Annotated in this window: 107 protein-coding genes, 2 tRNA genes and 1 pseudogene (1 of these 110 only partly in view); 64 read left to right on the top strand and 46 right to left on the bottom strand. The window is 66.5% G+C overall.

Annotation, left to right across the window (positions count from 1 at the left end):
• The 3 genes from ACIA76_RS19485 to ACIA76_RS19475 form a co-directional block, all read left to right on the top strand.
• A protein-coding gene (locus ACIA76_RS19485; protein ID WP_397153226.1) for a hypothetical protein crosses the window boundary here: on the top strand, positions 1-177 show its 3' portion. 108 nt of this gene lie to the left of the window's left edge; only the last 177 of its 285 coding nucleotides appear in the window; its start codon lies beyond the left edge, outside the window; its stop codon occupies positions 175-177.
• Between the two features lie 550 nt (positions 178-727).
• Positions 728-1,438 (top strand): cupin domain-containing protein, encoded by a 711-nt coding sequence (locus ACIA76_RS19480; RefSeq protein ID WP_397153225.1) that lies wholly within the window; start codon positions 728-730, stop codon positions 1,436-1,438.
• Positions 1,439-1,815: 377 nt separating this feature from the next.
• Positions 1,816-2,709 (top strand): SDR family oxidoreductase, encoded by an 894-nt coding sequence (locus ACIA76_RS19475; RefSeq protein ID WP_397153224.1) that lies wholly within the window; start codon positions 1,816-1,818, stop codon positions 2,707-2,709.
• A 367-nt stretch (positions 2,710-3,076) separates the two neighbouring features.
• Here ACIA76_RS19475 and ACIA76_RS19470 read toward each other — a convergent pair whose 3' ends face one another.
• From ACIA76_RS19470 to ACIA76_RS19460, 3 genes are read right to left on the bottom strand one after another with little or no spacing between them, the layout of a single operon-like run.
• Positions 3,077-3,853: a hypothetical protein gene (locus tag ACIA76_RS19470; RefSeq protein WP_397153223.1), complete on the bottom strand. Its 777-nt coding sequence runs from the start codon at positions 3,851-3,853 to the stop codon at positions 3,077-3,079.
• Positions 3,850-4,449 carry a hypothetical protein gene (locus ACIA76_RS19465; RefSeq protein WP_397153222.1) on the bottom strand — a complete coding sequence of 200 codons (600 nt, stop codon included), beginning with the start codon at positions 4,447-4,449 and terminating at the stop codon, positions 3,850-3,852. The genes ACIA76_RS19470 and ACIA76_RS19465 overlap by 4 nt, the downstream gene beginning before the upstream one ends.
• 17 nt (positions 4,450-4,466) lie before the next feature.
• Entirely contained in the window at positions 4,467-6,089 is a 1,623-nt protein-coding gene (locus ACIA76_RS19460) for a hypothetical protein (protein ID WP_397153221.1), read from the bottom strand.
• A gap of 292 nt (positions 6,090-6,381) precedes the next feature.
• Between ACIA76_RS19460 and ACIA76_RS19455 the strand changes: the two are divergent.
• A pseudogene (locus ACIA76_RS19455) lies at positions 6,382-6,552 on the top strand (IS701 family transposase); the annotation flags it as partial.
• Positions 6,553-6,843: 291 nt separating this feature from the next.
• Here ACIA76_RS19455 and ACIA76_RS19450 read toward each other — a convergent pair.
• Together ACIA76_RS19450 and ACIA76_RS19445 are read right to left on the bottom strand one after the other, a co-directional pair.
• Positions 6,844-6,978 (bottom strand): rubredoxin, encoded by a 135-nt coding sequence (locus tag ACIA76_RS19450; RefSeq protein ID WP_397153220.1) that lies wholly within the window; start codon positions 6,976-6,978, stop codon positions 6,844-6,846.
• A gap of 363 nt (positions 6,979-7,341) precedes the next feature.
• Entirely contained in the window at positions 7,342-7,995 is a 654-nt protein-coding gene (locus tag ACIA76_RS19445; protein ID WP_397153219.1) for a nitroreductase family protein, read from the bottom strand.
• A 500-nt stretch (positions 7,996-8,495) separates the two neighbouring features.
• Between ACIA76_RS19445 and ACIA76_RS19440 the strand changes: the two genes are divergently transcribed.
• Positions 8,496-8,930, top strand: coding sequence for a hypothetical protein (locus ACIA76_RS19440; protein WP_397153218.1), 435 nt, complete (start codon positions 8,496-8,498; stop codon positions 8,928-8,930).
• Positions 8,931-9,051: 121 nt separating this feature from the next.
• On the top strand, positions 9,052-9,738 hold the full coding sequence (locus ACIA76_RS19435) for a TetR/AcrR family transcriptional regulator (protein ID WP_397153217.1): 687 nt from the start codon (positions 9,052-9,054) through the stop codon (positions 9,736-9,738).
• A 296-nt stretch (positions 9,739-10,034) separates the two neighbouring features.
• Here the strand turns inward: ACIA76_RS19435 and ACIA76_RS19430 are convergent, their stop codons facing one another.
• On the bottom strand, positions 10,035-10,508 hold the full coding sequence (locus tag ACIA76_RS19430) for an RrF2 family transcriptional regulator (protein ID WP_397153216.1): 474 nt from the start codon (positions 10,506-10,508) through the stop codon (positions 10,035-10,037).
• Between the two features lie 77 nt (positions 10,509-10,585).
• Between ACIA76_RS19430 and ACIA76_RS19425 the strand changes: the two genes are divergently transcribed.
• Positions 10,586-10,921 carry a carboxymuconolactone decarboxylase family protein gene (locus ACIA76_RS19425; protein ID WP_397153215.1) on the top strand — a complete coding sequence of 112 codons (336 nt, stop codon included), beginning with the start codon at positions 10,586-10,588 and terminating at the stop codon, positions 10,919-10,921.
• A 61-nt stretch (positions 10,922-10,982) separates the two neighbouring features.
• On the opposite strand, the gene ACIA76_RS19420 is transcribed toward ACIA76_RS19425, so the two are convergent.
• Both ACIA76_RS19420 and ACIA76_RS19415 read right to left on the bottom strand, forming a co-directional pair.
• Positions 10,983-11,348 carry a VOC family protein gene (locus tag ACIA76_RS19420; protein ID WP_397153214.1) on the bottom strand — a complete coding sequence of 122 codons (366 nt, stop codon included), beginning with the start codon at positions 11,346-11,348 and terminating at the stop codon, positions 10,983-10,985.
• Complete coding sequence (locus ACIA76_RS19415; protein ID WP_397153492.1) at positions 11,305-12,159, bottom strand: aminoglycoside phosphotransferase family protein; 855 nt, start codon at positions 12,157-12,159, stop codon at positions 11,305-11,307. The genes ACIA76_RS19420 and ACIA76_RS19415 overlap by 44 nt, the downstream gene beginning before the upstream one ends.
• 272 nt (positions 12,160-12,431) lie before the next feature.
• Here ACIA76_RS19415 and ACIA76_RS19410 point away from each other — a divergent pair, with 272 nt between their 5' ends.
• The gene (locus ACIA76_RS19410; RefSeq protein WP_397153213.1) at positions 12,432-12,926 is read left to right on the top strand and encodes a hypothetical protein; all 495 of its coding nucleotides are present in this window, start codon (positions 12,432-12,434) and stop codon (positions 12,924-12,926) included.
• Positions 12,927-12,930: 4 nt separating this feature from the next.
• Here the strand turns inward: ACIA76_RS19410 and ACIA76_RS19405 are convergent, their stop codons facing one another.
• Positions 12,931-14,895, bottom strand: a complete 1,965-nt coding sequence (locus tag ACIA76_RS19405) for an LGFP repeat-containing protein (RefSeq protein ID WP_397153212.1) — start codon at positions 14,893-14,895, stop codon at positions 12,931-12,933.
• Between ACIA76_RS19405 and ACIA76_RS19400 the strand changes: the two genes are divergently transcribed.
• The 3 genes from ACIA76_RS19400 to ACIA76_RS19390 all read left to right on the top strand — a co-directional run bounded on the left by ACIA76_RS19400 (position 14,885) and on the right by ACIA76_RS19390 (position 16,616).
• A complete protein-coding gene (locus tag ACIA76_RS19400) occupies positions 14,885-15,232 on the top strand; it encodes a hypothetical protein (protein ID WP_397153211.1) in 348 nt (115 codons plus the stop codon). The two genes, ACIA76_RS19405 and ACIA76_RS19400, sit on opposite strands and share 11 nt — an antisense overlap.
• Before the next feature lie 356 nt (positions 15,233-15,588).
• Positions 15,589-16,116: a DUF402 domain-containing protein gene (locus ACIA76_RS19395; protein WP_397153210.1), complete on the top strand. Its 528-nt coding sequence runs from the start codon at positions 15,589-15,591 to the stop codon at positions 16,114-16,116.
• Positions 16,116-16,616 (top strand): nucleoside deaminase, encoded by a 501-nt coding sequence (locus ACIA76_RS19390; protein ID WP_397153209.1) that lies wholly within the window; start codon positions 16,116-16,118, stop codon positions 16,614-16,616. The genes ACIA76_RS19395 and ACIA76_RS19390 overlap by 1 nt, the downstream gene beginning before the upstream one ends.
• A gap of 443 nt (positions 16,617-17,059) precedes the next feature.
• Here the strand turns inward: ACIA76_RS19390 and ACIA76_RS19385 are convergent, their stop codons facing one another.
• Positions 17,060-18,352 (bottom strand): hypothetical protein, encoded by a 1,293-nt coding sequence (locus ACIA76_RS19385; protein WP_397153208.1) that lies wholly within the window; start codon positions 18,350-18,352, stop codon positions 17,060-17,062.
• 572 nt (positions 18,353-18,924) lie between these two features.
• Positions 18,925-19,353 carry an alternative ribosome rescue aminoacyl-tRNA hydrolase ArfB gene (gene arfB, locus ACIA76_RS19380; RefSeq protein ID WP_397153207.1) on the bottom strand — a complete coding sequence of 143 codons (429 nt, stop codon included), beginning with the start codon at positions 19,351-19,353 and terminating at the stop codon, positions 18,925-18,927.
• Positions 19,354-19,941: 588 nt separating this feature from the next.
• On the opposite strand from arfB, the gene ACIA76_RS19375 reads away from it, so the two are divergent.
• The 4 genes from ACIA76_RS19375 (at position 19,942) to ACIA76_RS19360 (ending at position 24,323) form a co-directional block, all read left to right on the top strand.
• Entirely contained in the window at positions 19,942-20,604 is a 663-nt protein-coding gene (locus tag ACIA76_RS19375) for a zinc metalloprotease (protein WP_397153206.1), read from the top strand.
• 295 nt (positions 20,605-20,899) lie between these two features.
• Positions 20,900-22,129: a cysteine desulfurase family protein gene (locus ACIA76_RS19370; protein ID WP_397153205.1), complete on the top strand. Its 1,230-nt coding sequence runs from the start codon at positions 20,900-20,902 to the stop codon at positions 22,127-22,129.
• Positions 22,126-23,250, top strand: a complete 1,125-nt coding sequence (gene mnmA, locus ACIA76_RS19365; protein ID WP_397153204.1) for a tRNA 2-thiouridine(34) synthase MnmA — start codon at positions 22,126-22,128, stop codon at positions 23,248-23,250. Before ACIA76_RS19370 ends, mnmA begins: the two co-directional genes overlap by 4 nt.
• A 32-nt stretch (positions 23,251-23,282) precedes the next feature.
• A complete protein-coding gene (locus ACIA76_RS19360; RefSeq protein ID WP_397153203.1) occupies positions 23,283-24,323 on the top strand; it encodes a methionine synthase in 1,041 nt (346 codons plus the stop codon).
• Between the two features lie 21 nt (positions 24,324-24,344).
• Here the strand turns inward: ACIA76_RS19360 and ACIA76_RS19355 are convergent, their stop codons facing one another.
• Both ACIA76_RS19355 and ACIA76_RS19350 read right to left on the bottom strand, forming a co-directional pair.
• Positions 24,345-24,689 (bottom strand): hypothetical protein, encoded by a 345-nt coding sequence (locus ACIA76_RS19355; RefSeq protein WP_397153202.1) that lies wholly within the window; start codon positions 24,687-24,689, stop codon positions 24,345-24,347.
• Between the two features lie 9 nt (positions 24,690-24,698).
• On the bottom strand, positions 24,699-25,952 hold the full coding sequence (locus tag ACIA76_RS19350) for an ATP/GTP-binding protein (RefSeq protein WP_397153201.1): 1,254 nt from the start codon (positions 25,950-25,952) through the stop codon (positions 24,699-24,701).
• A 98-nt stretch (positions 25,953-26,050) separates the two neighbouring features.
• Here ACIA76_RS19350 and ACIA76_RS19345 point away from each other — a divergent pair, with 98 nt between their 5' ends.
• Together ACIA76_RS19345 and ACIA76_RS19340 are read left to right on the top strand one after the other, a co-directional pair.
• Positions 26,051-26,869: an ArsR/SmtB family transcription factor gene (locus tag ACIA76_RS19345; RefSeq protein WP_397153200.1), complete on the top strand. Its 819-nt coding sequence runs from the start codon at positions 26,051-26,053 to the stop codon at positions 26,867-26,869.
• A 117-nt stretch (positions 26,870-26,986) separates the two neighbouring features.
• Entirely contained in the window at positions 26,987-27,373 is a 387-nt protein-coding gene (locus ACIA76_RS19340; RefSeq protein WP_397153199.1) for a hypothetical protein, read from the top strand.
• A 73-nt stretch (positions 27,374-27,446) separates the two neighbouring features.
• Here the strand turns inward: ACIA76_RS19340 and ACIA76_RS19335 are convergent, their stop codons facing one another.
• From ACIA76_RS19335 to ACIA76_RS19325, 3 genes are all read right to left on the bottom strand, one after another.
• Positions 27,447-29,135 (bottom strand): M4 family metallopeptidase, encoded by a 1,689-nt coding sequence (locus tag ACIA76_RS19335; protein WP_397153198.1) that lies wholly within the window; start codon positions 29,133-29,135, stop codon positions 27,447-27,449.
• 370 nt (positions 29,136-29,505) lie between these two features.
• On the bottom strand, positions 29,506-31,146 hold the full coding sequence (locus ACIA76_RS19330; RefSeq protein ID WP_397153197.1) for a M4 family metallopeptidase: 1,641 nt from the start codon (positions 31,144-31,146) through the stop codon (positions 29,506-29,508).
• Between the two features lie 407 nt (positions 31,147-31,553).
• A complete protein-coding gene (locus ACIA76_RS19325) occupies positions 31,554-31,973 on the bottom strand; it encodes a PPOX class F420-dependent oxidoreductase (RefSeq protein ID WP_397153196.1) in 420 nt (139 codons plus the stop codon).
• 108 nt (positions 31,974-32,081) lie between these two features.
• Here ACIA76_RS19325 and ligA point away from each other — a divergent pair, with 108 nt between their 5' ends.
• Both ligA and ACIA76_RS19315 read left to right on the top strand, forming a co-directional pair.
• Complete coding sequence (gene ligA / locus ACIA76_RS19320) at positions 32,082-34,160, top strand: NAD-dependent DNA ligase LigA (protein ID WP_397153195.1); 2,079 nt, start codon at positions 32,082-32,084, stop codon at positions 34,158-34,160.
• Between the two features lie 73 nt (positions 34,161-34,233).
• Complete coding sequence (locus tag ACIA76_RS19315) at positions 34,234-34,734, top strand: GNAT family N-acetyltransferase (protein WP_397153491.1); 501 nt, start codon at positions 34,234-34,236, stop codon at positions 34,732-34,734.
• Here the strand turns inward: ACIA76_RS19315 and ACIA76_RS19310 are convergent.
• Positions 34,727-35,377, bottom strand: a complete 651-nt coding sequence (locus ACIA76_RS19310; RefSeq protein ID WP_397153194.1) for an amino acid-binding protein — start codon at positions 35,375-35,377, stop codon at positions 34,727-34,729. The two genes, ACIA76_RS19315 and ACIA76_RS19310, sit on opposite strands and share 8 nt — an antisense overlap.
• A 479-nt stretch (positions 35,378-35,856) precedes the next feature.
• Here ACIA76_RS19310 and gatC point away from each other — a divergent pair, with 479 nt between their 5' ends.
• Complete coding sequence (gene gatC / locus ACIA76_RS19305; RefSeq protein ID WP_397153193.1) at positions 35,857-36,153, top strand: Asp-tRNA(Asn)/Glu-tRNA(Gln) amidotransferase subunit GatC; 297 nt, start codon at positions 35,857-35,859, stop codon at positions 36,151-36,153.
• On the top strand, positions 36,150-37,619 hold the full coding sequence (gene gatA / locus ACIA76_RS19300; protein ID WP_397153192.1) for an Asp-tRNA(Asn)/Glu-tRNA(Gln) amidotransferase subunit GatA: 1,470 nt from the start codon (positions 36,150-36,152) through the stop codon (positions 37,617-37,619). The genes gatC and gatA overlap by 4 nt, the downstream gene beginning before the upstream one ends.
• 83 nt (positions 37,620-37,702) lie before the next feature.
• Here gatA and ACIA76_RS19295 read toward each other — a convergent pair whose 3' ends face one another.
• Complete coding sequence (locus tag ACIA76_RS19295; RefSeq protein ID WP_397153191.1) at positions 37,703-38,833, bottom strand: serine hydrolase domain-containing protein; 1,131 nt, start codon at positions 38,831-38,833, stop codon at positions 37,703-37,705.
• 20 nt (positions 38,834-38,853) lie between these two features.
• The gene (locus ACIA76_RS19290) at positions 38,854-39,303 is read right to left on the bottom strand and encodes a MarR family winged helix-turn-helix transcriptional regulator (protein ID WP_397153190.1); all 450 of its coding nucleotides are present in this window, start codon (positions 39,301-39,303) and stop codon (positions 38,854-38,856) included.
• A gap of 132 nt (positions 39,304-39,435) precedes the next feature.
• Between ACIA76_RS19290 and ACIA76_RS19285 the strand changes: the two genes are divergently transcribed.
• Together ACIA76_RS19285 and ACIA76_RS19280 are read left to right on the top strand one after the other, a co-directional pair.
• Positions 39,436-40,875 (top strand): MFS transporter, encoded by a 1,440-nt coding sequence (locus ACIA76_RS19285; protein ID WP_397153189.1) that lies wholly within the window; start codon positions 39,436-39,438, stop codon positions 40,873-40,875.
• 171 nt (positions 40,876-41,046) lie between these two features.
• Positions 41,047-41,784, top strand: coding sequence for an HAD family hydrolase (locus tag ACIA76_RS19280; RefSeq protein WP_397153188.1), 738 nt, complete (start codon positions 41,047-41,049; stop codon positions 41,782-41,784).
• Here ACIA76_RS19280 and ACIA76_RS19275 read toward each other — a convergent pair.
• Entirely contained in the window at positions 41,743-42,453 is a 711-nt protein-coding gene (locus tag ACIA76_RS19275) for a RibD family protein (RefSeq protein WP_397153187.1), read from the bottom strand. The two genes, ACIA76_RS19280 and ACIA76_RS19275, sit on opposite strands and share 42 nt — an antisense overlap.
• On the bottom strand, positions 42,420-43,604 hold the full coding sequence (locus ACIA76_RS19270; protein WP_397153186.1) for a helix-turn-helix domain-containing protein: 1,185 nt from the start codon (positions 43,602-43,604) through the stop codon (positions 42,420-42,422). The genes ACIA76_RS19275 and ACIA76_RS19270 overlap by 34 nt, the downstream gene beginning before the upstream one ends.
• Before the next feature lie 182 nt (positions 43,605-43,786).
• Between ACIA76_RS19270 and ACIA76_RS19265 the strand changes: the two genes are divergently transcribed.
• Positions 43,787-44,197: a hypothetical protein gene (locus ACIA76_RS19265; protein ID WP_397153185.1), complete on the top strand. Its 411-nt coding sequence runs from the start codon at positions 43,787-43,789 to the stop codon at positions 44,195-44,197.
• Between the two features lie 13 nt (positions 44,198-44,210).
• Here ACIA76_RS19265 and ACIA76_RS19260 read toward each other — a convergent pair whose 3' ends face one another.
• Both ACIA76_RS19260 and ACIA76_RS19255 read right to left on the bottom strand, forming a co-directional pair.
• A complete protein-coding gene (locus ACIA76_RS19260) occupies positions 44,211-45,611 on the bottom strand; it encodes an alpha/beta-hydrolase family protein (protein ID WP_397153184.1) in 1,401 nt (466 codons plus the stop codon).
• Complete coding sequence (locus tag ACIA76_RS19255; RefSeq protein ID WP_397153183.1) at positions 45,608-46,375, bottom strand: phospholipase A2; 768 nt, start codon at positions 46,373-46,375, stop codon at positions 45,608-45,610. The genes ACIA76_RS19260 and ACIA76_RS19255 overlap by 4 nt, the downstream gene beginning before the upstream one ends.
• A 167-nt stretch (positions 46,376-46,542) precedes the next feature.
• On the opposite strand from ACIA76_RS19255, the gene ACIA76_RS19250 reads away from it, so the two are divergent.
• The 5 genes from ACIA76_RS19250 to ACIA76_RS19230 all read left to right on the top strand — a co-directional run bounded on the left by ACIA76_RS19250 (position 46,543) and on the right by ACIA76_RS19230 (position 51,826).
• Positions 46,543-47,799: a sensor histidine kinase gene (locus ACIA76_RS19250; RefSeq protein WP_397153182.1), complete on the top strand. Its 1,257-nt coding sequence runs from the start codon at positions 46,543-46,545 to the stop codon at positions 47,797-47,799.
• A 66-nt stretch (positions 47,800-47,865) separates the two neighbouring features.
• Positions 47,866-48,816, top strand: coding sequence for an undecaprenyl-diphosphate phosphatase (locus tag ACIA76_RS19245; RefSeq protein WP_397153181.1), 951 nt, complete (start codon positions 47,866-47,868; stop codon positions 48,814-48,816).
• Between the two features lie 9 nt (positions 48,817-48,825).
• The gene (locus tag ACIA76_RS19240; RefSeq protein WP_397153180.1) at positions 48,826-49,485 is read left to right on the top strand and encodes a response regulator; all 660 of its coding nucleotides are present in this window, start codon (positions 48,826-48,828) and stop codon (positions 49,483-49,485) included.
• A gap of 56 nt (positions 49,486-49,541) precedes the next feature.
• Positions 49,542-50,684, top strand: a complete 1,143-nt coding sequence (locus tag ACIA76_RS19235) for a serine/threonine-protein kinase (RefSeq protein ID WP_397153179.1) — start codon at positions 49,542-49,544, stop codon at positions 50,682-50,684.
• 47 nt (positions 50,685-50,731) lie between these two features.
• Complete coding sequence (locus ACIA76_RS19230) at positions 50,732-51,826, top strand: MazG-like family protein (protein WP_397153178.1); 1,095 nt, start codon at positions 50,732-50,734, stop codon at positions 51,824-51,826.
• On the opposite strand, the gene ACIA76_RS19225 is transcribed toward ACIA76_RS19230, so the two are convergent.
• From ACIA76_RS19225 to ACIA76_RS19195, 7 genes are all read right to left on the bottom strand, one after another.
• Positions 51,816-51,992: a hypothetical protein gene (locus ACIA76_RS19225; RefSeq protein WP_397153177.1), complete on the bottom strand. Its 177-nt coding sequence runs from the start codon at positions 51,990-51,992 to the stop codon at positions 51,816-51,818. The genes ACIA76_RS19230 and ACIA76_RS19225 overlap by 11 nt on opposite strands.
• Positions 51,993-52,124: 132 nt before the next feature.
• Positions 52,125-53,156 carry an ATP-dependent 6-phosphofructokinase gene (locus ACIA76_RS19220; RefSeq protein WP_397153176.1) on the bottom strand — a complete coding sequence of 344 codons (1,032 nt, stop codon included), beginning with the start codon at positions 53,154-53,156 and terminating at the stop codon, positions 52,125-52,127.
• A 54-nt stretch (positions 53,157-53,210) separates the two neighbouring features.
• A complete protein-coding gene (locus tag ACIA76_RS19215; RefSeq protein ID WP_397153175.1) occupies positions 53,211-54,119 on the bottom strand; it encodes a hypothetical protein in 909 nt (302 codons plus the stop codon).
• A 129-nt stretch (positions 54,120-54,248) separates the two neighbouring features.
• Entirely contained in the window at positions 54,249-55,160 is a 912-nt protein-coding gene (locus ACIA76_RS19210; protein WP_397153174.1) for a serine hydrolase, read from the bottom strand.
• Complete coding sequence (locus tag ACIA76_RS19205) at positions 55,150-57,432, bottom strand: protein kinase (RefSeq protein WP_397153173.1); 2,283 nt, start codon at positions 57,430-57,432, stop codon at positions 55,150-55,152. Before ACIA76_RS19205 ends, ACIA76_RS19210 begins: the two co-directional genes overlap by 11 nt.
• 72 nt (positions 57,433-57,504) lie before the next feature.
• Complete coding sequence (locus tag ACIA76_RS19200; protein WP_397153172.1) at positions 57,505-58,203, bottom strand: response regulator; 699 nt, start codon at positions 58,201-58,203, stop codon at positions 57,505-57,507.
• Positions 58,200-59,564: a sensor histidine kinase gene (locus ACIA76_RS19195; RefSeq protein ID WP_397153171.1), complete on the bottom strand. Its 1,365-nt coding sequence runs from the start codon at positions 59,562-59,564 to the stop codon at positions 58,200-58,202. Before ACIA76_RS19195 ends, ACIA76_RS19200 begins: the two co-directional genes overlap by 4 nt.
• Before the next feature lie 182 nt (positions 59,565-59,746).
• Here ACIA76_RS19195 and ACIA76_RS19190 point away from each other — a divergent pair, with 182 nt between their 5' ends.
• The 5 genes from ACIA76_RS19190 (at position 59,747) to gatB (ending at position 65,245) form a co-directional block, all read left to right on the top strand.
• Positions 59,747-60,067 (top strand): hypothetical protein, encoded by a 321-nt coding sequence (locus ACIA76_RS19190; protein WP_397153170.1) that lies wholly within the window; start codon positions 59,747-59,749, stop codon positions 60,065-60,067.
• Positions 60,068-60,084: 17 nt separating this feature from the next.
• Positions 60,085-60,834, top strand: coding sequence for an ABC transporter ATP-binding protein (locus ACIA76_RS19185; RefSeq protein WP_397153169.1), 750 nt, complete (start codon positions 60,085-60,087; stop codon positions 60,832-60,834).
• Positions 60,831-63,317, top strand: a complete 2,487-nt coding sequence (locus ACIA76_RS19180) for an ABC transporter permease (protein WP_397153168.1) — start codon at positions 60,831-60,833, stop codon at positions 63,315-63,317. Before ACIA76_RS19185 ends, ACIA76_RS19180 begins: the two co-directional genes overlap by 4 nt.
• A 125-nt stretch (positions 63,318-63,442) precedes the next feature.
• Positions 63,443-63,682: a hypothetical protein gene (locus ACIA76_RS19175; protein WP_397153167.1), complete on the top strand. Its 240-nt coding sequence runs from the start codon at positions 63,443-63,445 to the stop codon at positions 63,680-63,682.
• A 51-nt stretch (positions 63,683-63,733) separates the two neighbouring features.
• Positions 63,734-65,245, top strand: a complete 1,512-nt coding sequence (gene gatB, locus ACIA76_RS19170; RefSeq protein WP_397153166.1) for an Asp-tRNA(Asn)/Glu-tRNA(Gln) amidotransferase subunit GatB — start codon at positions 63,734-63,736, stop codon at positions 65,243-65,245.
• Positions 65,246-65,303: 58 nt separating this feature from the next.
• Here gatB and ACIA76_RS19165 read toward each other — a convergent pair whose 3' ends face one another.
• Together ACIA76_RS19165 and ACIA76_RS19160 are read right to left on the bottom strand one after the other, a co-directional pair.
• On the bottom strand, positions 65,304-66,437 hold the full coding sequence (locus tag ACIA76_RS19165) for a PQQ-dependent sugar dehydrogenase (RefSeq protein WP_397153165.1): 1,134 nt from the start codon (positions 66,435-66,437) through the stop codon (positions 65,304-65,306).
• Between the two features lie 191 nt (positions 66,438-66,628).
• Positions 66,629-67,522 (bottom strand): alpha/beta hydrolase family esterase, encoded by an 894-nt coding sequence (locus ACIA76_RS19160; protein ID WP_397153164.1) that lies wholly within the window; start codon positions 67,520-67,522, stop codon positions 66,629-66,631.
• Positions 67,523-67,702: 180 nt separating this feature from the next.
• Between ACIA76_RS19160 and ACIA76_RS19155 the strand changes: the two genes are divergently transcribed.
• Entirely contained in the window at positions 67,703-68,497 is a 795-nt protein-coding gene (locus tag ACIA76_RS19155) for a DoxX family protein (protein WP_397153163.1), read from the top strand.
• Positions 68,498-68,586: 89 nt separating this feature from the next.
• Here ACIA76_RS19155 and ilvD read toward each other — a convergent pair whose 3' ends face one another.
• Both ilvD and ACIA76_RS19145 read right to left on the bottom strand, forming a co-directional pair.
• The gene (gene ilvD, locus ACIA76_RS19150; protein WP_397153162.1) at positions 68,587-70,428 is read right to left on the bottom strand and encodes a dihydroxy-acid dehydratase; all 1,842 of its coding nucleotides are present in this window, start codon (positions 70,426-70,428) and stop codon (positions 68,587-68,589) included.
• 462 nt (positions 70,429-70,890) lie between these two features.
• On the bottom strand, positions 70,891-71,364 hold the full coding sequence (locus ACIA76_RS19145; protein ID WP_397153161.1) for a PH domain-containing protein: 474 nt from the start codon (positions 71,362-71,364) through the stop codon (positions 70,891-70,893).
• A gap of 372 nt (positions 71,365-71,736) precedes the next feature.
• Between ACIA76_RS19145 and ACIA76_RS19140 the strand changes: the two genes are divergently transcribed.
• From ACIA76_RS19140 to ACIA76_RS19125, 4 genes are all read left to right on the top strand, one after another.
• Positions 71,737-73,695: an acetolactate synthase large subunit gene (locus ACIA76_RS19140; RefSeq protein ID WP_397153160.1), complete on the top strand. Its 1,959-nt coding sequence runs from the start codon at positions 71,737-71,739 to the stop codon at positions 73,693-73,695.
• Positions 73,692-74,195 carry an acetolactate synthase small subunit gene (gene ilvN, locus ACIA76_RS19135; RefSeq protein WP_397153159.1) on the top strand — a complete coding sequence of 168 codons (504 nt, stop codon included), beginning with the start codon at positions 73,692-73,694 and terminating at the stop codon, positions 74,193-74,195. Before ACIA76_RS19140 ends, ilvN begins: the two co-directional genes overlap by 4 nt.
• Before the next feature lie 48 nt (positions 74,196-74,243).
• The gene (gene ilvC, locus ACIA76_RS19130) at positions 74,244-75,245 is read left to right on the top strand and encodes a ketol-acid reductoisomerase (protein WP_397153490.1); all 1,002 of its coding nucleotides are present in this window, start codon (positions 74,244-74,246) and stop codon (positions 75,243-75,245) included.
• A 141-nt stretch (positions 75,246-75,386) separates the two neighbouring features.
• Positions 75,387-75,797, top strand: coding sequence for a hypothetical protein (locus tag ACIA76_RS19125; RefSeq protein WP_397153158.1), 411 nt, complete (start codon positions 75,387-75,389; stop codon positions 75,795-75,797).
• A 56-nt stretch (positions 75,798-75,853) separates the two neighbouring features.
• Here ACIA76_RS19125 and ACIA76_RS19120 read toward each other — a convergent pair whose 3' ends face one another.
• Both ACIA76_RS19120 and ACIA76_RS19115 read right to left on the bottom strand, forming a co-directional pair.
• Positions 75,854-76,141, bottom strand: coding sequence for a hypothetical protein (locus tag ACIA76_RS19120; RefSeq protein ID WP_397153157.1), 288 nt, complete (start codon positions 76,139-76,141; stop codon positions 75,854-75,856).
• 134 nt (positions 76,142-76,275) lie between these two features.
• The gene (locus ACIA76_RS19115) at positions 76,276-76,692 is read right to left on the bottom strand and encodes a PPOX class F420-dependent oxidoreductase (protein WP_397153156.1); all 417 of its coding nucleotides are present in this window, start codon (positions 76,690-76,692) and stop codon (positions 76,276-76,278) included.
• A gap of 226 nt (positions 76,693-76,918) precedes the next feature.
• Between ACIA76_RS19115 and ACIA76_RS19110 the strand changes: the two genes are divergently transcribed.
• From ACIA76_RS19110 to ACIA76_RS19100, 3 genes are read left to right on the top strand one after another with little or no spacing between them, the layout of a single operon-like run.
• Complete coding sequence (locus ACIA76_RS19110) at positions 76,919-77,260, top strand: hypothetical protein (protein ID WP_397153155.1); 342 nt, start codon at positions 76,919-76,921, stop codon at positions 77,258-77,260.
• 5 nt (positions 77,261-77,265) lie between these two features.
• Complete coding sequence (locus tag ACIA76_RS19105) at positions 77,266-78,525, top strand: caspase family protein (RefSeq protein ID WP_397153154.1); 1,260 nt, start codon at positions 77,266-77,268, stop codon at positions 78,523-78,525.
• A gap of 44 nt (positions 78,526-78,569) precedes the next feature.
• Positions 78,570-79,772: a restriction endonuclease gene (locus ACIA76_RS19100; protein ID WP_397153153.1), complete on the top strand. Its 1,203-nt coding sequence runs from the start codon at positions 78,570-78,572 to the stop codon at positions 79,770-79,772.
• A 74-nt stretch (positions 79,773-79,846) separates the two neighbouring features.
• On the opposite strand, the gene ACIA76_RS19095 is transcribed toward ACIA76_RS19100, so the two are convergent.
• Positions 79,847-81,082, bottom strand: coding sequence for an oxygenase MpaB family protein (locus ACIA76_RS19095; protein ID WP_397153152.1), 1,236 nt, complete (start codon positions 81,080-81,082; stop codon positions 79,847-79,849).
• A 113-nt stretch (positions 81,083-81,195) separates the two neighbouring features.
• On the opposite strand from ACIA76_RS19095, the gene ACIA76_RS19090 reads away from it, so the two are divergent.
• From ACIA76_RS19090 to ACIA76_RS19075, 4 genes are all read left to right on the top strand, one after another.
• Entirely contained in the window at positions 81,196-81,768 is a 573-nt protein-coding gene (locus tag ACIA76_RS19090; RefSeq protein WP_397153151.1) for a TetR/AcrR family transcriptional regulator, read from the top strand.
• A 56-nt stretch (positions 81,769-81,824) separates the two neighbouring features.
• The gene (locus ACIA76_RS19085) at positions 81,825-83,597 is read left to right on the top strand and encodes an FAD-dependent oxidoreductase (RefSeq protein WP_397153150.1); all 1,773 of its coding nucleotides are present in this window, start codon (positions 81,825-81,827) and stop codon (positions 83,595-83,597) included.
• Positions 83,598-83,679: 82 nt separating this feature from the next.
• Positions 83,680-85,275 carry an ABC transporter substrate-binding protein gene (locus ACIA76_RS19080; protein ID WP_397153149.1) on the top strand — a complete coding sequence of 532 codons (1,596 nt, stop codon included), beginning with the start codon at positions 83,680-83,682 and terminating at the stop codon, positions 85,273-85,275.
• Between the two features lie 15 nt (positions 85,276-85,290).
• Positions 85,291-85,749 (top strand): pyridoxamine 5'-phosphate oxidase family protein, encoded by a 459-nt coding sequence (locus ACIA76_RS19075; RefSeq protein WP_397153148.1) that lies wholly within the window; start codon positions 85,291-85,293, stop codon positions 85,747-85,749.
• 149 nt (positions 85,750-85,898) lie between these two features.
• Here the strand turns inward: ACIA76_RS19075 and ACIA76_RS19070 are convergent, their stop codons facing one another.
• Entirely contained in the window at positions 85,899-86,810 is a 912-nt protein-coding gene (locus ACIA76_RS19070; protein ID WP_397153147.1) for a hypothetical protein, read from the bottom strand.
• A gap of 197 nt (positions 86,811-87,007) precedes the next feature.
• Positions 87,008-87,514, bottom strand: coding sequence for an SRPBCC family protein (locus tag ACIA76_RS19065; RefSeq protein ID WP_397153146.1), 507 nt, complete (start codon positions 87,512-87,514; stop codon positions 87,008-87,010).
• Between the two features lie 215 nt (positions 87,515-87,729).
• Here ACIA76_RS19065 and ACIA76_RS19060 point away from each other — a divergent pair, with 215 nt between their 5' ends.
• On the top strand, positions 87,730-89,325 hold the full coding sequence (locus tag ACIA76_RS19060; RefSeq protein WP_397153145.1) for an ABC transporter substrate-binding protein: 1,596 nt from the start codon (positions 87,730-87,732) through the stop codon (positions 89,323-89,325).
• Between the two features lie 64 nt (positions 89,326-89,389).
• On the opposite strand, the gene ACIA76_RS19055 is transcribed toward ACIA76_RS19060, so the two are convergent.
• Both ACIA76_RS19055 and ACIA76_RS19050 read right to left on the bottom strand, forming a co-directional pair.
• On the bottom strand, positions 89,390-90,397 hold the full coding sequence (locus tag ACIA76_RS19055; RefSeq protein ID WP_397153144.1) for a Gfo/Idh/MocA family oxidoreductase: 1,008 nt from the start codon (positions 90,395-90,397) through the stop codon (positions 89,390-89,392).
• Positions 90,398-90,450: 53 nt separating this feature from the next.
• Positions 90,451-91,455 (bottom strand): LacI family DNA-binding transcriptional regulator, encoded by a 1,005-nt coding sequence (locus ACIA76_RS19050; RefSeq protein ID WP_397153143.1) that lies wholly within the window; start codon positions 91,453-91,455, stop codon positions 90,451-90,453.
• Between the two features lie 254 nt (positions 91,456-91,709).
• On the opposite strand from ACIA76_RS19050, the gene ACIA76_RS19045 reads away from it, so the two are divergent.
• From ACIA76_RS19045 to ACIA76_RS19000, 10 genes are all read left to right on the top strand, one after another.
• The gene (locus ACIA76_RS19045) at positions 91,710-92,609 is read left to right on the top strand and encodes a TIM barrel protein (protein ID WP_397153142.1); all 900 of its coding nucleotides are present in this window, start codon (positions 91,710-91,712) and stop codon (positions 92,607-92,609) included.
• 10 nt (positions 92,610-92,619) lie between these two features.
• Positions 92,620-93,612 carry a sugar ABC transporter substrate-binding protein gene (locus ACIA76_RS19040; RefSeq protein ID WP_397153141.1) on the top strand — a complete coding sequence of 331 codons (993 nt, stop codon included), beginning with the start codon at positions 92,620-92,622 and terminating at the stop codon, positions 93,610-93,612.
• A 17-nt stretch (positions 93,613-93,629) separates the two neighbouring features.
• Positions 93,630-94,682 carry an ABC transporter permease gene (locus ACIA76_RS19035; RefSeq protein WP_397153140.1) on the top strand — a complete coding sequence of 351 codons (1,053 nt, stop codon included), beginning with the start codon at positions 93,630-93,632 and terminating at the stop codon, positions 94,680-94,682.
• Positions 94,679-95,461 (top strand): ATP-binding cassette domain-containing protein, encoded by a 783-nt coding sequence (locus ACIA76_RS19030; RefSeq protein WP_397153139.1) that lies wholly within the window; start codon positions 94,679-94,681, stop codon positions 95,459-95,461. Before ACIA76_RS19035 ends, ACIA76_RS19030 begins: the two co-directional genes overlap by 4 nt.
• Positions 95,458-96,396 carry a 5-dehydro-2-deoxygluconokinase gene (gene iolC, locus ACIA76_RS19025; protein WP_397153138.1) on the top strand — a complete coding sequence of 313 codons (939 nt, stop codon included), beginning with the start codon at positions 95,458-95,460 and terminating at the stop codon, positions 96,394-96,396. The genes ACIA76_RS19030 and iolC overlap by 4 nt, the downstream gene beginning before the upstream one ends.
• A 28-nt stretch (positions 96,397-96,424) precedes the next feature.
• A complete protein-coding gene (locus tag ACIA76_RS19020; protein ID WP_397153137.1) occupies positions 96,425-97,318 on the top strand; it encodes an aldolase in 894 nt (297 codons plus the stop codon).
• A gap of 37 nt (positions 97,319-97,355) precedes the next feature.
• Positions 97,356-98,273, top strand: a complete 918-nt coding sequence (gene iolB / locus ACIA76_RS19015) for a 5-deoxy-glucuronate isomerase (RefSeq protein ID WP_397153136.1) — start codon at positions 97,356-97,358, stop codon at positions 98,271-98,273.
• A gap of 17 nt (positions 98,274-98,290) precedes the next feature.
• On the top strand, positions 98,291-100,132 hold the full coding sequence (gene iolD, locus ACIA76_RS19010) for a 3D-(3,5/4)-trihydroxycyclohexane-1,2-dione acylhydrolase (decyclizing) (protein ID WP_397153135.1): 1,842 nt from the start codon (positions 98,291-98,293) through the stop codon (positions 100,130-100,132).
• A 112-nt stretch (positions 100,133-100,244) separates the two neighbouring features.
• Positions 100,245-100,718, top strand: a complete 474-nt coding sequence (locus ACIA76_RS19005; RefSeq protein ID WP_397153134.1) for a winged helix-turn-helix transcriptional regulator — start codon at positions 100,245-100,247, stop codon at positions 100,716-100,718.
• A gap of 1 nt (position 100,719) precedes the next feature.
• On the top strand, positions 100,720-100,929 hold the full coding sequence (locus ACIA76_RS19000) for a cold-shock protein (protein ID WP_397153133.1): 210 nt from the start codon (positions 100,720-100,722) through the stop codon (positions 100,927-100,929).
• Positions 100,930-101,389: 460 nt separating this feature from the next.
• On the opposite strand, the gene ACIA76_RS18995 is transcribed toward ACIA76_RS19000, so the two are convergent.
• On the bottom strand, positions 101,390-102,205 hold the full coding sequence (locus ACIA76_RS18995; protein WP_397153132.1) for a DNA polymerase beta superfamily protein: 816 nt from the start codon (positions 102,203-102,205) through the stop codon (positions 101,390-101,392).
• Between the two features lie 219 nt (positions 102,206-102,424).
• Between ACIA76_RS18995 and ACIA76_RS18990 the strand changes: the two genes are divergently transcribed.
• On the top strand, positions 102,425-104,437 hold the full coding sequence (locus ACIA76_RS18990; protein ID WP_397153131.1) for an ATP-binding protein: 2,013 nt from the start codon (positions 102,425-102,427) through the stop codon (positions 104,435-104,437).
• Positions 104,438-104,456: 19 nt separating this feature from the next.
• On the opposite strand, the gene ACIA76_RS18985 is transcribed toward ACIA76_RS18990, so the two are convergent.
• Positions 104,457-105,536 carry an alkaline phosphatase family protein gene (locus ACIA76_RS18985; protein ID WP_397153130.1) on the bottom strand — a complete coding sequence of 360 codons (1,080 nt, stop codon included), beginning with the start codon at positions 105,534-105,536 and terminating at the stop codon, positions 104,457-104,459.
• Positions 105,537-105,877: 341 nt separating this feature from the next.
• Between ACIA76_RS18985 and serA the strand changes: the two genes are divergently transcribed.
• On the top strand, positions 105,878-107,476 hold the full coding sequence (gene serA / locus ACIA76_RS18980) for a phosphoglycerate dehydrogenase (RefSeq protein ID WP_397153129.1): 1,599 nt from the start codon (positions 105,878-105,880) through the stop codon (positions 107,474-107,476).
• Positions 107,477-107,887: 411 nt separating this feature from the next.
• On the top strand, positions 107,888-108,895 hold the full coding sequence (locus ACIA76_RS18975) for a 3-isopropylmalate dehydrogenase (RefSeq protein WP_397153128.1): 1,008 nt from the start codon (positions 107,888-107,890) through the stop codon (positions 108,893-108,895).
• Positions 108,896-109,155: 260 nt separating this feature from the next.
• Here ACIA76_RS18975 and ACIA76_RS18970 read toward each other — a convergent pair whose 3' ends face one another.
• Positions 109,156-110,388: an MFS transporter gene (locus tag ACIA76_RS18970; protein ID WP_397153127.1), complete on the bottom strand. Its 1,233-nt coding sequence runs from the start codon at positions 110,386-110,388 to the stop codon at positions 109,156-109,158.
• A 112-nt stretch (positions 110,389-110,500) separates the two neighbouring features.
• Here ACIA76_RS18970 and ACIA76_RS18965 point away from each other — a divergent pair, with 112 nt between their 5' ends.
• The 4 genes from ACIA76_RS18965 to ACIA76_RS18950 all read left to right on the top strand — a co-directional run bounded on the left by ACIA76_RS18965 (position 110,501) and on the right by ACIA76_RS18950 (position 113,148).
• A complete protein-coding gene (locus ACIA76_RS18965) occupies positions 110,501-111,274 on the top strand; it encodes a fumarylacetoacetate hydrolase family protein (RefSeq protein ID WP_397153126.1) in 774 nt (257 codons plus the stop codon).
• Between the two features lie 14 nt (positions 111,275-111,288).
• Entirely contained in the window at positions 111,289-112,755 is a 1,467-nt protein-coding gene (gene gltX / locus ACIA76_RS18960; protein WP_397153125.1) for a glutamate--tRNA ligase, read from the top strand.
• 131 nt (positions 112,756-112,886) lie between these two features.
• Positions 112,887-112,958: transfer RNA gene (locus tag ACIA76_RS18955), tRNA-Gln, on the top strand.
• A 117-nt stretch (positions 112,959-113,075) separates the two neighbouring features.
• Positions 113,076-113,148, top strand: a tRNA-Glu gene (locus ACIA76_RS18950).
• A 63-nt stretch (positions 113,149-113,211) separates the two neighbouring features.
• Here the strand turns inward: ACIA76_RS18950 and ACIA76_RS18945 are convergent.
• Together ACIA76_RS18945 and ACIA76_RS18940 are read right to left on the bottom strand one after the other, a co-directional pair.
• Complete coding sequence (locus ACIA76_RS18945) at positions 113,212-113,709, bottom strand: pyridoxamine 5'-phosphate oxidase family protein (RefSeq protein ID WP_397153124.1); 498 nt, start codon at positions 113,707-113,709, stop codon at positions 113,212-113,214.
• A gap of 61 nt (positions 113,710-113,770) precedes the next feature.
• Entirely contained in the window at positions 113,771-114,472 is a 702-nt protein-coding gene (locus ACIA76_RS18940) for an IclR family transcriptional regulator (protein ID WP_397153123.1), read from the bottom strand.
• Positions 114,473-114,702 lie beyond the last annotated feature (230 nt).

Below are 114,702 nucleotides of genomic sequence, written 5' to 3'. Positions count from 1 at the left end.
CTCCCCTGCTTTGCCCAGGGAACCGTTGCCGCACAGCAGGCCGGGCTCACGGCCATGGCCGCGCGGGTTCTGCGTGGTTCGCTCACGCCCAGGGAGCTGACCGCCTGGGCGCACAAAACGTTCGGCCACGGCCCGCTCGAGCTCGCTCAGCACCGCCCCTCGGCGAGCAATGCCTGAAGCAGTCGACCGTCACCCCTCGCAGACCCGGCCACCTCGGCCTGCCCGACCGCCTACTCCAACGCGGCACCCATATCCCAGGCCTGGCACCGGAACGTCCTGCGGGCCAGAACCTTCGAATCGTGATCACACACGACGACCATCTGTTTGCGGTCGGCCGGATCGATCCCGACAGTCGCATTCGCGGCGAGCCTCGGGCTGGGCGCGGGCGCTCTCGGCGCTCGCCGCCGGGATCATCGCCATCGGCATGCTGTTCATGATGGGCTGTGGTGCACCGCGACCTTTGTGTTCTCCCCGACTCGCCACGCCAGCCCGCACGAGATCCAAGCGGTCCAGCGAGCGCAACAGTGGTACGACGAATATCTGGAGATCCCGAATGGACGGCAGCCCAGTCGGTTTCGGCGATTATGGTCGGATTCTACTGGCGCACAGGCTGTTCGCGCGTATATGAGAGATGTCACCTGGCCGCGTGCAGGCGGCAAGGTTAGCTTGAATCTTAGAGACGCTAACTAAGTACATCCGGTTCTTGTCCGTCAGGAGCGATGACCACATGTCAGACGACTTGAATGTGAAGCAGGACAACAACAACGGCACGATGGGGCGCAGGGCGCTGATCGGCGGCGGTGTCGTCGCGGTGGGGGCGGCCGCGCTCGGCGGTGGCCTGATCGGGGCGGCGGCGGCGAGTCCCGCCACCGCGACGGGCGCAATCGGGAACGACGGGGCGCTCGACAGCAACCTCGACAACGCGTCGCATCTGTTCAAGCTGAAGGCGGCCGCACGGATGAGCTTCGACGGCGGATACCTCCAGGGTGCGAACGAAGACAACTTCCCTGTGCTGCAAGGGCAGAAGGGGTCGGTGTACTTCGTTCATCTCGACGTCGGCGGCATTCGTGAGCCGCACTGGCATCCCTCGGCATGGGAGCTGAACTTCATCATCTCCGGCACGGCGAAGTGGACCATTCTGGGCACCCATCCGGACGGGACCTATCACAACGATGTCTTCGAAGCCGAACAGGGCGATCTCGTCTTCGCCCCGCAGGGATACTTCCACTACTTCGAAAATGCCAGTGCCGACAAGCCTTTGGACGTACTTGTCACCTTCAACACCAGTGCCGGGGAACCCAACGACGACATCGGCATCGTCGCCACCCTCAATGCCCTCCCCCGGGAAGTCCTTGCCGCTTCCTTCGGCATCCCCGTCTCCGCCTTCGCCAATGTCCCGACCGACATCAAGCCCGTGGTGATCACCCGCCACCGATAGCCTGGCACCGCACGCAACCCCTGGTGAACGCCTGTTCGCCAGGGGTTCTCGGCGTCCGGAGCGACCCGTGGCGATCTCCCACGAGGCCGTACCAGTACACGCGCCAAGAGATGCCCAGGCCCACATCTGGATTGACCACGTCCACGGCGAACATCAGGCCAAACGCACTGATTGCCGCGTTCCGGTCGTTCCAGCGAGCCGTATCCGTTGGCCGCCAGCCGGTCTCGCGAACGTCCGGTAGCCGATTTCCGGATTTTGCGGTCGAATGTAGGTGATGGCAGCGACTGACTTGAAGGTGTACGTTGATGTCTGTGACTGACGTCAGTCACGGGTATCAATCGCTCCGCCGATGGCGGTGCGTCGAAGGAGATAACGTCATGCGCGTTTTCGTCACTGGAGCCTCCGGATGGATCGGCTCGGCCGTGGTCGGCGAACTGCTCGCCGCGGGCCACGAGGTCACCGGGCTGGCCAGGTCCGACGCGTCCGCCGCGGTCCTGGAGGCGAGGGGTGCCCATGTTCGCCGCGGCGACCTGGACGACCTGGAGGGCATCCGCGCCGGCGCCAAGGACGCCGAGGCCGTCATCCATCTCGCGAACAAGCACGACTGGTCCGACCTGGCCGCTTCGAACGCGGCCGAACGAGCCGCCGTCCAGACCATCGGCGACACACTTGTGGGCACTGACCGTCCGTTCCTGCTCGCCTCGGGTATCGCCGGCGTCACTCAGGGCCGGCCCGTTGTCGAGGTCGACGCGTCCCCGTTCCACGGCCCGGACTCGCCGCGTGGCGGAAGCGAGAACCTCGCGCTCGAATTCGCTGACCGCGGCGTGCGCACCGTGAGCCTGCGCTTCGCGCCGACCGTGCACGGCACCGGCGACCACGGGTTCATCGCGGTCATCGCCGCGGTCGCCCGCCAGAAGGGCGTCTCCGGCTACCCCGCTGACGGCACCAACCGTTGGGCCGCCGTGCACCGGGCCGACGCCGCCCGGATGGTCACCCTCGGCCTGGAAAAGGCACCCGCAGGCGCCCGCCTGCACGCCGTCGCCGAAGACGGCGTGACGACCCGCGAGATCGCGCAGGCGATCGGCCGCGCGTTCGACCTGCCCGTCACGTCGATCCCCTCCGACGACGTCCGGGATCATTTCGGGTGGATCAGCGCCTTCTTCGCCATGGACCTCGCGGCGAGCAGCACCGCGACACGGGAGTTCCTCGGCTGGACACCCACCGGACCGACCCTCATCGAGGACCTCGACGCAGGCGCGTACTCGGCATAGGCGACGAGTCGCAGACAACACGCCCGCCCGAACCGAATAGGGCATCGCTCTATGCCGCGGTGCGGGCGTTGTGCGCGGCGAGATCGACTGCGGCGCAGAACGTCCGGTTCTGCCGAATGCAGTGCGCCAACGCTGGCTGTAGTAGCGAACACCCTCGACTGCCGGACACCGCGCAGCCGATCCGGGTGGAGCGTTGTCGCACAATGCTGTTGACCACTCGGTGCGGACACTGGTGTAGCGGGCGCGGCTGCACCGTCATCCGCTGCGGCGAGACGCTCTGCGGGGGGTTGCCGATTCGTTCTGGTCATTGCTGATACAGGGGAGTGTCCGATTAATCGGACACTCCCGCCCGGAACAATGTCGGCGTTCATGCGTCGGGGTGATCGGTGCCGATTTTCTCGACTTCGAGGAGTGGACTTGCGGCGAGTTCGTCGATGAGTTGCTCGGAGCCGCTGATGTAGGTTTCGTAGTCGTCGATCTCGGTATAGACGAACCATGTGTGGTCGGCTGGCCACAGCAGGTTCGGTGATCGCATGATCAGTGTTCGAGGGGTGACATGGCCTCCGATGTGCGCGGCGTCGCGGATGGGTCCCCGCAGCAGGACGTACCGGCGGTCCGCCGGAAGCTCGAAGCTGGCCTGGTCGCGTATTTCTTGCGGGATGTCTTGGGGATTGAGCGCTCGGACCGGTCCGGAGCGACGTTTGCTCGGGTTGTACCACTGCCATCCTTCCCATGTGCCGAGGTAGCAGTGTTCGGGGGTGGTGGTGTGGCGGGCAAGGATGTCGAGCAGCGCGTTGAGGTGGGGTTGTTCCAGGCTGCCTTGTTCCGGCTGGTCCCAAACGTCGGATTCGGCGAGCTCGATGATCACGTCCATTCGGTCGGGGTGAGCCGGGCCGAACGCCCGTGTTACCGACGCCCAGGGCACGGGATCGCCGGTACGGATCTCGGTGACCGGATGCAGGATCCGCGCATAGGCCGGGAAGTCTTTGGCGACTCGTTCCCAGTCCATGAGCGAGGTGTGCAGCCAGGCTGCTGGTGCGGTGTCGGTAACGGGTGTCAGGCGGATCTCGGGCATCGGTTTGGGGTGATCCGTTCTTGGTAGGGATTTCGGCGCTGCGGCGGATGAACAGGTTGTCGGCATCACCTGTTGAATGTCCAGACGGCGTCGACTGACTCGTCGTGGACTCGTCCCGATTCGTCTCGGGCCTGTGTCCAGGTGGCGACGACGATGTTGTACCCCTCGTTTCTGGCGGGCAGATACAGTCCGATCGTGGGTCCGGTCTTCCAGTAGAAGCAGGAACCGTCGGGCTTGATCTGTGTTTCCTTCGTGGCGAAGGTGCACGTTTCGAACGAATCGTGATCGTCGTCGAGCTTCTCCGCAGTGTCGGGGGCCGGATATTTGGACCATCGCATCAGCACCGGGATGGCCGAGTTCTCGATCCTGAACCGGGCCGGAGCCGCGGCCAGGCGAGGCCAAGCCACCGGCGACGGCAGCAGTGACTCGACGAGGTCGTTGCCGACCAGCCACGACGATGCCGCGACGGGCAGGCTCACCTGGTCGTCGGTCAGATTAGGTGGGCCGCCCGAGACGACGAAGTCCGGCACGGTGTATTTACCGAAGCCGGGGCTGCGGGCAATGTCACCGGGTTCCCCCGGGTCGATTGTGTTGCTGTCCGGGTCTTTCGTCGTGCCCGGATCGGGCCCGCCCTGGGAGGCGCAGCCCGATCCGGCAAACAACACGAGAAGCGCAGCGACTATTACCCGGTGGGCTTGTCGATGCACGTGATTTCCTTACCCTGTGGGTTCGTCGAGATATTCGGGCCGTACAACCGATACTTTTCGTTCGGGTAGGCGAATTCACCCACTGCGAAAGTCATGTAACGGAATCGGGTCCCGACCTCGCATTTGATCGCAGAGGTCATCTTCAGCTTCGCGCCGTCATTGCTCGACTTTTCGGCCTGGTAGCCGCTCTGAGTGATCTGCTTGCCCTTACTGGGAAGCTGCTTTTGCGGGAGGGGGACGCCGAACCAGCGGAGGCGGGATGTTTTCGCCTTGATCCGATGATCGGTTGTCTTCACCACCGGATCGCATTTGGAGACGACCTGTGTGTGGATCTCCGCCGGATACAAGAGTTTACCGCCATTCTTGGATTTCGATTCGTGAGGGTATCCGAGCGTGAATCCGCAGGGGATCGGCAGATACGGTTCGTCTTCGTCGTCAGGCGAATTCTGTCGCAGTTGTGTGCCGACCAATTTCGAAATATGGGGATTGTCGGCATCCGGCGTGGCGGGATCACTCGTGGGGGCCGGCTGCACAGTCGTGGTAGGTGCGGGCTGCTTGGGAACCGTCGGCTCGGGTGCGGCGGGAGACGGGGTTGCCGGTCGTGTCGTCGCGCCGGGTGCGGGCGTGGTCGTCGAGGGCGCCGGCGCGAGACTGGGCGCCGGCGAGGGCGGACCGGTCTCATCCGGTGCGTCCGGGTTCGTTCGCAGGGTCGGGTCGTTGCGCTTGTATTCGATGACCTGCGGGCGTTCGTTGTGGTTTTCGTCGGCCGGGTTGTCCTGGTCGCCGGACTTCCAGTCGATGGTGCCGCCTTGGAAGTTCTGCGCCTTGCCGCCTTCGAAGTCGAACTCGTCGCTGGTCGGAAACCCGAAACGGCCGTTTTCCCAGTTCCGGCTTGCCCAATTGTTTTTGATGGCGCCCCACACTACGTGCGCGCCCGTCTGGGGTGACCAGTAGATGGAGCCACCCTCGAAGCGATGACCGACGCCGCCGTCCTTGACCTTGAATTCATCGGAGGTAGGGAAGCCCAGCGGCCCGTTCTCCCAATCGTAGGCAGCCCATTTGTCACGAATGGCTCCCCACACGTTGTGTGCACCCGTGGCGCCGGACCAATAGATGGAGCCGCCTTCGAAGTGGTTGAACCGTCCAGGCTTGCGCGTGGGCAGCTCTCTTGTCGTCGGATACTTGAGGGCGCCGTTCTCCCAGCCGAGGTCGCGCCATTTGTCGCGGATCAAGCCACCGATCTGATTGGCGCGACCGTTGGATACATTCGGGTGCCAGTAGATCGAGCTTCCCCGCTCGAACCCCTGCCACCGGCCACCGCGTGCCGCGGCGGACTCCGCGTTTACCGGATTGCCGAAAAGGCCGAACCCGCCTGCTTGGTCGTACTCGACCTCGATTGCTCCGTAGACATCATACGGACCGATCCGCCGAGCAGACGCGTCGGCGGGATTCACCAAACCCGCCGATAACGCCGCGACAGTCATCGCCGCTATCACACCCAGCCATTGACGACGCTGTTCTCGTTTCTTCACTACCGGTCCACAATCGGGAACCCCGACCTGATCTTCACCGGGGGGATAAGTGTGTCGTTCAGTCATGTCACTTCCTGCGCCAGTGGCGACCGGTCGTGCGGTCACCGGAACGGATAGTGAAACAAGACAATTTCAGAACAATCGAACGGTCGCTTGGATAGTGGAGACATCTAATAACACGTGAAGCACCGCTAACCTCGGCCTGGTACCCCAGCTGCACTTCGTGATATGTGTTGTCGCCGATTTCGGTGATGGCCGAACGGGTTTCGCGGTAGCCTACGTGGCTTGTGTCGATCGATGAGGATCTCTCGGTGTGGTCGGCCGGGTTGGATGATCTGTTCGCGCGAGTGGCGAGGCGTCGAAGCCACGACGGCGGGCGCGGGCGTATGTGCGGGGCCTGTTGGCGCCGTTGGCAGGGAAGAACGGGTGGACGCTGGCGGAGGCGGCCGGTGAGAGCACGCCGGACGGGATGCAGCGGCTGTTGCACGCGGCGGCGTGGGGCGCCGACGGGGTGGGTGACGACGTGCGCTCCGTACCCGGCCGGCTGTCGGCCGGTCGGTCGCGGCGGCGGCCCTGGGCGCGGGCAGGTAACGGCATCGGATCAGCACCACCCGGATCTGCGGCGCTCGCAAGAGCATTCGGGCTGATCGAGCGGGGCGTGTAGATGACCGCATCGCACTCGACGCATCGATCTGATCGATGTCCCGTTGTCGGGACTACCGGGATGCGCTCTGTGGGCCATGACTTCTGGCTCCACTCTGCCGCTTCCCCTGCTGTCCGAACCGGCCAGCGCGGAACAGCAACGGGGGAGGTTCGTTTGCTATTGCGGTTCGAAGGAGCCCTTGTCCGCTCCGCAGGTGGGACAGACCCAGTCGTCAGCTGTGTTGGCGAACTCGGTTCCGTCGTTTTCCCCAGGTACGTAGGTGTATCCGCATACTTGGCAGATCCAGATCATCGGGGTCTCCGAGCTCGAGTTGGGTTGCGGCACTCCCGAATTAGCGTAGATGCACCGGATGGCCCGGTGCTGAGTTCCTCGACAAATCGACTATCGGACCGACTCCCATTCGTCACGTCGGCCGTCTTCAGCGGGCAGAGGGCATGTCAGTCTCGGCAAACGCGCTGAGATGCCGCAGTTCGAGCGTTCGGCGGACGAGATCGGTTGCGGCTCAGGGCATCCCATAATGCCGAATATCGGGTGTTCAGTCGACCGCTATGATGCCCCTGGTGACGACATGATTGCCTGCAGCGGTGAGGATCTCAACAACCTCGAGCCTGCCCCGGTCGGGTGGATCCGGCCTTCGACAGCACTCGCTGCGGCCTACCAGCCATTCCAGTGGGTGAGCTGGTCGGCCGGCAGGCGTTTCGCCTGCCGGAAGTCGGTGCCCTTCGTGTAGCCGATCGGGAACAGCCCGCCCTGGCTGTACCGGTCGAACGGGATACCGAGAAGGTCGGCGGCCTGCTTTTCGCCGTCACCGACGAGATGCAGTGTCGTCCACGCCGAACCCAGTCCACGCGAGCGCAACGCCAGAATGAAACTCCATACCGCGGGCAACAGCGAACCCCAGAAACCCGCACTCGACACACCCGGAGTGTTGTCCACACGACCCGCGAGGCACGGGATCAGCATGACCGGCACCTCGTGGAGATGATCGTTGAGGTACCTGGCCGAGTCGGACACCCGGGACCTGCGCAGATCACGCTCGTCGCCGAACGCGGATTTCGGCGCGTCGAGGTATGGGGTCGCATTGGTCCGGTAGATGTCGGCCAGCGCCCTCTTCCGGTCGGCGTCCTCGACGAACACCCACTGCCAACCCTGTGAATTCGAACCCGTCGGCGCCTGCAGTGCCAATTCGAGGCACTCCAGCAGCACCTCACGCGGCACGGGACGCTCGAGGTCCAGCCGCTTACGCACCGAACGCGTGGTAGACAGGACCTCGTCGGCGGACAGGTTCAGGGCATTCCCAACTGTCATTCCATATCCTCTCTCGTGGCTGCTGCCATCGGGCAAGCTCCCAGGATCCGGCGTACGGCAAGCTATCCGCTCAACAGTGAACTACTGCAAAATATTCGGCAATCGGATGAGCATTCGGCGTGACACGCCTGGGACACGCCGTCGGAACACAACCGAGCCACCGGCGCTGCGGTCCTACCTCGACCATGACTTCGAATCTGGCAAGTGAGCTCTCATGCCGCGTGGCGCGTGGTTCTTCTCCGTATGGAGATTCAGTCGCCCTCGCGTGTCAGAGATGGCAACCCGAGAACGGTCAATCTCAAACCTTGACTGCAAAACAGGTTATGGATGGTGTTTGGGACTGACCGTTGACCAGCACGAGGTGGCAGTGGTGTGTTGACCGAGCAGCTGGCCTCGACTGAACGAGAACACTGTTCTTGACTTTGCCCGGAGGACGGGGCATCGTTTCTCGACAGAGAACAGTGTTCTCGCTTCCTAACCTCACCAAAAGGAACTCCGTCGTGACCACAGCAACCATTTCGGTCCACAGCACCTTGTCCCGGCGTTGGGATCGCATCGGCCGCGGCCTGATGGCCCTCAACTCCGTAGTCGCCTTCGCGGTGTTCATCAACGGGTGCTTCCAGATGGCGGACGTAAGCGACGACCGCCTGATGGTGGAGGGCTGGCGAACCCTCGGATTCCTCGTGTTCAGCGCGATGTGGGCGATGCTCGCCTACCGGCCGCGTCAGGTGCCGGCTATCTGGGAAATGGTGATCTTCCACAAGGTGGCAGCAGCGGTGCTCGCCTTCACCATCCTGGACACCACCGAGGGTATGCAGTCCGCGATCACCGACTCCACGATCGCGGCGCTCACGATCTTCGCGTACATCGTCTGCCGCGGATGGGAGTCGTGGCGGGTCATCAAGCGTGGCGAGGTCCCGGCGAACGCGCTTTGAGCTGTTGTTCCCGTGGGCCATCCGGACGCCCCGGCCGGTCTACGTCGGCTCCGATCCTGCTTCTGAGCAGGAAGTACTGTTGGTCCGAGAGGGAACAACCATTGACCCAGAGGGCGGATGCATGGTCACTGCACGGCAAGTGGCACGCGAGCAGATGATGCGTGACATCGTGCGTATGGGACGCGAGCATTTGGCAAAGGTACTTCCGGCCGACCTGTCCCTACGCGCCGTGGCCCGGGACATCGGAGTGGTGCCCTCAGCGCTTTACCGCTACGTCCACGACCGCGAAGCGCTCATTACCCTGCTGATCGTCGACGCGTACGACGAACTCGCCGACGAGGTCGATGCGGCTCTTATGGCGGCGTCGAACCTGTCGCACCGCAAGCGGTTCGAGGTGGCAGTACTCGCGGCGCGCGCCTGGGCCGTTCGTGAACCGTCCAGATTCGCCTTGCTCTACGGCACACCGGTACCCGGCTACGCGGCTCCCGCCGACCAGACCGTGGTGCCCGGCACACGATTTGCGCTCACTCTCGCCGGATTGGTCGAGGACGCTTGGCGAGCGGGCGAGTTGAGAACGGTGGAGGCGCCGCTCAATCCGACCGTCCGCGTAGATATGGCGCGATTGCGGGGAAGATTGGGTTTCGAGATGCCGGTGGGTAACCTCTTCCGGGTCTACGGTTTGTGGTCCGCGGTCATCGGCGCCATCCTTTTCGAATCCTTCGGCCAATACACGGCGGATGTGCTGAGCGATCCCGAAGAGTTCCTCCGCGCCCACACCGACGGTCTCGCGGACGGCGTCGGTCTCTGATATCCGTAACGGTCTCGCCGTTCGCGCGGCGGCGGAGCACGGTGTGGAGCATATCGTCGGGTGAGGACCACCACCTCGACACTCGCGGCCTCGGAGTGAGCGGTACCGCAACCAGACAGCTCATCCGAATGCGCTATGCCGCTGGGCGCGCGTTGGTCGGTCGTCCAGATCTGTTGGCCGACACGGCTCCCCAACGCACTCTCGATGCCGATGTGAGAGCGTCCGGCCGGCCCACTGTGAGAGTGTGACCCAGCCCAATTCAAACGCCCTCAACTGCCGATGGCACGGGTATCGGGCTACAGGGGTCCTGTCAGTCGTTGCCGGGTGCGAGCCGGGATCGAATCGGGCAGGGTAGCGATGATGTCGGCGAGGGTGGTCGCGGCCAGGCTGCGCCGCCAAGCTTCATGTGCTTCGGCCATCTTCACTGCGAGAATGCACGGGGTCCGGCACATCTCGGCGGGCACGGCACCGCGGCCCTGCTGACGGATCTCACGGCACTCGTAAGGAGACGACGCACCGTCGACCGCTTCGACGATCTGCAGCAGCGTGATCTCGGTGGCGGGCCGGGCCAGCCGAAATCCACCTCGTGGGCCCGTCGTCGCGGCCAGCACACCGGCCCTGACCAGCGCCGGCAGTTGCTTGGCGAGATACGCCGCCGGGAGGTCGAAATACAGTGCCAGCTGCGCCGACGACGCGGTGGCACCCGGTTCCAACTGTGCCAGCGCGCTCGCGCAGTGCAGTAGCCATTCGGTGCTCACGGGCAACTTCATGACCGCATCGTATCTCGGATATTGCAGATCCATTTAGTCCGAGATACGTTGGCGGTACCGGACGAAGAGGAGAACCCGTGCAGTCGCGAGTGAACATCGGTACGCAGGATCCCGCCAGCTATCAAGCGCTGCTGGCGTTGTCGAAGACCGCTCAGCAGGGCGCGGCGGCGGCAGGGCTCGACCCGCTACTGGTCGAGTTGGTGAAGATTCGCACCTCCCAGCTCAACGGATGCGCGTTCTGCCTGCGCATGCATACCCGCGACCCGGCCACGTGGTGTGAGCTGGCGACCAAACGTGACCGGGACGCAGTGCTGGCAACCGGTGTCGCCGTCGAGTTCCGCAGGGGAGAGATCGTCGGGATTCCGTCCGGATTGCGACGAGATTCGAGCAGAGTTCGAGGTCAGCACAGGTAGGACCTTGAACCGTCCCGGATTTCTTGCCGGCACGAAAGTCGGAGCGGTTCACCCTGACCTTTCAACCTCTGTAGAGGCCGAATTGCCCCGGCGCGAGACTGCGGGACAGGCAGAATTCGTTACCCTCGGGATCGGCCAGCACCACCCAGGCCCGGCCGTCGCCCTGACCGACGTCGACTCTCGCCGCTCCGAGCGCTTGCAGCCGGTTCAGCTCGGTTTCCTGGTCGCTGTCGATCGGGCAGATATCGAAATGCAGCCGGTTCTTGCCGCTCTTCGGGTCCGGCACCCGAACGAACATCATGTTCGGCACCTCGGCGCCGCCGCGCAGTTTCGAAGTGACCGTGCGGCACGCTCGAAAGATCAACGGGCCGAGATCAGCGGACTCAACGCACCGTATTAGCCGAATCGCGGCTGTTCGACGGCTCATAGGACTGGGCTCGAGTGAGTGCTTCGGCAAGTTGATCGGTGGCTTGGATCAGCCAGTCGGGGTCGCCGTGGCGCCGCCCCCAGATCGCCTCCCGGACTGCTCCGAACTGTGTCCATCGACGGGTCCGGTCGACGTCGAGTTGCGCTGCACCACAATAGATATCGAGGAGGCGAAGAATACCCGGTTGCATGTCCGAGGATCGGAACAGGCTCTCGAAGCGGGGGCTGCGGATGACGTTGAGTGCCTCGTGCGCTGGATCGCCGACGTAGGTTTTCGGGTCGACCGCGAGCCAGGATTCTCGATCCGAGGCCAGGATGTTGGCATCGTGCAGGTCGCCGTGCACAAGGGTGTCGGGTTGCTCAGGCCCGAGCTCACGCAGAGTGGCCAGGGCGGCATCCATGACTTTACTGGGTAGTGGATGGCCGAACGTAGCTGCGGTGGAGCAGATCTTGCGTTCCCACCTTTCGGTCCGCTCGGACAACTTGGGGAGTCCGGAGGGCGCAGCGACGGACAGCCGATGTGATAGTCGCCCTTGGATCACAAGGGCTTCTTCCGGATCGGTCACTGTGGCGAGTGTGCGCTGAGACGCCCGTTCCAGCAGCATCGCGAAATGCTCGTCGGCGCGGGCGAACAGATGCGTCGCACCCCGGCCCTTCCAGGCCACGTACGCATCCGGCTCGTGGAGATTGCCGGGGTGCGGGAAAGACACCTTGATGACCGCGGGCGGCAGTTCGCTGTTGTGCACCGGCACCACGATTCCGACCTGGCCGTGCATCACCGGACCCACCGGCGTGCAGGACCAGCGTTGCAGTAACTCGTCTAAAAGGGTGGGAAGCTCTGCAATCCAGGCGCGCCCGCGTGGTCCTTCTCACCGGCGCCACTCTCCTGCCGCCGCGCTGAACCGGCGCCAGGGTGTGCCGCGCCGACACTCCGGCGAACCGCACAGCCACCGTGGGTCGGATCCGGCTTGGCGGAGCTGGCGGTGCCAGCGGTCAGCGGGAACGCTGCGGGCCCGATAGCCTGGCCTCGCCGACCCTCGGCGTAAAGCCGTGGCTTGTGTTTTCGACGGAGAGGTCTAGCTGGATGCATTCGGACGAGCCGACACAGCGTGAAGCTCGCACGATCTCGATGGACTACGGGCAGTTCTACCTGGTCGGTTGCGAAGAGCGCGGCGAGGATCTGCCCGAGGTGGTGGACCGCGCGATCGATGACGGGTTATACGCGATCACGGCTGGCGGCAATCTCGTTGTGCTGAGCCCTCATCAATACAACTCGGCTATGCGGATCGACGTCGAATTGTTCGACCGCCCGCAGCGTCCGGATCGTGACGAATGGCAGGTGGTGCTCGATGAGACCACTACCATCGACGACAAGGGCGAGCTGTGGATCTCCTCGGCGACGAGCCCCTCTCACGACCCGCTCTCGATCGCGCCCGGCGCCTATCACATCGAGATCAGCGGGCGGGGCTTCGTGACTCAACCCCACTCCACCGACCCCGGTGATGCGTGGCGGATACGAATGTGGCCAGCCGAAACAGCCACCGCCATTGCGTATCCGTCACCGCAGCGGTGGCCTTAACCGATCACCACGAGGTCCGCCCGTCCGGCAGGACCGCCAGAACGACGAAGCGTTCCTTCTCCATGAGCCGCGCGTTCAGGTAGGCGTTGCCGGTGATGCCGCCTTGGGAATCATTGGCCCCCTTCGACACCTTCCGTCGTGACCAGTCCCCGGCTGCGACCTTCGACGCGCCTTGGTATGTGGTGGCCATCGGATACTCATCACACGTGTCGGGCAGTGTCGCCCATCCATCAGGGCAGGCCACTGCCCGGTTGGCGTCTCTCAGCCCCTCGTCCAGAGTGCGTTCGACGGGCACCTCGTACACGCCCCAGTGCGACGGCAAGCTGTGTTGCGCATCGAAGACATGCTGGGCGACCTCGGTGACCTTGGGATTCTTCTGCGCGTTGTACCCGACCCCGGCCAGCGCCTTGTCATTGACGCAGCCGACCTTGAATTCGACGCTGTCACAGCGGGCGTCGAGATTGTTCAGCTCAACACTCACAGGATTCGGCAGAGGCCCATGCAGCATCTTGGCACCGATCTCGCCTCTCATCGCATCGATACGCCCGACCGCCTTGGTGGCAGGGCCGGTGGATTCCTGCTGCCAGGTGTACTCGACCACCGTTCCCGCCCGCAATTCACGACGCGTGTCATCCTTGGCGCTGGTGGTCTTGCACATCGTGCCCGATTCGCAGAACGTGGACAGGACGTAGTCGAACGGTCTTTTCTCCAGCTCACCTTCGGTCTTGGTTGTTTCGATCCGCACACCCAGCTCCCACGTCGGTGAGGTAGCCCACCGGGTGGACAGACTGAACTTGATCCAGGACTTGGCGACGAACCATGCCTTCCCGATTTCGGTCTTGGCGCCGTTGCGGATCCGGTACCGGGTGATCGTGCCCTCCTGGTCACTGCAGCTGACCTGACGGGAGATGTTCTTCAAGCCCTGCACACACTCGCCCGGCTGCCCGGCCGACGGAGCCTGCCGAGGATCCGCACCGTCCCCGTCGTAGATGTGGACCAGGTTCTTGGGCGTGACCGCATCCGAGAGCAACTCCCGGATCTGGACTTCCTCGGTGATCTCCTCGTCCTTGGCGTCGGTGGGCCAGGTGATCTTCCCGTTCTGGAAATCTTGCTCACGACGACTGCCCGCGCCACGCTCGTCGCCGACCGGGTAACCGTATCTCCCGGCCTCGTACCCAGCTGTGGACCACTGATCCAGAATGCCGCCCGCGACCGGGTGCGCCCCGAACTGTGAATGCCAGTAGATCATCCCGTTCTTCTCGAACCGGTTGAACCGCCCCGCCCCGTCCGGGGTGCCGGTCTCGTCACTGGTCGGATAACCGAGCCAGCCCTGCTCCCAACCGGTTTGGCCCCACTTGTCGAAGATCGCGCCACCGATCGAATACGCCTCGTTGAGCTTCCAATAGATCACCGCGCCGGTGAAATGCTGGCGGCGGCCGACACCGTCGGGGTTCACGATCTCGTCGGTGGTCGGATAGCCGATGTATCCGGCCTCGTAGCCGTGGCGGGCCCATGCGGCGAGGAAATGGTTCACCACCGGGTGTGCACCACCCTGCGGTGACCAGTAGATCGGACCGTTCTGGAACTCGGTGCGTTTGCCGGTGCCGTCCGGATTGGTCAGCTCTTCGGTCTTGGGGAACAGCAGGAAACCGTTGGGGCCACCGAGTTCGTTGTACTTGTCGCGGATCGCGCCACACACCTCGTACGGCGCCGGCCAGTACACCTGGCAGCCGTCCTTCACCCGCGTCGACCGCGTGGTGCGCGCGGCGACGGCGGCCTCCATCGTCTCAGCCTTGTCGGCGGCGGCCTTGCTGAACCCGTCGGGGATCTGCTCCCGGTCCGAGCGCATCTTGCCCGGCACGACCGTCGCGTTCGGCTTCTGCGTCGGCGCCCACTTGCCCGGATCGGTCTTCGCGGCGGGCGGCGTCGAATTCGGCTCCGGCACAGGAGGCTTCGGCGTGTCGGACATGCTGGTCGACGGCACCGACGGCCTGGCCGGGGTCGACGCCGGGGGCTTGGCGCTGGGCGACACCGGTGAGGGGGAGTTCGGCGACGTCGACGGCGCGGCCGGAGTCGGAGCCGCGGTCTTGGCAAGGGCCGATGGCTTGGCCGAGGAGGAGGGCGGTGCAGTGGTTGCCGACGGTGTCGGTGGGACCGGCGGCACGGCAGGGTCGGCGTGCGCGATACTCCCCCCGGCTACGACCGCGAGCATCGCCGCGATGGTGACGGCCTTCGCCGCCCGGCCATGCCAACCGGCATGCCGTTTCGAATGTTGTTGCATGAAAGCTGCGAATCCCTCTCCATGATCAAAAAGCAGTCAGGCCAACCCGTTTCGATGACGGTTTTGCCTGAATACTCCGGAACACCGGAATTGATACCAGGTGGAAGGATCGTTGAAAAGTCAGCTACACAAACTGTGTCACTCTCGCTGAACCGTGTAACGCGAGCGGGCGAACCAGTGTCCATCAGATATCATGATCGAATACGACAACCTCCGGACTGAATCTTGCGGTCACCGGTTGGCCAGGGCCACAATCGTTGATCGGCGCCGTCACCCGGTCGCCGATGTTCATCGGGTTCTATCATGCGAGAACCTCTGTGAGGCCTGATGTCCGCGAGGCCAGGGCTGTCAGTGTCGCGCGGCGCAACTACCGTGACCGCTGTGGAGAGGTTCGTGGTGGGGTCCGCCGTGCAGCGGCGAGAAGCACTGCATGGTCATGGGTGGATGACAATGCCTGTCCAAGTCATCGCCGACGACGATGTGCTCGCCGTCTGGATCGAAGACGGTACTGCACTTGCGTTTCCGCCACATCCATTCGGTACGCACCCGTGGTCGCATCAGGATCGATGGGTCGGAAGCAGTGTGCTGCAGTTGCACCGGCCGAACGACGCCTACGCAGTCTGGGCCTTCTTCCGTGACGGCAGGCTGGACCGCTGGTACATCAACTTCCAGGCCCCGTGCCGTCGTGGCGAAACATGCTTCTACACCGTCGGTCACGGACTCGATATCGTCGTCGACGACGACACTTGGTGGTGGAAAGATCGTGACGACGTGACCGAGCAGGTCGAAGAACGTCGACTGACCCAGGCGGAAGCCGACGCCGTGTGGGTCGAGGCCGAACGTGTGGCTGTCGCTCTCGACCGCGGCGCCTGTTGGCAGGCTTCCCCGCTGGCAGCACTGGAGTCGTGATGGAGCCGTATGACGCTGTGGGACTGGCATTGTCGGTCGCTGGCGAGGGATTGTCTGCCGGTGAGATGCCGATCGGTGCGGTCGTGTTCGATGACGAGCGGGTCCTCGGACGCGCTCACACCCAGGAGCAGGCGTTAGGTCGGCGGATTGTGCATGCCGATCTTCTCGCAATGCAGCAGGCCGACGAGGCGTTGGGGTTCACTCGCCCGGTCGGAACTCTCACGCTCGCGGTGAATCTCGAGCCCTGCTTGATGTGTATGGGTGCGGCTATCACGTTGGGCATCCGCAGGGTGTGGTTCGCGCTCCCGTCGCCGAACGACGGCGCCGCCGCGTTGGTGGAGTCGTGGTCTCCTCCGCAAGAGCTGCCATTCTTCGCCAAACCACGCGAGATCAGGGGCGGCATCCGATCAGGCGAAGCACGGGAGCAGTTCGCCGCATACGCCGCTGGCGACGGCCCGCCAGGTATGCGCGCTTGGGCTGATGGGCTCGCACGCATGTGAACAGCGGACGTTCATCAGCACTCGTTCGCACCCGGCATCATGAACGAGTGGAGTCGACGCAACAGATGCCACTGGACGACCGGGTCTACCCCGTCGCGGCCCCCTCCCATGACGGATTCGGGCTACGCCGGGCCACTCGGTGTCCTCAGCCGACAACCACCGCGTGGTCAACCATCTCTGCGGCAAGCACGCCGAGCCGTCACGGTTGGCGGAGCCCGCGTATGACATCCTATGCCGCATACGGCGCGGTCCGAAGCGGCCACGCGGCTCCCCGGAAGATCAACGGGCCGAGATCTCGGCCCTTCCTGACGCACCATAAGTAGCCGCGTTCCGAGCGTTCAGATGGGCTGTTGCCGTTGGCCTACCAGTCGATCTCGCGTACATCCGCACCTGCCGATTCCGAATATCGTTCATGTCGTGGAGCCGACCTCGGAGGTCGTCATTCATGGCGGGTTCACTCGAGGGCAATGACGGGGACATTCATCGCGCCGCGGCGCAGATTGATCACGGAGCCGGTCGATGCGCGAGACCAGAAGCCGGCGAATCGTCCGCCGAAGACGAAAACGTCCAGCCCGTAATGTAATTCGGGTGCACCGGGCAGTGCCGGGGGGGTGTATGTACTGTTGCACGACGTGGCGTTGCCCGGCGACGGCTGCGGCGATCGCGTCGTGCCAGCGAGCAGGAGTGGTCGCCGGACCGATCAGGACGCCGGTGCCGCCCGATCTGTCGGCCGGTTTGATGACGAGCTGTTGTCGGTGGTCGGCGACGAACTGCGGCAGCGATGCGTGTCTGCCGTCCGGGTCTGTGGTGTCGTCGTCGGTCAGCAGGCGTGTCCAGGGCACGTGGCGGTCGATCAGGGAACGCTCGGTGTCGGTCCATAAGTGCGCCGATCGTGGATCGCTCAACACCGCGAGCATCGCCTTGTCACTGTGCAGGTACAACGACGCCAATGGGTTGACGAAGCATGCGGCAGTACGGGTCTCGGCGTGCGGGTACTCGTCTGCCGCGGGTTGGGCGAGCAGGGCCGCGGGGTCCATGTTGTTGCACAACAGATCCGCTGTGCGGCCGCGGCGGTCACCGACGGTGCCGGACCGGACGCGCAACTCGGTCACGTCCACCTGGTCGGCGGCAACTCCCTTCTCGCGCAACATATTCAGCATGGCCGGGACCTCGACCTGATATTGCCCATCCAGGCTGACCACGAAGACCCGATCCGGTAGAGCCTGACGCTGCTGAGCGTAGGTGGTGAGTAGTTGGTCGATGTAGAGATCGGGGCGGTCCAGCAGTGGTTGGGGCATCTCCGCCCTCGGCTGCGGGTCGGCGACCTCGCGCCAGATGCGCATGAGACGCGCTGTGTAGACCACACCGCCGAGACGGCAGGCGTTGATCTCCACGATCTTGTACTCACCGCGTGGGTCGAGCACCCCGTCGAACCGGCACACCCGGTTGATCGGCTCGAACATCGGAAGCCTCAGATAACTGTCCGCGGCGCCGGGCACGAACCCGGGCCCACCCGAAAACCAGTGGCGGACCGCCTTCTCCACCACCGCATGCAGTCCCTCGGCGGCCGCCCGCACCGTGCGCGCCGTCGATCCCGGCACCAGCAACGGATCGAACCGGCACGGGTGCACCGATCCGTAGAACATCATGCCCGCGCGTTCGAGCGCCTCACGCAGGACCGCGTCCCCGGCACTGCCACGACCGAGCGATGCAACCTCCAGTTGATCGGCCGACACGGCCCACCTCCATGATTCCGACGATCATCCGGCACGCACAAACCACCCGCACCACCGGGCAATAGAACTCGCGAACACTCTCGACTGCTGACAGGCAGAAGTGAGGTCCTGTCATCGTCGGAGTTCGGCGGACTGTGCTCGGAGAACGTCGCGTACGCAGAAGCATGATCCTCGTAGATGGAACGTTCGGGCACGGGGCGAGCCTAGCCATATTCGCTCGCCCCGGCGCATTGATACACCCACGCTCGAACGTCCGCCACTGCCGCATGCCGCGCTGTTCGGAACGCCAGCGCGGCACTTCGGAAGATCAACCGGCAGCATCCATCTGGTGCCGGCCGAACGCACGCTAGGTAGCCGGGAACGAGCCCTGCCGCCAATGCTGAGTAGTCGCATACAGTGCGCTCAGCCGAACCGGGTGAAGTCGCTCGGGATCGGTTGGCAGGCAGCGCATCCGGCGGCCCTGGACTGGCCGAACAGCGTGTGTCGGTGAGCCTGGCGACGAGAGGACGCACAGGCCCGGTCGACAACGATTGTGCCGCCGATACCCCAAGACCTGTGGCGCTGCCCGTCGGCTAGTCGTCAGGGGAAGCGCGGCGGTTACGTTTGGTGACGCCGCGCCGCTTCTTCGCGGCGATGCGACGTTCCTTCGCTCCGCGCGAGGGCTTGGTGGCGCGGCGAACCGGTGGCGGCGCGGCAGCGGCCTCACGCAATAACGAAGCCAGACGTTCACGCGCGGCCGCGCGGTTCTGCAGCTGTGCGCGTTGCTCCGATGCGGCGATCGTGAGCACCCCGCCGACCAGGCGAGTGGCCAGGCGGTCGAGCATCCGGGTACGCAGCCACTCCGGCACCGAGGGCGAATTGGCGAGGTCGAACGACAGCTCTACCCGGCTGTCGGTGGTGTTGACGTGCTGCCCGCCCGGACCGGACGACCGCGAGAACCGCTCACGTAACTCCGACGCGGGGATCACCAGCACCCGAGTCACGGTCAGGTCCTCTGCCACGATCCGACGCCGCTCTTTCCGGTCCACGAGTCGACCAGGCCACGCCGGTCTAGTTACGCCTGAATGGTGACCTCGTCGTTCACGATAGCGACCACCTTGTCGACGTGTAACAAGCCGGCCGTCCGCACATGCCACGACCCGCGCCGGTCGAACCGGCCAGCGAACGCACGGAAATGCCGATTATGTGATGTGCGCCATCTCGTGTCGTGTGTCCCGAGGCCCATCCGTGCACCCGTCCGGTACGAATCAGATGTTGGTTTCAGTCGGTCTCGAGAAGGAGGGCTTCGGGTGAGAGTGCTCAGCTACGTTGGTCGACTGGTCATCGTCGGCTGCCTGCCCGGCGCTGTCGCGGTAGCGGGCGCTCCCGCGGCACACCTGGCCATCCCGCCCGACGCGATCGCTGGGGCGACCGTCGCGCATGGCGACTGCGTGATTCGCCCCGTATCCGAGTCCAGGGGCGCCGCGGATGCGGCCACCACACTCAGCCCTGCTGCGGCGGCCCTCGCCGAACAGGACTTTCACCAACGCTCCTCTATTTGGCATCCAGCCTCCCGAGCACCCCAGGCGACGATCAATGTGTACGTACACGTGATCGCACGCGACAACACCCCCGCCGGCGGCAACGTCCCAGACACGCAGATCTCCGAACACCAGATGAAGGTGCTGAATACCGCCTTCACCGGCACCGGCCTGCAGTTCAGGCTGGCGGGTATCGATCGTTCGATCAGCGCGGACTGGTTCACCAATGCCGACCCCGGCACCCCGCAACAGCGAAACATGAAGGCAACGCTGCGTAAGGGCGGCGCGGCGGACCTCAATCTCTACACGGTCAAGGGGGGCAAGACAGTCGAGGGCATACAGACGCTCGGCTGGTCGACATTCCCGTCTGCCTTTCAGCAAAACCCCGGCGACGACGGTGTGGTCATCGCCGTGGACACACTGCCGGGTGGCTCCCTAGCCCCACACAACCAGGGCATCAACGCAGTCCACGAAGTCGGCCACTGGGTGGGGCTCTACAACACCTTCCAGGGCGGATGCGAGCCGCCGGGTGACTACGTCGACGACACCCCGGCGGAAGCCACCCCCGCTTCCAGCTGCCCGGAAGGCCGGAACAGCTGCCCGGACCGCCCGGGGAAGGACCCGATCCACAACTACATGGACGCGACCGACGACACCTGCCGCCACGAATTCACCCCTGGCCAGATCCAGCGACTGCAATCCCAGATGGCGACCTATCGAGGAATCAACTGACCTACGGCGCGGTAACCAATGGTGCCTCCCACCATGTTCGGCGCCTACCGCCCCCACCGCAGATGGATTACAGCGTCTCGCTCGCGTATTGAACAGCTGAGACGATCGCCGCCCACCCCGCCGACAGCCGACGAGCCCGAGCGTTCACCCTCCGAGACGCGCTGCGCCACGATCTCCGGGAATATCCGCCGGTGGTCGGCGGGTTACGACTCCTGGGTAATTCGTAGAAAATCGTAGAACCCCGGGGGAGACCCCAAGGATTCGCAGGTCAACGATGGGATAGGCTTTGTTGGTCATGAAGTCGGCTTTCCCGGGTCCGGTCGGTGCGGTGCCCCAGACTGTCTACCTCGATCACGCGGCCACGACACCCATGTTCCCGTCCGCTGTCGAGGCGATGGCTGCTGTCCTGGGGACGGCCGGTAATGCCTCGTCGCTGCATGGGTCGGGGCGGGCGGCGCGGCGGTTGTTGGAGGAGGCGCGGGAGTCGATCGCGCGGAGTCTGGGGGCTCGGCCCTCGGAGGTGATCTTCACCTCCGGTGGCACCGAAAGCGACAATCTCGCTGTCAAGGGGATCTATCGGGCGCGCCGGGATGCCGATCCGCGGCGTACTCGGATTCTGGTCGGTGCGATCGAGCATCATGCGGTGCTCGATGCCGTGGAGTGGCTGGAACAGCACGAGGGCGCCCGGGTGACGCTGCTCGAGGTGGACGGCGACGGCGTGGTGTCGCCGCGCTCGCTGCGGGCGGCGCTGGCCGAGCATGCCGAGGAGACGGCGTTGGTCACCGTCATGTGGGCCAACAACGAGGTCGGAACCATCGAGCCGATCGGCGAATTGGCCGCCGTCGCACAGGAATTCGATGTTCCGATGCACAGCGACGCGGTGCAGGCCGGTGCTCAGCTGCCCATCGACTTCGCCCGGAGCGGTTTGGGCGCGGCCAGTTTCGCCGGACATAAGGTCGGCGGACCGCACGGCGTGGGCGTGCTGCTGCTGGGCCGACAGGTGCCGTGCGTGCCGCTGTTGCACGGCGGCGGGCATGAGCGCGATCTGCGCTCGGGTACCTCGGATGTGCCCGCGGCGGTGGGGCTCGCGGCCGCGCTGCGCCAGACTGTCGAGGAAATGCCCACGCGCACAGCCCAATTGACGCGGTTGCGCGACGAGATGATCGCCGGTGTGTACGCCGCGGTGCCCGATGCGATGCTCAACGGTCCCGCCGGGGAACGGCGACTGCCGGGCAACGCGCACTTCACTTTCCCCGGCTGCGAGGGCGATTCGCTGCTGATGCTGCTCGACGCCGCCGGGATCGAATGCTCCACGGGATCGGCCTGTAATGCGGGTGTGGCGGCCCCGAGCCATGTGCTGCTGGCCATGGGATCGGATACCAGGCAGGCACGGGGTTCACTGCGGTTCTCGCTGGGACACACCTCGACCCGGGCCGATATCGAGACGTTGTTGACTGTGCTGCCGCCGGTGGTCGAGCGGGCCAAGGCCGCTGGACTGGCCGGTGCGAAGGGAGGTACCCGATGAGAGTGCTCGCCGCGATGAGCGGCGGAGTCGATTCCGCCGTGGCCGCCGCGCGCGCGGTCGAAGCCGGACACGAGGTGGTCGGGGTGCATCTGGCGCTGTCGGCGACCCCGGGAACGCTGCGGACCGGTTCGCGCGGCTGCTGCTCCAAGGAGGACGCCGGCGATGCCCGCCGCGCCGCCGATGTGCTCGGAATCCCGTTCTACGTCTGGGATTTCGCCGACCGATTCAAAGAGGATGTGATCGACGACTTCGTCGCATCCTATGCCGCCGGTGAGACGCCCAATCCGTGTCTGCGCTGCAACGAGAAGATCAAGTTCTCGGCGCTGGCCGACCGTGCGGTCGCGCTCGGCTTCGATGCCGTGGTCACCGGCCATTACGCGCGCCTCGAGGACGGGGTGCTGCGCCGGGCCGTCGACGCCGACAAGGACCAGTCCTATGTGCTGGCCGTGCTGACCGCCGATCAGCTGTCGCGGGCCATGTTCCCGGTCGGCGATACTCCCAAGCCGCAGATTCGCGCCGAGGCCGCCGAACGCGGGCTGGCGGTGGCGAACAAGCCGGACTCCCATGACATCTGCTTCATTCCCTCCGGCGATACTCGCGCGTTCCTGGGCGCGAAGATCGGCATCCGGCCGGGTGCGATCGTCGACTCCGAGGGGCATAAGCTCGCCGAACACGAAGGCGTGCACGGGTTCACGATCGGACAGCGCAAGGGGCTGGGCCTGCCCGGTCCCGCACCCGACGGGCGGCCGCGCTATGTGACCGGCATCGATCCCGACTCCGGCACCGTGCACGTCGGCCCGGCCGAGGATCTGGATGTGTGGACGGTGCTGGCGGATCGGGCGATCTGGACCTCCGGCGTCGCCCCGTCCGGTCCGCTCGAATGCATCGTGCAGGTGCGCGCGCACGGCGGTACCGCGCCCGCGATCGCCGAGGCGTCCGGCGACGGCCTGGTGGTACGCCTGCGCGAGCCGCTGACCGGTGTGGCCCGCGGGCAGGCCGTGGTGCTGTACTGCCCGGATCCGTTGGGGGATCAGGTGATCGGCAGCGGTACGATCAGCGGAACCAGCGGCGAGCGGGCGGATGATCTCGAGGGCGAACTGATGCCCGGAACCGCGCGGTGACCGTCACCGATACCACGCGACAAGGCGGGGATATGAGCGAAACCGAGTCGCCGCGGTATCGCGGCGGCCTCGCCACCGGCGTCGGATCCTGGCCGGGAACCGATCCGCGGGAGGCGGCAGCGACCGTCATCGGAGAGCTCGGCGAACTCCCGCATCTGGTCGAATTGCCCGGCCGCGGAACGGGTTCGGACATGCTCGGCCGATCCTCGGCGCTGCTCGTCGATCTGCGATTCGATACGACCACGCGGGGCTATCGCCTCGCCGCGCGGCCCGGGTCGACCTCGCGCCGCGCCTACGATCTGTTGCGCACCGACCTGGACGCACTCGAAGAGGCCTGGGAGACCGCCGGTCTGAGCGGATCGCACCACACCGTCAAGGTGCAGGCCGCGGGCCCGCTGACGCTGGCCGCCCAGGTCGAGCTCACCGGCGGCCACCGCATTCTCACCGATTCCGGTGCGGTGCGCGACCTTTCGGAATCCCTGGCCGAGGGCCTGGCCCGGCATGTCGCCGAGGTCGGCAGGCGGCTGGGCGCGAATGTCGTTGTGCAGCTGGACGAACCCTCTCTGACCGATGTCCTGAACGGTTCACTGCGCGGCACCAGCATGCTGGATACCGTCCGCGCGCTGCCCGCTCCCGAGGCCGTCCACATCCTCGACGCGGTGATCACCGCGCAGTCCGCGCCCGTCCTCGTGCACAGCTGCGCCGCCGCACCCGCCCTCGGCTTCCTCCGCGGAACCGCCGCGGCCGCAATCGGTTTCGATCTCGCCACCATCGGCACCGCCGACCTCGACGAGATCGGCGAACTCCTCGATGCCGGAAAACTCCTGGCGCTGGGCCTGATTCCCACCACCGCCCCCGCCGCCCCACCGACCTGGCAGACGATCGCCGAACCCGCCGTCCGCCTCATCGACCGACTGGGCTTCCCCCGCCGCACCTTGGCCGAGAAGGTCCTCGTCACCCCCGCCTGTGGCCTGTCCGGTGCTTCGCTCGGCTGGGCCCGCCGCGCCCTGGCCCTGGCCACCGACGTAGCTCACGCCTTCGCCGAGGAACCCGAAGCCCTGACCTTCGACTGATCGGCAGCGTGACGGTGACGATCACGACCCCAGATACGGCCGCGCCCCCGGATGCCCGATCTGCCAGTTCTGGGGCTTGCCCATCGGATAGACGACCGTGATGGCGTCGCCGGGTGAGGGCCACTGGTTGACGTCCCAGGCGAAGCGGCCGTAGACGGTTTCGCCGGGGACGGTCGGGCCGGAGATGGTGCCTGTGATGGTCACGTACTGCTCGCCCTGGGCCGCGGGGCGCGGGCTCACGCCGGTGACATGCAGGGTTCCGGTCTCGGGCTGTGCGAGGGTGTTGCCGCCGCGGCTGCGGCGGTACCTCGCGAACAGCGCGATGAGCGCCCCGGCGACCATGACGATGAACGCGAACTCCAGCATGCCCCCATGTTATGCGCCGTGTGCGGTCAGCTCGCTCGTCCCCCAGGGAGTGCGGCGGAGTTGCCAGACCGTGGTGCGCCGGGACTGGGAGCGTCCGTTGCCGCGGTCGATCAGGGTGCGCTGGCGGGTGGTGAAGACGAGTTGGGCGCCGCGGGAATTGGTTTCGGGGTTTTGGAACAGTTGGATGAGACGATCGGCGGTATCGCCGGTGAGGTGGGTGTCGATATCGTCGACCGCGAGGACGCGGCCGGTGTCCAGGGCGTCCAGGACCACGGGCAGCAGGCGCAGCAGGGCCAGCGTCGCGGTGGATTCGTCGGCGATGTCGAAGGTCGCCTCGATGCCCTCGTGCGCCAGGCCCAGGCCGACACCGCGGCGGGCGACCATGCGGGTGTAGAGGGTGTCGCGAGCGGTGCGCAGATTGGCCAGCTCCCGCTCCAGGGCGAGCGGGGTGAGCCCGTGGTCGTGCTCGAGCCGCTGGGCCTGTGCGGGGGAGGCAATCGCGGAGTCGAATTCCTTTGTCAGGGCCGCGATCTCGCCATCCAGCTCGTGCAGGTAGTCCGCGTACATGGGATCGTGCTCGGCGATCAGCAGATCCTCGATACCCAGCTCGGCCGAGCGCAGCAACAGCAGCAGCCGCGCGGCGTTGTCGGCCGAGCGGGTGACGTGACTGCCGAGCCGGTGCGCGATCTGCTGCGGATCCTGGTGTCCGCGTAGCACTTCCAGCTGGGTGGCGAACCAGCGATAGGCCGGCACCAGCGCCTCGGCGTACATCTGCCCGGACAGGCTGAGCAGCAACGCGTTCGGGCGCACCAGCGGCACCAGCGCGCCGATGCCGTAGCGCACCGGCTCGAACATCGGGCCGATGCGCACCTGATCGCCCTCGCGCTCGAAGACGATGCGCTTGCGGTTGTGCGGGTGGCTGTGCAGCCATTCGGCGGTCACATCGGCGTTGTCGAGCCGGAAGCCGTAGCTGTAGGGAATGCCCTCGGCGACGAACGTCGCGACGAATTCCGAAGGGCGATCGGCGAATCCGAGATGCGGCGTGCGCGCCGGACCGGCATAGGGATCCCATCCGGTGACCGAATTCAGCACCGCGTCGCGCATCTGTGCCAGCGCGTCGATCAGGCTGGACTTACCGCTGGCGGTCGCCCCGTGCACGGCCGTCACCGGCGCGGGCAACGCTCCGGCGCGATTGCCGATCAACCGCAGTTCCTGCGATTCGGCCAGCGATCTGTGATTGGTCACCTGAAAACTGCGCAGCATCCGGCCATCCTGCCGCTCGCGCGCGCGGCGCGCGACATCGGCTTGACATGCAACCGAATGGGTGCCTATCGTCGGCGTATGCATCCAAAAGGTTGCATATGGAGGATGATGCCGTGGACGAGGTGTTCAAGGCGCTGGCCGATCCGAGCCGGCGACTGCTGCTCGACGGCCTGAACGCGCATAACGGCCAGACCCTGCGCGAGCTGTGCGAGGGCCTGGATATGAGCCGGCAGGCGGTCAGCAAGCATCTGGCGATACTCGAGGCGGCCAATCTGGTGACGATCCGCCGCCGCGGCCGGGAGAAGCTGCACTACCTCAACGCCGAGCCCATCAACGCCATCTCCGATCGCTGGATCAACCGCTACGACCGCGGGCGCGTCCACGCCCTCGCCGATCTGAAAACCGCATTGGAGTCCGCGACCATGACCGACGAATTCGTCTACACCACATACATCAAGACCACCGATCGCCTGCTGTGGCAGGCGCTCATCGACCCCGCCTTCACCGACCGCTACTGGGGCGCGAGCTTCGACACCGATTGGCGGCCGGGCTCGGAAATGGTCTGGCACCAACAGAATTGGTCCAGTAAGGACCCCGCCCAGGTGGTGCTCGAATCCGACCCGTACCGCAAGCTGTCCTACACCTGGCACACCTTCGACCCGTCCTTCGCCGAAACCTTCGAGATGAATCCGGACGAGGTGGCGGCCTGGGCGCGCGAGCCGCGCTCGAAGGTGACCTTCGAACTCGAGCCGAGGGGCGAGATCGTGAAACTGACTGTCGTACATGACGGTTTCCCCTCCGGCAGCGCGGTGCTGGCGGGTATCAGCGAGGGCTGGCCGGGCATCCTCGCGAATCTGAAGACCCTGCTGGAGACGGGTGAGACGCTGCCGGAGCCGAAGGCGCCCGGGAAGTCCTGAGCGCGGGCGTGGCCGGACCGCAACGCACAGCGCATCCCCAACTTCGGCGCAGCAGGTGCTCAATCTTCGCTTCTACCGTCGTGTCTGGAAGTCGGGAAATCGAACACGAGGCAGGCCATGACAGAAGACGAAAACGCCGGGCAGAGCGGCCCGGCGGAGAATGTGGAGCCGGAGGCGGCACAACCGACGCCGCCAGCGCCTACCCCCACCGCGGCGAAATCCGGCGGACTCGCGGCGCGGTGGCGGGGATCGCGGCCGCTGCGGATCGTGACGGCGGTGGTCGCGGCCATCGTCATCGGGTTGGTCGGATTCGGTGCGGGATTGGGCGCCAGTGACCACGGCGGCCATCACCACGGCGGGCATCATATGAGCGCCTACCGATGGATGCCGGGGGACCGGGAGCGGATGCATCGCTTCGATCACGAGAGTGGTCCGGGACAACCGCCGAGCGCGTCGGTGCAGCCGACGACCACTCCGGCGCCGAGCCCGGCGCCGACGCACTGAATCCCTAACGGGCACAAACGAAACCGGATGCCTCGCCCAGGGCGACGAGGCGTCCGGCCGTGTTTTCGAGGGACTAGCTCTCGACGCTGAGGACGGGCATCTTGACCGCCTTCACCGCATTGGCGACCTGGGTGCAGTCCGCCGTCGTGGTGCCCTTGACCTTGTTCTTCACATTGGCCTTGCACGCCGAATTCAGCGCGCTGCCCAGGGTGCGGTAGGTCGCATTGGACGTCAGCAGGGTCTGGGTGGTCCAGTACAGCGCCGCGGTCTTCTCGATACCGAAGCCGGACACAGTGACGCCGTTGAGGCTGCCGCCGTCGACCATCAGCTCGGCGGCCTTGTTGCCGACGCCGCTGTTGGTGTGCACGCCACCCTCATCGGCGCTACCGGTGGCCCAGTAGGTGCCCTGATAAGTGTCGGGCTGACGATGCGACTTGGGGTCGCGCATATCGCGAATGACACCCAGGGAGCTGCACACGCCGAGCTTCCAGCGGTTCGCCGGGGTGTTGCAGGTGTTCGTGGTGTCGGTCAGGAAGACGAACTCGCCGAAGACATCCGACATCGACTCGTTGATCGCACCGGATTCGCTGCGGTAGACCAGGCCGTTGACGTTCTGGGTGACGCCGTGGGTGAGCTCGTGACCGGTGATGTCCTCGGTGGTCACGCCCGCGCCGTAGGCCATGTGATCGTTGTTCCAGAAGGCGTTGGCGTACGGGCAGGCATCGGTCGCGCAGATCCGGACCGTGCCACGCAGGGCCTTGCCGTGACCGTCACCGGTGTCGCCACCGATGTAGTTGGTCAGGTTGCCCGGCAGCTGGGTGTACTTCGAGTAGAAGCCCTCGGTGTTGCCGAAGTACGCGAAGATGTTGTCGACATCCGCGACGCCGACCGCACCCTGACCCTCGACGCGGGTCGCCTCGAAACCGGGGGATGTACCGCATTCGGTGGGATCGACCGGGCTGTCCAGATCGACACGCGTGTTCTTGGCATCGCAGATGACCCGGTTGAGGTGCATGGCCTCATCCCAGCTGTCGAGCACCTTGCCGGTATTGAGCGCATCGACGAAAACGGCGTAGCGGCCGGGCTTTTCGCCATTACCGTCACCCTTGACGTCCACCTTGAACGCGGGCACCGCGACGCTCTTGCCGTCCGGCGCGGACGCCAGCTTGGCGTCGTACCAGTAGGCCTTGACCCCGGCCACGGCGAGCTTGTTCGCCGCGGTCTTGGTCTGATCGGCGATCGCCTTCACCGCGGTCGCCGAGACGGCATCGGATGCCTGGGTGGTGGTGAACTTGCCCTGCGACTTCTGGCTGAGCGATCCGGTCGCCGAGACGAGCGAACCGTCCTTGGCCAGCATCTGCGCGATCGACGCGCCGAATACCGGAACCGAGTCGATCTCCTGGCGCAACCGGACCGTGGAGCCCTCACCCACTGGCAGCACCTGATCGACGACGAGCGTGCCGATCGAGTCCGCGGTGAACACCTTCTCCACGCCCTGCGCATGGGCCTGCGCGGCCGACGGCGCCGCCGGCGAGGTTCCGGCCGGGACCGGCACCGGTTGCTGGGGCACCACCTGCCGGGTCGTGCCCTCCGGATCCTTCAGCACCTCCTTGGGGACGGTGGACAGATCCGTACTGCTCGACGGCGGTTGGGGCGCCGACGGCGGCTCGCCGTAGGCCCCGGTCGTCGACGCGAAAATCGTTGTGGCTAAGGTGATTACCGTTAGGGCGGCGTATCGCGCCGTCCGTTTTCTGTGGTTCATGCTTTTAGATGGAAGCACGGGCTCGGCGGGGCAGTGTCCGAAATCACCTGCGCGACATCGTCAGTAACTCGCGCGTTAACTGAACCGATTCTGCCGCAATGGGTTTGATCAAGTGATGCGAAGAGAAGATCAGTCCTCCACGCTCGCACGAGAATCGGGCATCTCGGACACGATGACATGGGGTTATGTGACCGAAAAGTGGCCTAATCTAACGGCTTTGGCGCCGTGGCACCGCCGGTCGAGGCCGAACCTAGATCATCGCGATGCCGGTCGCAATGATCTTGCCGGGGATGCGAACCCCTATTGAAAACGACGACGCCGGACGCCTCGCCCAGGGCGACGAGGCGTCCGGCTGTGTTCGTGAGGAGGACTAGCTCGCGGTGCTCAGGTTCGGCATCTTGACCGCCTGGACGGCATTGGCGACCTGGGTGCAGTCGGCAGCGGTGGTACCCGCGACGTTGTTCTGCACGTTGGTCTTACACGCCGAGTTCAGCGCGCTGCCCAGCGAGCTGTAGGTGGCGTTGGCCGTCAGCATCGTCTGGGTGGTCCAGTACAGCGCCGCGGTCTTCGCGATGCCGATGCCGGTGACGGTCACGCCGTTGAGGCTGCCGCCGTCGACCATGAGCTCATCGGCCTTGTTGCCCACGCCGCTGTTGGTGTGGACGCCGCCCTGGTCAGCACTGCCGGTGTACCAGTTGGTGCCCTGATAGGTGTCGGGCTGGCGGTGCGACTGGGGGTCGCGCATATCGCGAATGACGCCCAGCGAACTGCATGCGCCCAGCTGCCACCGGTTCTGCGGGGTGTTGCACTGGTTCGCGGTGTCGGTGAGGAAGACGAACTCGCCGAAGACATCCGACATCGACTCGTTGATCGCACCGGATTCGCCGCGGTACACGAGGCCGTTGACGTTCTGGGTCACGCCGTGGGTGAGCTCGTGACCGGTGATGTCCTCGGTGCTGACGCCGTCACCGTAGGCCATGTGATCGCCGCTCCAGAAGGCGTTGGCGTACGGGCACGCATCGGTGGAGCAGATCCGGACCGTGCCACGCAGGGCCTTGCCGTGACCGTCGCCGGTGTCGTTGCCGATGTAGTCGCTCAGGGTTCCCGGCAGCTGGGTGTACTTGCCGTAGAACCCTTCGGTGTTGCCGAAGTAGTCGAAGATGTTGTCGACATCCGCGACGCCGACCGGGCCCTGACCCTCGGAGCGGGTGGCCTGGAAGCCGTCGGAGCTACCGCATTGGGTGGGGTCGGTCGCGCCGTTCAGGTCGACCTGCTTGTCCTGCGCGTCGCAGACCACCCGATTGAGCTGTTTGGTGTCGCTCCAGCTGTCGAGCACCTTGGCGGTGTTGTTCGCATCGACGAAAACGACGAAGCGGCCGGGCTTTTCGTCCTTGGGATCGCTCTTGCCATCACCCTTGATGTCGACCTTGAAGGCCGGGACCGCCACGCTCTTGCCATTGGGTGCCGACGCCAGCTTGGCGTCGTACCAGTAGGCCTTGACCCCGGCGACGGCGAGCTTGTTCGCCGCGGTCTTGGTCTGGTCGGCGATCGCCTTCACCGCGGCTGCCGAAACGGCCGCTGTCGGTGTGGTATTCGAGAACTTGCCCTGTGACTTCTGGCTCAGCGATCCGGTCACCGACAGGAGCGCACCGTTCTTGTCGAGCGATTGCGAGACCGACGCGGCATAGACGGGGACCGAGTCGATCTCCTGGCGCAACCGCACGGTCGAGCCCTTGCCGACCGGCAGCACCTGATCGACGACGAGCTTGCCGACGGGCTTTCCGGTGAAGAGTTTCTCGACGCCCTGGACATGGGATTCCGCGGCCGAGCCCGCCGCCTGCGGCGTTCCGGCGGGGACGGGTACCGGTTGCTGGGGCACCACCTGGCGGACCGTGCCCTGTGGATCCTTCAGCACCTGCTTGGGCGCGTTAGCCAGATCGGAACTGTTCGACGGTGTGGCCGGGGGATCGCCGTACGCACTCGTGGTGGTCGCGAAAACCGTTGCAGCCAAGGTGATTACGGTTAGGGCGGCGTATCTGACCGTCCGTTTGTGTGTTGCTCTCATGCTTCTAGATGGAAACACGATCGTCGAAGCTCGGGAAGCGAAACAACATGTCCGTCATCACCGTTTCCACGTCCGTAACGCAGATCGGTTCCGCTGCAACGGCTTTCGCGTCCGATTCATGGCATTGAGGCAGAGACCCGATCATTGCCTCGTGCTAGCATTCGATCCGGCTCGAGGTGCCGGATGACATGCGCCCGTCGCGCCGAAAGGTAGTCAAACGAAACAGTTTTCGGCTCCCGCGCCCCCCGAGTGCGCATGGAAACTAGATCATCGTCCGACCCGCGGCAAGATCCCCCTGCGCGTCGCGGACCCCCTATTGCGCCGCATCGGCATCGAACACCAAGCGGCAGAGGTTAATTCAGCATCCCGTAGGCGCGGGTCGGGGTGATGCGAGCCATCACCCGATGGTCGTCGACCATGGCGCGGCGATAGTCGTCCCAGTCCGGATGCTCGCCGCTGAGCGCGCGGTAGTAGGCGATCAGCTCCTCGACGGTCGGATCGCCGGGGCTCGCCGCGACGGGGGACAGTTCGACCTCGCCCTCGATCACCGCATAGGCCCAGAAGTCCTCGCGGGTGATGTGCAGGGCCGCCCAGGGCTCGCGGCGCAGATTGACGTACTTGGCCCGATCGGCGGTGATGGATATGCGGATCACGCCGTCCTCGCCCACCCAGTGCGTCACATTCGACAGTTGCGGGCGGCCGTTGCGTCGAATCGTGGTCAATACCGAGCGCGAGTGGGTGCGAGCGAGGGCGAGGGCGGCATCGAGTTCCATGCCGGATCCAACTGTGGGCGCGGACCCGGTGTTCCCGCCGCGAAACGGGGGCGACGTGCGCAGTTGGGTCTCGGGGGGTTGTCGGTGGGCTCCGCTAATGTGCCTGACGTGAACGAACCGGGAATCGAGCTGGCCGCGGCGACGGCCGACGAGCGGACGGAGTGGCAGCGTCTGGCGGAAGAGGTGCGCGAGCATCAGTTCCGCTACTACGTGCGCGACGCGCCGACCATCTCCGACGGCGAGTTCGACACGCTGTTCCAACGGCTGCTGGCGCTGGAGGAGGCACATCCGGATCTGCGTACCCCCGATTCGCCGACCCAGCAGGTCGGCGGCGGATTCGCGACCGAATTCGCCTCGGTCGACCACCTCGAGCGAATGCTGTCGCTGGACAACGTGTTCAACGAGGACGAGATGCGGGTCTGGGCGAGCCGGGTGGAGGCCGAGACAGGTCCCGATCTGCACTACGTCTGCGAGGTGAAGATCGACGGCGTCGCGCTCAACCTCGTCTACGAGGACGGGCGGCTGGTGCGCGCGGCCACCCGCGGCGACGGCCGCACCGGTGAGGACGTCACGCTGAACGCCCGCGGCATCGACGATGTGCCCGAACGCCTCGCCGACAGCGCCGAGTTCCCGATCCCGAAACTGCTCGAGGTGCGCGGCGAGGTTTACTTCCGGCTCGAGGACTTCGAGAACCTCAATGCCGCGATCGTCGCGGAGGGCAAGGCGCCGTACGCGAATCCGCGCAATACCGCGGCCGGTTCGCTGCGTCAGAAGGATCCGGCGGTCACGGCCCGGCGGCGGCTGCGCATGATCTGTCACGGCTTCGGCCGGATGGAGGGTTTCACGCCCGATTCGCAGTACGAGGCCTATCGCGCGCTGGCGGCCTGGGGGCTGCCGGTCTCCGATCACACCGTGCGGGTGCGGGGCGTCGACGCGGTGATCGAGCGCATTCGCTACTGGGGCGAACATCGCCACGATATCGAGCACGAGATCGACGGCCAGGTCGTCAAGGTCGACGAGATGTCGCTGCAGCGCCGCCTCGGTGCCACCTCGCGAGCGCCGCGCTGGGCGATCGCCTACAAGTACCCGCCGGAGGAAGCGACCACCAAACTGCTCGACATCCAGGTGAATGTCGGGCGCACCGGGCGGGTCACACCGTTCGCGGTGATGGCGCCGGTCACCGTCGCGGGCTCGACCGTCGAGATGGCCACCCTGCACAACGCGTCCGAGGTCAAGCGCAAGGGTGTGCTGATCGGCGATACCGTGACCATCCGCAAGGCCGGCGATGTCATCCCCGAGGTGCTCGGGCCGGTGGTCGACGTGCGCGACGGCAGCGAGCGGGAATTCGTGATGCCCACCCACTGTCCGGAATGTGGCACCGAATTGGCGTTCGAGAAGGAGGGCGACGCCGATATCCGCTGTCCCAATCAGCGCGACTGCCCGGCGCAGCTGCGGGAGCGAGTGTTCCACGTGGCCGGGCGCGGCGCCTTCGATATCGAGGCGCTCGGTGACAAGGCGGCGATGGATCTGCTGAGTTCGGGCGCGATCCACAACGAGGGTGACCTGTTCGACCTCACCGAGGACAAGCTGCTCACCACGACACTGTTCGCGAACAAGGACGGCGGCCTGTCGGCCAACGGCCGCCGACTGCTGGACAATCTCGCGGCGGCCAGGAGCCAGCCGCTGTGGCGGGTGCTGGTCGCGCTGTCGATCCGGCACGTCGGCCCGACGGCCGCCCGCGCGCTGGCCGCGGCCTTCGCCGATATGCGGCGGATCGCGGACGCCTCGGCGGAGGAGCTGGCCGCCGTCGACGGTGTCGGCCCGACGATCGCGGTCGCGGTGAACGAATGGTTCGCCGTCGACTGGCATCGCGATATCGTCGACAAGTGGCGGGCGGCCGGGGTGCGCATGATGGACGAGCGCGACCAGTCGATCGAACGTAATCTCGAGGGCCTGTCGATCGTGGTCACCGGTTCGCTGCAAGGCTTTTCGCGCGATGGGGCCAAGGAGGCGATCCTGATCCGCGGCGGTAAGGCCGCGGGCTCGGTATCCAAGAAGACGGCCTATGTGGTGATCGGCGACGCCCCCGGCACGAAGGCGGCCAAGGCCGAGGAGCTGGGCGTGCCGATTCTGGACGAGGACGGTTTCCGCAAGCTGTTGGAGAGCGGGCCGGAGGCCGTGGGCTGAGCGCGGCGCCGCGTGGGCGGATAACGATTCGCCCGGGCGGCGAGGGATGGTGATGATGGTAGGTGTGGGAGTGATGAAGGCGGACTTCGAGATTCGGGTCGCTCGGGCGGAAGAGTATGGGGCCGTGGGCGCGCTCACGGTCGAGGTCTATGTCGGTGAGGGCTATATCGATCCCGAAAGCCCTTATGCCACAGAGCTTTTCGATACCGAGACCCGAGCCCGGGCGGCCGAGGTGCTGGTGGCGGAGCGGGGCGGGGTCGTACTCGGCTCGTTGACGCTGGCGCGGCCGGGCACGCCGTATGCCGCCATCGCGCGGGCCGATGAGGTCGAGTTCCGGATGCTCGCGGTCGGCAAGCATGCCCGGGGTATGGGTGTGGGAACCGCCTTGGTGCGCAACGTGATCGAGACCGCCCGCGCCGAGGGCTTCGAGGCGGTCGTGCTGACCACCATGCCGCCGATGGTCGACGCGCGGCGGATCTACGATCGGCTCGGCTTCGTCCATGTGCCCGAACGGGATTGGACCGCGCGGCCGAATACGCCGCTGATGCCCGTGCTGCGATTCGGGCTCAGGTGAGGACCGTGGCCACTATCCCCGAGAGGTAGCCCAGCCGCGCGATCTCCGACGGCCGGAACTCCGGCCCGCCCGGGCGGCCCAGCAGCAGCACCTTGCCGGTGTTGCCGAGTGGAGCGGCGGCCAGCTTGGTGTCCATATCCTTCCAGATCTGCGGCACCCAGTCGGCCTCCGGATCGAGGGTCGCGGGCTTCTCGAGCGGCATCCACGGGGCCGAACCCGCCTGTGTCTCAGGCGCACTGGGGCTGCCCACCACCCGGTGGGCGCCCTGCGGGCCCATATCGATGACGGTGCTCCAGCCGACACGCAGCACGCGGGGCACGCCGTCGACGAGCACTTGTAATCGGTCGTCGCGGGCGCTGGCCACCTGATCGATCAGCTCGAGTTCACGATGGGTGTCGAGCATGCCGGAATAGGGGCGCAGCGAATCCACGCGGACATCGGCCAGCGATTCGGCCGCGGTGATCAGCGTGTCCGGTAGTGCGCCCTGCGGGACCTCCACCACCAGATCGTCGATCGCATAGCCGGCGCCGCGCTCGACCACATCCAACGAGAGGATGTCGGCGCCGACGGAGCCCAGCGCGAGTGCCAGTGAACCGAGACTTCCTGGGCGATCCGGAAGTTGCACGCGAAGCAGAAATGACACGTGCCTTCCTTTCTTCTGTGCGACCGAGACTCTCGGACGGATACCCGAGTCTCGCAATACTTACACCCGCGGTCCGTCGAATCGACTCGACCACTCGCGGTGACCACTGGCCATTGTCGGCCGAACAGGCCGTTTCGTGCCAGTGGAAGCCGGCGGACATTGACCTGTCAAGTCGTGGTCCCGCGCGTTCTTCCCGCCCGATCACCACAATCCCGGTACCCTGCCCGCACCCGACCGCCCCACGATTATGGCCGCCCCGCCTCATCATTCGGGCATCACCCCACGTGATCAATGTCATTCGACCTGTGCGGCACCCCATCCTCGATCCCGGCCCGCATCCCATCGCACACCGACTGCGGTCCCGGCCCGCATCCTTGCCCCATGATCCCGGCATGTCCTCGCCGGGATAGGCTGTATTCCGTCTCGCCCGGCGCCCCGGGCGAATCGTCATCTCGATCCTGTCGAAAGGGGTCCCCGCGGTGCCCGCCATCTCCCGCGACGAGGTCGCACACCTCGCCCGGTTGTCCCGGCTCGCCCTGACCGAGGAAGAACTCGACCGCTACGCCGGCCAGCTGGATTCCATCCTCAGCCACGTGCAGGTCATCTCTCAGGTCGCCGCCGATGTTCCGGCCACCGCCTCGCCGAATCCGACCGCGAACGTGACTCGTCCGGATGAGATCGCCGAATGTCTGACGCCCGAACAGGCGCTGTCGGGCGCACCGGCGGTCGAGGACCAGCGGTTCATGGTTCCGCAGATTCTGGGAGAGGGCGAATGACCGAGCTGACCAAGCTTTCCGCGGCCGAGCTGGCCGAGGGCATCCATAGTCGTGAGCTGTCCTCGGTGCAGGTCACCGAGGCGTATCTGCAGCGCATCGCCGATGTGGACGGCGAGATCAACGCCTATCTGCACGTCGCAGGCGAGCAGGCGCTACAAACCGCCGCCGAGGTGGATCGCGAGATCGCCGCGGGCACGGTGGCCTCGCCGCTGGCGGGAGTTCCGTTGGCGCTCAAGGACGTTTTCACCACCACCGATATGCCGACCACCTGCGCGTCGAAGATCCTCGAGGGCTGGATTCCGCCCTACGACGCGACGGTGACGACCAAACTGCGCGCCGCGGGCATCCCGATCCTCGGCAAGACCAATATGGACGAGTTCGCCATGGGCTCGTCGACGGAGAACTCCGCCTACGGTCCGACGCGCAATCCCTGGGATACCGAACGGATTCCGGGCGGTTCGGGCGGCGGCTCGTCGGCCGCGCTGGCCTCCGGTCAGGCCGCGCTGGCGATCGGCACCGATACCGGTGGTTCGATCCGTCAGCCCGCCGCGATGACCGGCACCGTCGGCACCAAGCCGACCTATGGCACCGTCTCGCGATTCGGCCTGGTCGCCTGCGCGTCCTCGCTGGATCAGGGCGGGCCCTGCGGGCGCACGGTGCTCGACACCGCGCTGCTGCACGAGGTCATCGCCGGATACGATCCGCGCGATTCGACCTCGCGCAACGTGCCGGTGCCGCCGGTGGTCGAGGCGGCCCGCCAGGGTGCGCAGGGCGATCTGCGCGGCGTGAAAGTCGGTGTGGTCAAGGAGTTGCACTCCGACAGCTATCAGCCCGGCGTCATTTCCTCCTTCGACGCCGCGGTCGCGGTGCTGAAGGATCTGGGCGCCGATGTGATCGAGGTGTCGTGCCCGCACTTCGAATACGCGCTGCCGGCCTACTATCTGATCCTGCCGAGCGAGGTGTCGTCCAACCTGGCCCGCTTCGACGCCATGCGCTACGGCCTGCGCGTCGGTGACGACGGCAGCCACAGCGCCGAACAGGTCATGGCCGCCACCCGCGCGGCCGGATTCGGTCCGGAGGTCAAGCGCCGCATCATGATCGGCACCTACGCCCTGTCGGCCGGATACTACGACGCCTACTACGGCCAGGCCCTCAAGGTGCGGACGCTGATCGCGCAGGACTTCGACCGAGCCTACGAACAGGTCGACGTCCTGGTCTCCCCGACCAGCCCGTTCACCGCATGGAAGCTCGGCGAGAAGGTCGACGATCCGTTGTCGATGTACCTGTCCGACCTGTCCACCCTCCCGACCAACCTGGCGGGCCACTGCGGCATGTCGGTGCCCTCGGGTCTGAGTGAGGACGACAACCTGCCGGTCGGCCTGCAGATCATGGCCCCGGCCCTGGGTGACGATCGCCTGTATCGGGTGGGTGCGGCCTACGAGGTCGCCCGCGGTCCGATCGCCTAGGGGCGCAAAGGTACTCGATGATCCCTGCACGGCCCTGGCGGGTCGCGCAGGGATCTCGTTCGTGGGCCGCCTGTCGATCCGCGCTATCGGCGCCCGTAAGTCTCTGCCAGCCAACCGCTTACGTCGGCGACAGTGCTCAACGCCTGGTCGTCGCCGCGGTTGGCGACCACGGCGAACATCAGATTGTCGGCGGGCGCCAACCAGGCCTCGGCGGTCCAGAGGGCGTTGCTGCCGGTATGGGTGAGCACGGGTCCGCCCGCCCAATCACGCTCGGCGACAAGCCAACCGGCCGCGTAGTCGCCGCCGGGCGGCGGTTGATGCAGCCGCGACATGGTAGCCGCGGACACCATGGTCGGCTCGCCGCGCGCGCCCGCGAGGTGTTGGCCGAGGAACAGGCCCCAGTCGGCGAGGGTGCAGTGCACGGTTCCGGCCGGGCCCAGCGCGGGTGGGTTGTCCGAGCCCGGATCGCCCGGCGGCATCGGTTCGAGGCCGCCGGTATGTCCCCAGGGCTGATCGACCGTCGAGGGGTCGCCGGGCGCGCCGAATCCGGCCGAGATCATCCGCAGCGGGGTGAAAAGCGCTGTGCGCATGAGGGTTTCCCACGGCATCGCGAACCGGCGCTCGAGGATCGCGCCGACGATCAGGTACCCGGCGTTGGAGTAGGCGAACTGTCCGGGCGCCTGAGCCGGTGGGCGGGAGAGGATTCCGCGCGCCACGGTGGCGCGGATCGCCGCCGGGTCGCCGCCCGCCGCCATGATCGCCCAGAGATCGTCGGGTGGATTCTCGGGTGTGCCGCCGCGATGATGCAGGAGCTGTTCGAGTGTCACCCCCGCGTACTGCGGATGGATCGGCTCCCCGGCGAACAGCTCGCCGAGGCGATCCTCGAATCGCAGCAGGGCGCGCTCGGCGGCCGCGCCGACCAGTGTGGCGGTCATCGCCTTGGTGTCCGAGCCCAGATGCCAGCGGTCCTCGACCGTCACCGCGGTCGGATCGCCGTGCTTGCGCACGCCGACCGCGGCGGCCGCGACGGGTTCGGGGCCGCGCCACACCGCGGCGGCGAGACCGGGCAGCCGCCCCTGCTCACGGAAGCGTTCCAGGGCGGCGGGTAGATCCTCTTCTCGTGCCGCGGGATCCGCGCCGGCGAGGATCAGGGGCAACAGGGGGAGCGCAATGGCCGGACGCAGCAGCGCCCGGCGGCCGAATCGCGAAAGCATAAGGGGCAGATTAACTCTCGCTACGGCCTGGGCCAGGGGCGACCGTCGAGACGTTCGATATCGATGTTGAGGCGCTTGAGGTAGTTCGCGAAGGCGGCCACATCCTCGGGCGACCATTCCCGCATAACTTGTTGCAGGCCTTCGATATTCGCGGCACGTTCCCCGTCGAGACGTTGCTCGCCGTGGGAGGTGATCCGGAACTTGCGGGCCATGCCGCCGTGCGGGTCGGGGATGCGCTCGACGAGGTCGGCGCGCAACAGGGCGGCGGTCTGGCGGTTGAGGGTGGACACATCCAGGCCGAAGGCGTCGCTGAGTTCACCGATGGACATCGGGCCGTCGATGACCAGGCGGCTGAGCAGGAGGTAGGCGCTGCGATCCAGGCGCGTGCCGCCGCGGCGATAGCGCTGGTTGATGGTGTAGCGACCGAGCAGCATGGTCTCGAATTCGACCAGGTGGGTGGGCTCGTCCATGCCGTCCTTCCCTCGATTCGCGCGGCAACGCGGTTCGAGTGAACCACATGCGAGCGGGGTCTTCGTGCGGATGTGCATTATGCATATTATGTGTACGCTGCACAGTATGGTTTCGAGGATCAGGAGAGTCGTGTGAACAGGGGTCCATCCGGGACGGGGATCGTCGGCGTGCTGGCATTGGCCGGTATCACCGCCGCGGTCACACAGACATTGGTGGTGCCGCTGCTCGGGCAGCTGCCGCAGCTGCTGCACACCTCGTCCGCCAACGCGTCGTGGGTGGTCACGGTGACGCTGCTGGCCGGTGCGGTCACCACGCCCATGGCCGGGCGGCTCGGCGATCTGTACGGCAAGCGGCGGCTGCTGCTGATCTCGGCGGTGCCGCTGATCGTGGGTTCGGTGGTGTGTGCGCTGGCCGGTTCGCTGCTGCCGATGCTCATCGGGCGCGGGCTGCAGGGGATGGGTATGGGCATCGTGCCGCTGGGGATCAGCGCCCTGCGCGATGTGCTGTCGGCCGAGCGGCTCGGATCCTCGATCGCGTTGCTGAGCGCGTCACTGGGCATCGGCGGCGCGCTCGGGCTGCCGATCGCGGCGGCGGTGGCGCAGCATTCGAATTGGCGGATGCTGTTCTGGGGGACCGGCGCGCTGAGTGTGGCGGTGGCCGTGGCGATCTGGTTCGTCGTCCCGCGAACCCCGGTGGCGGCCAAGGGGAGATTCGATCCGCTGGGCGCGTTGGGTCTGGGGATCGCGCTGGTATGCCTGCTGCTCGGCGTGTCCAAGGGAGCCACCTGGGGCTGGGGAAGTGGTTCGATCATCGGGCTTTTCGTCGCGACGGTCGTGGTGCTGGCGGTGTGGTGCTGGTGGGAGCTGCGCCGCCCCGATCCGCTGGTCGATCTGCGAGTGACCGCGCGGCCGCAGATCCTGCTGACCAATATCGCCTCGCTGGCAACGGGTTTCGCGATGTACTCCGCATCGCTGATCCTGCCCCAGCTGCTGCAGTTGCCGACGGCCACGGGATACGGCCTGGGCCAGTCGATGCTGGCGATGGGGCTGTGGATGGCGCCCGGCGGCCTGATGATGATGCTGGTCTCACCGATGGGCGCGCGCCTGTCGGCCGCGACGAGCCCGAAGGTCACACTATCGGTCGGCGCACTGGTCATCGCCCTCGGCTACGGAGCGTCCACCCTGCTCATGGGCTCGACCTGGGGCCTGCTGATCGCGGTCTGCATCATCAACAGCGGCGTAGGCCTGGCCTACGGCGCGATGCCCGCACTCATCATGGGCGCGGTCCCACTCTCGGAAACCGCCTCCGCCAACAGCTTCAACACCCTCATGCGCTCCATCGGCACCTCGGTCTCGGCCGCGGTGATCGGCGCGGTGCTCGCCCAGATGAGCACATCCCTTGGCGGACATACCATTCCGACCGAGAGCGGTTTCCGCACCGGATTGCTGATCGGCAGCGGCATCGCGATCGTGGCGGCGATCATCGCTGTGACCATTCCGGTCCGGCGGTTGGTCTCTACGGCAGGGCCGGCGAAGGAGGCGGCCGCAGCCCCGATGTCGGTGAACCGTTGACGCCGAATGCCCATTCGAGGCGTTCTCGGCTCAGGCGGCGGTGTGGCGGATTTCGTCGGCGACGGTGGCCGCCAGCCGCGGCAGGTCCGACAGCATCAACGGCCGGTCACGCTGACGCCTCGGTGTCGGTCAGCCTATAGCCGCGTATTCGCGTCTGCCAGAATGCACGGTATGTGTGCGGCCTACGGAGGACTCGTCGTCTGGGATGTGGACGGCACCTTGATTCCCGCCGACTTGCGTTGGCTCAGAAGGGCTGTCGCCCGAACGTATGAACTCCGCGAGGTGGATGTCGTCTTCCCCGCAGCCCGTGTGCACGGCTACACCGATGAGTCCATCGTCGCGGATACGGCCATCGCTTCGGGTGTCTGTCCGGAGGACGCGGAGCGCGGAGTTGTACGTTTCCCTGAGGTGCTAGCGCTGGTTATGGCCGAAGGGGAGCAGGAACTGGCGCGGGACCAGCCCGCCTATCCGGGTGCGGCCGCCGCGATCGCCGCCTTGGCCGAGCGCGGCTTCATCCAGACGGTGCTGACTGGAAACCTGCGCGTCGCTGGCGAATTCAAGCTCAGGGTCGCAGGTCTGGACTCGCATCTGGACCTGAGTATCGGCGGATTCGGTTCTGATGCGAGAGACCGGTTCGAGCTTCCCACCGTAGTCGGTGAACGCTTCGCCGCGCGGTACGGGGATTCACTCGATGCCGCCCGGACAGTCGTCATCGGTGATGCGCCGAACGATATCGCGTGCGCACGGCATGCGGGCTTCCACGTGATCGCGGTCGCGCACCGGATCAGTCGAGACGAACTCGCCGAGCATGCTCCGGATGCCATCTTGGACGAATTGACCTCGGGCGCTGTGGTTTCCGCTATCGAATCACTGATCGGGCGAGGTGTTCCTGGGGAGGTAGCGAAGTAGCGCAACGTCTCCGATCTGCGTCACGTCGATCAGCTGCATGCGTCGCCGTGATCCGCCAGGGAACTCGGCGGGGTTGACGAAGCGAGGGGCGTCGGGCTGGCCGACCAGAAGGGGCGCGACAGCGAGATGGAGTTCGTCGGCGAGACCGGCGGCGAGCATCGCTGTGTGGATGCTGGTGCCGCCTTCGACCATTAGCTGTTCGATACCGCGGTCACCGAGATCGTCGAGTAGTGCCTCGAATTCGATTGTCGTGCCGAGAGATACAACGACGGCAAGCTCGGCGAGCCGATCCCTCAGCTTCTCCGCGCCGGGATCCGTGGTGTACACGATCGGACGTCGTTCCTCGACGCCGTGGTGCCAGAACCTGGCGGCCGGGTCGAGATTGCCGGATGCGGTGACCACGACCTTTTGTAGATGAGCCGGTTTGCCCGCGGCGACGCGGGCGGCCAGACGTTCCTCGCGCTTGATGATCAGGCGCGGGTTGTCGCGGCGCAGAGTCTCCGCACCGATCAAGATGGCGTCGGACTCGGCGCGCACCTGGTCGACGCGATCGAAATCGGCCTCGTTGGACAGGTAGAGCCGCGCGGGAATCGTATCGTCGATGTAGCCGTCGATGCTGACCGCCACGGACAGGACTACATAGGGTCGAGACAACGTGTGTCCTTCCATGTTTCGAACTCCTCGACGAACTCGCCGACACCGGGCAGGCGACTCGCCGGATCGATCATCCCTGCCAAGGTGATCACCTTGTTCATGATGCGGCCCGATCCGGTTACGGTGCCGATCGCGAGGGCCTGTCTACCGAGTCGAGCGGCGGGTTCGATCTCTCCGGCGGCCATGTACGCAACCGCCGCCCGCGCCAGGTAGACACCGCGCTCGCGCGGGTAGCCCGCTTGCATCCGAGCGATCGCATCGGCGAATTGCTGTGCGGCAGTGGCATGTCGACCCAATTCGGCAAGGGTGTGGGCATGATGGGCGTCGATGTAGGAATGGTCGAGGAAGAAGCCCCACGCGGGATCGGTGGTGGCGCGGGCCACCAGCGTGCGGGCAGCGTCGTACGCGTGGGCACTGCCGGACCGGTCGCCGTCGAGAGCCGCGGCATGTGCGCCGAAGGTGACAGCGGCGGCAGCGAACAGGGAATCGGGTGGTGCGGTGCGCCGAGCCTGTTCGGCCAGCTCCCGTCCGCTCTCAAAATCGCCCATATCGCATGCCAATTGGCTCATCCGAACGAGTGAGAGCCCGATGCAGTAGGTGTCGCCGATTTGGTGCGACCAGGTGAGTGCCTTCTCCGCCCAGTGCTGGGCACTGGCAAAGTCTCGCTGGTCCTGGAATTGCCATGCCGCTGTTTCGGCGTACATGGCGAGCAGTCTCAGCACGGGTCGGGATTCGACCACCTTCGCTTTGCGCAGTGCCAGCATTCGAGCGATGGAACCGAGCACATCCGGCAGGGTCACTGCGGATCCATAGATGTTGTCGGATTCGATGATGGTCATTCGCTTGTCGAGGAAATGCCGTACATGGTCGACCCCGCTGTCCGCGAACGCCGCGACCAGCGGTCGGCTGGCCAGTGCCCCCTCAGTCGCCATGCCGAGAGCACCGGATTCGAGCATTGCGGCGGGCCTCGTGCTGACCTTCGCGGTGTCCTGGATTTCCAGGATCGACCAGAAGCGTTCTGCCACATCCACTCCGGCCTCTTGCAGCTTGCGGTCCATCCGGGCCGCATACGGCGGAGAGAGAGTGATCGTCGCACCGCGGCGCTCCCATTTCTTCACTGCTTCCACGGAAACGCCGACCGCCTCGGCGAATTGCTCCTGCCGCATTCGAAGCGCTTCCTTCAGCGCAATAGCTTCACGACCGGTCCACCGTCCACATGTCTTCATCCGCTGAGCCCCTTCTCACCGGGTCGAGTGCCCCGAGAGTACGCCCTCAGTGCACCGCGCGTACCTGGTCTGACCAGCAGTGCTGCGAAATGGTTGAGGTAGTCCGATCGATCCGGAGGTGAGTGGGCATGCCTGACGATGACAAGACATACCGCACCGAGGCGGACGGGTGGTCAGTTGTCTGGCGGTTGGATCACGGTGCTATCCAGATACTGTGGGTCGCCCGTGTTGGGGAGCCGGGTCCGCTGGCGGTGTTCGATCCGACCGAGCCGCCGGATCTGGTGGACATGCGGGAGCGATGGCCGAAGCTGGCCCCGTTGTGGGACGCGGTGCGCCGCGAGTACTGGGCCGGGCCCACCAGCGCGCAATCTCCGCGTATTCGTCAGCTGACCGAGAGAGCGAAGAGGGCGGGGTATCGGTTGGTCCGGGAAAGCCCGATGCCGTATGTCTGGCTGCTGGCCGACGTCATTGACGGTGAACAGGTCCATGTTGCCGACACGCTCGATGACGTCGAGCGATGGCTCGAGACCTGAAACCGGGGGTGGTTCAGCACGTTCCCATCGCGGTGCCCTGATCTATGCCATAGCGATGCCCATGGCCTGCGCTGGGGGCCAGGGCGGACATCAGGTCGGTGGAGGTTTGGATGAAGCTGATGACCGGGAGCCATTGGGGGCGTGGGGCATCCGGGCGGGTGTCGGTGAGGTCGGGGGCGTGCCAGAGCAAGCGGGGGGACCATTGGACTACCGGGTCGGAGGAGTTGGCGAGGATTGTGGCTCCGGCGTGGTGGACTCGGTCGGCGGGTGGGCCTGCCCAGAGGGCTGCGCAGAGGCGGTGGCGTTGGTCCTGGTCGTTGGTGAAGATCGCGCTTCCGGCTGTGGCGCCTAGGCTTTGGCCGTAGATGTAGAGGTGGGGTGGGTGGGGCATGGTCGAGAGGCGTTGTTCGATCGCGGTGAACAGGGTGCGGGCGGATTGTTCGGCGGCGGTGCGGCCGAAGACGAAGGTGGCCCAGCTGGGGGCCTCGGAGTATTGCAGGCCTACCAGCGCCACGTCGCCGCCGAAGCGTTGGTCCAGACCGGCGGCGGCGTTGGCGTCGATCCAGCCGGATCCGGTGGGCACGACCATGACCAGGTTCGAGCGGTTGAGGCCGCCCGAGCGTTCCAGCTCGCGCAGTGCGAGGGCCACACGGGAATTCAGCTCCGGTGCGGACTCCAGGCCCACATATACCCGCACCCCTCGAGCGGGTTGTCCGGAGACGAACTTGCGGCCCTCGGCACCGAGCGACGGCCAGCTGACCGCCGAATCTGCACCGCCCGAACGCGTATGGGAAACCGGTTGCACCACAGTCGGATCCATTTCGGCATTGGCGGACGCATAGGCCGTGCGACGCCAGTCCACGACGGCGGGCAGCAGCGCGAACTGGGTCGCCAGCACCGCCACCACCGCCAGCCCGGCGCTGCGCGCGAAGCCCAAACGCCGTACCAGCCAGCGCAATCCGCGTGCCAGGCCGATCGGTACCCCGGCGATCACCACGGTCAGCAGCGCACACCGCATCCAATACCCGATCCCGATCGGCGCGAAATCCATGGCCGCCCGCAACCGGTTCTGCCAGTGGCAGGCGTGCACGACGGCACCCGATACCACCACCGCCCCGACCGACGCGGCGGGCAGCCGATAGGCCGCCCACGGTCGATTGATATCGAAATCCCAGCGCCGCAGCAGCATTCGCGCCGACCCGGCCACCGCCAGGCAGACCGCGATCAGCACCCCGCCGACCATCGCCTGTGCCTCCGCGGTCCGGGGGAGCAGGGCGGGCGCCATCGACGCCGTCAGGCCGATCGTGATCGCCAGGGTGGTCCCGATGCGCGGGCCCGTGCGTGGCAGGCTCGGACGCGGGCGGCGCGGGTTCGCCTGCGGCCGCGCGGTTTCGGTGGCGATGGTCGAGGTCACTTCGGACTCCTCAGAGATTCGATGCGCGCCCGGCGCCGGATGACGACGAGGGCGGCGAGGGCGAGCAGCACCAGTACCGCCGGTGCGAACACGCGGAGCAGCTGCCAACCCAGGGCCTTGCCGGAAAGCTGTGTGCCGAACAGGTATTCAGGCATCGGAGTGGCGTAGTTCTGGCGGCGGGAGTTGAGGTCGACCGCGGTGCTGGCGACCGTCGCCATCGTGTCGCACTCCATGCGGGAGAAGCCGTCCGCGCGCACCGCGCAGACCGAATGCATCTGCTGCTCGAAGGATGCATCGATGCTCTGGCGTGCCCACGATCCCAGTGGCTGGCCATGCTGCTTGGCATAGCGCAGCAGGTCGTAGCCCAGATCGTGAGCCTGACAAGCGGTATCGAATTCGGCGGGCAGCGGGATCGGTGAGGAGCAGGCACCCGCGGGATCCACCAGCAGGCCCCTGCTCACCGTCGGCCGGTAACCCGCCGAGGCGGCGAAATCCGCCGGGACCACCGCGGACCAGGGCTGGACCCCGGCCAGTTCGACGACCGCCCGCTGCGCGTCCGGATTCTCCACCGCCGGTGTGTCGACACTCGCCGCCGCAGCCGCCGGAACGAATGCCATGGTGGACGCGCCGACGAGCCCGATCACCGCCGCGGCCGCCGCGAGGCGGCGCAGCACGGCGCGCTCGGTCGTGCCCGACGGATACTCGGCATGCGATCGGCGCGGCGGCCGAGCGTGGTTTCCGGGCTGCGGTGGTACTTCGCTCATGTCACGAAACGTTAGGAATCGGACGCCGAACAGGGCCTCACGCTGCGGATCGAATCCCGGACCGGTGCGTCGGGTGAGCCCGTGCCGCCTCTCATACCACCGTAGGGATGGCAGTTCACTCGGAGGTATGACGACGCGGGCGAGCAGGGGTTTCTAATGTCGTCACCATGGCTCGGATTGCGAAGACCGCGCGGCAGGTGACCCGGAAGACGCCGAAACCGGATCGGCTGCGGCTGTGGTTCGACACGTTCACGGTCGTAGTGGCCGGCATCTTCTTCTCCGTGGCATGGCCGACGCTGCACATAACCCATCAGGTGCCCGCGGCCGCGCAGCCGTTCATCGCGGGCCTGGCCGCATTGCCGTTCGTGCTGATCCGCGTGAATCCCGCTCTGGGATGGGCGATTTCGGCCGGATCGGCGCTGTTGATCGCGTTGGCGATCCCCAGTCAGCCGGGTAACCACATCCCGTTCCAGGTGGTGCATATCCTGGCGCTGTTCGCGCTGCTGTTCGCTGTCGCGGTACGCGCGCAGATGCAGATCGTGCTGGTGGCCTGGGTCGCCACGGCACTGCTGATGGCCACCACCATGGCCGGGGCCCAGGACTCGTTCGCCCAGGCCGCGTTCGGCTGGCCCATCGCCATGACCGGTCTGGTGGCATTCGGCCTGCTGGTGCGCTGGCTGCTGCTCTCGCGCAAGGCCCTGACCCAGCAGGCCGAGGAGAACGAACTCGAACGCGCGCGCCGGGCGATCCTCGAGGAGAAGGCCCGCATCGCCCGCGACCTGCACGATGTGGTGGCCCACCACATGTCGATGGTGGTGGTGCAGGCGCAGACCGCGCCGTACCGGGTCGACGACGTATCACCCGCCGCGCGAGCGGAATTCGAGTCGATCGGGTCGTCGGCGCGCGCGGCACTCAACGAGATCCGGTCCATGCTCGGGGTGCTGCGCAGCGACGGTCAGCTGCCCGAACACGCGCCGCAGCCCGCGGCCGTCGACCTGCTCGCCCTGCTGGACGGTGCGCGCCGGGCCGGGGTCTCGGTCGAGTGGACGATCGACGGTGCGCTGCAGGCGATTCCGGATACCACCGGCCTGGCGCTGTATCGGATCGTGCAGGAGTCGCTGGCGAATGCCTCACGGCACGCACCGCATTCGCAGGTCCGGGTGAGCCTCGCGGTCGGGCCCGATGCCGTGGACCTGGTGGTGGGCAACGGTCCGGGCGATGCTTCGGTGAATGTGGCGGGGGTGACGCCGGGCACGGGCATCGCGGGTATGCGGGCCCGGGCCGAGGCGATCGGGGGCACGCTCGTCGCGGCCCCGCGCGCCGACGGCGGATTCGAGGTGCGGGCCCGGCTACCACTGTCGGGCGATGATCCCGCGGATCCGGTCGCGGAGCCGGGGCCGGTGGGCTTCTTCGCGGTGGAGTAAGCGAGCAGCGCCCGAGCCCGGATCGGGTGCGGCATTCCCGGCGCGCCCGTGGGAGACTCGTTCACGATGCTCACCTACATCCAAGCCATCGTCATCGGTGCGCTCCAAGGCGTCACCGAACTGTTCCCCATCTCGAGTCTCGGACATTCGGTGCTGGTTCCGGCCTGGATCGGCGGTTCGTGGGAAAAGCTGGTCACCGACGGTGATTCCGCGAACGGCACGCCGTATCTTGCCTTCGTCGTCGCCCTGCATGTGGCCACCGCGCTCGCGCTGCTCGGCTACTACTGGCGCGACTGGGTCGAGATCATCACCGGATTCGTCACCACCCTGCGCACCCGCCGGATCGAAACGTCCTCACAGCGGCTGGCCTGGCTGATCGTGCTCGCCACGATTCCGGTCGGCGTGCTCGGCCTGCTGCTCGAGCATCCGCTGCGGACGATGTTCGCCACCCCGATCTACGCCAGTGTCTTCCTCGCTCTCAACGGCATCGTGCTGATCGTCGGCGAGGGGCTCAAGCGCCGCAACGCTCCCTCCCTGGCCGACTACGGCCGCCGCTTCGCCGAGAGCGAGGAGCGCGCGCAGGCGCGGGCGCGCGGCGCGGCGATCGAGGAGGACACCCGCCTGGAATCCGAGGAGCGGCTCGCCTCGCTCAGCGTCAAGGACGCCCTCGGTATCGGCCTGGCCCAATCCGGTGCGCTGCTGGCCGGATTCAGCCGTTCGGGCCTGACCATGGTCGGCGGCCTGCTGCGCGGTCTGGACCACGAGGACACCGCGAAGTTCGCCTTCCTGCTCGCGACGCCGGTCATTCTCGCGGCCGGTGTGCTCAAGATGCCGGAGCTGTTCGGCCCGCAGGGTGCGCAGATCCACGGCCAGGCGCTGGTCGGCGCGATCGTGGCCGGTGTGTCGGCGTGGCTGGCGGTGCGCTTCCTGGAGCGGTTCTTCAAGAGCCGCACGCTGCTGCCGTTCGCGGTGTACTCCCTGATCGTCGGCCTCGCGTCGATCGCCCGGTTCGCGTAGGGTCCGCACGTGTCGATCACCGTATTGATCGCCGACGATCAGGCGATGGTTCGGCAGGGCTTCGGAGCCCTGCTCGCCGCGCAGTCCGATATCAGCGTCGTCGGGGACGCGCCGAACGGCAAGATCGCCGTCGCCGAGGCCAAGCGGCTGCGCCCGGATGTGGTGCTGATGGATGTGCGCATGCCGGAGATGAACGGCCTGGACGCCGCCCGGGCGATCCTGGCCGCGGGTTTCGACCCGCCGGTGCGGGTGCTCATGTTGACCACCTTCGATATCGATGACTACGTGTACGAGGCATTGAGCCTGGGCGCCAGCGGATTTCTGCTCAAGGACGCCCCGGCCGACGAGCTGGTGCGCGCGGTGCGGGTGGTCGCCGAGGGGCAGGCGCTGCTGGCGCCGACGGTCACCCGGCGGCTCATCGCCGATGTCATGCGTCGTCGGGCCCAGCCCAAACCCGCACCGGCACTGGGTGCGTTGACCCCGCGCGAACGCGAGGTGCTCGAGCTGATCGCCAGGGGTATGTCCAACACCGAGATCGCCGAAACGCTCTTCGTCGCCGAACAGACGGTGAAAACCCATGTGTCCAAGGTGTTCTCGAAGCTGAATCTGCGCGACCGCGCCCAGGCGGTGGTGCTCGCCTACGAATCCGGACTGGTCACCCCGGGATGAGCGGTGCGCTCGGGTAGGATCGCGGTCTCTACCGTCGACGGAAGGGTGATCGCAGGGTGTTGAACAGCGGTGACGTGTTCGCCGGCTTCACCATCGAGCGGCTGCTCGGCCAGGGCGGCATGGGCTCGGTCTACCTGGCGCGCCACCCGCGACTACCCCGGCTCACGGCGTTGAAGCTGCTGAACCGAGAGCTGTTCACCGACGCCGAGATTCGCGCCCGCTTCGACCGCGAGGCCGATCTGGCCGCCCAGCTCGATCACCCCAATATCGTGGCCGTCTACGACCGCGGCATCGAGGATGATCTGCTGTGGATCAGCATGCAGTACGTCGACGGCGTGGACGCGGCGACGGTCAATCCGTACAGCATGCCGCCCGAGCGGGCGGTGCAGATCATCGAGGGCGTCGCCGCCGCACTGGATTACGCGCACAGCAGCGGCGTGCTGCACCGGGATGTGAAACCCGCCAACATCCTGCTGGCCCGCTCCGGCGGCGGTAAGGGGGAGCGAGTGTTTCTCACCGACTTCGGAATCGCCCGGCTGCGTGAGGATTCCACGCATCTGACCCAGGCAGGGATGTTCACCGCGACCCTGGCCTACGCCTCACCCGAGCAGATGACCGGGGCCGAGCTGGATCACCGCTCGGATCAGTATTCGCTGGCCTGCGCGCTGTACTGGATGCTGACCGGTTCGGCCGCCTTCGATTCCGAGGATCCCAGTGAGGTGATCCGCGGACATCTGCAGTTGCCGGTGCCCTCGGCCAGCGTGCGGCGGCCCGGACTGTCCCCGGCCGTGGACTCGGTGATCGCGCGGGCCATGGCCAAGCGGCCGATCGAAAGGTTCGCCACCTGTTCGGATTTCGCGGCCGCGGCCAAGCGCGCGCTGACCGTCGCGGCCGTGCGGGTACCGCCGCCGTTGCATGCCGTGCCGATCCCCCCGGCGACACAGTCGTTTTCGCCGCCTATGTCCGCATCGGTGGCCCTGGGCGGACCCCCGCCGCTGCCGCCGGGCCCGCCGGCCTTCGCCGGACCTGCCGCACCCCAGGGCTATTCGCCACCCCCGCCGTTCTATCCAGCCGATCCCGCACCGCCGCAACCGGTATCGCGCCGATCAGCCCTGCCCATGGGCTGGATCATCGCCGCCGCGATGGTGCTGGCGGTCGCACTGATCGTCGTCATCGTGGCGGTGAGCGCGGGCCGTTGAGGGTTCGGGCGTGCCCTCGCGGCGCGATTGTGCCATCGTGGTGACTCATGATCGGCGCACGGGTGATGCGAATGCAGTGGCGGCCGGACGCGGGCCGGCTGGTGACCCTGATGGCGGTGGGCTTCGGCCTGACCGTGGTGATCACGCGGCTGTATCTGATGGCCTCGGGATATCCGAAGATCGGCGGGCACACCTATCACATCGCGCATGCGCTGTTCGGCGGCTTGCTGCTGGTGATCGCGTGCCTGCTGCAGCTGCTGTCGTCGGGGCGCACGGCGATCGTCTGGACCGCGGTGCTGGCCGGGGTGGGGCTGGGCCTGTTCATCGACGAGGTCGGCAAGTTCATCACCGCCGATAACAACTACTTCTTCCCGCTCGCCGCGCCGATCATCTACCTGGCCTTCCTGCTCACGGTGGCCGTCGCCCGCTATGCGGCCCGGCGCCGGGTGCATTCGCCGGAACTGGCGCTGGGCGCGCTGACCGAGGAGGTCGGCGATATGGTCGCCGCGCGCATGTCCGTCCATCGGCGCGGGGTGCTGCTGGCCGAACTCGAGCGGGTCGATCGGGATCGGCTGGAATCGCCGCAGCGCGAACTCGCCGATGCGCTCGCGAACTATCTGAACTCCGTGCCGTGCGTCGAGACCCCGACCCTGGCCAGCAGGCTCGCCGGGATCGGCAGGCGCTTCGAGGACCGATATCTGCCGCTGCCCGCGTTGCGCACGGTGCTGATCGCGGTGCTGCTCGGCCACGCCGCCTGGACGGCCGTGCGGCTGGCGCTGGCCGTGGTGGTGCTCTCCGGCTGGCGCTCGCCGTGGTCCGAGCTGGATCGGATGCTGGACGTCACCCAGGGACACGGCTGGAAGTCGCTGGCGGGCTTGGGAATCGCCGCCGGGGCGGAGGTGGTGGTCGCGGTCGGTTGTGCCGCCGGCGCGATCGTGTGGTGGCGCGGCGACGAGGAACTCGGTGTGCGCCTGGGCATCTGGTCGGATGTGGTGTCGCTGACGGTGGTCAACGTGCTGGCCAGCTACTTCAGCCAGTTCCTCACGGTGTTCACCGCCATCGCCGAGGCATTGCTGCTGTGGGCGCTCGTGCGATACCGCACCCGTCGCCTCGGCGAACCGAGTCGCGCGGCTACGGCGTAGCGCGTTCGTCGAGGACCATATGCCCGGCCTCGACGAGGATGCGCCGGGCCCGTCTTCGCACCCGGCAATCATCGACGGTGCAGCACATATGAATCTGCATCGCCTCATGCGCCCGTTCGGGCGTGAGCGGCCCGGGATCGAGTGTGCAGTCGAAGATGTACATCATCGTGACAACCCAGCGTTCTGACATGCCGTGCGAGAACCGACATCGAAAAGGGTATCGAGATCCTCGCGCGGGACATGCGGAGACCAGGAGAATGTTGCGCGCCGAGATCGTGAATGATCGGGCACAACGGAATTACCCGAAGAACGCGGCCGCCTCGCCGTAACGATCCGCCGGGACCAGCTTCAGCTGCTTGGTCGCCTCCGACAGCGGCACGAGGTCGATCTCGGTCCCGTGCAGCGCCACCATTTGGCCGAATTGCCCGTCGTGCACCGCTTCTGCCGCATGTACACCGAATCGCGTCGCCAGCACCCGGTCGTAGGCGGTGGGTTTACCACCCCGCTGGACGTGACCGAGCACCGTGGTGCGCACCTCCTTGCCGATGCGCCGCTCGATCTCCGCACCCAGCTGATGGGCGACGCCGGTGAACCGCTCGTGCCCGTACTCGTCGACCCCGCCCTCGCGCAGCGTGAACGAACCCGCCGCGGGCTTGGCGCCCTCGGCCACCACGCAGATGAAATGCGAATCACCGCGCTGGAAGCGGCGTTTGATCATGGTGCACACCTCGTCCACATCGAACGGCACCTCCGGAACCAACGTGAGATGCGCGCCTGAGGCGATACCGCAGTTGATCGCGATCCAGCCCGCGTGGCGGCCCATGACCTCCACGAGCATCACCCGCTGATGCGATTCGGCGGTGGTGTGCAGCCGGTCGATGGCGTCGGTGGCGATATCGACCGCGGTGTCGTGGCCGAAGGTCGTATCGGTGTAATCGATATCGTTATCGATCGTCTTGGGCACGCCGACCACCGGCACGCCCTCCTCGGCCAGCCAGCTGGCGGCGGTCAGGGTGCCCTCGCCGCCGATCGGGATGAGCGCGTCGATGCCGTTGTCGTCCAGGGTCTGCCGAATGCGGCCGAGCCCGGCGCGCAGCACCTCCGGATTGGTGCGCGCGGTGCCGAGCATGGTGCCGCCCTTGGTGAGCAGCCGGTCGGTGCGATCGTCGTTGTGGATATGGATCTTGCGGTCCTCGAGCAGACCGCGCCAGCCGTCCTGGAACCCGACGATCGCGTCACCGTAGCGGCCGTTCGCGGTGCGAACGACGGCCCGGATGACCGCGTTCAAGCCTGGGCAGTCCCCGCCTCCGGTCAAGACTCCGATGCGCATACCGGCTATCTTGCCGGGCGCGCGCCGATACCGCAGCCCCGGCCCCCCGGGAAATCAGCGTCCGGTGGGACAGTGGCCGCTGGGCAGGTCGCCCAGATGCTTGCTCACCAGCGTCGCCAACTTGTTGAGAATCTGGGTGCCCTCGTCGAAGGATCCCGAACCGGCCTGCGCCGCAAGCGCGATCGCCACCTGTCCGTTGGGCGTGGTCACCAGGCCGAACTGCCGGACCAGATAGTTGCCGTTGACATCGGGACCCCAGCCGCCCTTGTATGCGGCGTTGTCCACTCGGCCCAGCCCCCACTGCTGACCCCAGACCACCTTGCTCATCAGCGTGGTGACCGAATTCGCGTCGGCCAGGCAGGGCAGTTTCGAGGCGAAGCGGACCTGATCGGCCAGCGACCAATCGGCCTGTCCGAAGGCGGAGTAATCCGCGCGGGCACGGTTGGCGGGCACCTTGGTGGTGGGGTCGCCGCCGTCGCGCAGTACGGCCTGGACGGCCTGGGCCGCGGCATCGGGGGTGCCCAGCGTCTGCCAGAGTCCGTCGGCGGCGGTGTTATCGGATTCGGTGATGGCCGCGGACATCTGATATGTGCTGGTGTTGCCGTTGCCGCGCAGCACGGCCAGCGTCAGCGGCACCTTCATCGTCGACCAGGCCGGGCCGTCGGTCCAATCACCCAGCGTGGTGATCCGATCGCCGCCGACCGCGGCGACGGCCAGGCCGACATGTCCGCCGAGGGTGGGCTGCAGTTCGGCGAAATCGGCTGCGAGCGATCCGGGTAGCGCGACCATCGCGCTGCCCTCGATGGTCGACGGCCGGACCAGCGTCTCGGCCGGACCGCTGTCGGAGGTGGAGGAACAGGCCGTGATCCCGGCCGCCAGGACGATTCCGCACAGCGCCGCCGCAGCCCGTACTCGAAAGTGCCCGGCCCCCCGGCTGTTCGACCGTCTTCGCGGTATGTCCATCCGCTTACCTCCACCATCATCGGGTGGCCACGTGACCGTGGCACCCACTAGTCGAGGAATTCTTCGCCGACATCGCGGCCGGGGTCAAATACGGTGATCTCGGTTGTCACATGTGCGACGAGATCGTCGTCACCCCTTGCACTCTCCGCCGCCGAGTGCGAAAACGTGTTTGGCCAGCAGCGCGGCCAGCTTGTCGAGCATGGCGGTGGCGTCGTCGAAACTGCCCGAATCCGGTTGTGCGGCAAGGGCGACCGCGAGCTGTCCGGACCAGGTGGGCACGAGTCCGAATTGGCGCACCAGATAGGCGCCGGTGTCGTCGTCGGGTCCCCAGCCGCCCTTGAACTCCGCGCCGACGAACGCGCCCAAACCCCAACTCTGGCTGGCGGTTATCTCGCTCATCAGATCGACGACGCGGGCGGCGTGTTTGAGGCAGGGCAGTCGCGAGGCGAATCGAACCTGATTGAGCAGCGTCCACACCGTCGCCCCGAAGGCCAGCGGATCGTCCACCGACTCCCGCGCGGCGGGATTGTGCCGGTCGGCGACATCGGTTGTGGTGTCGCCGGTTTCGCGCAGCACGGCCTCCACCGCCTCGGCCGCCTGATTACCGCCGCCGAGCGCCTCCCATAACGCCTGTGCCGCATCGTTGTCCGAGGCGGTGATCGCGGCCGATGCGGTCTCGGCCAGACCGGCCGGATCGTGGCGTAACGCGGCCAGCGCGAGCGGCACCTTGATGGTGGACCAGGCGATGCCGGTATTCCAATTGCCCAGGGTGAGGGCGTGTTCGCTGCCGACCTGCATGATGGCCATACCCACGCTGCCGTGCAGCTCGTTCTGCAGTTGCGCGAAATCGGCGGCCAGCGCGCCCGAGCTGGACAGGGCGCCCGCGGCCGGTTTGAGCGTGGCGACAGGGGTGGGGATCGCCTCCTCATCCGCGGTCGGCACCCCGGCATTCGCGGTACATCCCGCGGCGGCGAGGACCGCGACCAGCAGCAACGACCGTCGAAAACCCTTGCGGCGGACCGGCTTCACCTCAATAGACATACACTACCGCGTTCTCACCGCCGGAACAGGTGACCAACTGGCCGGTGGCAGTGCAGTTCATCGTGTACGAGCGACCGGTGGCCGGGCTGACGGCCACCACCGAGGCGGGGCCGTTGGAACCGGCCGCCTCGGTGGCAGTCTGCGGTTCCAGCGCCTTGGCGTAGGCCTTGCGGACCGCCTCGGCGAATCCGCAGGTGGTGACGTCGGATCCCGTGGCGGACTTGGCGAATCGTCCCGTCGCCGAGGTGGCCGGGCAGGCCGAGGCGCCGACCGGCAGGGTGACGGTCCCGCCGGCGGTGGTGGTCGGGGCGGGCGGTGTGGTGGCCGCGGTGGCGGTGGTGCGCGGCTGGGCGATCGACGAGGTCGCCTGGCCCGTCGCGACCACGGTGCCGGTGTTGTCCGGTTTGTTCATCACATGCCAGCCGACCGCACCGGCGATCGCGGCCAGCGCCACGCCGCCCACGCCCAGCACCATCGGCACCGCGATGGACCGTTTATGTTCGCGCCGATCCGATTCGGCGTATCCGTCCGGGTCGTAATCGGACTCGTCGTAGTACTCCTCGCCGTAGGCGTCGTCCTCGCGGCCGTAGGCGTGGTTCTCGCGCGGCGGGAAGTCGTGGCTCGGCGGCAACTCCCACGGCGCGACCGGGCGGGCCTGCGCGTGCGGCGGCAGCGGGGTGAACGCGAATTCGCCGGGCCGCACCAGGGTCGGATCGGCCGGATGGATCACCGGCAGATCGCCGGTGGGGTCGTGTTCGGCATCGGGACCGGTGGGCGGGATGATCCGCAGCGTGCCGGTGGTCTCGTAGCCGCGGGCGATCGACTCCGCCGGATTGCGCTGCGCCCCGGCCTGATCCGTCCCGGCCTGATTTGCTCCGGGCAGATCCTCGCGGCGCAGGAAGGTGGTTGCCGAATCCGCGGTCGAGGGCTGCCCGGTGCCCGCACCGGTGCGCATGACCATGGTCGGCGAACCCGCCGCGGGCGGCGGGGGTTCGGGACGCTGCCCGGCCGTCGGTTGCTCCGAATCCTCGTCGAGCGGATAGCCCTGGGCGGCCGGGGCCTGGTCGGACTGGACGCGGGTGGGTTCGGCCGGGGCCGCCGGGCCGCGCGGACGCATCTGCGCCGGAATGGTCGGACCCTCCGGGCCGAACGGCTGGAAGGTCGTCGGCTCGGCGGGCAAGCGAGCGGGCGCGGGACCGGTCGGCAGGTAGGTGGTGGCCGCCGGGTCCGGGGCGGGTCCGGACGGCGTGGCGGACTGCGCGGCGTTGTCCGGTAACGGAGCCGGCGGCGGTGGGGAACCCAGCAGCGACCGGACCGGCCGCGTCCCGGCGCCCGCGCCGGGAACGGCGGGATCGGCCGCGAGCGGCTCGCCGAACAGGAACAGCCGGGTGTCCTCGCCCCCGGGCGATGAATCCGCGGGAGCGGGTTCGGGATTCGCGGACATCCCCAGGGCCGCGCCCGCCGCGGCCGCGAATTCGCCCGCGGTGGCGAAGCGGTCGCCGGGGGATTTGGCCATGGCGTGGGCCAGTGCGGCGTCCAGCGCCTCGGGCACATCCGCGCGCTGCAGGCTCGGGCGCGGCGGCGGCTCGGACAGATGCGAGCGGACCAGCACGCTGACGCTCTGCGACGGGAACGGGGTCGCACCGGTGAGGCATTCGTGCAGAACACAGGCCAGCGAGTAGATATCGGCCCGGCCGGTGACGGGTCCGTCGTCGAACCGTTCGGGGGCCATATAGGTGTAGGAGCCGACGGCGGTGCCCACCATGGTGATCCCGGTATCGCCCTCGTTGCGGGCGAGGCCGAAGTCGGCGAGATAGGCGAAGTCCGTGTCGGTGACGAGGATGTTCGCCGGTTTCACATCGCGATGTACCAGTCCCGCGGCATGTGCGGCATCCAGGGCCGAGGCCACCTGCGCGAGTATCGATACCGCGCGCTCGGGAGCCATCGGACCCTCGTCGCGCAGGAGTGCGCGCAGATTACGCCCGCGCACCAGCTTCATATCGATGTAGAGCATGCCGTCGATCTCGCCCGAATCGTGGATCGTGACGATATGCCGTTCGGTCAGCCCGGCCACCGCGCGCGATTCGCGGCGGAACCGCTCCTGATAGCTCGGATCCTGCGCCAACTGTTCGGGCAGCAACTTCAACGCGACCAGTCGATCGCGGCTGCTGTCGTAGGCCTCGTAGACCTCGCCCATGCCGCCCCTGCCGAGCAGCGAGCGCAGCTCGTAGGGGCCGAATCTGCTCCCGACCCGGGACCTGGGTGCGTCCACCGGTGAAACCTCCACATCCCTGGGCAGGGTGCGAAACCCGTGCCCGGTGTCGCACCGGGGTTGCCTGCCCCTCTAGGGTGCCGATTCTCCGGGTGCGACCACGCCCTGGTCAAACGCGAACACTATCGCTGCGGCACGATCTCGCAACCCGAGCTTCCCGAATATGTGTCCTACGTGGCTTTTTACGGTTACCTCGGAGATTCCGAGTTCCTTGGCGATTTCTCCGTTGACACGCCCGCGACCGATCAGCTTCAGCACCTCGAACTCGCGCGCGGTCAGCTCGTCCAGCCGCGATCGGGCCCGGGTGGGGATCGGGAGAACCGACCGGTAGGCAGACAGCACTCGCCCGGTTACCGAGGGGTCGAGCCACGATCCGCCGGCGGCGACCGTGCGCACCGCACGGATCAAATCCTCGGCGGGGGAGTCCTTCAGGATGAATCCGGTCGCCCCCGCCCGCAGCGCGCCCGACAGGAGCTGATCGTCGTCGAAGGTGGTCAGCACGAGCACCGGTGGCGCGTCCTCGCGGCCGCGCAGGATCCGGGTGGCGTCGATGCCGCCGACCCGCTTCATCCGCAGATCCATCAGCACGACATCCGGGCGCTGCGCGGCGATCGCGGCGGGCACCTCGTCGCCGTCGGCGCATTCGGCGATCAGGAATCCGTCGCGCCGCCGCAGGATCCGGCGCAGCCCGCCGCGCACCAGTTCTTGATCGTCGACGACCAGGACGGTGACGGCGTCCTCCTCGATGGCCGGGGTGATCGGCGAACTCACATACCCTCCTGCAGTTTTCGGGTCAGCGATGTGACGGCCTCGCGCACCAGGCGCAGCGAGTCCTCCGGAATGGTGCTCCCGCAACCGAAGCCGGGCTTCGCGGTGGTGATCGGTATCCGGCCCCGCACCTGCCAGCAGTCATCGTCGGGACCGGCGCTCAGCGTGCCGCCCAGCAGCTCGACCCGCTGGCGCATCCCGCTGATGCCCATACCTCGACCGCGCTTCGCCGGTGTGCCGCCCGGCAGCGTATTGCGCACGGAGACGGTGACTTCGGTCTCGGTCACCGCGATGCCCAGATCGACCCGGGCGCCGTGCGCATGTTTGGCGATATTGGCCAGCGATTCCTGGCTGATCCGGAACAGCGCCAAACCCGTTGTCGCCGAGACCCACTCGGTATCGCCGGTCAAGGCGTACTCCACCGACAGGCCCGCGCGCACGAAATCCGCCACCAGCGACTCGATATCGTCGAGGCTCGGCTCCGGGGTCATCCTCGTCGGTCGTTGATCGAGCAGTCCGACGGTATGCCGGATATCGGCCATGGCCTGGCGCCCGAGCCGTTCGGCGTCGACCAGCGCATCGACCGCCTCGTCGACATCGCGGTCGGTCTCGAGGGCGTGGCGGGCCGCGGTGAGATGCAGCAGGGTGATGCTCAGCGAATGCGCGATCACGTCGTGCACCTCGCGGGCGATCCGGCGGCGTTCGTCGTCAGCGGCCTGCCCGGCGAGAATCTCCTGATTCTCCCGCTCCTGGCCCAGATACATCCGCTGGTACTGCATCATGAGCCCGACCAGCGTGCCGAGGATGACGCCGACGATGTAGTTCGGCAGCGAGTCGATATACGGGCCCGCGAAATGGAAGACCAGCAGCTCGCCGATCGCCGCGGCGGTGAATGGCAGGCTGATCCGCTTCGGCGCGATCGCCGCGACCTCGCCCGCCACGACCACGAGCACGAAGGGCGAGACATCCAGCGGCACCGGCTGCAACAGGAACAAGCCCTGGGCGATCAAGCCGACCACGCACAGCGCCACCGGGCGCGGCGACACCCCGAAGATCGTGAGCAGTGGAAATGCGAAGGTCACCACGAACAGGGAGATCAGCGGCACGGAGGTCGAGAGGAAATCATGCCGCTGGAGGACCGCGGTCATGGCGGCGATCCACAGGGCCAGATCGGCGGTCAGGATCACCGACGGCGGATAGTCGAACGGCAACTCCTCGAGATGCCGATGGAAGGTGCCGCGCGGATCGCGCCAGAAGTCGATCGCCCGCTGGCGGGCGAACCGCCAGCCCGTCGCCACCTGCCAGGCCGCCACGATCAGCAGTCCGGCGCAGGCGACGTACACGACTGCCCTGAGCACCTCCATGGACCAAGGCTAACCACCCGATTCGGGCGGGGACATCATCCCGCGAGCGGGGCGCCGCTCCTACCCCGGTAGGAGCGCAAGTCTCGTCCCGAGCACGACGATTCCCCGCTGCCGTCTCCGTAGCGTGTGAGCCACAGTGCCCGTCGACGTGAACCGGGCACCCGACGGAGTAGGAGGGACCGATGTCGTGGCACAACTTGCACGCCCGTACCGAAATCCTGCACGAGGTGCTCACCCGGGCGGCCGCCGATCCGGCCGATCCGGCGCTGCTGCACGATCTTCCGGAAAGCGACCGGCTGTTCGGCGGACCCGAGGGCGTTCTGGCCGCCCTGCAATACCAATGGGACAACCATCTGAACGCCAAGCTCGATCAGGCTCTGCTGGAGGGTCGATCCGAGGACGAGGCCTATCGGGAACTGGCCGCCGAACAGCCGGCGCTGCGCGCGGTGCTCGATTCCCAGGATGTGCGCCGCTGGTATGACCGCCGCGTGCTGACTCATTGATCACACGACCAGGAAGGGTGGAAACCATCGTGTTGGAGCTGACCGACGTCGTCAAGGAGTACCGAGTGGGCGGCCAGCGCGTGCGCGCGCTGGACGGTATCGATCTGCGCATCGAGGCGGGGGAGTTCACCGCGATCATCGGCCCGTCCGGATCCGGTAAGAGCACGCTGCTGCATCTGCTCGGCGCGCTGGACTCCCCGGACTCCGGCTCCATCGCCTTCCGCGGTGAGGAGATCGGCGGACTCGACGACGATCGCCAATCCGAATTCCGGCGGCACCGCGTGGGTTTCGTCTTCCAGTTCTTCAATCTGTTGCCGACGCTGTCTGCCTGGGAGAATGTGGCCATCCCGAAACTGCTGGACGGCACCGGATTACGCAAGGCCAAGCCGCGGGCGCTGGAGCTGCTGGATCTGGTCGGACTGAGCGAGCGGGCCGAGCATCGGCCCGCCGAACTGTCCGGCGGGCAGATGCAGCGGGTGGCGGTGGCGCGGGCACTGATCATGGATCCGCCGCTGATCCTGGCCGACGAGCCCACGGGCAATCTCGATTCCAGGACGGGCGCGGCGATCCTGGCGCTGCTCGGCGACATCACGAGCGCCGGGAATTCGGTCGTGATGGTGACCCACGACATGGGCGCCGCGCACTACTGCGATCGGGTGATCACGTTGCGGGACGGGCGAATCGGGTCGATCGCCGCCGGTGAGCATGCGAGCGCGCGCCGCAATGGGGCCGCGTCCGCGGACCGTGCGGTGGCGGTGCGCGCGTGATCGCGGCCTGGGATCGCCTGCGGCTGTTCAACATCGGCGAGCTGCTGGCCCATCGCGGCCGAACACTGTTGTCGCTCATCGTGATGGCCGTCTCGGCCGGGTTGCTGGTGGCGACCATCAGCATCTCCGAATCGATCACCGGCTCGGTGGATCGCCTGACCCACAGCCTCGGCGGCAAGGCCGCGCTCGAGGTCAGCGGCATCACCGATGCGGGCTTCGATCAGCAGCTGCTGCAGCCGATTCGGGCCGTGCCCGGGGTGGCCGCCGCCGTCCCGATGCTGCGGGCCCGCATCGGCGCGGACGATGATCGCGCGCTGCTGGTCGGCGCGGACGCCAGTGTCGCGGCGCTCGGCAGCGATCTGGGCGGGCCGCTGCGTAACCAGGCCGCGCGGCTGCTGTCGGTGCCGCACGGCGTCCTGGTCGGTGCGGCGATGGGACATCGCGAGGGCGAGCAGTTCCGGATCGGCGCGAATACGGTCACCGTCGCCGCCGTCCTCGACGACGCCGTCTCGAAACGCCTGAACCAGGGCCATATCGTGATCGCCCCGCTGCCGGTGGCCCAGCAATTGGCCGGGCGCACCGGGCAACTGGACTCCATCGAGATCGTTCCCGCGGCGAATGCCGATGTGGCACAGCTGCGTTCGGCTCTCACCGCCGCGGTGGACGGCCGGGCCGTGGTCGCCGATCCGAGCCTGCGCACCGCCCAGGCCGGTGGCGCGGTGATGCTCGTGCGGTACTCGACCATCATGGCTTCGGCCGCGGCCCTGATCGTTTCGGGCTTCCTCATCTACAACGCGATGAGTATGGCGGTGGCGCAACGACGTCCGGTGCTGTCGCTGCTGCGCGCGATCGGCGGACGGCGCCGGTTCATGGTGCGGGATCTGCTCGTCGAGGCCTCGCTGCTGGGGCTGATCGGTGGGCTCGTCGGCGCGCTGTTCGGAATGATCATGGGGCGCCACGCGATCGGCGCGCTGCCCTCGGCGATCGTGCAGTCGGTGGACGCGCGGCCGGAATACATCGTGCCGGACTATGCGATCCCGGTCGCGGTCGCGGCCTGCGTCGTGGCCAGCGTGGCGGCGGCGGCGATCGCGGCCCGGCAGGTCTACAAGGTCGCGCCGATCGAGGCGCTCGCGCCGGTCGGGGTATCGCGCGCGGATGCGGTGAGTCCGCTGCTGCGCTGGGGTTCGGTCGCGCTGGGCGGGGCGCTGGTCATCGGGGCCGTCGTCCTGGCGCGCGCCGATGTGGGCCGCTATTCCATTGGGTCGATCACGATTTCGATCACCGGGGCGGTGCTGCTGTGTTTCGCGCTCACCACCCCGATCGTGCGGGCCGTCGCGGCGGTCGCGCGGGTATTCGGCGCGCCGGGCGCCCTGGGCGCGACGACCGTCGAACGGTCGCCGCGGCGGGTGTGGGCGACGGCCATGACCGTGATGATCGGCATCACCGCCGTCGTCGCGATGGGCAGTGCCTCGAAGAATCTGGCCGACTCCGCCGGGGCCAGCTTCGACAGCCTGGGCCGCTCCGACATCTACATCAGCCCGACCTCGTGGGCGGAGTTCCCGACCGGGCCCATCCTGCCCGCGGATCTGCGCGATAAGGTCGCCGCTGTCCCCGGCGTGGCCCGGGTGGGCAGCGCGCAGATGGCCTTCGCCACCCTGGGCGGCGGCCGGGTGATGCTGCAGGGCTATCCGGACGACACCGATGCCTATCCGGTCCGGCTCGATCAGCGGGTGCGCGAGCGGTTGGTGCGCGGCGAAGGCGTGGTGATCTCGCGCGATGTCGCCCGCGCCCAGGGCGTGCACGAGGGCTCGACGCTGACGCTTCCCACACCGACCGGCATCAAGAAAACCGAAGTGCTGCAGGTCATTCCGTACTTCTCGGCGATCTCCGGAGTCGTGGTGCTCAATCTCGACATAATGCGCCAGTGGTATCAGCGTCCCGGCGAGACCATCCTCTCCGCCGACTTCGCCCGCGGCGCCGATCGTCCCGCGGTGCTGTCCGCCCTGCGCGTGGTCGTCCCGCCCGATCTCCACGTCGACCTCGGCCGCGACGCCGTGGCCGCAATCTCCGGCGGCGTGAAACAGGGGTCGGCTCTGAGCGGTTCGATCCTGTGGATCGTGGTGCTGGTCTCGACGGTCGCCCTACTCAACACCCTGATGCTGTCGGTCCTGGAACGTCGTCGCGAACTGGGCGTCCTCCGAGCCATGGGCACCAGCCGCCGCTTCCTGCTCCGCACGGTCCTGGCCGAGGCGGCCGGCATCGGCGTAGTCGGCGCGGCCCTGGGCCTGGGAGTCGGTGCGGCCGTCCACTATCTCGCCACCATAGCCATCGGCAACGCCACCAGCATCGACGTCACCTACCACGCGGGCCCAACCCTATTCCTCTACGCCCTGGGCGCCCTACTCCTAGCCCTACTCGGCTCGATCCCCCCAGCCCTCCGGGCAGCCCGCATGCCCATCGTCGAGGCCATCGCCGCCGACTGACCCGGGCCCACTCCTATTCCCCTGGTCCCTTGCCCGGACGAAGTCCGGGCAAGGGCGCTGTGAAGATGCTGTGCGGATCGGCATCGTCGCTGGCCCCATCGGGCCCGGCTGACTACTGTTGCCGCATGGCCGACTTCGCGATCCGTGATCTGCCCGTGGATGTCGTCGACACCATGAGCAAGCGAGCCCGGGCCGCCGAGCTGTCGCTCGACGACTATCTACGCCAGGAGTTGATCACCTGCGCCTACCGCAACTCCTACCTCGATGTGATCCTCGCCTTCCAGGAGGCTCAGGAGCGCAACCCCGACCTGCAGATCGATAAGCACGCCATCCAGGCCGCGGCCCGCTTCGCCCGCGGGGACTAGCACCGGGACCGTCCGCGAAAGGCGTCGGAGCGGAAACATAGACTTACCGCTATGAGCGCGCCCACCGTGGACTTGATGGACTATGCCGATGTCATCGACCGGTACGAGCCGGTGCTCGGCCTGGAGGTGCACGTCGAACTCGGCACGCGGACCAAGATGTTCTGCGGCTGCCCCACCACGTTCGGCGCCGAGCCCAACACCCAGGTATGCCCGGTATGTCTGGGCCTGCCCGGCGCACTGCCCGTGGTGAACCAGCAGGGCGTGGAGTCGGCCATCCGCATCGGCCTCGCGCTCAACTGCTCGATCACCCCGTGGGGCCGGTTCGCGCGCAAGAACTACTTCTACCCGGACCAGCCGAAGAACTACCAGATCAGCCAGTACGACGAGCCGATCGCCCAGAACGGCCACCTCGACGTACAACTCGACGACGGCAGCATCTTCCGGGTCGAGATCGAGCGCGCCCATATGGAAGAGGACACCGGTAAGTCCACGCACGTGGGCGGATCGACCGGTCGCATCCACGGCGCCAGCCACTCGCTGCTCGATTACAACCGCGCGGGCGTGCCGTTGATCGAGATCGTCACCAAGCCGGTCACCGGTGCGGGCGAGCGCGCGCCCGAGGTGGCCCGCGCGTATGTGACCGCGCTGCGCGATCTGCTCAAGTCGCTCGAGGTCTCCGATGTCAAGATGGAACAGGGCTCGCTGCGCTGCGACGCCAACGTCTCGCTGATGCCCAAGGGCGCCAAGCAGTTCGGCACCCGCACCGAGACCAAGAACGTCAACTCGCTGCGCAGCATCGAGGTCGCGGTGCGCTACGAGATGCGCCGCCAGGCCGCGGTGCTCACTACCGGCGGCATTGTGGTGATGGAGACCAGGCACTTCCACGAGACCGACGGCAGCACCTCGGCCGGTCGCATCAAGGAGTCCGCCGAGGATTACCGCTACTTCCCGGAGCCGGACCTCGAGCCGATCGCGCCGGACGCGGCCTGGGTCGAGGAACTGCGCGGCACGATTCCGGAATACCCGTGGCTGCGACGCGCGCGTATCCAGGCCGAATGGGCTCTGTCCGACGAGGTCTTCCGCGATCTGGTCAACGCGGGCGCCCTCGATCTGATCATCGCCACGGTCGACGCGGGCACCTCCGTCGACGCAGCCCGCTCCTGGTGGGTCAACTACCTCACCGAAAAGGCCAAGGAGCGTGAGGTTTCCCTCGACGAGCTCCCCATTACGCCCAAGCAGGTCGCCGAGGTCGTCGCGCTGGTCGACGCCAAGACCGTCAACAGCAAGGTGGCCCGCCAGGTCGTCGACTTCGTCCTCGCGGGCGAGGGCGATCCGGCGCGGGTCGTCGAGGCCAAGGGCCTGGGCATGGTCTCCGACGATTCGGCCCTGCAGTCCGAGGTCGACAAGGCGCTGGCCGCCAATCCCGATATCGCCGACAAGATCCGCTCCGGCAAGATTCAGGCCGCCGGCAAGATCGTCGGCGACGTCATGAAGGCCACCCGCGGCCAGGCCGATGCCGCCCGAGTCCGGGAATTGGTCCTGGCGGCCTGCGGCGTCGCCTGATTCGAGCCGAGTATGCGGCGCATCGGTGTAATCCGATGCGCCGCAATGCATTTCCGGCTTAATCCGGTGCGCCGGCCGCCCCGCCCTTCGGCGGCGGGATGCGCACCACGCGGTCGTCGAACGGGCCGGGCTTACCGCCCTGCTTGTTGGTGGTGCCGACCCAGACGAAACCATCCGGCCCCAGCGAGGCGCCGTTGAGAGCGCCGTACTTGTCCTGCACCGCCATAGCGGGCGCGGTGGTCACGGCATGGGTGGTGGGATCGGCGTCGGCGAAGGCGAGACCCTTCGCATTGTTCATGGCGATCGCCACCCCGTCGACGGCCGCCGCGCAGCCGGCGACACCCGGATGATCCGGCCAGGTCCACGCGGTGGTCACGGTTCCGTCGGGGCCGACGCGCTGCAGCCGGTCCTCGGTGGCGGTGCGATCGGTGAACCAGATGCTGTCCTTGTGATCCGGGCACACCCCACCGGCGACACCCACTCCGGAGGCCACCACCTGCGGATTGGCGTTGCCGGGTGCGGGATTGTCGATGCGCAGCAGCTTGCCCGCCAGCGATCCGCGATCCGCGGCGGCGCCCGGATTTCCGGCGTCCCCGGTCAGCACCATCATCTGTGTCGGTGAGACGAAGTCGATGGCCCCGTGATTACCGGTGGGGCCCTTGGGGATTCCGGTCAGAATCGGTTTCGGCGCGCCGCCCGCACCGATCCGCACCACCCGATTGTCGCTGGCCGTGGTGACATACGCGTAGATCAGCCCGTCCTCGGTGTAGCTCGGCGACAGCGTCACATCGCTGAGCCCGCCGTCGCCGGAGGCATCCACATCCACCCGCGCCACCTCGACGGGCGCCGTCTGCGGCTGATCCGGCGTGACAACGGCCACCCGCAGAATCCGCCCGCTCACCCGCTCGGTCACCAGCCCCTGCTGCCCATCCGGCAATACCGTCAACCCGCCGGTGGTATCCAGACACGTCGCGACCACCAGCGGATCGGGATCGATACACGGCCCGGTCGGCCGCGGCGCGACCGACGGCGGAGTCTTCGGCGCGGAGGTCGGGCCCATGCCCTCGGGCTGAATGGTCGGCGCAGGCGTGAACGGTTTGGACGCAGAATCATCGAAGCTCGCACAACCGGTCACCAGACCGGCGGTAACGGCGACGACCGACACGACGCGCCCGGCGGCAACCAGATTCATGCTTCAGACGTTACCGTCCGCAGCTCTCCTGCCCCGGTCCCGGTTCGCTCCCACTCCGGTCCCGGCATGTCGCTCTCACTCTGATCCCGTATCGCTCTCACTCTGGTCCCGGGATGCCGCTCTTACTCTGGTCCCGGCATGCGCTCTCACTCTGGTCCCCGTGGCGCTCTCACTCTGGTCCCGTGTCGCTCTCACTCTGGTCCCGGCATGCTTTTCGCCGGGAGCATTCCGAAGAAGTCGTTCACCGTATCGGCCGTGGACATTCGGCTGGGGGAGGGGCCGAACAGCCGGGGCCAGACGGCGGGGGTGCCGGGTATCTGATGCCCGCCGCCGACCACGCTGTACAGGTGCACCGAGGGGCAGCCCGGCCGCTGGTAGCGGGTCAAGCGGACGCTGCCGGTTTCGGCCGGGGCTCCGTACAGCCAAGCCGTGGTGGGATCGGAGGTGATCCCGTTGCTCGCCGCGAAGTAGGCGGCGGTTTCCTCGGCCGAGAGGTGTTCGCCCTTGGGAAATACCCCCTTGGGGCCGCTCATGATGCCGCCGAGATAGGGGGCGAGCGGGTCCGCGGTGCCGTGCACGAGCATCAGTGGCAACGGAGTAGGTGTCGCGCCCTGGCAGGAAAGGTTGTCCGGCGCGGGCAGATTGGCGCTGATGATGGCGGCTCCGGCCGCGATGCCGGGAGCGTCGTGGATCAGTCGGATCGCCATCTGTCCGCCGAGGCTGAAGCCCATGACGAATACCCGGTGTGGATCGATATCGCAGCGGGCGACCAACTCGTCGACCAGCGCCCGGAGAAACCCCACATCGTCGATGTCTTTCGCTCCCCGCCAGAACATCACGGCCTTGCGGGCACCGTTCCATTCGCGTCGGACCGCGTCGGGATAGACGACGACAACCCTGCCGGTAGCGACCATCGCGTCGAACGATCCACCGATATAGCCAGTGCGAAGGGATTCTCCGCTTTGTAAGGTGCCGTGCAGAATTATGAGCAGCGCCGCACCGGGCGCGAGGCCGGATTCGGCCCGCACCATTGTGTATGTGCGACGGCGGCTCTGATGGTCGAGATGATGCCGAGTGATCGTCACTCCGACATCGTAGGGTGATCGAGCATCCGCAGCTCGAGAGTCCGATCTATGGCAGGAATTTCCGGCAGCCCGGATCGAATTGTCATGGTGGAGGGGACACTCCGGCTCCGGTGTCCGCCCTTATCGGACACGCCGTCGCCACGCGGCACGTTCGCGCCCGCAGCGTCATACTCTGACCTCGTGACCGACAAGCCGAACGAAACACCGGAAGGCGCCAACGCGGGGTCCTCCAGTCAGACGGCCACCAGCCCCTATGACAATCCCACCGGGGAGCTGCCCGTCGTGCAGCCGACCAAGCCCGTGCCGCGCACCGACGATGACCTCGGCCTCGAGCCCGAGGTGCCCGCGGTGGGCGAGCCGAGCGCCGCGCCCGCGCCCACCTACGCCTTCGCCACCATTCCGCCGGCCCCGACCGCCTCGGGCGATACCGCGCGATTGCGTCGGCGTGGCGAATATCAGCGGGGCACAACGGATCTGGGCCTGCTGGTGTTACGTTTGGTCGTCGGTCTCACATTCCTCTATCACGGTCTGCAGAAGCTGGCCGGCTGGTTCCACGGTCCCGGCCTGGACGGCACCCGCGATATGCTCACGCAGGGCGGATGGAAGCACGGCGAGCTGTCCAGTGCCATGCTCACCGTCGCCGAGGTCGGCGGCGGCGTGCTGATCCTGCTCGGCCTGGCCACCCCGCTGGCCGCCGGCGCGGTCCTGGCCTCGATCACCGACGCTTGGCTCTGGAAACAAGGTATGGCTCCCGGATTCCAATACAAGACAGTCGAATTGGAGTCCATCCTGATGGCCCTCGCCGCGGTGCTCATACTTACCGGCCCGGGCCGCCTGTCCTTCGACCGCAACCGCGGCTGGGCGGTCCGCCCGGCCTGGGGTTCGCTCGCCGTCCTGATCCTCGCGCTGCTCGCCGCCGCGGGCTCGTGGATCTACCTACATGGCGGCAACCCGTTCACGGGTTTCTTCAGCTGAAGTTCCCACGGCCGCACCCTCTTCGGTGAGTCCGGGAATGACGAAGGCCGGAATCCCTTGCGGATTCCGGCCTTCGAGTTTCACGGCGTTCAGGGCACTCGACGAACCGCGCCCTTGTCCGCCGATGTCGCCAGGGCGGCATACGCACGAAGTGCGGTGGTCACCTGCCGATCCCGATGCGCCGGCTGCCAAGGCCGTTCGGACGCTTCCATTTTCGCCCGCCGCTCGGCGAGAACCGCATCGGGAACCAGCAATTCGAGTGCCCGAGTAGGCACATCCACCCGAATGCGATCACCGTTCTCGATCAGGCCGATGGTGCCGCCGCTGGCCGCCTCGGGGGAGATGTGGCCGATCGACAGGCCCGAGGTGCCGCCGGAGAAGCGGCCGTCGGTGATCAGCGCGCACACCTTGCCCAGGCCCGCGCCCTTCAGGAATGCGGTGGGGTGCAACATCTCCTGCATACCCGGCCCGCCGGAGGGACCCTCGTAGCGGACCACGATCACATCGCCCGCCTTGATCTCCTTGCCGAGGATCTTCGACACCGCCTCCTCCTGCGACTCGACCACCACGGCCGGGCCCTCGAAGGTGAACAGGTCCTCATCGATACCCGCGGTCTTCAGGATCGCCCCGTCCGGAGCGATGTTCCCGCGCAGCACGCACAGCCCGCCCTCGACGGTGTACGCATGCTCGAGATCGCGGATGCAGCCCTTCTCGGCGTCGGTGTCCAGCGACGACCACCGATTCTCGGTCGAGAACGGCTCGGTCGTGCGCACCCCGCCCGGCGCGGCATGGAACAGCTCGGTCGCCTCGTCGGAGGCCTTGCCGGAGCGGATATCCCAGGTGTCGAGCCATTCGTCGAAATCGCGCGTATGCACCGTGCTGACATCGGTCTCCAGCAGGCCCGCCCGGCGCAATTCGCCGAGGATGGCCGGGATGCCACCGGCGCGGTGCACATCCTCCATGTGATAGTCGGAGTTCGGCGAGACCTTCGCCAGACACGGCACGCGCCGGGAGATCTCATCGATGGTCTCGAGGGAGAAGTCGATCTCACCCTCCTGCGCCGCGGCGAGGGTGTGCAGCACGGTGTTGGTGGAGCCGCCCATCGCCACGTCCAGCGCCATCGCATTGCGGAAGGCCTTCTCGTTCGCGACATTTCGCGGCAGCACCGAGGCATCGTCGTCGCGGTACCAGCGATTCGCGATATCCACGATCGCAGTGCCCGCCCGCTCGAACAGCGCCCGGCGCGCGGCGTGGGTGGCCAGGGTGGAGCCGTTGCCCGGCAGCGCCAGGCCGAGAGCCTCGGTGAGGCAGTTCATCGAATTCGCGGTGAACATGCCCGAACACGAACCACAGGTCGGGCACGCGCTGCGCTCGACCTCGGACAGGCCCTCATCGGAGACCTGACTCGACGCGCTGGCCGAGATAGCGGTGATCAGATCCGTCGGCGCCTGCGCCACACCGCCGACCACGACCGCCTTACCGGCCTCCATCGGGCCACCGGAGACGAATACGGCCGGGATGTTGAGCCGCATCGCGGCGTTCAGCATGCCCGGGGTGATCTTGTCGCAGTTGGAGATGCACACCAGCGCGTCGGCGGTATGCGCGTTGGCCATGTACTCCACCGAATCGGCGATGATCTCCCGGCTGGGCAGCGAGTAGAGCATGCCGCCGTGACCCATCGCGATACCGTCGTCGACGGCGATGGTGTGGAATTCGCGCGGCACACCACCCGCGGCACGCACCGCCTGGGCCACGATCTCGCCGACGTCCTTCAGATGCACATGCCCCGGGACGAACTGCGTATAGGAGTTCGCAATGGCGACAATCGGTTTGCCGAAATCGGAATCGGTGAGTCCGGTGGCCCGCCAGAGAGCGCGGGCGCCCGCGGCATTGCGTCCGGCGGTCGTGGTGCGTGAACGAAGCGGTGGCATGGGTACGTTCCCTCGGTGTGGTCGGCTGGAGCCGTCGGCCGGATCGCCCGGGCTGGTAGGCGACGTGTGCCGAACATCTCGACGGCGGGGCCGGTCGGCGACCGCGCGCAAGATCTTGGCGGCTTATCAACGGTACTCCCGCTGAAGGACGGCGAATGCGCCGGTAGGCGGCTCGCGGCCAGGGGAGTGAACTCGCGGTAACGAGGTAAGCGTCGCAACCACCGCAATTGTTCCCGGCAGCTGCCCCCACCCCACCCTACCGGTCCCCACCCCCACCCCCTCGCACCCTTTCCCGCACTCCGCACCCCGTATGGACGCCCACAAGGGGTGCGAGGCGCGGCAAAGAGTGCGGCTGTGCGGCACCACCGGGACCTGCCGTGGACGAAACCTCCGCACCCTTTCCGATGCTTCGCACCCGTTCCAGGCGCCCACACGGGGTGCGAAGCGCGGGAGAGGGTGCGGCTATTCGGCTTCGGTCTCGGCGGGGGGCTTTTCGGGCTCGGTCGCCTTGTCGGCTGCGGCCTTCTCCTCGGCGGCTCGCTCGGCCTCCGCCTTTTCGTCGGCGGCTCGCTCGGCCTCGGTGAACAGGTCAGGGATGCGGCCGTTCGAGGCGTCGATCAGCGTCCGCAGCCGGTCGTATCCCACCGCGGGCAGCGCCACCTCGGAGTCGTCGGTCAGATGTGCCCGCACGAAACCCCGCTTGGGGATGCGGAAACCCTTGATCTGCTCCCAGTCCACATGGCGCGAGCCGAACATGCTCCGCAGCTCGAGGCCGCCGTCGGACACCGTGGTCCGGATCCGCTCGACCCATACCGCCGCCACGATCGGAATCACGAACAACACCCACAGCACCTGCGGCCATCCGAAGAAGGCGAAGGCGACACAGAACAGCAGGACGAACACCCCGAGATGACCGAGCCGGGGGATCCTGATCACCCGACCCGTATCCGATCCCATGTTGGTCGTATGGGACGATCGAGCTGGTGGCACGGACCGATGCGGCGATGGCATACATCCATCCTCGCATCACGGTAGACATACCCCTGAAACCGCCCCGTCTCACATGATGGGACCCAAATGTCAAAATATTTGACGAATCGGTTCTCGCGCACTTACCGTCGTCCGCGTGAATCGAATCGAGCTTCTCGTAATCGGCCGGCGCGTCCAGCGCTGAGCCTGACGACACAGTCGACTACGTCAAGCTCGCAGCTGCGACGCGCCACCCTCGATCAGCCACTGGCTGTCGGGGGCTTTTTTGTGTTCAGGCAAGTTCTGTGAACTGGAACATCAAGCAGTAAGGAAAAGACGGTGAGCGCACCTACCGCCCGCCCCGGGCCCTCGGCCCGCAGGCCTGCGCCCTCGGCGAGTCAGTCGGCACCCCCGGCTGCCGCCGCGTCCTCGAACCGCCGCCCGGTCCCGCCGGAGCGGGTCACCGGCGCGCAGTCGGTCGTCCGGTCCCTCGAGGAACTCGGCGTCGATACGGTCTTCGGCATTCCGGGCGGTGCGATTCTTCCGGTCTACGATCCGCTCTTCGATTCCACCAAGGTGCGTCACGTCCTCGTCCGGCACGAGCAGGGCGCGGGTCACGCCGCGACCGGTTACGCCCAGGCAACCGGCAAGGTCGGTGTGTGCATGGCCACTTCCGGCCCGGGCGCGACGAATCTGGTCACCCCGATCGCCGACGCGCAGATGGATTCGGTTCCGCTGGTGGCCATCACCGGTCAGGTCGGCCGCGGCCTGATCGGCACCGACGCCTTCCAAGAGGCCGACATCTCCGGCATCACCATGCCGATCACCAAGCACAACTTCCTGGTCAACGACGCGATCGACATCCCGCGCATGATCGCCGAGGCATTCCACCTGGCCTCGACCGGCCGCCCGGGCGCGGTCCTGGTCGATATCCCCAAGGATGTGCTGCAGGCGCAGACCACCTTCAGCTGGCCGCCGGAGATGCGGCTGCCCGGCTACCGTCCGGTGACCAAGCCGCACGGTAAGCAGGTCCGCGAGGCCGCCCGGATGATCATGGAGGCCAAGTCCCCGGTCCTCTACGTCGGCGGCGGCGTGATCAAGGCCGAGGCGTCCAAGGAACTGCTGGAACTGGCCGAGATGACCGGCATTCCGGTCGTCACCACCCTGATGGCGCGCGGTGCGTTCCCCGACAGTCACCACCTCAACATGGGCATGCCCGGTATGCACGGCACCGTGGGAGCCGTTGCGGCACTGCAGCGTTCGGATCTGCTGATCACCCTCGGCGCGCGCTTCGACGACCGCGTCACCGGCCAGCTGGAGTCGTTCGCCCCGAACGCCAAGGTGATCCACGCCGATATCGACCCGGCCGAGATCGGCAAGAACCGCCACGCGGATGTGCCGATCGTGGGCGACTGCCGCGAGGTCATCACCGAGCTGATCGAGACGCTCAAGGCCGACCCGGCCGCGAAGGGCGCTCCGCTGCTGGACCTTTCGGACTGGTGGACCTATCTGGGCAACGCCCGCGACCGCTACCCGCTGGGCTGGACCCCGCCGAGCGACGGCTCGCTGTCGCCGGAATTCGTCATCGAGAAGCTGGGTCAGATGGCGGGCCCCGACGCCATCTACTGTGCGGGCGTCGGCCAGCACCAGATGTGGGCGGCGCAGTTCATCAAGTACGAAAAGCCGCGCACCTGGCTGAATTCCGGCGGTCTGGGCACCATGGGCTACGCGGTCCCCGCGGCCATGGGCGCCAAGATGGGCGCGCCCGATAAAGAGGTCTGGGCCATCGACGGCGACGGCTGCTTCCAGATGACCAATCAGGAGCTGGCCACCTGCGCGGTGGAGGGCGTGCCGATCAAGGTCGCGCTGATCAACAACGGCAACCTGGGCATGGTCCGCCAATGGCAGACCCTGTTCTACGAGAAGCGCTACTCCAACACCGATCTGGGCACCCACACCCTGCGCATCCCCGACTTCGTGAAACTGGCCGAAGCCCTTGGCTGCCATGGCATCCGGGTCGAGAAGGAGGAGGACGTGGAGGCCGCGATCCGCGAGGCGCAGTCGATCAACGACCGCCCCGTGGTGATCGACTTCATCGTCGGCAAGGACGCCCAGGTGTGGCCGATGGTCGCCGCCGGCACCTCCAACGACGAGATCATGGCAGCCCGCGGCATCCGCCCGCTGTTCGACGACGACGAGCAGGCCTCCGAACCCGCCGTCATCCACGAGGCGATGTCGCACGAGAAGGCGTCGCTGGCCGCGCAGGATCGCGTCTCCCAGAAGGGGAATCAGCAATGAGCACAACCCACACGTTGAGCGTGCTCGTCGAGGACAAGCCCGGTGTGCTGGCCCGCGTGGCGAGCCTGTTCTCCCGCCGCGGTTTCAATATCGAATCGCTCGCGGTCGGCGGCACCGAGCTCAAGGACATCTCGCGCATGACCATCGTCGTGACGGTCGACGACCTGCCGCTCGAACAGGTCACCAAGCAGCTCAACAAGCTGGTCAACGTCATCAAGATCGTGGAGCAGGACGCCGACGCCTCGGTGGCCCGCGAGCTGATCCTGGTGAAGGTGCGCGCCGACGCCAGCGTGCGCACCCAGGTGATCGAATCGGTGAACCTGTTCCGCGCCAAGGTCATCGACGTCTCGCCCGACGCGCTCACCATCGAGGCGACCGGCACCCGGTCCAAGCTCGACGCACTGCTGCGGATGATGGAACCGTACGGTATCCGGGAGATCGTGCAGTCCGGCGTCGTCGCGGTGGGCCGCGGCCCCAAGTCGATCACAGCGACGCGCTAAATCTTAGAAACCGAGATAAGAAGGGACACAACAACAGTGGCAGTCGAGATGTTCTACGACGACAATGCGGATCTGTCGATCATCCAGGGGCGCAAGGTCGCCGTCATCGGCTACGGCTCCCAGGGCCACGCGCATTCGCTGAGCCTGCGCGACTCCGGCGTCGAGGTCCGCGTCGGCCTCAAGGAGGGCTCGAAGTCGCGGGAGAAGGCCGAGGAGGCCGGTCTCACCGTCGGCACCCCCGCCGAGGTCGCCGAATGGGCCGACGTCATCATGCTGCTCGCGCCCGACACCGCGCAAGCGTCGATCTTCTCGGGTGATATCGAGCCCAACCTGAACGACGGCGACGCGCTGTTCTTCGGCCACGGCCTCAACATCCACTTCGGCCTGATCAAGCCCCCGGCCAACGTCACCATCGGCATGGTCGCGCCGAAGGGTCCGGGTCACCTGGTCCGCCGCCAGTTCGTCGACGGCAAGGGCGTTCCCGCCCTGATCGCCATCGACCAGGACCCGAAGGGTGAGGGCCAGGCCCTGGCGCTGTCCTATGCGAAGGGCATCGGCGGCACCCGCGCCGGCGTCATCAAGACCACCTTCAAGGAGGAGACCGAGACCGACCTGTTCGGTGAGCAGGCCGTGCTCTGCGGTGGCACCGAGGAACTGGTCAAGACCGGTTTCGAGGTCATGGTCGAGGCCGGTTACGCGCCGGAGATGGCCTACTTCGAGGTCCTGCACGAGCTCAAGCTGATCGTCGACCTGATGTACGAGGGCGGCATCGCGCGCATGAACTACTCGGTCTCCGACACCGCCGAATTCGGTGGCTACCTCTCGGGCCCGCGTGTCATCGACGCCGGCACCAAGGAGCGCATGAAGGACATCCTGCGCGACATCCAGGACGGCACCTTCGTCAAGCGTCTGGTCGCCAACGTCGAGGGCGGCAACAAGGAACTCGAGTCGCTGCGCAAGGCCAACGCCGAGCACCCGATCGAGGTCACCGGCAAGAAGCTGCGCGACCTGATGAGCTGGGTCGACCGGCCCATCACCGAGACCGCGTAAGGATCTGCGTCACAACGAGGTTCGACCTTCAACGGCCCGGCACCCAGGGGGTGCCGGGCCGTTGTGCGGACCGACGTGATCCGTCTCATTCCGTAGGATCACCGATGCGCGTAGAAGTGGTCGCTTGTCTAAACTACGCGGATGATCCGCAAATCCCTCGCAATCGCGGCGTTGGCCGGGCTCGCCGTCGTGCCGGGTACCGCCCACGCCGACGTCTCGCCCGCAGAATCCGCCGCCCGCGCCTATATCGCCGCCCTGCTCTCGCACAATGCTTCGAGCGTCCCCTTCGCGCCCGACTGCCATCGTGTCGAGAATGGCGTCCCCACCGGTTTCACGGGCGCCGACCTGCGCCTGCAACTGGAATTCGGCCCCCAGTACCGGATCATCACGGCCATCCACGACCTCACCGTCACCACCAACGGCGATCACGTGGACGCCCACTACTGGCTCGATACGGGCCTGTTCGGCATCAAGCTGAAGACCGCCGAGGTCACCGAGAGCTTCGAGGTCCCGGCCGGTTCGATCAAGGAAATCAACGCGAACTTCGTCTGAGACCAACGGCCCGGCGCCTACTTTGGGATGGAGCGCCGGGCCGCCGGTTGGCCGGTTCAGCTACTGCCGAACCAGCCCGGCGGGACAACCCGCTGCCACCCCCGGCCCGGATGATGGTGGCGGCGATCGTAGGGATCGCAGTCGCCCCGCTGGTCATGGCGATTCCAGTCCCACAGGCCGGGCTGGTCCCACGGATTGTTCCAACTGTGGTGCGTGATTTCGGTGGTGATCGGTGTGCTCACCGTCTCGGCCTGAGCCGAAACGGCGAGCACGCCGAGAGGAGCGGCCACGAGGACCCCCGCCACGACCACCCGTGCCACCGTGCGCCTGATATTCGATAACAAGGTGAATCCTTCCAACGTGGTTCCGCTGCAACTACTCTCACCCACGCCGCCGCCCCGGTCACTAGTGTTGGCACGACCTCCGGGTGGATTTCATCCTCGAGGATGACCACCCTCCGGAACCACCCCGAGCCCGATCACTCGAAGTCCCTGACCTCCCCGTCCGGATTGGCCCGATCGATATGCCAACTCCGCACCCGCCGCGGCCGAATCCGAATGATGTCCTTGCAGAACCACTCCGGCGCCACCGGCGGAGTCTCGACGGTCAGCACCTCCGCGACACCCCGGATCTCCACCCCCCGCCCCCACCCGGGCTTCACCTCGTTCGGATCGTCGGGAGTCATATCGTCCACCACCAGACTGACATTCGGGTTCTGCCGCACATTGCGGTACCGCGCGGCCTCGGGATTGGGTCCCCCGATGTCGATGGTGCCGTCGGGGTTCAGTTGGAAGCCGACGGGGACGATCTGGGGCTTGCCGGACGGGCTGACTGTGGCCAAGCGCGCCAGGGACTGGCCGGCTAGGTAGGTGCGCTCGACTTCGGTGAAGGTCATGAGCTCAACGGTAGGACCTGGAGAGCGGTTGAGGTCAAGGCCGTCCTGGTCTTCGAACTGTGGCCAGAGATGGTCTCCCCGTTGGACCTTCGTGTCTTCCACGAGGGAACGTTTCGAACGTGGTAGACATCCAGATGGTGTCCAGCGCGCCGGCTTACTCGCGTACGAGGTTCGGGTGCGATGGCGGAGCGCTGTCACCGTGGGGACAACGCAGCGGAGAAGGAATATGCAACTCGATATAACGGTCAACTCGGATCAGCCGGTCGACGATCTGATCTCGCTGAGCCAGTGGCTGCGGCGCGAATCCGAGCTGGCCAGCGGCGTCGCAATGACCCGCAGAACGCCGTCCGAGGAGGAGTTGGGGGGCGCCTGGGACCTCGTTACGGTCTCGTTAGGATCCGGTGGGACCGTTTCGGTGCTTGCGGCCAGCTTGTCCGCGTGGTTCCGCAATCGGCCACGGACGATTATCAAGATCAAGCGTGGTGAGGAGAGCCTTGAGATAGACACCAACCGGGCCAAGGATCTTCCGGAATTGCTCCGTGTGCTCACCTGCTCCGAGGCAGGGTAGAACGAGTGGGGGATCAGTCCGGGCGGCGAGCTCTCCTCGTCGGTGTATCCCAATACGACGACGAGGCATTCCGTGACGTACCTGCCGCTCTGAACAGTGTTCGAGCCATCAAGAGCATCCTGATCGACCCGAAACTCTGTGGTTGGCCCGAGGAATGCGTTGTCCTGATAGAGAATCCGCGCAAGCCGATCGACATCGGGCAGCCGCTGCGCAAATTGGCTCTGGAGGCCACGGACACACTACTGGTGTACTTCGTCGGCCATGGCGCGCTGGACGAAATCGGTGAGCTTTGCCTCGCGGTGGGTGAGAGCGAGTGGAGTGATATCGAATTCTCGGGTCTCGAATTTCGTAAGTTGAGGCCGATCCTGAAAAGTAGTCGAGCCGGCGCGAAAATCGTCATCCTTGACTGCTGTCATTCGGGCAAAGCGATCGAAGCCCTCGCTGGCGGTGAGTCCGAAATTGCCAACATGACGGAGATCAGTGGCGCATACACGTTGACTGCTGCTGAGCAGGCCGCCCATGTTCCCAGCCCGCAGCGGCCGAACAGTCGAACTTCGTTCACTCATGCGCTGGTTGAGATAATTCGGCATGGCATACCCGGGGGAGGGGAATATCTGAACCTCTCCACTATTTATGGAATGCTGGTCCAGAGGCTGAATTCCGAAGGCTTGCCCAAACCGAACCAGCGGGGAACCAATACGGTTGAAAGTTTCGAATTCTCCCGGAACCCTGCCTTTGCATCAACGGTGCCCGGTGTTCGTTCGGTCGCTCAGCAGATCCCCGATGATCCGATCGAGCTGGACATGCTGCGTTCGATCAGGAAGCGTTTCCATAACAAGGAAGTCGAATTTCTGCAATGCGCTGTGGCCATCTGGAAATTGATTGCACCTTCCAGCGGTAAATGCGATATCGAGCTGGCTCGCTACGGACAGAATATGTCAGTCTTCGGGAAGCAGACTCTCGGGCCGGTGGATGCCCGGATCGAGCTGGATTTTATTCTCGAGGCGCGATGCTATCCGCCCGATCGCAGTGTCGATTTTGCGGATATGGATAAACTGACGTCTCGGATTCGAAACAGTCACTTCGGCGTATTCCTGACACTTTCCTCGATCGAAGAAGATGTGTATAAATATCTTCGTTCCAACGATCATCCGGTGGTCGTGATCTGCGGTAAGGACGTGGTGGATGCCTTGCGTGCGCATGGATGTAACAATGCTGACGACGTCGAAGAATGGCTGAGCGGTCAGCTTGCGCTGACGCCATAGGGTCATCTCCGTGATAAATCGGGAACAAGATACAGGGCGAGGTCATGTCGAACAACGAAAGCGCCGTTCCATACGATGAGTTGGATACTGCGGATCTCCATGTGGATCGGATATATGCCGGTAAGACTCTCAATGGACGAAGTTTGGACCCGATCAGCAAATTGTTCGGTGTCGGAGTTCAGGGCGGTATCCGATTCAAAGGTTCGGCGGTCGACAACGCGGTTCGGCTGGTGGTTTTGTATTCGACGGGCGAGGATCCAGATTGGCGGGATCAGCTGGATCCTCAGACCGGTCGTCTGACGTACTTCGGTGACAACAAGAGGCCGGGTAAGGATCTGCTCGACACCCATCTGAACGGTAATCTGGCCTTTCGAAATGCATTTCGAGACGGTCGGGGATCGGGTCAGGATCGACAACTGGTATCACCCTTCTTCTACTTCGAACGCGTCAGCAAGAAGGGGTCGCTGGTCCGATTTCGAGGCTTGGCCGCGCCGGGCGCGGAGGCGATGACCAGTTCCGATGAGCTGGCTGCCATGTGGTGGAGCAGAGATGGCCAACGATTTCAAAACTATTGTGCCCGATTCACAATACTCGACGCGCCTGTGGTATCGCACACCTGGATCGAAGGCCTTCTTGCGGGCAAACCGACCCTCAGTGATGGGTGCCCCCCGGCGTGGCGGGAATGGGTGGAGAGTCGAACCTATCGGGCGCTTGTGGCGCCGTCGACGGATACAGTTCGTAAGCCGGACAAGCAGGTTCCGACGGATATGGTCGGTAAGGACATCTTGCGTGCGATCCGACGCCACTTCGAGGGTAGGGAAGACTTCGAGGACTTTGCTCTCGCCGTGTGGCGTCTGATGGCTCCGGAGACGGGACCTCATACGGTTGCGCGCGAAGAGCGGCTCGGCCGGCACTATGTGGAAGGCGAGTACCTGATAGGTCCACCGGGCGACCAGATTCCGGTTGGCTTCGTCCTCGAGGCGGTGTCCGGCGCTTTGGACGCGCCGGTCACGGAGGTCAGTCGTCTCTCCTCCCGGTTGCGGCGCCGAGAGTTCGGCGTTTTCGTGACGCTGAGCTACTTCGTCGAGCAGGTCTATCACGACGTGGGAGAAGATAGCCATCCCGTCGCCTTGGTCTGCGGCAGCGATGTGGTGGAAACCCTGCGGCGTCAGGGCTTCGGCGATGTCGCGTCGGTGCGCGCTTGGCTCGACAGCCGTTTCCCAGCTGATCAGGCGGCATCGCTATAGATCGCCGCCCGGGACCTTGGAGCCTCTAGAGGGTCAAGACAACGCATTTGTCACCGATTTCGAGAACCTGTGGCTCACAGCCGCAGCTGCCCGACATCCGGGATGTCGTCACTGAAATAGCGGCGCAGAAGTCGCCGAGTCGAGCGCTCTCCCCAGCGCTCCAGTTGGTCTCGGCCCAATCCTGAGCGCGAAAGTGTTTGGTATCGAGCGATATTGGCGGCGATAGTAGCGGCGGCGGCCCAGGGTGGGCGGTATGGGAGTTGTAGTTCGTGCATTCCTTGGCGGCGTAGGAAGTAGCCCAGCATGCTCAGTAAACGCTCGCGGGCGAAGTGGCCGCTCAGATGTGGATGAGTGCCGTAGTGCAGCTCCGTTTGGGCGTCGACGACCGCGTTGGCCAGCAGTGGGCCCGCGGCGCTGATATCGCCCTGGGTGATCAAATGGTGGTAGTTGAGCCGGTGTTGGGCGGATTCGGTGTCGCAGAGCCAATCCTCGTCCACGCCGATGAGCCAGCCGACGTACTTCCACAGATGCATCACGGCGCGGGATTCGCCTCGGGTGACCCGGACTCCGAGTGCGCGGACGCCGAGTAGTAGCGCACCGCTGAACAAGCCCAGGGTCGCGGCTTGGTCGGACTGGTTCACCGGCAGGCCCCACATTGCGGTGTCCCATCGTCCGTTGGTTTCGAACCGCTGATTGACGAGGGCATGCATGACGCGTACATGAATGGTCAGCTGGAATCCGCGACCGTTGCGGCGCATGGCATTCGGACGCGCGATCGCGATCGCCCACTCCTGTGTCTCGGCCAGTCGCCGAATGGTCGTGCCGCCGGTCAACGCGCCCGTGGCGACCAGCAGATCGGTCGGTCCGCCGAAGCGATACGAGCCGATCAATGCCAACTGCAACAGCACATCCGCGGCGTTGGCGCCGAATCGGCGATATACCGCCGCGCCCTCGTCGAGGAGTTCGAAATCGACCCACTCGGGCACCCGATCGACGAGATCGAAGAATTCTTGCAGCGGTTCCGGGACAACCGGGAGCGTCTCGATCCCGGCCTCGAGCGCCTGCCGGAATTGAGTCATGGTGACCCGGTTCGGATCCGATCCATCCCGGATACGCATCGCGGCGACCAATCGGGCCGCGGGTTCGTCACGGTGCAGCAATCGCTCGCCGATCCGTTCGAGCAACGCCGGATCCGGCGTGTCGAGCCGAGCCAAGAGCCGCAACGGAATTCCCAAGCGCCGGTTGCGCGCCTCGGCCTGCCGGAACCGCAGCGGGTATGCGGCCCGCGCGGGTGCATCGTATGGGATCATGAACGGATGTTGACACGAGTCTTCGCTCGCATTCAATTCGCATTCGGGCCGCGATGACCGGCGCTCACCGCCATCCGCAGCGAAAGACCCCGCGCCAGGAGCGATCCCGGGCGATGGTCGAACGCATCATCGACGCCGGTCGGCGCTGTCTGATCGAATACGGCTACGAGGGCGTCTCGACCAATCGGATCGCCGCGACCGCCGGCATCAGTCCCGGGTCGCTGTACCAATACTTTCCGAATAAGGACGCCATCGTGTCGGCGGTCATCGATCGCTTCAGCGACGAACTCGCCTCCCGCATCGGCGCACGGGTATTCGACCAACTCGATCAGCCCGCGCCCGTCATCGTCCGCACGACCCTCGCCGCACTGCTGGACGAGCTCGATGTGCACCCCGATTTCCTGCGCGCCGTCGTCGAACGGACTCCGCGGCTCGAGGCGGCCGGGACGCTGGCCGCCTTCGAGCGGCGAATCGGTGAGCTGACCACCGCATATCTGATGCTGCATCGGAAAACACTGCGACCGGACGTACCACTGGACACCGCCGCGTGGATTCTCGTGCGCACCGTCGAACATCTCACCGTGCGCTATGTGCTCGACCGACCGTCGATCGATCGCGACCAGTTCCTCGACGAGATGAGCCGGCTCGTACTCAACTATCTGCGGCCGGTATCGAACGCGAATTGAATACGAGTAATCGTTCGTGTTAATACCATCCTGTCGATCGGCAAGAAAGGTGCGCAATGACCGGCGAACCGAGATCCAGTTCGTACACCCGCCGCGCGTTCGTCCGCACTGCCGCCACCGCGGGCATCGCAGTGTCGTTGGCGCACTGGGGAAGTCCACCAGCCCATGCCACGCTCGCGGCGCATCGGGTCGCGGTACTCGGCGGCGGGATGGCGGGGTTGGCGGCCGCGCACGAACTCGCCGAACGCGGCTTCGAGGTCGTCGTCTACGAACGTAAGGCCCTCGGTGGTAAGGCGCGCAGCATCGTCACCGACCTCCCCGCCCTCGACGGCCGTCGCCCGTTGCCCGGTGAACACGGCTTTCGATTCTTCCCGGGCTTCTATCACAACGTCCCCGACACCATGCGCCGAATTCCTTTCCCGGGCAATGGGAATGGTGTCTGGGACAACCTCGTGACCGCTCCGACGTCGCTGGTGGCCTTTGACGGCGGAGACATCCTGGTGCCGTTCGGCCTCACCCCCGAACTCCCGGGAGCGGTCACCCCGCAGGCATTGGCCGAATCATTGGTCGGCGTGGTGAAACTGGCGCAGCGGCTGCCGCCGGCCGAGATCGTGACCTTCGCGCGGCGGTTGGCCATCTTTCTCACCAGTTGCGAGGAACGTCGATACGGCCAGTGGGAGCACATCTCCTGGATGGAATTCATTCAGGCCCAGGGTAAATCCGAGGCCTATCGGCACTACCTCGCGAAGGTCCTGACGCGTGCGCTGGTCGCCGCGAAGGAGCAGGTCGCCAGTTCCCGCACGATCGGCAATATGGCCGACGCATTTCTGGCCACCCTGCTGTTGCAGGGCAACGACGGTGCGCCCGACCGCGTCCTGAATCTGCCGACCAACGAGGCCTGGATCGACCCGTGGGTCGACCATCTGCGGAATCTGGGGGTGCGATTCGAGGTCGGAGCCACCGTCGAGTCCCTGCGGGTCGAGCGGGGCAGGGTCGCGGGCCTCGGCGTCAGCGACGCCGAGGGTCGCCGCATGATCGACGTCGACTGGGTGGTCTGCGCCGTTCCGGTCGAGCGCGCGACGCGATTGTGGAATCGGGATGTCCTCGCCCTCGACCCCGCCCTCGAGGCGATGAACGATCTGTCGACCGATTGGATGAACGGTATCCAGTTCTATCTCACCAGCGACGATCCCATCACCGAAGGCCATATCGGACTGGTCGATTCGCCCTGGGCCCTGAGCGGACTCAACCAGGCCCAGTTCTGGCGGAGTCGCGATATCGCCCGCGATTACGGCGACGGAACCGTTCGAGACATTCTCTCCGTCGACATCTCCGACTGGAACACCCCCGGCATTCTCTACGGCAGACCGGCGGTGCAATGCTCGCGCGACGAAATCGCCGCCGAGGTCTGGGCGCAGCTGAAGGCCGCGCTCAACGATGGGCAACCGAACCGGCTTCGCGATCAGGATCTGCACTCCTATCACCTCGACCCGGCCATCCAGTGGTCGACCGTCACGGGCCGCAATACCAACGACGAGCCGCTGCTGGTGAACACCGCCGGCTCCTGGGACAAACGACCCGACGCCCGCACGGCGATCCCCAATCTCTTCCTCGCCGGTGACTACGTCCGCACCGATGTCGACCTGGCCACCATGGAGGGCGCCAACGAATCCGGCCGCGCCGCCGTCAACGCACTACTCGACGCCGCCGACTCCAATGCCCCACGCGCACAGGTATTCAAGCTCTACCGCCTTCCCCAGCTCGAACCCGCCAAACAGCTCGACCGGCTGCGCTACCTCGCCGGACAGCCGCATATTCTCGACGGCTGAGGCGACATCGCGCGAATCGCGGACACCGGAGGCCGGGATGGCTAGTGTCCGAAGGGGTTTGGAATGACAGCAGGAGAGTGCGATGCGGTTCGTGCGGGTCGGAGCGGTTATCGCCGCGATACTGGTGGCCACGAGTCTGGGGGCGGTGGGCTGTTCGTCGAGCGAGGGCGGCGCTGACATCATCAAGGTGAACGGCGGTGAACCTCAGAACCCACTGTTCCCGGCCAATATCAACGACAACTACGCCAGCCGGGTCATCGATCGCCTGTTCGCCGGGCTGCGGTACTACGATGCCGACGGCAATCCGCATGACGAGATGGCGCAGTCGATCGACACCAGCGATCGGCAGCACTACAGGATCACTCTGAAGCCGGACTGGAAGTTCACCGATGGCACCCCGGTGACGGCGAAGTCGTATGTCGATGCGTGGAACTACGGCGCGCTCAGTACCAATGCGCAGGTGGAGAACTTTGTGTTCGCGCCTATCGCGGGGTATGCGCAGGTGTCGGCGAATCCGCCTACGGCGCAGACGATGTCGGGGTTGAAGGTGGTCGATGACCGGACCTTCACCGTGGATCTGACGCATCCGTCGATCGATTTCGCGCTCGCGCTGGGGTATTCGTCGTTCTATCCGTTGCCGGAGGCGGCGTTCAAGGATCCGAAGGGGTTCGGGGAGCATCCGATCGGGAACGGGCCGTACAAGTTCGAGCAGTGGCAGCACAACGTGGCGATCGATGTGAAGCCGAATCCGGACTATCATGGGGGGCGGCCGGCGAAGAACGATGGGCTGCGGTTCGTGATGTATCAGTCCTTCGATACCGCGTATGCCGATCTGCAGGCGGGGAATCTCGATGCGCTGGACACGATTCCGGATACGGCGTTGACCTCGTATCGCAAGGATCTGGGCGATCGCGCCATCACCAAGCCGACGGCGCAGGACGATCTCATCGGGATCCAGAACAACGTGCCGCACTTCGCCGGGGCCGAGGGGGTGCTGCGGCGCAAGGCGCTGTCGATGGCCATCAATCGAGAGCAGATCTGCGACAACATCTTTCACGGGACCCGGATTCCGGCGCGGGACTTCACCGCGGCCACCCTGCCCGGTTTCGATCCGAACGTGCCCGGATCGGAGGCGCTGAAGTACAACCCCGAGGAGGCGAAAAGGCTGTGGGCCCAGGCGAATTCCCTCTCGCCATGGTCGGGGCGCTTCGAGGTGGCCTTCAATTCCGACGGCGGCAGTCAGGCCTGGATCGACGCCGCGGTGAACAGCATCAAGAACACCCTGGGCATCGACGCGGTCAGCGCTCCGTATCCGACCTTCAGCAACTTCCGGGCGGCGGTCACCGGCCGTACCGTCGGCAAGGCGTTCCGGCACGGCTGGCAGGGCGACTACCCCTCGATGCTGGAATTCCTCACGGCCAACTACTACAGCTCCTCGGGCACCAATAACGTCGGCTACGACAATCCCGAATACGACCACCTCATCGACGCCGCCCAATCCGCCCCGACCCCGGCCGAGTCCTACCGGGTGATCGCCCAGGCCCAGGCGCTGCTGTTCCGCGATATGGTCGACATCCCCGTGCTCGACTACGTCGCCGCCGCGGGCCGCTCCACCGCCGTGACGAAGGCATCGCTGACCTGGAGTGGGCTGTTCGATTTCGAGAACATGCAGAAGTAGCCGGATGATGCACCAATGGACGAACGCGAGCTGTTGGAGGAGTACGTCACCGGTGGTGGGCTGATGCAGTTGGCGACCGTCTGTGAGGACGGCACACCCAGTGCCTGCACGGTCTGGTACGTGTCGACGTTTCGACCCGATCGGCTGCGTTTCATCTCGCGGCAGGATCGGTTGCACTCCACCAATATTCGACGCGATCCGGCCGTCGGCGGCGTGATTCTGAAGGATCCGCCGGCCGAGCTGGGGTCGACGGCCCGCGGCGTCTCGTTCGTCGGGCGCGCGAGGGAGCTGCCCGGCACCGGAATCGATGCGAAGATCGCGGCATTCGTGGATCGCTGGCCGGGCGCCGCGGGGGTGCTCGGGGCGATGCCCGAGGGGGCGTCGCGGATGTACGAGGTGACCGTTCGGCAGTGGATTCTGTTCGACGAGAAGAACTTTCGCGAACACCCACGGCGAGAGGTTCCGGGGGCATAGGTCTGTCGGAGCCCGGAATGCACTCTGCGGGGTACATTCCGGGCTCCGGTCGGTCGGCGCGCTGGTGTGGCGACAGTGTCCCCACACCCCAGGGCGATGGTCGCGCCGATCAGGGGGATGGCTCGAATTACCGTTACATGTAACGGATCTCAGGCCGTGCAGTTCTTCTGGGCGTCCGTCCGAACCTTGCGCCCGGTGAACTCCTGCAGGATCGAGATGTTCTCCGGCGAGTAGTTCTGCTGGGTGATCTTATCCGCGTTCGGACTGCCGAGTATGCCGGTGTACGGTGCGGATTTCTCCAACCAGTAGGCGGTGCGCAGGAATTCGGTAAGGACCAGGTCGCGGAGTTTGGGCTCGTTCTTGATCTTCGCCCAGTAGTCGGCGTGGTCGGCCTTGGCGACGCGGAGGTAGAGCAGGAGGTATCGCAGGTTGGTCGCGGCGATGTCTCGGGCATTGCTGGCGCCGATGCCCTTGATGTACTCCTGGACGACGGTCACGGCGGGCAGGCCCATGAGCCCGGCGTTCAGCTCCGCGGTCACGCCCTGTAGATGGTAATCACCCTGCTCCTGATCGCGCAGGTAGATATCGTCCATATCCTTGCTGAGGTCGTCGGTGATCAACGGCAGGATCTCCCGGCGCGGAAAGCCGCCGTACAGCGGTATGCCGGTCATTTGCAGCGAGGCGTTGATCCAGGCCGCGGTGTGGTCGTCCCATTCGGTGCGCGAGGGGTCGAGGTCCCACATATGGGTCTCCTCGTGGATCGCCACCATCATCGACTCGGCGAACCCTTCGAAGCTGCCGGTCTCCACGAACTGATTCCAATTGGGGTCGCGCGCCTGCGCGATCGCCAGTTTCTGGCCGCTGGGCCAGCGCCGCTGATACATGGCCTGCAGGGTCGCCATCCAGTTCGAGCTGTTGAACTTGGCCCGAAGATCGCTCAGATCGGCTGTGGGAGTGGATGGTTCGCCATAACAGTAGGGCTGGGCCGGAGCAGCTGGCTGGGGTTCGGCGATCGCCAGCGAACCGGGCCCCAGCGACAGGACAAGGCAGGCGACAACCATGGGCAATAGGCGGTGAGGTTTCACAGCGACCTCGCTTCGGAGGAGGTATGTGGGAGGAGGTATGTGGAGGACGGATGCTGAAGGGCCGGGCCGGACAAATCCGGCGATGCACCTCATGCTAACGTCGCCGCCTCGCGTCGAATCCTCAAATCCCCACGCGCAGAACGAAAACAGACCGGCAATAGGGGTTGCGGGACCTACCGTGCCGCGATCGCGATCGCGAGCCGGGCGAGCGCGCGCAGTGGACGCACCGCCGGACTCCAACCTGCCGGTCGGCGCACCGAACCGGTCACCGCCCGCTCGGCGCGGTCGAGGAGGTCCTCGACACAGGCGTCGTGCATCCAGCGCAGCGCCAACGGCCAAGTGAGCCGCGAAGATCCGCGCAGGCGCACGACGATCAGATGGCACAGGATCACCGCATCCGCGCCGTCCGGCCGGACCGTGAACTCATGGAATCCATCGAAGCCGCGCGGGCCGATGATGCGGAACCGGACCCAGCGCCCGGGCTCGTACTGCTCGACCGTGTAGCGCATGACGCCGTGACCGCCGATCGCGCCGACTCCGAGCGGTCGATCGAAACGCACACTCGGCCAACGATCTCCGGGCCAGAGCCGGTCGTGATCGCCGCCGAGCCCGTCGATCAACGCCCCGACCTCGTCCTCGGTCCCGCCCAATCGCCGCGTGTGAATGTTGACCACGCTCATGCCATCTCACCCTTCTAGAGTGCTCCCTCTATATTGAATTGGAACATGCGCTCTATATGTCGAGGAAGGGTGAGGCCGGTCACGTATGTAAAACTGAGCGAACGCCTGGTCTGATCCGGTCGATATGGATGACAACCATCCTGCAAATGGCTACTGTCCGAGATCAATTGAGGCCATCCGGCAGGGCCTCGAGCATCTCGAGAACGGAGAGACAGTTGAGATTCACAAGATGGGGTGCGCTGGTGGCTGCCGCGGTGGTGGCGACCGGCCTGACCGTGGCCGGATGTTCTTCGTCCAGTAGCGGCGACGATAACTTCGTCACGGTGAACGGCGGTGAGCCGCAGAACCCGCTGGTGCCGACCAACACCAACGAGAATATGGGCGGGCGCGTGGTCGACCGCCTGTTCGCAGGCCTGAAGTACTACGACGCCAACGGCAAGGCCTATAACGAGGTGGCGCAGTCGATCGACACCACCGATCGCCAGCACTACAAGATCACCCTGAAGGATTGGAAGTTCACCGACGGCACACCGGTGACGGCCAAGTCGTTCGTCAATGCCTGGAACTACGGTGCGCTCGGCACCAATGCCCAGCTGATGAACTGGGTGTACACCAACATTCAGGGCTATGACGATGTCGCGGCGAATCCGCCCAAGGCACAGACGATGTCGGGTCTGAAGGTGATCGACGACAAGACCTTCACCGTCGACCTGAAGCAGCCCTCGATCGACTTCGAGCTGTCCCTCGGCTTCTCGCCCTGGTATCCGCTGCCGGACGTGGCGTTCAAGGATATGAAGGCATTCGGCGCGAATCCGGTCGGCGACGGGCCGTACAAGCTCACCACCTGGGATCACAACGTCAAGATCGAGGTCGTCCCCAATCCGGACTATCACGGTGGCCGGGTGCCCAAGAACAAGGGCCTGCGGTTCGTGATGTACCAGTCCTACGACACCGCCTATGCGGACCTGCTCGCCAACAACCTCGACGCCCTGGACACCATGCCGGCGAGCGCGCTGCAGACCTACAAGAAGGACCTCGGCGACCGCGCGATCAGCAAGCCGACCGCGCAGAGCGAGCACATCGGAATCCAGGCCAATGTGCCGCATTTCGCCGGTGAGGAGGGCCTGCTGCGCCGCAAGGCGATCTCGATGGCCGTCAACCGCCAGCAGATCTGCGACACCATCTGGAACGGCACCAAGATCCCCGCGAAGGATTTTACCGCGGCCACCCTGCCCGGCTTCCGCGACGATCTGCCCGGCGTGCAGACCCTGGAGTACAACCCGGACGAGGCGAAGAAGGTGTGGGCACAGGCGAATGCGATCTCGCCGTGGTCGGGCCGGTTCGAAATCGCCTACAACTCCGACGGTGGCCACCAGGCATGGCTGGAGGCGACCGCCAACAGCATCAAGAACACCCTGGGCATCGAAGCCGTCGCGACGCCGTATCCGACCTTCAAGCAGCAACGTGACCTGGTCACCTCGCACACCATCGGCAAGGCCTTCCGATACGGCTGGCAGGGCGACTACCCGTCGATGCTGGAATTCCTGACCTCGCAGTACCTTTCGGGGTCGGATACCAACGACGTCGGCTACAACAATCCGGAGTTCGACAAGCTGATCGCCGCCGCGCAAGCAGCGCCGACGCCGGAGGAGTCCTATAAGCAGATCGCCGCGGCTCAGACCCTGCTGATCCGCGATATGGCCGATATCCCGCTGCTGAACTACATCTCCAACGCGGGACGTTCCGATCGGGTGAAGCAGGCGCCGATGACCTGGAGTGGCCTGTTCGATTTCGAGAACATCGTGAAGTAGTCGGCCGGACCTTCGGTTGCGCCGCCGCCGTACGAGAGTGCTGCGGCGGCGCGACCGGTGGGTGTCAGCCGCGTACCTCCTCGAGGGTGACCGGTCGCCGCTCGCGTCGCGAGAGTTCGCACGCCTCGGCGATATAGAAGGCCTCGAGGGCATCGGCGGGGCCGCAGGGACTGTCGACCTCGCCGGTGACAACCGAGAGGAAGACCGACAGCTCCTCGGTGTAGGCGTCGCGGAAGCGCTCCATGAAGCCCGGATATGCCGGATACGGTGAGGCCGGGTAGTCCGGCTCCACCGAGCGCAGCGGCGCCCGATCATCCAGTCCCACAATGGCGTTGCCGCCCGAGCCGAGTACCTCGAGCCGCACGTCGTAGCCCGCGCCGTTGTAGCGGCCCAGCGATACCGTCGCCAGCGCGCCGTCGTCCAGGCGCATCACCACCGCCGCGGTATCCACATCGCCCGCGTCGACGAAGAAACGCTCGCCGCGATTGGCTCCCAGCACGAAGACCTCGGTGACCTCCCGTCCGGTCACCCAGCGAATGATGTCGAAGTCGTGCACGCCGCAGTCGCGGAACAATCCGCCGGAGCGCGGAATGTATTCCGCCGGAGGCGGTGCTGGGTCCAGGGTGGTCGCGCGCAGCGTATGCAGCCAGCCGAGCTCACCGGACGCCACCGCCCGGCGGGCCGCCCGATATCCCGCATCGAAGCGGCGCTGGAAGCCGATCTGCACCGGCACCGTGGAGTTCTCGACGCGCCGGATGACCTCGAGAGTGCCCGCGATATCCGCGGCGACCGGTTTCTCGCAGAACACCGGGATGCCGCGGTCGACGGCCCGGGCGATCAACTCCGGATGGGAATCGGTGGCGGTGGTGATCACCAGGCCCGCGATATCGGAGGCGAACAGGGTCTCGATATCCGGGGCGAATTCGACGCCGAGTTTGGTGGCCGTCGTGCGGGCGCGCTCGAGGTCGGCGTCGGCGACGACGACGCTCGCGACGCCGGGCAGGGTCTTGAGCGTCTCCGCGTGTGAGGCGCCGATGCGACCCGTGCCGGCGAGGCCCAACCTGATGGTCATATGAGAGCTCCTGTCGGTGAACGATCAGTTGGCGGTGGAAATCCGAAGGGGATCTACTTGGCGGGCGGCCTGGCCGTCGAACGGATGACTATCACCGGTGAGACCCGATGGCGGACCGGTTCGGTGCGGCCGTCACGCAGCCGTTCGACCAATGAATCGACGGCCAATCGGCCGATCTGGATGCGGGGCTGGTCGATGGTGGTCAATGCGATGTGCCGCAGCGAGGCCAGCGATGAATTGTCGTAGCCGATGACCGACACATCGTGCGGGACTCGCAGCCCCGCATCCTCGAGCGCGGACATCGCACCGATCGCGTTGAAGTCGTTGCCGCAGACCAGTGCGGTGGGAAAGTTGTTGCGGGGGAACAGTTTCAGTAGCGTGCGCACCGCGGCCATGCCCGCGGCGTCGGTGTGCTCGCTGGGTATGACCAGGGGTTCGAGACCGTGCCGCTCCATGGCGGCCAGATAGCCCTTGCGGCGCGGCGCCGCCGAGAACGCGGCGCCGCCGTCGAAGTGGACGATGCGCCGATGACCCTGTGCCGCCAGATGATCCACCGCCATGCCGACGCCCCGCACGCCGTCGTCGTTGACGGTATCGATCGTGCTCATGGACGAACTGCGCGAGACCATCACCAGCGGGCACTGATGCGCCGCCTCGCGAATGGCCGCGGCGGGCAGCACCGGCGACAGCAGGATGATGCCGCCGGGGCGGAAGGCCAGCAGACTCTCCAGGGCCGTCCGTTCCCGGGCCGCGCTGCGGCGGCCGGTGTTCAGGATCAACTCGAGGTCCGCCTCCTGCGCGGCGGCGTCCATCCCCTCGACCACATCGGCGAAGAACGTGTTGCGCAGATCCGACACCATGACGCCGACGAGGTTGGAAGTGCGGCTGGCCAGTGACCGTGCCATCGCATGCGGGTGGTAGCCGAGCTCCTTGGCGGCCTCCTGGACCGCGCGGCGGCGATGCTCGCTGACCTTCGGCGATCCGCGCATGACGAGCGAGACCAGCGCGCGGGAGACGCCCGCCCGGGCGGCCACGTCCTCCATCGTGGGTCGCGTCATCGTAGGAGGCCTCCTGGGTCACCGAGCCTGGTCGTGTGTCGCACGTTACAACGTTGGAGCGCTCCAATCAATAGAGCGCTCTAATCGGACAATCGCCCAGTCGGAGAGGTTCGGAGATCACTCGTTCGTCCAGGTAGACACGGATTCCCGAAACGAGTCAGGGCCTTGACACTTCCGTGATCCAGGTTACATAGTTGGAGCGCTCCAACGATTTGGAGCGCTCCAATACGCATCGACAGGGCGGAGAAGTCCCGATGTCCGAACCGTTGCAGCAGTTGCGCGTCGCCGCCGCACCGATCTCCTGGGGAGTCTGCGAGGTCCCCGGTTGGGGACATGTGCTCGAGGCGCCGACCGTCCTGTCCGAGATGACCGCGCTCGGCCTCACCGCGACCGAATTCGGCCCGCCCGGCTATCTGCCCACCGATCCGGGCGAGCTGCGAGAGCTGCTGGGCCCCTTCGGGATCGCCGCGATCGGTGGATTTCTCGCGCTGCCACTGCACACCGCGCCCGCCGCGGCCCTGACCGCCGCCCGCCGCAGCGCGGCGCTGTTCGCCGCCGCGGGCGCGGAGGTGCTGGTGCTGGCCGCCGCGACCGGTCTGGACGGCTACGATTCCCGGCCCGCCCTCGGCGATCACGAGTGGCGCACGCTGATCGATACGGCCGCGACCATTCGCGATATCGCCGCCGAACACGGACTCCGCGCCGTACTGCACCCGCATGTCGGCACGCATATCGAGACCGAGGCCGAGGTCGAGCGCTTCCTCGCCGACTCCGATCTCGACATCTGCCTCGACACCGGCCATCTGCTGATCGGCGGCACCGATCCGGTGGCACTGGCCGCCCGGCACGCCCACCGCATCGGCCACATTCACCTCAAGGATGTGCGAAACGCCCTCGCCGCCGAGATCAGCGGCGGGAGAATGGAATACAGCCACGCCGTGCGGCGCGGTCTCTACGCCCCGCTCGGGGAGGGGGATGTCGATATCGAATCCCTGGTGCGGTGCATGCGCGCGGCGGGTTATCGGGGCTGGTATGTGATCGAACAGGATACGGCGCTGGCGCCGGGGGATACGGCCGACGGGCCGAGCCGCGACGCCGAACGCAGCCTGCGCTATCTGGCGGGCATCGGCGCCGGCGAGTCCGCGCGAATCTAGGTAGGAATCCATGACAACGATGTCGACAGCGCGCCGCCGGTGGCGCATCCTGCCATGGCTGGCTGCCGGTGCGGTGCTGGCCGCATGCAGCGGACCGGGCGCCGACGTGCCCGTGAGCCAGCCCCAAACCCCGGTCGCCGCAGGCACATTGAGTTCCGTCGCGGTCGTCACGCACGGCACGCCCGGCGACGCCTTCTGGAATGTGGTCAAGAACGGGGCCGAGGCCGCGGGCAAGAATCTCGGTGTGCGCGTCGAATACAACTCCGCGGGCGATCCGGGCGAGCAGGCCAAACTCATCGATAACGCGGTGGCCCAGGGGGTCGGCGGTCTGGTGGTGTCGATGGCCAATCCGGAGGCGCTGCGCTCGTCGGTGGAACGCGCCGTCGCCGCGGGCATTCCGGTGGTGACCATCAACTCCGGCGAATCCGAGAGCGCGCAGTTCGGGGCGATCGGCCATGTCGGGCAGAGCGAGCGATCGGCCGGACAGGCCGCGGGTAAGCGGCTGAAGGACGCCGGAAAGACCAAGATGCTCTGCGTGATTCACGAGGCGGGCAATATCGGCGCCAACGATCGCTGCGCCGGCGCCACCCAGGGCTTCGGCAACACCACCACGCTGCAGGTCGACATCAACAACCCCACCGACGTCCAATCGCGCATCAAGGGCGCGCTCGAGGCCGACCACACCATCGACGCGGTGCTGACGCTCAATTCGCAGATCGCCGCGCGGGCGGTGTCCGCGGTGGCCGAATCGCATGCCACCGCCGCGGTCGCCACCTTCGACCTGAATTCCGATGTGGTGGATGCGATTCGGGCGGGCACGCTGCTGTTCGCGGTGGATCAGCAGCAGTACGAGCAGGGCTATCTGCCGGTGGTGATGCTGCTGGCCTACCGGACGAATCTGAATACGGTCGGTGGTGGCGCACCCGTGCAGACCGGACCGGCCTTCGTCGACAAGGGCAATGTCGACGCCATCGCCAAGCTCGTGGCGCAGGGCACCCGCTGAGGACAGGAGTGGATGAAATGAGTGTTACCACAACGGTTTCCCAGCCCGCCCCGAGTGCGCCGGGGTCCGGCGCCACGGTGCTGAACCGGATGATCGTGCGGCCCGAGATCGGCGCGGCGCTCGGTGCGCTGGCGGTGTTCCTGTTCTTCTCGATCATCACCGACAAGTTCCTGAGCCCGCTCGGCGTGGCCACCTGGCTGGACGACGCGTCGACCCTGGGCATCATGGCCGTCGCGGTCGCGATGTTGATGATCGGCGGCGAATTCGATCTGTCGGCCGGCGTGATGACGGCCTCCACCGCCCTGGTCACCGCGATGCTCGCGGTGCACGCGGGGTGGAATGTCTGGCTGGCGCTGCTGGCTTCGCTGATCTTCGCGCTGGCGGTGGGCGCGCTCAACGGCTGGATCGTGATGCGCACGGGGCTGCCCAGTTTCATCGTCACGCTCGGCACCTTCCTCGCGCTGCAGGGCCTCAACCTCGGCGTCACGCGACTGGTCACCGGCACGGTGCAGGTTTCGGGCATTCGGTCGGCGTCCGGATACTCCTCGGCCGGTTGGGTTTTCGCCGCCACCACCAATATCGGCGACGCCCGCATCCAGGCGTCGGTGCTGTGGTGGATCGTGCTCACCGCCGTCGCGGCGCTGGTCCTGGTGCGAACCCGGTTCGGCAACTGGATCTTCGCGGTCGGCGGGTCATTGGTCAGCGCCCGCGCGGTCGGTGTCCCGGCGATGCGGACGAAGATCCTGCTGTTCATGACGACGGCGTTCGCCGGATGGGTGGTCGGCTCGTGCAACATCCTGCGCTTCGCCAGTGTGCAGGCCAATCAGGGGGTGGGACTGGAGTTTCAGTACATCATCGCGGCGGTGGTCGGCGGCTGCCTGCTGACCGGCGGCTTCGGGTCGGTGATCGGTGCGGCGATCGGCGCGTTGATCTTCGGCATGGCACGCCAGGGCATCGTGTTTGCGCGCTGGGACAGCGACTGGTTCATGTTGTTCCTGGGTGTGCTGCTGCTGTCGGCGGTGCTGGTCAACAACGCATTCTCCAAGCGCGCGGAAAGGGTACGTCGATGACGACTCCGTTGATCGAAACCATCGGTATCGGGAAGAGTTACGGCGGCGTGGTCGCGCTGCGGGATGTGTCGACGGTCGTCAACGCGGGCGAGGTGACCTGCGTGCTCGGCGATAACGGCGCGGGCAAGTCGACGCTGATCAAGATCCTGGCCGGGGTCCATCACCACGATATGGGCACGCTGAGGATCGACGGGCGGGAGACGACATTCGCCTCGCCTCGAGAGTCGTTGGATCGCGGCATCGCCACCGTGTACCAGGATCTGGCAGTGGTGCCGCTGATGAGCGTGTGGCGCAACTTCGTGCTCGGCTCCGAGCCCACCTTCGGCATCGGCCCGGTACGGCTGCTGGATCGGCGCACCGGGCATGAGATCACCCGGAAGGCCTTATCGGATATGGGGATCGAACTGCGCGATATGGAGCAGCCGGTCGGCACGCTGTCCGGTGGCCAGCGCCAGTGCATCGCGATCGCGCGGGCGGTGCACTACGGCGCGAAGGTGCTGATCCTCGACGAGCCGACCGCGGCATTGGGCGTCAAACAGGCCGGGGTGGTGCTGCGCTATGTCGTGCAGGCCCGCGACCGCGGCCTGGGTGTCGTGCTCATCACCCACAATCCCCATCACGCCTATCCGGTGGGCGACCGGTTCCTGCTGCTCAAGCGTGGCACGATGCTCGGATCCTACGAGAAGGCCGATATCGATCTGTCCGAGCTGACCCGGCAGATGGCCGGTGGGGCCGAATTGGATGCGCTACAGCACGAATTGCAGAGGGCCGAGCCGTGAACGAACTCGAGGTGTTGACGATAGGGCGGGTCGGGGTGGACCTGTATCCGCAGCAGAGCGGGGTGAGCCTGGCCGAGGTGCGGTCGTTCGCGAAATCGCTGGGCGGGACCGCGACCAATGTGGCGGTGGCCGCCGCCCGGTTGGGGCGGCGCAGCGCGGTGCTGACGAAGGTGGGACCGGATGGCTTCGGGGACTATGTGCGCGGCGCGCTCGAGGGTTTCGGCGTCTCGGCGCGCTATGTGTCCACCGCGCCGAATCTGCAGACCCCTGTGGTGTTCTGCGAACTCAATCCGCCCGCAGATCCGCCGCTTCTGTTCTATCGGGCGCCGATCGCGCCGGATCTCACCCTCGGTGTGGACGAGGTGCCGTGGGAGGTCGTCGAATCCGTGCCGCTGTTGTGGGTGACCGGGACGGGGGTGAGTGCTGAACCCGGCCGCTCGACGCAGCGGCGGATTCTTGAGCGGCGCAACAGGTTCGGGCATACGGTGCTGGATCTGGACTATCGGCCCATGTTCTGGCCGGATGTGGCGACCGCGGGGCGCGAGATCGGCTGGATGCTCGATCACGTGAACGTGGTCGTCGGCAATCGGGCCGAGGTCGAGGTGGCGGTCGGCAGCTCCGATCCCGATGAGGCCGCGGATCGGCTGCTGACGCGCGGGGTGGGTGTGGCGGTGATCAAGCGCGGCGCCGATGGAGTGCTGGTGGCGACCGCATCCGGGCGCTGGACCGTGCCGCCGTGCCGGGTCGAGGTGGTGTGCGGGCTCGGCGCGGGGGACGGGTTCGGGGGAGCGCTGGTGCACGGATTGCTATCGGACTGGGAGCCGGAGCGGATCGCCATGTATGCGAATGCGGCCGGGGCGCTGGTGGCCTCGCGATTGGCATGCGCCGATGCGATGCCCACCGATGCGGAGATCGAGGAGATGCTGTGCGGCTGATCTGCCGAGGAAACGTTGTGGAGGTGTCATGTATCTGACCGACGAGCGCTGGCACGAGCTGTTGCGCGTGCGCGCCGCCGAACCGGCGGCGATCCAGCGCGCCTACGCCGATCGGCGTCGACGAGCGACGCTGCTGTCCGGACAGCGGACGCTGTTCCTGGTGGCCGCCGATCATCCGGCGCGCGGGGCGCTGGGCGTCGGATCCGATCTGACCGCCATGGCGGATCGGCGAATGCTGTTGGAGCGCTTGCTGATCGCGCTGGACAATCCGGCCGTGGACGGGGTGCTGGGCTCGCCGGATATCGTCGAGGAGCTGTTGCTGCTGGAGGCCCTGCACGACAAGATCGTCATCGGATCCATGAACCGGGGCGGGCTCGCCGGAGCGGACTGGGAGATCGACGATCGGTTCACCGGCTATGACGCCGAATCGCTGGTCAACTTCCGTCTCGACGGGGGGAAGATGCTCCTGCGGCTGGTGGATTCGGATCCGGGCACCATCCCCACGCTGCACGCCTGCGCGCGGGCGGTCTCGGAGCTGGCCGCGCACGGGCTGATGGCGATGGTGGAACCGCTGCCCTACCACCGGGATTCGACGGGTTCACTGGTCATGCAGAAGGACGCGGCCTCCCTGCAGCGGGCGATCACGATCGCCTCCGGCCTCGGTGTCACCTCCGCGCACACCTGGTTGAAAATCCCGGCGCCGCAGGATGTTTCGGTGCTCGATGCCACCACGCTGCCGGTGGTGGTGTTGGGTGGGGTGCCGTCGGGGGATGTCGATGCCGACCTGGCGTCATGGGGCAACGTGCTGAGTCACGACGTCGCCCGCGGACTTGTCGTCGGCCGCAGCCTGCTCTACCCACCGGACGGCGATGTCGCGGGTGCGGTCGAGGCGGCGGCCCGCGTCCTGAAGGAAGCCCAGTGAGTGGAGCGGGCGCTCGCCGAACCCGCGAGGAGGTCTTATGAGCAAGTTGCACTATCCGGCCCATACCCTGTGGGACACTAGTGATTCCGAGCCGGACGGCAGGCCCGATCCGGTACTGCTGACCCCGGAGACCGTGGGCTGGACCTACACCGGTCTGCGCGTGCTGCGGCTGGCAGCGGGGCGGCCGCGTGTCCTGCACACCGGTGAATACGAGGCATTCGTGCTGCCGTTGGCCGGTTCGTGCGCGGTGCGGGTGGACGGTGAGGTGTTCGAACTGGCCGGGCGGGACTCGGTTTTCACCCGGGTGACCGATTTCGCGTATGTGCCGCGCGATGCGGAGGTCGAGTTGACCGCCGCGGCCGACGCCGAGATCGCGCTGCCCATGGCTCGCTGCGCGCGGCGTCTGGAGCCGAAATACGGTGCCGCCGAGGATGTTCCGGTCGAGGTGCGCGGTGCGGGACAGTCGACCCGGCAGGTCACCAACTTCGGCGTGCCCGGCGTCTGGGATCACGCCGATAAGCTCAACGCCTGCGAACTCATCACTCCCGACGGCAATTGGTCCTCGTATCCGCCGCATAAGCACGACGAAGCGAGCGAATGCGAGGTCGTCAACGAGGAGATCTACTACTTCCGTATCGCCGGGCGCGACGGGCGGACCCCCTCGCCGGAGGGGTTCGGCTTGCATCGCACCTATACCGGCGACGGCGGTCTGAACGAGACGGTCACCGTCCGCGACGGCGATGCCTTCGTGATCCCGGCCGGGTATCACGGACCGTGTATCGCCGCACCGGGTTATCCGATGTACTACCTCAACGTGCTCGCGGGTCCGGCTCCCGACCGTTCGATGGCCTTCTGTGACGACCCGGCACACGGCTGGGTCCGGGACACTTGGAAGGGTCTGCCGGCCGATCCGCGCTGCCCGGTCACCGATCACCGGGGGCGGGTGCAACGATGAACGAAGGGCGATCCCCTATGAGACTCACCACCGCACAGGCACTGGTCGCCTGGATGATCGCTCAGCATTCCGAGACCCTGGACGGTCGCGAGGTACCGCTGTTCCCGGCGGTTTTCGCGATCTTCGGGCACGGCAATGTGCTCGGCCTGGGCACCGCGCTGGAGGAGCGGCGCGACGTGATGCCGGTATGGCGCGGGCATACCGAACAGGGAATGGCCCTGGCAGCGGTCGGTTTGGCCAAGGCGACGCATCGGCGGCAGGTCGGGGTGGCGACCTCCTCGATCGGGCCGGGCGCGCTGAACATGGTGACCGCGGCCGGTGTCGCGCATGCGAATCGCCTTCCGTTGCTGCTGCTTCCGGGCGATACCTTCGTCAGCCGTGCCCCGGATCCGGTATTGCAGCAGGTGGAGCATTTCGGCGATGCGACCGCCACGGTCAACGATGCGTTCCGATCGGTGAGCCGCTACTTCGACCGCATCACCCGGCCCGAGCAGCTGATCGCGACGCTGCCGCAGGTGGCGCGCGTGCTCACCGATGCGGCCGATGCGGGACCGGTGACGCTGGCGCTGCCGCAGGACGTGCAGGCCGAAACCTTCGACTTCCCGGATGGTTTGTTCGAACCGGTCGTGCACCACATCCTGCGCCCGCGCCCGGATCACCGGCTGCTCGCCGAGGCGGCGCTCGCGCTGCGGGCGGCGTCCCGACCGCTGATCGTCCTCGGCGGCGGCGTCCGCTATTCCGGCGCCGGACATCGCGCGGTGGAATTCGCCGAGCGGCACGGCATACCCCTCACCGAGACCACCGCGGGGCGCACCCTCGTGCGACACGACCACCCGCTGTACGCCGGACCACTGGGTATCACCGGTTCGTCCTCGGCGAATGCCGTTGCGGCCGAGGCGGATCTGGTGCTGGCGCTGGGAACGCGCCTGCAGGACTTCACGACCGCGTCCTGGACGGTCTTCGCGCCCGATGTGCGGTTGATCAGCGTCAACGCGGCCCGTTTCGATGCGGTCAAACACGGCGCGCTCGCGGTGGTCGGCGATGTCGGTGCGGTGCTGGGGGATCTGCTGATTCCGCTGGCCGATTGGCAGGTGGATCCGGCCTGGACCGGGCGAGCCGCGGCGGTTCGCGGCGAATGGGATACCTATATCGACAAGCTGCGCGCGCCGACCACGGGTATCCCCAGCTATGCCCAGATCGTCGGGGCGGTCAACGATCTCAGCGAGCCGACCGATTACGTGATGACCGCCTCGGGCGGGATGCCCGGGGAGCTGATCGGCGGGTGGCGGGCCTACGGGGGTGAGCCGACGATGGACGTCGAATACGGATTCTCCTGTATGGGTTACGAACTCGCGGGTGCGTGGGGGGCGGCCATGGCGCATCGGCGCGGGCTGGTCACCACCATGCTCGGTGACGGGTCGTATCTGATGCTCAACTCGGAGCTGTTCTCGGCGGCGTTCGCCGGTCATCCGTTGGTCGCGGTCGTCTGCGACAACGACGGATACGCGGTCATCGCGCGGTTGCAGGAGAGTCAGGGCGGCAGCGCGTTCAACAACTTCTACTCCGACTGCCGCACCAATCACCCCCGCCCGCCGCGGGTCGACTTCGCCGCCCACGCCCACTCACTGGGCTGTGTCGTCTACACCGCCACCGATCTGCACGGTTTCCGCAACGCCTACGCCCGCGCCCGCGCCGCCGCGGTCGAGCATTCCCGCCCCGCCGTCGTCATCGTCCGCACCCAACCCTCCGCCTGGACCGAATCCGGCGCCTGGTGGGAAGTCGGTGTCCCCGACCACCTCTCCGGCCGCTCGACATACGAAGACACCAAACCCACCCAACTCCGATACCTGAACCCCTGACTCAGCCAGCCCGTCCCGCGCTACCCGTTTTCGCTGTCCAGGCCCTCGACTCCGCTCAGTACGCTGAACCGGCGATTGCATACCGCAATCGGTGGGGATGGAGAGGTGTGCGATGGCGGCTCGGTCCGGATGTCCCATCAATGCCGCGGTCGAGGTGATCGGGGATCGGTGGACGCTGCTGGTTTTGCGGGACATGATGTGGGGCGACCATCGGTACTTCCGTGAGCTGCTGACCTGTTCGGAGGAGGGGATCGCCTCGAACATCCTGTCCGACCGGCTCAAACGCCTCGTCGCGGTGGGCCTGCTGACCCGTGCCGAGGTTCGGCCGGGGCAGAAGGCGGAGTATCGGCTCACCGAGGCCGCCATCCAACTCGTGCCCGTGATGGCACACTTGGGCGGCTGGGGCCTGCGGCATCGGCCGACCACCGAGCGGTTGCGCCTGCGCGCGGAGCTGCTCGAGGCGGGCGGCTCGGCGTTGTGGGAAGAGTTCATGGACGAACTGCGCGAGCGGCATCTGGGCGTCTCGCGCCCCAAGGCCGGGGATCGGATCGATGGGATCGGCGGCTCGGATGGTGAAGGACAGTGAGATGGCACGGGGCTTCGTGAAGTGGTTCGACAGCAAGAAGGGTTTCGGCTTCATCGCCGAGGACGATGGCGGGCCGGACGTCTTCGTGGTCTACACCGAGCTCGACGGTGTGGGCTTCCGTTCCCTGACCGAGGGGCAGCGGGTGGAGTTCGATATTCGCCGCGCCAAGGCCGGGCCCGAGGCCAGGGACGTGCGCGTGCTGCCCGAGTGACCTCATGCACAAGATCAACTACATGTTGTCCGGCTCACCCTCTGCAATTTTGTGTTAACGGATAAAGACGGCCTCTCGATATGCCGGTCAACAGCCAGTTCGGCTGGGTTCGCATAAAGGAGAGGTATTCCATGATCCCCGTTATCATCGACACCGGTAGCGCCGCTCTGAACGGCCTGTTCAGCACCTTCGGTGCCGCTTTCCACGGTATCCTCAACACCCTGTGGACCGGCTCCTTCGGCGCCTGAGCTGCGGTGATGGTCGCCTAGGCGACCCATAGGCCAGCCCCGGGCAGTTACTGCCCGGGGCAGCCCTGTTTCTCGGACCGAATATCCTCGGACCCTTCGCAATTCGCCGGTCATGCCCACTGTTCCAGGGGCGTGACACCTATCACGGCACGATTACGGTGCCATCGTTCCCGGTGCCCGTAGAAATGCGGGCACGTCCGGGCAAATCGCCGCTATCCGGTCGCCGTGACAATAGTTTGCTGCCGGAAGAACGCCGCCGTGGCGGCCTTCGCGCGCGCGAGGTCGCGGCCGGAGGTCTTGGGGAAGGCGTCCCTTGCGCGCTCGAACTCGGCGGCGATGAACGCCGCGATCGGCGCGGGCGCGCCGCCGCTGCCCATCTCGCGCGTGCGCGACTTCAGCTCGGTCAGCTCGCGCACGGCCGCCACCAGATCCGCCGGAAGCTCGCACTCCTCGAGCAGGATCGGCAGCGGCATGGGCGCGACCACCGCCTCGGGATGTTCGCGCAGCCAGCGCAGCGCCATGGCCGGTCGCAGCGAGTAGAACACCTTCTTCAGCGATCCGCTCCCGCCGAACAGCCGCCACTGCCGCGCGCCCAGATGCAGATAGTGCCGCGCCACCTGGTCGCGATCGGCCACCTCATCGGCCAGCGCCCGCAATTCGTCACGGAACGCCGAATCGCCGCGGTAGACGATCGGCGACATGAGCCATTCGATGAGTACGGCGTTGCCGCCCACCAGCAGTCGCAGCGCCTTGGCCAGATCCCAGCCGTTGACATCGAGCAGACCGGTCAGCGGTGTCTCGATCACGTCGCGGGTGCGCCACGGCGACAGATAGGTGTCCAGGCTCGCCACATAGACGAACCGGCAGTCGTAATCGGAGTCCGGCGAGGGGAAACCCCAAGCGCGGCTGCCGCTTTCGATGGCCAGCCGGATTCGGACCCGATGCTCGCGCGACACCCGGTCGAGCTCGGTATCGATCGAGCCGACCGTCGTGGGGTCCATCGAATCCGGGATCGCGCGCAGGTTCATCCGGCGATGCTAGCCAGCCACCGGGCGGGCGAGCAGCCGAATTTCGGGCGATCCGTGCGGACCGGTCGGTAATCGGGCCGAGATCTGGAGCTAATCCGCGACCAGGTCGTGACCACCTGGTAGTTCATCGTTCAACCCCTGGTCAACGACCCGGCGAAGGATGGGATCAGTGGTAGCTGAACGGCGGCTGCCCCCCACGGGCGAGCGGGAGGCCCGACCATGTACGGCAATGTGCAGGCCGATCACAAGTACACGATGCGCATCAGCCGCCTGGCGATCGACAAGCTGGGCATCAAGCTCTACGACCGGGTTTCGGCCGTGCTGGCCGAACTCATCGCCAACTCCTACGACGCCGACGCGACGGTGGTGGAGGTCTCGCTGCCGTGGGGTGTGACGCTGGGCGGAACCGTCCGCGCCGCCGAGGATTCGCACTACGAGATCGTCGTCACCGACAACGGTCACGGTATGACCGCCGACGAGGTGAACGAGCACTATCTGATGGTCGGCTCCGACCGGCGCCTGCGGACCGGCTCGGATCTGTCGCGCGAGCGGCGGCGACCGGTCATGGGCCGCAAGGGAATCGGGAAACTGGCAGCCTTCGGCATCTGTCACACCATCGAGGTGATCACCGCGGGCAGCGATCCGGATGACCGCACGCCCGCGGGCTGGCCGGTCTCGCATATCGTCATGGATCTCGACGATATGGTGTCCGACACCGAGAGCGACTACTACCCGAAGGTCGGTGCGCGCGACGGCACCCTCAGCCCCGACCGCGGCACGACCGTGATCCTGCGCGACTTCTTCCGCAAGCGGGTGAACTCCGGTCCGGAGCTGAATCGTCAACTCGCGGCGCGGTTCGGGATCGAGCGGCCCGACTGGCGTGTCGAGGTGCGCAACAGTGCCGCGGCCGAGGAGAACTTCATCCTCAGCGATCTGGCCATCGACGTGATGGAGGAGACGCGGATCGATGTGGCGCACCGCCCGGTTCGGGTGGGCCGGCAGTTCCTGCCGGTATCCGGCTGGGTCGCCTATTCCAAGCAGCCCTATCGCGACGAGTCGATGGCCGGTGTCCGCATCTACGCGCGCGGCAAGATCGTCGCGCAGACCAGGGATTTCGGTATTGCGGCCGGATTCACCGGTGAGCACAAGCTGCGCTCGTATCTGGTGGGCGCCATCCACGTCGACTGGCTCGACGGCGACGAGGACCTGGTGCGCTCGGATCGTCAGGACATCATGTGGAATTCGCCGCGCGGGGAGGCGCTGGCGGTCTGGGGGAAGGATCTGATCAGGGAGCTCGGGCGCATGGGGGAGCGGTCGGTCCGGCGGCGGGTGTGGGAGGAGTTCGTCGAGAAGTCCCATATCTATACGGCACTGGAGGCGATCGCGCAGGGGGACCAGCTGTTCCGCGATTCGGTCATCGACGCGGCGCGAATCCTGGTGGCGAACAAGGACCGCGCCGCGCTCGATGATCCAGGCCATCTGGAAAACATTGTGCGCCTTGCGCTCTCGCTCGGACCGCAGCGCAGCCTGCTGGAGACGCTCAAGGAGATCGCGGAGGAGTCCGATCCGCATCTGGATGTCGTGGTGGCCCTGTTCGAACGGGCGCGGGTGGCCGAGATCTATTCGCTCGGGCAGATCGCCAGCGAGCGGGTCGCGGTGGTGGATCGGCTGCGCCGGCTCGTCGACGATCGTCGCTCGCTGGAGCGGCCCTTCCAGGAGTTGATCGAGCGCGCGCCGTGGCTGCTGGCGCCGGAGTGGACACCGCTGGGCATGAACGAATCGCTCAAGCGGGTGCGAGCGAGCTTCGAGCGCTGGTACATCCAGAAGTTCGGCATCACGCTGGTCACGACGTCGATCGGCAGCGAGAAGCGCGAACCGGACTTCGTGCTGCTGCACGATGCCGGGGAGCTGTGGATCGTGGAGATCAAGCGGATGGACTATCACCTCACCGATGAGGAGTACAACCGCGCCATCAACTATCTCTACGCGCTGGACACCTTCCTCACCGAGAATCCGCGCATCGGCGCCCAATTCCCGCGTCGGCGGCTGACTTTGATCGTCGACCACATCGATAAGCTGCGACCCGCATCGCGGTCGTCGCTGGAGAGCGATGCCCGCATCGATCGGCGCACCTGGCGGGAACTGCTGGATTCGACGCTGCGGGCGCACCGCGATTTCCTGGAGCGGGTGTATGCGATGCGCGCGACCGATGACGAGGCCCAGGCCGGGTGAGTCGCGGGGTCCGGGCCGGTCAGTCCCCGACCGGCCCGGTACTCACCTTGCAACCGGCATCGTAGGGAAACGGCAGGGCCGCAAGGCGAGTCGTGGCGGGATCCTGGGGATGCCCGACGGCCGGGGTATCCGGCGGTGCGGCGCCGGGATCGCCGGATCCGCCGTCGCGCAGGGACTTTCCGTCCAATTCGGGCACCGGCGGCACGCCGAGCAGGTCGAGCACGGTCGGGGTGATGTCGATCAGCGAATAGCCGTTGTAGTCGCGCCCGGCCGCGAAGTCCGGACCGCAGGCGATCACGAAACTCGCGACCTCATAGGCGCTTTGGCCGCCGTGTCCGCCCTCGGGCTTATGGCCGTGGTCGGTGGTGACCAGGATGGTCCAGCGCTCGTCGAGATGTGCGCGGGAGCGCTGTTCGATCGCGTCGACGATCCGGCCGACGAGGATATCCACGCGGCTGATGGCGTCGCGGTAGGCCTGAGGATTACTGGCGCGCAGGCGATGTCCGGCGATGTCGACCTGATCGAAATGGGTGAACACGAAATCGGTGCCCTCGGCGATGGCGGCGACCGTCGCCGCGTCCGTGCCGGTATCGATATCGGCCTCACATCCGTAGGTGCCGAACGGATTCGAGCCCGCGGTGATGATCACATCGGCATGCGGTTCGCCGGTTCCGGCGATGCGACCGATCGTGTCCCAGGTCGCGATCGATGCTGTCTTCCGTTGCGGCGCAGCGCGTTTGATGCGGTTGAAGACCGTGGGGTAGCGGCCGAGGTGTTCCGGTGAACAGGTGGCGTCGTTATCGCAGATGCCGGTGCGGGTGTCCCAGACGCCGGTGAGCACCGCCGACCAGGACGGGCACGAGACGGTCGTATGCGGGGCGATGGAGTAGCGGCTCAGCGTGCCGCGGGCGGCCAGGCGCTGCAGATTCGGGGTGACGGCGGCGAGCAGTTCGGTGTAGAGGCAGCCGTCGATGCCGATCACGGCCACCTTGTCGACACCGGGCGCGGTCGCGTTCGCGCGCGGGAGGCGGGTGTCGGCCACGGCGGCGAGCAGGCCGGTCGCCAACATTGCCGAAAAGGTGCGCCGGGTGATGGCCATGCTCTCACGGTGACCGTGAAAATCGGGTCTGGCCAGGCATGACGACTGTCTTTGCCAAGCTTTCGCCGGATCGGCACGGATCCGACGAATCGGGTTCACTCAGTTCACCGGACCGCAATCGTTTCGCGGCCGGAAATCTCCGTATGGAACTGGTCATTCGTACTGATGGCGGGCGACTGCCAAGGGGGTAGGGCGCGCGCGAATTCCGACGATTAAGCTGGGCGGCGATAATTGCCGAACCCCTTTCCCCAGGAGTGCCCCACCGTGAGCGAGCTTGCGAGCGAACCATCGACACAGTGCGCCTGGCGCGCGACGGAACCGAGCGCCAGCGAGGTGGAGTCGTGAGCCAGAATGGCCGTCCTGTTGTTCTGATCGCCGACAAGCTCGCCCAGTCGACCGTCGATGCGCTCGGCGACGGTGTCGAGGTTCGCTGGGTCGACGGCCCCAACCGACCCGAGCTGCTCGCCGCCGTGCCCGAGGCGGATGCGCTGCTCGTGCGCTCCGCCACCACCGTCGATGCCGAAGTGCTCGAGGCCGGTAAGAACCTCCAGATCGTCGCCCGTGCCGGTGTCGGCCTCGACAATGTCGATGTGCCCGCGGCCACCGAGCGCGGCGTCATGGTCGTGAACGCGCCGACCTCCAACATCCATACAGCCGCCGAACATGCCGTCTCGCTGCTGCTGTCCGCCGCGCGCCAGATTCCGGCCGCCGATGCGACGCTGCGCGAACACACCTGGCAGCGCAGCAAGTTCAACGGTGTCGAGATCTTCGGTAAGACCGTCGGCGTGATCGGCCTGGGCCGGATCGGGCAGTTGTTCGCCGCGCGGCTGGCCGCCTTCGAGACCAAGATCGTCGCCTACGACCCCTATGTGTCGCCGGCCCGCGCCGCGCAGCTCGGCATCGAAATGCTGTCGCTGGACGAGCTGCTGCAGCGCGCCGACCTCATCTCGGTTCACCTGCCCAAGACGCCGGAGACCAAGGGGCTGCTGAGCAAGGAGAAGCTGGCGCTCACCAAGAAGGGCGTCATCATCGTGAACGCCGCGCGCGGTGGGCTGATCGATGAGGCCGCCCTCGCGGACGCCATCAAGTCGGGTCATGTGCGCGGCGCGGGTATCGACGTGTTCGAGACCGAGCCCTGCACCGACAGTCCGCTGTTCGAGCTGCCGCAGGTCGTGGTGACCCCGCACCTGGGCGCCTCCACCTCCGAGGCCCAGGACCGCGCGGGCACCGATGTCGCCAAGTCCGTATTGCTCGCGCTCGCAGGTGAATTCGTGCCGGGCGCGGTGAATGTGACCGGTGGCGCGGTGGGCGAGGAGGTCGCACCGTGGCTCGAGATCGTGCGCAAGCAGGGCGTGCTGCTCGGTGCGCTGGCCGATGAGCTGCCGGTCAGCCTGGAGGTTCAGGTGCGCGGCGAGCTGTCCTCGGAAGATGTTGCGGTGCTGGAGCTTTCGGCGCTGCGCGGAATCTTCTCGGCCCTGATCGAGGATTCGGTCACCTTCGTCAACGCGCCCGCGCTGGCCAAGGAGCGCGGTATCGAGGCCACCGTCACCACCGTGTCGGAGAGCCCGTCGCACCGCAGCCTGGTCGACCTGCGCGCGATCTTCGGCGACGGCCGCACCCTCAATGTCTCCGGCGCGCTGACCGAGCCGCATCAGGTCCAGAAGATCGTCAACATCAACGGCCGCAACTACGATATGCGCGCCGAGGGCCTCAACCTGGCCGTCCTGAACTACGACGACCGCCCCGGCGCCCTCGGCAAGATCGGCACCAAGCTCGGCGAGGTCGAAATCGACATCCAGGCAGCCCAGCTGAGCCAGGACGTCGACAAGGAGGGCGCCACCGTCATCCTCCGCGTCAACACCGACGTTCCGGCGGACGTGCGGAACACCATCGCCGAGGTAGTCGGCGCGGCGAAGGTCGCCCTGGTCGACCTGAGCTGACGTTTTCCGGACGGACATCGCGAGCCCTGTTGTTCCGGCCCTGGGGCCGGAACAACAGGGACAGAGAGATTGCGAGCCTGGGGGAGTTGGCCTGCGGGTGAGTGCACCCCCGTCACGACCTCCCTTCCCCGTCGATAGCTTCCCCATCCGTCGCGACCTGGTCAGCTGCGAAGTTCCCTCTCCTATCCCCCGCGAACTCCTTTCGCCACCCGTTGCGGGCCTCTTTCCCGCCTGCCGCGAGTTCTCCTCTGTACCCCGCCACGAGCGCAGCGAGTGGCGGGGTCTCAGTATTCGGGATGGGCTTGCCCTGATGGGGGGCCTTCCGCGGGGACCGGATATCGTGGCGAAGTCTGTGGTCGAGGCCGGGAGCTCGATATCTGCGGTCGGTGATACTGAACGGAGTGTTGTGAGATGAAGCTTGCTGTCATCCCAGGGGATGGGATCGGGCCCGAGGTCATCGCCGAGGCACTCAAGGTGCTCGATGTGGTGGTGCCGGGGGTCGAGAAGACCCGGTACGACCTGGGGGCCAAGCGGTATCACGCGACGGGGGAGGTGCTGCCGGAGTCGGTGCTGCCGGAGTTGAGGCAGCACGACGCGATTCTGTTGGGCGCCATCGGGGATCCGTCGGTTCCGAGCGGGGTGCTTGAGCGAGGGTTGTTGTTGCGCACCCGGTTCGCGCTCGACCATCACGTGAACCTGCGGCCGTCGAGGCTGTACCCGGGCGTGACCAGTCCGCTGTCGGGGACGCCGGATATCGACTTCGTGGTGGTGCGCGAGGGGACCGAGGGGCCGTATACGGGAACCGGCGGCGCGATCCGGGTCGAGACGCCGCACGAGGTGGCGACCGAGGTCAGCACCAACACCCGCTTCGGCATCGAGCGCGTGGTGCGCTACGCCTTCGACAAGGCCCGGCAGCGTCGCAAGCATCTGACCCTGGTGCACAAGACCAATGTGCTCACCTTCGCCGGATCGCTGTGGCAGCGCACGGTGAACGAGGTGGGCGGCGAATACCCGGATGTCGAAATCGCCTATCAGCACATCGATGCCGCGACCATCCACATGGTCAACGATCCGGGCCGCTTCGATGTCATCGTCACCGACAACCTGTTCGGCGACATCATCACCGATCTGGCCGCGGCCGTCGCCGGTGGCATCGGTCTGGCGGCCTCCGGCAATATCGATGCCTCGGGCGCCAATCCGAGCATGTTCGAACCGGTGCACGGCAGCGCCCCCGATATCGCCGGTGAGTCGAAGGCCGACCCGACCGCCGCGATCCTGTCGGTCGCCCTGCTGCTCACTCATCTCGGCAAGTCCGAGGAGGCCGCCCGCGTCGAAGCGGCCGTCGCCAAGGATCTGGCCTCCCGCGTCGGCGCGGCGTCGACCGTCGAGGTCGGCGACCGGATCGCCGCGGCGGTCTGATCCGCACATCCGGCCCCGCCTCCGAATCCCGTTCGGACGCGGGGCCGTTCGCTGTCCTGGCAGGGGGATTGCTTGCGGCCGAAACTATTTCGAAGTGAGGCTTCTTCACTCCATAGGGGTGATACGGAAGATCTATCAGATCCACCGCATGGCCGATTTCTTCTGACACAATGTGAAAAAGGTTGCGTCCCTTGGGCACCCAGCAACCTTTGCCGGGCCCCCAGCAACCCTCGCTCCGGGTTTGCCGGACGACGTCTGGGTCAGTTGTCCAGTACGCCTTGGTGTTCCGGCGGAGCCACGGGCTCGGCGGCCGCCCGGGCGCTCGGCGCGATCGGGACGAGAGGTACTGCGGCGGCGGCGATTACGGCCGCGAGCGCATAGGCGACGGGGAAGCCCGCGGCGGTGATCACCGCGCCGAAGGCGGGGGCGATGGCGGCCGAGGCGAGATTCTGGCCGGTGTTCTGGATGCCCAGGCCGCGCCCGCTCCAATAGGGCCCGGCGATCTCGGCCACGGCGGTGAAGGCAAGACCGTTGTCCGCCACCGTGATCACCGATGCCACCACCAGCAGCGGCAGCGCCGCCCACCACCAGTGCAGTCCGGCCGCCGCGGCCAATCCCGCCATCGAGACCACCGCCGCGACGGCCACGGTGCGCAATGGCCGCAGCCGACTGCCGATCCGATCCGACCACACGCCCACCCCGATACGCCCACCCGCGCCCAGGATCTGGGTGGCGGTGACCAGCGCACCCGCCACGCCCAGCGGCAATCCCACGTCCCGGTGCAGCCACAGCAGCCCGAAGGTCCACACCGTCGCCTGCGGAATCACCAACAGCACCGATACCCCGTGGATGCGCCACAGCGTGGCGTCGCCGCGATACGGGTTGGCGGGCCGGGCATTTCCGGCGCCGCCGGGCCGCGGCGGATCCACGATGCCGATCGCGCAGCCGACGGCGGCCAGTCCGGCCATCGCGGCCGGCACCAGGATCGCGGCGGAAAACCCGTGTGTCGCAGCGACGGCCGGGATTGTCAGCGCACCCACGGCCACGCCCAGCGGTTGGGCGGTCTGTCGAATTCCCATGGCCAGTCCGCGCCGATCGGGCGGGAACCAGCCGACGATCACCCGTCCACTGGCGCCGTTGGTGCTCGCCGCGCCCATCCCGGCCAAGAACAACAACGCCCCCAGCGCAACGTAATTCGAGACGGTGGCCGCCGCCACGCCGGCCGCGCACATCACCAGCGGACCGGCCACCAGCACCGCCCGCTCGCCGATGCGATCGACCGCATATCCCCAGGCGATCAGCATGCAGCACAGTCCGACCGCCGGCATCGCTACCAGCAGACCCGCAGTGGCCAAGGGCATTCCGCGATCGGTGAGCGCGGGCAGCAGAAACGGCATGCCATTGACGATGACGGCGCTGGCGCTCTGCGCGAAGACGCCGAGGGCGAGCATGACCCACCGGCGGGTTGCGCTGATATCGGTCACGACGGCCATACGCCTCACCTCGAGTCTCATATACTGGGACCGGAGTCCTGTATCATGGAAACGTCTTCACGGTACACCCGCCGCGCAAGTCGAAATCGCGCAGGTCGATAGACTGCGACCCATGCGTCTAGGTCGTATCGCCAGCCCCGACGGGGTCGCTTTCGTCAGCATCGAGGGGTCCGAATCGGACTCGGTAGTCCGCGAGATCGCCGAACATCCGTTCGGCACGCCGACGTTCACCGGCCGCAGCTGGCCGCTGGCGGACGTCCGGCTGCTCGCGCCGATTCTCGCCAGCAAGGTGGTGTGCATCGGCAAGAACTACGCCGCGCACGCCGCCGAGATGGGTGGTGAGGCGCCGCAGGATCCGGTGATCTTCCTCAAGCCCAATACCGCCATCATCGGCCCCAACGCCCCGATCCTGTTGCCGCCCAGTTCCTCTCAGGTGGACTACGAGGGCGAACTGGCGGTCGTGATCGGCCGTCCGTGCAAGGATGTGCCCGCCGCCCGCGCCAAGGATGTGATCCTCGGCTATACCGTCGCCAACGATGTCACCGCCCGCGATCAGCAGCGCCACGACGGTCAGTGGACCCGGGGCAAGGGGTACGACACCTTCTGCCCGCTGGGCCCGTGGATCGAGACCGAGCTGGACCCCGCCGATCTGGAGATCGTCACCGAGCTCGACGGCGAGGTCCGGCAGCGCAGCCGGACTTCGCTTCTGCTGCACGACATTCCGAAGCTGATCGAATGGATCACGGCGGTGATGACGCTGCTGCCCGGCGATGTCATCCTCACCGGTACACCGGAAGGTGTAGGACCGATCGCCGCTGGGCAAACTGTGTCCGTGACGGTCCAGGGCATCGGCACCCTATCCAATCCCGTTGCCGCAAAACGCTGATCGAGAGAAGGAACATGACTGACGTACGGGTCCGATTCAGCCCGTCACCGACCGGCACCCCCCATGTCGGCCTGATCCGGACCGCGCTGTTCAACTGGGCGTTCGCCCGGCACCATGGCGGCGACTTCGTCTTCCGCATCGAAGACACCGACGCCACACGCGATTCCGAGGATTCCTACCGCGCGCTGCTGGACGCGCTGCGCTGGCTCGGCCTCACCTGGGACGAGGGTCCCGAGGTCGGCGGGCCCTACGCCCCTTACCGGCAGTCGCTGCGGCGTGATCTGCACTTCGACGCCGTGCGCCGGCTGGTGGAGGCGGGGGAGGCCTACGAATCCTTCTCCACCCCAGAGGAAGTCGAGGCCCGTCATCGCGCGGCCGGACGGGATCCGAAGCTGGGCTACGACAACTTCGATCGTGACCTGACACCCGAGCGGATCGCCGCGTACAAGGCCGAGGGCCGTCCCGCCGTGATCCGGTTGCGTATGCCCGATCGCGACATCACCTGGACCGATCTCGTGCGCGGGGAGACCACCTTCCGGGCCGGGACCGTGCCGGACTTCGCTCTCACGCGCGGCACCGGTGATCCGCTGTACACGCTGGTGAATCCGCTCGACGACGCGTTGATGAAGATCACTCACGTGTTGCGTGGTGAGGATCTGTTGTCTTCGACACCTCGGCAGATTGCGCTGTATGAGGCTTTGCAGCGGATCGGAGTGGCCGAGTTCACTCCCGAGTTCGGTCATCTTCCGTTCGTGATGGGGCAGGGCAACAAGAAGTTGTCCAAACGCGATCCGGAGTCGAATCTGTTCGTCCATCGCGACCGAGGATTCATTCCCGAGGGTTTGCTGAATTACCTGGCTTTGCTCGGCTGGAGTCTCGCCGACGATCGCGATGTGTTCACCATGACGGAGATGGTTGCGGCCTTCGACATATCGAAAGTAAATTCGAATCCGGCACGTTTTGACCAGAAGAAGGCGGATGCGCTCAACGCTGAGCACATTCGTTTGCTCGATTCGGGTGATTTTGCCCACCGGCTGCGTGCGTACCTGACCGAGCATGGCCACATCGGAGCTGAAGTGGACGAGGCTCTTTTCGCTGCGGCGGCCGAGTTGGTACAAACCCGGATCGTGGTGCTCGGCGATGCCTGGGATCTGCTGAGGTTTCTGTTCGTCCCGGCCGAGCAGTTCACGATCGACCCCGCGGCCGCGGACAAGAACCTCGGATCCGACGCCCAGCCGGTGCTGCAGGCGGCCGTGAAGGCGCTCGAGGGCGTAGCGGACTGGTCGGCGGCCGCGCTGGAGGAGTCGCTGAAGACGGCGCTCGTGGACGATCTGGGCCTCAAGCCGCGCAAGGCGTTCGCGCCGGTGCGGGTCGCGGTGACCGGATCGCACATCAGCCCGCCGCTCTACGAATCGCTCGAACTGCTCGGGCGCGAGGTCACGATGGACCGGCTGCGGGGCGCGCTGAATCGGGCCGGATAAGGCCTTTCGGGTCTCGAACGGGGCCTCTACCAGCCGATTTGTAGTTTTCCGGGCCGGGTTTGGTAATCTTCTTCCCGGCCCGGAAAGCGGCCCTCACCCCGACGGGGATGAGGGACGAAATCCCAGGTCATTGGGGTATGGTGTAATTGGCAACACAGCTGATTCTGGTTCAGCCATTCTAGGTTCGAGTCCTGGTACCCCAGCGGTGAGTGTTGATTCGCTTCGATTCGCGGTCGAGGCGGGACAGCCTCCAGGCGATTTGGTTGCCGAGGTTTCCGCCGGTTACGCTGGCCGGGCCTCCACTCCGGAGAGCCGATCCTGGTCCCGTCGTCTAGAGGCCTAGGACGCCGCCCTCTCAAGGCGGTAGCGCGGGTTCGAATCCCGTCGGGACTACATCGAAGGCCCCCAGTTCATCGAGCTGGGGGCCTTTCTCATCTCTCATGAGCTTCGGGCGGATCAGGGCTTCGGCCAGGTCGAGCCGCCGGCGGGCATCGCTGGCATACCCAGTTTGCGATGGTCCCAGCTGCGGAGGCGATCGGGGTCCACCCGGATGGCCACGCGCTTGTTCAGCATGGTCTCGACGAACGGGCGCGCCTCGTCGGTGTAGGGACCCGTATAGCGCTCCCAGACGCTCACCCCGACCCGGAACAGGGCCTCGGCGTCGTCCACGATCTCCGCGCGGCCCTCGATCGATACCCCACGCAGCTGGTCGTAGGTGTCACCGGCCTCGATCAGCACGGTGACGCGCGGATCGCGGCCGATGTTGACCGCCTTCTGCGACTTGGCCTTCGTCTCGAACCAGATCTGCCCGTCGATCAGCGCGTACCACATGGCCGTCAGGTGCGGCAGGCCCGTGGGACTCAGGGTGGCCAGCGTCATGGTCCGGCTGCGTTCGATGAATTCGGTGATCTCCGTATCGGACATCACGATCTGCGCGCGTTGATTCGCTCCCATACGGCGACTGTAGTTTACGCCGTATGGTCCACGTCACAGTGGAATCCGGTCACCGGGCCGGTCAGAGCCGTTTGTGCAGGGCATCGGCCGCGGCGACCAGATCGGCGGCCCAGCGCGCGCCCGGCCGGCGGCCCATCCGATCGATCGGTCCGGACACCGATACCGCGGCGACCACGGCCCCGGCCGAATCGCGCACGGGCGCGGACACGCTGGCCACACCGGCCGCGCGCTCGGCCGCGCTCTGTGCCCAGCCGCGCCGGCGCACCTCGGTCAGCGCCCGGTCGCCGAAGACCGCGTCCATCAGCACGCTGCGCTGCAATTCGGGGTCGGCCCAGGCCAGGAGGACCTTGGCGGCGGAACCGGCCGTGAGCGGCAAGCGGGCGCCCACCGGCACGGTGTCACGCAGTCCGGCCGCGGGTTCCAGGGCGGCCACACAGACCCGGGAATGTCCGTCCAGGCGGTAGAGCTGCACGCTCTCGCCGGTGATCTCACGCAGCCGCGGCAGAACCGCCCCGGCCGCGTCCAGCAGCGGATCGTCGGCCGTGGTGGCCAGTTCCGACAGCGCCGGACCCGGCCGCCACAGGCCGTTGTGGTCGCGCGCGAGCATGCGGTGCACCTCGAGGCCCACGGCCAGCCGATGCGCCGTCGCACGGGGCAATCCCGTGCGAGTGCACAGCTCATTCAGACCGCAGGGCTGCTCGGCGACCGCGTAAAGCACGGACATGGCTTTGTCGAGCACCCCGATACCGCTATGCTGTCTCATACAACGATACTAACGTCTCGCATAGTGAGATTAGCAAACCGCACCGAGGAGTCGGCCCACTCCAAGGTAGGTCAATCTCGCAGGCTACGGAGGGCATGAGCCCGACGAACGCCGTTCGCGGCCCGTCTCGTCGTTCAGCGGGGGGGTAGCCAGAGCCGGGCGCGCGGGACGGCCCCCCGCACCCCCGGCACCAGGGGGGCCCGCACCCCCCCCCCCCCACGGGGGGCCAC

The organism is Nocardia sp. NPDC051570 (assembly GCF_044454005.1).
Classification (GTDB): Bacteria; Actinomycetota; Actinomycetes; order Mycobacteriales; family Mycobacteriaceae; genus Nocardia.
The sequence above is the reverse complement of the archived record's forward strand: the minus strand, read 5'-3'. Positions and strand labels throughout refer to the sequence as shown.

Coding starts and splice junctions, on each gene's coding strand:
- ACIA76_RS19050 (WP_397153143.1), bottom strand. CDS start 91,455: ATGACGCGACCCACGATGGAGGACGTGGCCGCCCGGGCGGGCGTCTCC.
- ACIA76_RS18975 (WP_397153128.1), top strand. CDS start 107,888: ATGAAGCTTGCTGTCATCCCAGGGGATGGGATCGGGCCCGAGGTCATC.
- ACIA76_RS19190 (WP_397153170.1), top strand. CDS start 59,747: ATGTCGTGGCACAACTTGCACGCCCGTACCGAAATCCTGCACGAGGTG.
- ACIA76_RS19460 (WP_397153221.1), bottom strand. CDS start 6,089: ATGACTGAACGACACACTTATCCCCCCGGTGAAGATCAGGTCGGGGTT.
- ACIA76_RS19225 (WP_397153177.1), bottom strand. CDS start 51,992: ATGATGTACATCTTCGACTGCACACTCGATCCCGGGCCGCTCACGCCC.
- iolD (WP_397153135.1), top strand. CDS start 98,291: ATGAGACTCACCACCGCACAGGCACTGGTCGCCTGGATGATCGCTCAG.
- ACIA76_RS19045 (WP_397153142.1), top strand. CDS start 91,710: ATGTCCGAACCGTTGCAGCAGTTGCGCGTCGCCGCCGCACCGATCTCC.
- ACIA76_RS19040 (WP_397153141.1), top strand. CDS start 92,620: ATGACAACGATGTCGACAGCGCGCCGCCGGTGGCGCATCCTGCCATGG.
- ACIA76_RS19335 (WP_397153198.1), bottom strand. CDS start 29,135: ATGAACCACAGAAAACGGACGGCGCGATACGCCGCCCTAACGGTAATC.
- ACIA76_RS19270 (WP_397153186.1), bottom strand. CDS start 43,604: ATGCGGCAGGAGCAATTCGCCGAGGCGGTCGGCGTTTCCGTGGAAGCA.
- ACIA76_RS19340 (WP_397153199.1), top strand. CDS start 26,987: ATGACAGAAGACGAAAACGCCGGGCAGAGCGGCCCGGCGGAGAATGTG.
- ACIA76_RS19070 (WP_397153147.1), bottom strand. CDS start 86,810: ATGGTTGTCGCCTGCCTTGTCCTGTCGCTGGGGCCCGGTTCGCTGGCG.
- ACIA76_RS19000 (WP_397153133.1), top strand. CDS start 100,720: ATGGCACGGGGCTTCGTGAAGTGGTTCGACAGCAAGAAGGGTTTCGGC.
- ACIA76_RS19345 (WP_397153200.1), top strand. CDS start 26,051: ATGGAGGATGATGCCGTGGACGAGGTGTTCAAGGCGCTGGCCGATCCG.
- ACIA76_RS19250 (WP_397153182.1), top strand. CDS start 46,543: ATGGCTCGGATTGCGAAGACCGCGCGGCAGGTGACCCGGAAGACGCCG.
- mnmA (WP_397153204.1), top strand. CDS start 22,126: ATGAGAGTGCTCGCCGCGATGAGCGGCGGAGTCGATTCCGCCGTGGCC.
- ACIA76_RS18995 (WP_397153132.1), bottom strand. CDS start 102,205: ATGAACCTGCGCGCGATCCCGGATTCGATGGACCCCACGACGGTCGGC.
- ACIA76_RS19090 (WP_397153151.1), top strand. CDS start 81,196: ATGGTCGAACGCATCATCGACGCCGGTCGGCGCTGTCTGATCGAATAC.
- ACIA76_RS19230 (WP_397153178.1), top strand. CDS start 50,732: ATGATCGGCGCACGGGTGATGCGAATGCAGTGGCGGCCGGACGCGGGC.
- ACIA76_RS19405 (WP_397153212.1), bottom strand. CDS start 14,895: ATGTCCGACACGCCGAAGCCTCCTGTGCCGGAGCCGAATTCGACGCCG.
- ACIA76_RS19035 (WP_397153140.1), top strand. CDS start 93,630: ATGAGTGTTACCACAACGGTTTCCCAGCCCGCCCCGAGTGCGCCGGGG.
- ilvN (WP_397153159.1), top strand. CDS start 73,692: ATGAGCACAACCCACACGTTGAGCGTGCTCGTCGAGGACAAGCCCGGT.
- ACIA76_RS19410 (WP_397153213.1), top strand. CDS start 12,432: ATGCATTCGGACGAGCCGACACAGCGTGAAGCTCGCACGATCTCGATG.
- ACIA76_RS19370 (WP_397153205.1), top strand. CDS start 20,900: ATGAAGTCGGCTTTCCCGGGTCCGGTCGGTGCGGTGCCCCAGACTGTC.
- ACIA76_RS19175 (WP_397153167.1), top strand. CDS start 63,443: ATGGCCGACTTCGCGATCCGTGATCTGCCCGTGGATGTCGTCGACACC.
- ACIA76_RS19065 (WP_397153146.1), bottom strand. CDS start 87,514: ATGAGCGTGGTCAACATTCACACGCGGCGATTGGGCGGGACCGAGGAC.
- ACIA76_RS19390 (WP_397153209.1), top strand. CDS start 16,116: ATGGAGCCGTATGACGCTGTGGGACTGGCATTGTCGGTCGCTGGCGAG.
- ACIA76_RS19255 (WP_397153183.1), bottom strand. CDS start 46,375: ATGAGCGAAGTACCACCGCAGCCCGGAAACCACGCTCGGCCGCCGCGC.
- ACIA76_RS18990 (WP_397153131.1), top strand. CDS start 102,425: ATGTACGGCAATGTGCAGGCCGATCACAAGTACACGATGCGCATCAGC.
- ACIA76_RS19215 (WP_397153175.1), bottom strand. CDS start 54,119: ATGGACATACCGCGAAGACGGTCGAACAGCCGGGGGGCCGGGCACTTT.
- ACIA76_RS19195 (WP_397153171.1), bottom strand. CDS start 59,564: ATGGAGGTGCTCAGGGCAGTCGTGTACGTCGCCTGCGCCGGACTGCTG.
- ACIA76_RS19315 (WP_397153491.1), top strand. CDS start 34,234: ATGAAGGCGGACTTCGAGATTCGGGTCGCTCGGGCGGAAGAGTATGGG.
- ACIA76_RS19030 (WP_397153139.1), top strand. CDS start 94,679: ATGACGACTCCGTTGATCGAAACCATCGGTATCGGGAAGAGTTACGGC.
- ACIA76_RS19110 (WP_397153155.1), top strand. CDS start 76,919: ATGCAACTCGATATAACGGTCAACTCGGATCAGCCGGTCGACGATCTG.
- ACIA76_RS19100 (WP_397153153.1), top strand. CDS start 78,570: ATGTCGAACAACGAAAGCGCCGTTCCATACGATGAGTTGGATACTGCG.
- ACIA76_RS19450 (WP_397153220.1), bottom strand. CDS start 6,978: ATGATCTGGATCTGCCAAGTATGCGGATACACCTACGTACCTGGGGAA.
- ACIA76_RS19075 (WP_397153148.1), top strand. CDS start 85,291: ATGGACGAACGCGAGCTGTTGGAGGAGTACGTCACCGGTGGTGGGCTG.
- ACIA76_RS19475 (WP_397153224.1), top strand. CDS start 1,816: ATGCGCGTTTTCGTCACTGGAGCCTCCGGATGGATCGGCTCGGCCGTG.
- ACIA76_RS19095 (WP_397153152.1), bottom strand. CDS start 81,082: ATGATCCCATACGATGCACCCGCGCGGGCCGCATACCCGCTGCGGTTC.
- ACIA76_RS19165 (WP_397153165.1), bottom strand. CDS start 66,437: ATGAATCTGGTTGCCGCCGGGCGCGTCGTGTCGGTCGTCGCCGTTACC.
- ACIA76_RS19290 (WP_397153190.1), bottom strand. CDS start 39,303: ATGGACGAGCCCACCCACCTGGTCGAATTCGAGACCATGCTGCTCGGT.
- ACIA76_RS19445 (WP_397153219.1), bottom strand. CDS start 7,995: ATGACAGTTGGGAATGCCCTGAACCTGTCCGCCGACGAGGTCCTGTCT.
- ACIA76_RS18965 (WP_397153126.1), top strand. CDS start 110,501: ATGCGTCTAGGTCGTATCGCCAGCCCCGACGGGGTCGCTTTCGTCAGC.
- ACIA76_RS19085 (WP_397153150.1), top strand. CDS start 81,825: ATGACCGGCGAACCGAGATCCAGTTCGTACACCCGCCGCGCGTTCGTC.
- ACIA76_RS19020 (WP_397153137.1), top strand. CDS start 96,425: ATGTATCTGACCGACGAGCGCTGGCACGAGCTGTTGCGCGTGCGCGCC.
- ACIA76_RS18985 (WP_397153130.1), bottom strand. CDS start 105,536: ATGGCCATCACCCGGCGCACCTTTTCGGCAATGTTGGCGACCGGCCTG.
- ACIA76_RS18945 (WP_397153124.1), bottom strand. CDS start 113,709: ATGGGAGCGAATCAACGCGCGCAGATCGTGATGTCCGATACGGAGATC.
- ACIA76_RS19325 (WP_397153196.1), bottom strand. CDS start 31,973: ATGGAACTCGATGCCGCCCTCGCCCTCGCTCGCACCCACTCGCGCTCG.
- ACIA76_RS19125 (WP_397153158.1), top strand. CDS start 75,387: ATGATCCGCAAATCCCTCGCAATCGCGGCGTTGGCCGGGCTCGCCGTC.
- ACIA76_RS18970 (WP_397153127.1), bottom strand. CDS start 110,388: ATGGCCGTCGTGACCGATATCAGCGCAACCCGCCGGTGGGTCATGCTC.
- ACIA76_RS19220 (WP_397153176.1), bottom strand. CDS start 53,156: ATGCGCATCGGAGTCTTGACCGGAGGCGGGGACTGCCCAGGCTTGAAC.
- ACIA76_RS19430 (WP_397153216.1), bottom strand. CDS start 10,508: ATGAAGTTGCCCGTGAGCACCGAATGGCTACTGCACTGCGCGAGCGCG.
- ACIA76_RS18940 (WP_397153123.1), bottom strand. CDS start 114,472: ATGAGACAGCATAGCGGTATCGGGGTGCTCGACAAAGCCATGTCCGTG.
- ACIA76_RS19350 (WP_397153201.1), bottom strand. CDS start 25,952: ATGCTGCGCAGTTTTCAGGTGACCAATCACAGATCGCTGGCCGAATCG.
- ACIA76_RS19355 (WP_397153202.1), bottom strand. CDS start 24,689: ATGCTGGAGTTCGCGTTCATCGTCATGGTCGCCGGGGCGCTCATCGCG.
- ACIA76_RS19210 (WP_397153174.1), bottom strand. CDS start 55,160: ATGTCTATTGAGGTGAAGCCGGTCCGCCGCAAGGGTTTTCGACGGTCG.
- ACIA76_RS19055 (WP_397153144.1), bottom strand. CDS start 90,397: ATGACCATCAGGTTGGGCCTCGCCGGCACGGGTCGCATCGGCGCCTCA.
- ilvC (WP_397153490.1), top strand. CDS start 74,244: ATGTTCTACGACGACAATGCGGATCTGTCGATCATCCAGGGGCGCAAG.
- gltX (WP_397153125.1), top strand. CDS start 111,289: ATGACTGACGTACGGGTCCGATTCAGCCCGTCACCGACCGGCACCCCC.
- ACIA76_RS19115 (WP_397153156.1), bottom strand. CDS start 76,692: ATGACCTTCACCGAAGTCGAGCGCACCTACCTAGCCGGCCAGTCCCTG.
- gatB (WP_397153166.1), top strand. CDS start 63,734: ATGAGCGCGCCCACCGTGGACTTGATGGACTATGCCGATGTCATCGAC.
- ACIA76_RS19420 (WP_397153214.1), bottom strand. CDS start 11,348: ATGAGCCGTCGAACAGCCGCGATTCGGCTAATACGGTGCGTTGAGTCC.
- ACIA76_RS19480 (WP_397153225.1), top strand. CDS start 728: ATGTCAGACGACTTGAATGTGAAGCAGGACAACAACAACGGCACGATG.
- ilvD (WP_397153162.1), bottom strand. CDS start 70,428: ATGCCACCGCTTCGTTCACGCACCACGACCGCCGGACGCAATGCCGCG.
- ACIA76_RS19245 (WP_397153181.1), top strand. CDS start 47,866: ATGCTCACCTACATCCAAGCCATCGTCATCGGTGCGCTCCAAGGCGTC.
- ACIA76_RS19080 (WP_397153149.1), top strand. CDS start 83,680: ATGCGGTTCGTGCGGGTCGGAGCGGTTATCGCCGCGATACTGGTGGCC.
- ACIA76_RS19295 (WP_397153191.1), bottom strand. CDS start 38,833: ATGCTTTCGCGATTCGGCCGCCGGGCGCTGCTGCGTCCGGCCATTGCG.
- ACIA76_RS19005 (WP_397153134.1), top strand. CDS start 100,245: ATGGCGGCTCGGTCCGGATGTCCCATCAATGCCGCGGTCGAGGTGATC.
- ACIA76_RS19360 (WP_397153203.1), top strand. CDS start 23,283: ATGAGCGAAACCGAGTCGCCGCGGTATCGCGGCGGCCTCGCCACCGGC.
- ACIA76_RS19275 (WP_397153187.1), bottom strand. CDS start 42,453: ATGGAAGGACACACGTTGTCTCGACCCTATGTAGTCCTGTCCGTGGCG.
- gatA (WP_397153192.1), top strand. CDS start 36,150: ATGACCGAGCTGACCAAGCTTTCCGCGGCCGAGCTGGCCGAGGGCATC.
- ACIA76_RS19435 (WP_397153217.1), top strand. CDS start 9,052: ATGGTCACTGCACGGCAAGTGGCACGCGAGCAGATGATGCGTGACATC.
- iolB (WP_397153136.1), top strand. CDS start 97,356: ATGAGCAAGTTGCACTATCCGGCCCATACCCTGTGGGACACTAGTGAT.
- ACIA76_RS19280 (WP_397153188.1), top strand. CDS start 41,047: ATGTGTGCGGCCTACGGAGGACTCGTCGTCTGGGATGTGGACGGCACC.